Source organism: Bradyrhizobium septentrionale, assembly GCF_011516645.4.
GTDB lineage: Bacteria > Pseudomonadota > Alphaproteobacteria > Rhizobiales > Xanthobacteraceae > Bradyrhizobium > Bradyrhizobium septentrionale.
The window spans coordinates 5624191-5739533 of sequence record NZ_CP088285.1 but is presented as its reverse complement, the minus strand read 5'-3'; the positions used below and the strand labels follow the sequence as shown (position 1 = coordinate 5739533).

The following is a 115343-nucleotide window of genomic DNA, read 5'->3' as shown; positions in this document are numbered from 1 at the left end:
TCTATCAGCTCTGGCACCGCGGCTACGTCGCGGTGAAGGGCGGCGCGATGGATTGCCCCTACACTTTCATGCAGGACATGGTGTCCGGCCGTTTCCGCCTGCCCTGGGAAGATCAGGTCAAGATCACCGATGGCACGTCCTGCGGCTTTGCCGCGCCGACCCGGATGTTCGGCAAGACCGCGAAGGCTGCCGAGTAGCCGCGCAGTATCTATTTGATTTGAGCATGATCTCCGCGCAAACGCTCCGCGTTTGTCGCGACGGAAAACCGCTACACACTTTTCCGGATCATGCTCTACTTGAAGAAATGCACGAGGCCGATGCTGAGGCCCAGCAGTAGCAGCAGCGACAGCGTGACCGCTGCTGTTACCCGGCCGCCGACGGTCGAGAGCACGCGCACATCGACGCCGAGCCCGAGCGCCGCCATCGAGACGACGGTGAGGATCACCGCCGTCTTCGTCACCGGCGCGATCGCGATGTCGGGCACGAGCTGGAACGAGCGCAGCGCGGCCAGCACCAGGAAGCCGATGATGAACCAGGGCACCAGCTTGAACGGGCTGATCGGCGCCGTCTTTGTGTTGCCGGCCTTGGCGGTACCGGCCTTGCGCCGCCGCGCCACGAACAGCGAGAGACCGACCACGATCGGGCCCAGCATCAACACCCGCACCAGCTTCACCAGCGTGCCGATCTGGGTCGAGACGATGCCGGCCGGCACGGTCGCCGCCAGCACCTGCGGCACGGCATAGACCGTGAGCCCGGCGAGGATGCCGTATTGCGTCGCCGTCAGTTTCAACAGCGGGATCAGCAGCGGCAGGCCGAGCACCATCAGCACGCCGAGAATGGCGGTGAACGAGATCGACGAGGCGATGTCGTCGCCATCGGCTCCGATCACGGGCGCCACCGCAGCGATCGCGGAGTTGCCGCAGATCGAATTGCCGCAGGCGATCAGGATCGCAAGTTTGGTCTTGAGTCCGAGCAGGCGGCTCAGCCCATAGCTCACCGCAAGCATGATCACGACGGTGACAGCGATGGCGCCGATCAGGACATAACCCGAGGCCACGATCGCGGCGAAGCTGATCGACGCGCCGAGCAGCATCACCGCGACCTCGAGCAGCTGCTTGGCGCTGAAGGCAATGCCCGAGCGCCAGCGCTCCGAGGGCTGCCAGGCGGTGCGCACCGCCATGCCGAGCAGGATCGCGACCACCAGCGCCTCGATATAGGGATGGTCGAAAACGCGCTCCTCGACGGCCTGAACGCCGAGCGAGATGACCGTGACCACCCCGCAGAGCAGAATGCCCGGAACGAGCCGGAAAATGCGCTTCAGCGCCCCCTGCTTCTGCCCCTGGTCTCGTTCTTGTTCCGGCACGGAATCCTCTTTCGGAGAAGATTTTATGCGCCAGAGCACGCCACTTGGCTAATATATTTTCGGACTGCCCCGATAGAGAGAAGTTATGTCCCTCAACCTGCATCTGCTCCGCCTGTTCGCGGCCGTGGCGAAAACGGGGAGTTTCTCCCGCGCCGCCGAACTCCTGCACATCAGCCAGCCGGCGATCTCCAAGGGTGTGCGGGATTTCGAGCTGCAGGTCGGCTGCCGCCTGCTCGACCGCACGCCCAAGGGGGTCCGGCCGACCCGAGAGGGCGCGGCGCTGGCGCGGCATGCCGAAACGCTGTTCGCGGCCGAGCGCGCCGCCGAGGACGAGTTGCAGGCGCTGCGCAACCTCGACAGCGGCTCGCTGCGCATCGGCGCCAGCACGACGATCGCGACCTACATGATCCCGGAATATCTCGGCGTCTTCCACCGCGCCTTTCCTGGCATCGATCTGCATGTCGTGAGCGCCAACACCTCCGATATCGCCGCGCTGATGCTGGGGCATGAGATCGAGATCGCCCTGGTCGAGGGGCCGGTGGAGGACGAGAACCTGACCAGCGCAGCCTGGCGCACCGATGTGATGGCGCTGATCGCGGCTCCCGATCACCGCTTCGCAGCGGTTCAAGCGCCGATCGACATCCGCTCGCTGAACGACGAGATCCTGATCGTGCGCGAGCCGGGATCAGGCACCCGCGAGGTGGTCGCGCAGGCGCTCGCCGCCCACCGCGTCGAGCTGCAGCGCACGCTCGAGATCGGCAGCACCGAGGCGATCAAGCAGGCGGTGGCTGCGGGCGTCGGCGTCGCTATCGTGTCGGTCGCGACGATCGACGATCAGGTCAGGCTCGGGAAATTGCGGGTGATCCCGATCAAGGGCGTCCACATCGAGCGCACGCTCTGGCAATTGAAATCGCCCGGCCGGCTGGACGTGCCGGCGGCGGTCGCATTCGAGGGGATCATTCGGGAGACGAAGGGCACGAAGACGGCGCCGCGGATGCCGGCTGCTAGAGCGCGGCGAACAGACCCTGCGCCCAGGCAACGGCACGCTCGAAGCTGAACACGCCGGGCTCGAAATACACCGCGCGGGCAAGCACGATGCCGGCCACCAGCACCCAGAACACGCTGGTGCCCGCGGTCTTCAGCCATTTCGACACGCCCTCGCTCGCGATCGAAGGATCGACCGCGGGGACCGGCTCGCCGAAGGGATCGAATGCGGATTGGCTCATGTCGTGACCCATTGGAATATCAAGAGAATGTCGCGACGACGGGGCCGGAAGCAAGGGTCGTGGAATGCCTTTTGCGGCGGTTACTTGGAAGGACGTTTTCCGGTGCGGAGGCCGGGGAGCATTTCCTTCTCGACGCCCCCCTTTGGGCGTCAACTGTCGGTCCCGCGCTGCGGCGCCACGCGTGGCAGCGTGATCCGGACGCTCGTCCCCCTGCCCGGGGCACTGTCGAGATGGAGCTCTCCACCCAGCCGGTTGGTGACGATGTTGTGGACGATGTGGAGGCCGAGCCCGATACGGCCGATGTCGCGGCGCGTGGTGAAGAATGGATCGAAGGCCTGCCGCAGCACGTCGCAGTCCATCCCGCAGCCATCGTCGGCGAACAGGATTTCCACCTGGTCCGCGCCCGACGCACGTAGCCGGATCGCAATGGTGCCGCCTTTGCCATCCGGAAAAGCGTGCGCGACGGAATTGACGAACAGATTGGTCAGCACCTGGCCGTAAGGGCCGGGATAGCTGTTCATCGCAAGACCGGGCGGGCAATCGACCTCGAGCGCCAGATTGTTCTTCGGCAAGGCCGGCCGCAGGTTCGAAAGCACCTGCTCGGTCGCCTTGCCGAGATCGAACCGGCTGCGGTCGAAATAGCTTCGATCGACCGCCACCTGCTTGAATGATTGCACGAGATCCGCGGCGCGCTTGAGATTGCCGACCAGCAGCGACGACGCGCTTTCGACGACCTCGATGAAATCGCTCAGGCTGGAGCGCTTCAGCTTGCCGCGCGCAGCCTCGGCAGCGAAGTCGGCGCACTTCTGCTCGAGGACCGATGCGACGGTAAGGCTGGTGCCGACCGGGCTGTTGATCTCGTGCGCGACGCCAGCCACCAGCCGGCCCAGCGCCGCGAGCTTTTCCGCCTCGATCAGCGACGCCTGGGTCTCCTGCAGATGGTGCAATGCCTTCTCGGCCGCGTCACGGGCGGCACGGATCTCGCGCTCACTGCGCTTGCGATCGGTGATCTCCTCGGCCGCGACGTTGACGCCGACGATGCTGCCGTTCGGTTCGCGATGCGGGTGCCAATGCGTGATCCAGCATCGCTCGTCATTGTGGCCCGGACGCTGACCGTAAACCTCCACGCCGGTCACGGGCTCTCCGGTCTCCATGATCGATCGGACGATACCCTCGACCGCCGTGGCCAGCGCGGGCACGCAATCGTGCACCGTACGTCCGAGATGACCTTCGACCGAGATGCCGCAGATCTCGGTGAGCCGCTGGTTGATCTGAAGGTAACGGCAATCGGGAGAGAGGTAGGCAAGACCGATCGGCGCAGTGTCATAGATCAGCTGCAACGCCGGTTGTTTTGGGAACTGAATGTCCTGGACGACGGACGACCTCATGTCCTTTCCCCCGTTGACGCAAGTCTAGCGCTTCACGGGCGCTCCGCAAATAGGCTCAACCAGGCCGGGAGCGGCGGTCAGACCTGTCCAAATTCGGCACGGGCCGGACCATGGCGGAATCAAGGCGGATACCACGCATGCTGATGCGGCACTGATCGCCAAGCGCGGCAGCTTCAGCTGTTCGCCGCGTCGTGCGGCCGGAAATTCTCGATGAAGCGCAGCAGCACCCGCGCGCCGGTGTCGGCATCGGCGAGTTCGACATGTTCGGCTGGATTGTGGCTGATGCCACCGCGGCAGCGCACGAAGATCATGCCGATATCGGCGACATCGACCATCGCCATGCCGTCATGCCCTGCCCCGCTCGGCAGCTCGAACACGGCATGGCCCTCGGCCGCGACGGCCTCGGCGATCTGGGTTTTCAGCCACGGCGCGCAGGGCACGCTGCGGTTCTCATGGGTGACATCGATCTGCAATGCGAGCTCGCGGCGCTTTGCGATCGCCTCGATCTGCCGCACGATGTCGGCGACGGCGCGCTTGCGGTGCATGTCGCTCTGCGAGCGGATGTCCATCGTGAACGACACCTTGCCTGATATCACGTTGGTAGCGCCGGGCATCGCGTTGATATAGCCGACGGTGCCGACGAGGCCGGCTTCGTCGCTCCGGCAAAACGCCTCGATCGCGACGATGCATTCGGCGGCGCCCGTCAGCGCATCGCGCCGCAGCGGCATCGGCACGGTGCCGGCATGGCCGGCAACGCCGGTGAGATTGGCGGCGAGCCTCGTCGCGCCTGATATCGCGGTGACGACGCCGACCGGCAGCGCCTTCTCTTCCAGAACGGGGCCCTGTTCGATGTGCAGCTCGACATAGCCGAGCAGTTCGCGGCGGGCGCGCGCCGCCTTGCCGATATGATCGGGATCGAGCCCGAAGGCGATCAGCGCGTCGCGCATCGACATTCCGGCGCGATCGCGCGTGTTGAGCACGCTGTCGTCGAACGTGCCAGCGACCGCGCGGCTGCCGAGCAGGGTCGAGGCGAAGCGCACGCCCTCCTCGTCGGCAAAACCCACGATCTCGATCGCGAACGGCAGCCGCTTGCCGCGCCGGTTCAGATCGGTGACGCAGGCGATCGCGGTGATGACGCCGAGCGGGCCGTCCCATCTGCCGGCGTCGCGCACCGTGTCGTAGTGCGAGCCGAGCATCAGGGCCGGCAGGTGCGGCCGTTCGCCCTCGTAACGGCCGCAGACATTGCCGATGGCATCGAGATGCGCGCTCATGCCGGCCTCGCGCATCCAGGACAGGATGAGATCGGCCGCCTTGCGATGCTCGTCGGTGAGGAAGACGCGCGCCAGATGTTCCGGCGTCTCGGAGATCGCGGCGAGCCGGTCGATCCGCGCCACGATCTCGTCGCCAAGGAAGGACGGTTTCGAGGACGGATTCGAGGACGGTTTCTTCTCGCTCATACTGTTTCCCATCAGTCCAACCCGGCACCGCGGCCCGCTTCACTCGTAGCAGGCCCGGTCCGATTCACCAGCCGGCAAATCGGGCGCCACGAGCCGATCCCAACCGGGGGCGCAGGGGCCGCCCGGCGGTTAGCGACTGCTTAACGGCATTGCATACAACGGAGATCGATCGCTCATAAAATAGGCAAATCGACCCTGGTTGACGTCCAGCGTCTCTCACGCCGATCCCCATTTCCATTCATATTCAATCGCTTACCAAATCATGATCGCCAAACATGCCCTGGCACGAAGCTTGCGACACTTGATCTGAGCGCCGCCGTCATGGCGGCTGCGACAGGGACAGGCGGGCCATCCGCCGGAGGGAGCACGCGATGGATTTTGGCAGGATTTCAAGACGGCATTTGTTGCAGGGTAGCGCCGCGCTGGCGCTCGGCAGCACGCTCGGCATTCGCGGCGCGGCGGCAGCGGAGACCACGATCGGCTTCATCTATGTCGGGTCGCGCGACGACTACGGCTACAACCAGGCCCACGCCCAGGGCGCGGCGGCGGTGAAGAAGCTGCCCGGCATCAAGGTGGTCGAGGAAGAGAAGGTGCCGGAGACCGATGCGGTCGAGAAGACCATCGAATCCATGATCAACCTCGACGGCGCGACGCTGCTGTTTCCGACCTCGTTCGGCTACTACAACCCGCACGTTCTCAAGATGGCGGCCAAGTTTCCGAAGCTGCGTTTCGAGCATTGCGGCGGCTTGTGGTCCGACAAGGACCCGAAGAGCGCCGGCAGCTATTTCGGCTACATCGACGAAGCCCAATACATCTCCGGCATCGTCGCCGGCTACTCGACCAAGAGCGGCAAGCTCGGCTTCGTCGCGGCCAAGCCGATCCCGCAGGTGCTGCGCAACATCAACGCGTTCACGCTCGGCGCCCGGCTCGCCAATCCGAAGGCGACCACGCAGGTGATCTTCACCGGCGACTGGTCGATGCCGGTCAAGGAAGCCGAGGCGACCAACAGCCTGATCGACCAGGGCGTCGACGTGCTGACCTGCCATGTCGACGGACCGAAGACGATGGTCGAGAACGCCGCGCGCCGTGGCGCTTTTGTGTGCGGCTATCACGTCAACCAGTCGCCGCTGGCGCCGAAGGCTTACCTCACCGGCGCCGAATGGAATTGGGAGGCGCTGTATCCGAAATTCGTCAAGATGATCACGGCAGGCGAAGCGATCCCGAACTTCTATCGCGGCGGCCTCAAGGAAGAGATCGTCAAGGTCTCGCCCTATGGCGAGATGGTCTCGGCGGAAGCGCGCAAGCATGCCGACGACGTCAAGGCCAAGTTCATGGCCGGCGAGTACGCGATCTTCAAGGGCCCGATCGCCGACAACAAGGGCAAGACCGTAATCGCCGGTGGCACCGACCGCGGCCAGCAGGATCCGGAACTCGAGAAGATGGACTATCTGGTCGAGGGCGTGATCGGAGCCACCGCGTGACGACGGAGGCGGCGGAATCGGTGGAGGCGGCCGGCGTTGCTCCGGCCGCCGATCCCGGATTCCTCCAGCGCTACGGCGCGAGCATCGAATACATCCTGATCCCGGGCGCGGCGCTGATCGGCGCGCTCGCGGTGTTCGGCGGCTTTGTCGCGCTCTACGGCAAGAACCCGCTCGATCTATATTTCTACATGTATTACGGCGCGTTCGGCACCTGGTTCTCGTGGCAGAACACGCTGACCCGCGCCGCGCCCTTGATCCTGACCGCGCTGTGCACGGCGCTGCCGGCGCAGCTCGGCATGGTGATCATCGGCGGCGAAGGCGCGCTGTTGATCGGCGCGCTGTCGGCGACCGCAGCTGCCCTCGCTGTGCAAGGCGCGGCGCCGATCGTGGTGCAGATCGCGATGGTGATCGCGGGCATGATCGGCGGCGGTCTCTGGATCACGCTGTCAGGCGGCCTGCGGCAGTATCGCGGGGTCAACGAGACGATCTCGAGCCTGCTCCTGGTCTATATCGCGCTGGCGATCCTCAACCATCTGGTCGAGGGGCCGATGCGCGATCCGGCCAGCCTCAACAAGCCGTCGACGCGCGAGATCGGCGCCGCCAACATGATCGGCAGCATTCCCGGCACCGACGTGCATTGGGGCCTGGTGTTCGGGCTGGTCGCCGCCGTCGCCGCCTACATCCTGATCTATCACACCACCTTCGGCTTCGCCGCGCGCGTCGCCGGCGGCAACATCCGCGCCGCCAAGATCGTGGGGCTTTCCGTCGGCAAGCTGATCCTGACCGTCTGCTTCCTTGCCGGCAGCTGCGCCGGGCTTGCCGGCATGATCGAGGTCGCCGCCGTGCAGGGCCGCACCAATGCCAACCTCGCCGCGGGCTACGGCTTCACCGGCATCCTCGTCGCGTTCCTGGCGCGGCAGAATCCGCTTGCCGTCATTCCGGTGGCGATCCTGCTCGGCGGCATCTCTGCCTCCGGCGGCCTGTTGCAGCGGCGGCTCGGCCTGCCCGATGCGTCGGTGCTGGTGCTGCAGGGCATCATCTTCGTGTTCGTGCTGGCGAGCGACGCGCTCTACGGCCGCATCGGCTTCCTGAAGGGAAAATCCTGACATGGCGGATGCTTCGCTCGGGCTCTGGACCGTCCCGCTCGCCGTGTTCGGCGGCGCCATCCGTGTCTCGACGCCGTTCCTGTTCGTCAGCCTCGGCGAATGCATCACCGAGCGAAGCGGCCGCATCAATCTCGGCCTCGAGGGCACGCTGGTGATGGGCGCGATGAGTGCCTACGGCATCTCCTATCTCTCCGGCTCGCCATGGCTCGGCGTGCTCGCCGCCGGGATCACCGGCGCCCTGTTCGGCGCGCTGCATGCCGGCATCTGCTCGTTGCCGCGGGTCAACGACATCGCCGTCGGCATCGCGCTGATGCTGCTCGGCACCGGGCTTGCCTTCTTCCTCGGCAAGCCACTGATCGAGCCGACCGCCGCACGATTGCCGGCGATCGATTTCGGCTGGTGGAGCGACGTGCCGCAGGTCCGCGCGGCGCTGCGCATCAATGTGCTGTTCCTGATCGGCGTCGCGATCGCGCCGCTGCTCTATTGGGCCTTCAAGACCACGCGCTGGGGCCTGTTGATCCGCACCGCCGGCGAAAGCGCCGATGCGGCGCGCGCGATGGGCCATTCCGTGCTCTTGATCCGGCTGCGCGCCACCATGGTCGGCGGCTTCCTCGCCGGCATCGGCGGCTCGTTTCTGTCGCTGTTCTATCCCGGCAGCTGGAACGAAGGCCTCTCTTCGGGCCAGGGCATCACCGCGGTGGCGCTGGTGATCTTCGCACGCTGGGACCCGATGCTGTGCCTGTGGGCCTCGCTCGCCTTCGGTGGCGCCGCCGCGCTCGGCCCCGCGCTGCAATCGGTCGGCATCACCTCCGGCTATCATTTGTTCAACGCCGCGCCCTACATCCTGACCTTGGCGATCATGATCATCACCTGCTCGCCGAAGCGCACGCTGACCGGCGCGCCTGCCGAATTGTCCATCACCCGATAGCATCTCGCGAGATCATTCCATGCCCGAGCGCTTCATCAAGTCCGAGCCCTACGCCTGGCCCTACAATGGCGACCTGCGCCCGCAAAACACCGCGCTCATCATCATCGACATGCAGACCGATTTCTGCGGTGTCGGCGGTTACGTCGACAAGATGGGCTACGACCTTTCGCTGACCCGGGCGCCGATCGAGCCGATCAAGAAGCTGCTCGCGGTGATGCGCGCGCAGGGCTTTCACATCATCCACACCCGCGAGGGCCACCGGCCTGATCTGGCCGACCTGCCCGCCAACAAGCGCTGGCGCTCGCGCCAGATTGGCGCCGGGATCGGCGATCCCGGCCCCTGCGGCCGCATCCTGGTGCGCGGCGAGCCCGGCTGGGAGATCATTTCCGAACTCGCGCCGCTGCCCGGCGAACCGATCATCGACAAGCCCGGCAAGGGCTCGTTCTGTGCCACCGACCTCGAATTGATGCTGCGGCTGCGCGGCATCGAGAACATCGTGCTGACCGGCATCACGACAGACGTCTGCGTCCACACCACGATGCGCGAGGCCAATGACCGCGGCTTCGAATGCGTGCTGGTCGAGGATTGCTGCGGCGCGACCGACAAAGGCAATCACGATCATGCGCTGAAGATGATCAAGATGCAGGGCGGCGTGTTCGGCGCCGTCGCAAAATCCGCCGACCTGATCGGGGCGCTGTCGTGATCATCGGCGAACCGCCCGCACCATCAGGCGCATTCGGCGTCGACGCCATCGCCATGACCATGCGGTTCGGCGATTTCACAGCGCTCGACAATGTCGAGCTCAAGGTGCGTCCCGGCTCGTTCCATGCCTTGCTCGGCGAGAACGGCGCCGGGAAGAGCACGCTCGTGAAATGCATCATGGGCTATTACCACGCCACCGAAGGCGAGATCATCGTCGGTGACCGCCAACAGGCCATCGCCAATCCGAAGGATGCCCACGCACTCGGGCTCGGCATGGTCTACCAGCACTTTACGCTGGTGCCTGCAATGACAGTTGCGGAAAACCTGGTGCTGGCGCGCGATGACGTTCCGGCCGTCGTGGACTGGCGCAAGGAGAAGAAAGAGCTCGAGGCCTTCCTGGCGCGGATGCCGTTCAAGGTGCCGCTGGATGCAAAAGTCTCCGACATCTCCGCCGGCGAGCGGCAGAAATGCGAGATCCTCAAGCAGCTCTATCTGAAGCGCCGCTTCCTGATCCTGGACGAGCCGACCTCGGTGCTGACGCCGGGCGAGGCCGACGAGGTGCTCGGCATGCTGCGCGCAATGGTGGTCGCGGGCGAACTGACCATCCTGATGATCACGCACAAGTTCCGCGAGGTGATGGCGTTTGCCGACGACGTCACGATCCTGCGCCGCGGCAAGCTCGCCGGCACCGGGCGTGTCGCCGACCTCACCCCGGACGAGATGGCGCGCACCATGATCGGCGCCGAGCAGTTGACGGTGCAGCCGCCGCGCACCGGCGAGACCGGCGCGCCGCGGCTCGAGCTCGACAAGCTCACCGCGCGCGACGATGTCGGCGCGATCGCCGTGCACGGCGTGTCGCTGAGCGTGAAGAGCGGCGAGATCGTCGGCATCGCCGGCGTCTCCGGCAACGGCCAACGCCAGTTGGTCGAGGTGTTGGCCGGCCAGCGCGAGGCCGAGAGCGGCGTGATCCGCGTCCAGGGCGAGGCCTATGCGGCGAGCCGCGAGGAGATGCGGCGTCACAAGATGTCGCTGCTGCCGGAAGAGCCGCTGAAGAACGCCTGCGTTGGCGGCATGAGCGTCGCCGACAACATCGCGTTCCGTGAATTCGACCGCGCCCCGTTCGCGCGCGGCGGCTGGTGGCTGAACCGCGCAGCGTTCCGCAGCGACGCCGAGCGCAAGATCAACCGTTACAAGATCAAGACCCGCACGCCGGAGACGCCGATCGCGGCACTGTCGGGCGGCAATGTGCAGCGCGCGGTGCTGGCGCGCGAGCTCTCGGGCGACGTCGAGGTGCTGATCGCCGCCAATCCGTGCTTCGGGCTCGACTTCGCGGCGGTGGCGCAGATCCACGCCGAGATCATGGCCGCCCGCAACCGCGGCGCGGCGGTGCTTTTGGTCAGCGAAGATCTCGACGAACTGCTGGAATTATCGGACCGGCTGGTCGTGATGTTCCACGGCCAATTCGTCCACGAGGCCCGTGCCAGCGAGGCCGATCTGACCGAGATCGGCCGGCATATGGCCGGGCATTGACGCGCGCTAAAGCATGATGACGTCAAGTTGAGCTGCCGGCCACGATGACGGTGCGCTCCCTCTCCCGCTTGCGGGGGAGGGTTGGGGTGGGGGCTCTCTCCGCGAGTCACATTGTGGAGAGAGCCCCCACCCGGATTGCATCTCCGATGCAATCCGACCTCCCCCGCAAGCGGGAGAGGTGCAGCCAGTTTGCCGCAAGACCGATTCAACGTGCCTTCATTTTGCGCTAGCCGATCTCGAACGCGTCCGCGGCGAGATGCTTCAGATTGGCGTGCCAATGCTCGGCGATCGCAAGCCGGGTCGGCACCCAGACGCGTTCATGCTTCTGGATGTAATCGAGGAAGCGCATCAGCGCGGCAGCACGGCCGGGACGGCCGACCACCCGGCAATGCAGGCCGATCGACATCATCTTAGGTCGCGTCGCGCCCTCGGCATAGAGCACGTCAAAACTGTCCTTCAGATAGGTGTAGAATTCGTCGCCGCCGCCAAAACCCTGCGCGTTGATGAAGCGCATGTCGTTGGCGTCGAGCGTGTAGGGGATCACGAGATGCGGCTCGGTGCCGGCAGACTTGATCCAGTACGGCAAATCGTCGGCATAGGAATCGCAGAGATAGCGCAGGCCGCCTGCCTCCATCAAAAGCCGCAGGGTGTTGATCGAGGAGCGGCCGGTGTACCAGCCGAGCGGCCGCGCGCCGGTCGCCTCGGTGTGGACGGCGATGGCGCGCGCGATCTCTGCGCGCTCCTCATCCTCCGACATGTCCTTGTGCTCGACCCAGCGCAGGCTGTGGCTCGCGATGTCCCAGCCCGCCTCCTGCATCGCAGTAACCACATCCGGATTGCGCTTCAGCGCCATCGCGACGCCGAACACCGTGGCCGGCAGCTTGCGCTCGGTGAACATCCGCCACAGCCGCCAAAAGCCGGCGCGCGAGCCATATTCGAACATGGTCTCGATATTGGCGTGACGCCGGCCGACCCAGGGCTGCGCGCCCAAGACGTCGGACAGGAACGCTTCGGAGGCGCGATCCCCATGCAGGATGTTGTTCTCGCCGCCTTCCTCGAAATTGACCACGAACTGCACAGCGACGCGCGCAGCGTCGGGCCATTTCGGATCGGGCGGATTGCGGCCGTAGCCGCGGAGATCGCGCGGATAGCGGGCCTCGGTCACATCAGATTTCCTCGATGCGGATCTGCTGCGCGCCCTTCCACAGCACGGTCTTGCCGAAGGTGGTGAGGTTTTCCAGCCCCGAGGTCAGCGTGATGAAATGGTTTCCGGCAAGCTGGCCCATCTTGCTGGCGAAGTGCACGCCGCCATAGGCGAGCAGGATCTCGGTCTCGCTGATGCCGCCGGGATAGAGGATGATCTGGCCCGGCGCCGGATAGCTGGTGTGGTTCTCGTAGGAGACGCCGAAATCGAGATCGCCGAGCGGCATCCAGACGCCCTCGCCGCTCCAGCGCACATGGATCGCCTGGCTCTCGAACGGCATCGCCTTGCGGAAGGCGGCGACCGTCTTCGGCGCCAGCTGCTCCTCGAAACGGGCGTCAAAGGTGAACTCGCCGGCGCGGACAATCAATTTGCTCATCGATCTCTCGTGGGTGGGCTGGAAGGAGTGACGCCCCAACCATTGCCGCCGGCCCGCGGCGGACGCAAGGCCGATTCCGGCCGGGAACGCCGGTTTTTCGCCGCATGGCGCCCGCAACAACGCAGATTTGAGCAGGGTTGCGTTGCGCCCCGCCTCCCTGTTTGCGAACCTGCCGGGGCACGTCAAACAGGGTGAGGCGATGACAACAAACAGTCTGCACGGACATGTGGCGCTGGTGACCGGCGGCTCGCGCGGCATTGGCGCTGCGATCGTAAAGCAGCTGGCAGAGGCCGGCGCCGCCGTCGCGATCAATTATCGCGAACGGTCGGCCGAAGCGGAGACGCTGGCGAAGCGCATCATTGCCGCCGGCGGCCGGGCCGTCGCGATCGCCGCCGATGTCTCGGAAGCTGCTGCGGTCAGTGGGCTGGTCGAGCGCGCCAAATCCGAGCTCGGCCCGGTCGACGTCCTCGTCAACAATGCCGGGATCGCCATCGTGCGGGGCGTCGACGATCTCACGGAAGAGGATTTCGACCGCACCATCACGGTCAATCTCAAATCGGCGTTTCTCTGCACGCAGGCCGTGCTGCCGATGATGCGGACGCGACAATGGGGCCGCATCGTCAACATCTCCTCCGGTGCTGCGCGCGGCGCAGGCTCGATCGGACCGCATTACAACGCGTCAAAGGCGGCGATGGAGGGCCTGACCCGCGGCTATGCCGCGCGCCTCGTCAAGGAAGGCATCACCGTCAACGCCGTCGCACCCTCGCTGATCGAGACCGACATGATGAAGGGACAGAGCGGCCTCGTCAGCCGGATCCCGATCGGCCGCTTCGGCACCGCCGAGGAGGTCGCGCAGGCCGTGATGTTGCTGGTCAACAATCCCTACATGACCGGCCAGACCATCGCGATGAGCGGCGGCATGGCGTTCAACTAGGGCTGGCAATGTCTTGACGGCATCGCGGGTTTGCCCTACCGCTTGCGGCATGAACCGCTCGATCCTCATCAGCAATTTCTGGTGGCTCGCCGACTGACAGGCGGGCCGAAACGCGTTCATGCATTTTCGGGGCCGCCGCATAGGGCGGCCTTTTTTATGTCATCAGCCCGCATGCGGTGTCCCCATTCAACCGAATGGAGATACCATGACCAAACCGATCATCCTCACCGGCGACCGCACCACCGGGCCGCTGCATCTCGGCCATTACGCCGGCTCGCTGCGAAGCCGTCTTGAGTTTCAGGACAGCCATCAGCAGTTTCTGCTGCTCGCCGATATGCAGGCGCTGACCGACAATGCGCACGACATCGGCAAGGTCAGCCGCAACGTCATCGAGGTCGCGCTGGATTATCTTGCCGTCGGGATCGATCCCCTGCGCACCTCGATCTGCCTGCAATCGCAGCTTCCGGCGCTCGCGGAACTGTCGATGCTCTATCTCAACCTGGTCACCGTGGCGCGGCTGGAACGCAATCCCACCATCAAGGACGAGATCCGCGCCCGCGGCTTCGGACGCGATATCCCGGCCGGCTTCCTGTGCTATCCGGTGGCGCAGGCCGCCGATATCACGGCGTTCCGGGCCACGGTCGTGCCGGTCGGGGAGGACCAGGCGCCGCTGATCGAGCAGACCAACGAGATTATCAGGCGCGTCAACGCGCTCGCCGGCAGGCCATTGCTGCCCGAAGCCGAAGCCATCATCCCGCGCGCTGGACGGCTGCCCGGCGTCGACGGGCGCGCGAAGATGAGCAAATCCGCAGGCAATGCGATTCCGCTTTCAGCCTCGCCCGATGATATCTCGTCCGCGGTACGCGCGATGTTCACCGATCCGGACCACCTGCGTGTCGCCGACCCCGGCAAGGTCGAGGGCAACGTCGTCTTCACCTATCTCGACGCATTCGACGACGATCATCATGCCGTCGAGGAACTGAAGGCACACTATCGACGCGGCGGGCTCGGCGATGCAACCGTCAAGCGGCGGTTGGAGGACATTCTGCAAGCCCTGATCGCACCGATCCGAACCCGGCGTGCTGAGCTGGCGGCCGATCGCGACTACGTCGCCGACGTGATCAAGCGCGGAACCCTGAGGGCGCGCGAGATCACTGAGCGCACCAAGCGCGATGTCATGGAAGGGCTTGGTTTGGACGGATTGGGCTTGTTCCAGCTCTGAACGCGCTGTCATCAAACCATGGCAGGAACTGTGCTCGGCTGTAACAGTTGTCCGCTTGGCGAAACCGGATTTGGAGCATGTCGTGATCGATCCGAAAGCGCTTCTCGAACGCGCCGCGCAGCTGGCCGATCAGGCCAAGGGCGAGGAAGACACCGGCATCCGCGAGCGGCTGCTGCGCATGGCCGAGCATTACCGTGATCTCGCCGCGCATGAGGCCTGGGCGCACGAAAATCCGCCGTCGGTCGGCGCGCTCACGAGTGCGCTTGGCACCCGCGCGCATTGAGCTGATCGCAAGAGGAGGCCGTCAGCTGACGCGAATGCGATAGCTCAGCGACTGACGCGCGCCGGGCGCGATGTGCATCAGGCCCGGCTTGTCGGCGAACTCGCCGTCGAAATCCGCGGGGCTGGCAAAGCCGTGCCACGGCTCGATGCAGAGGAACGGCGCGCCGCCAGGCTTCGACCAGATGCCGAGTTCGCGAAAGCCACGCCAGGACACTTCGATCGCAGGGCCTTGCGTGGCTGCTGCCGGGCCTAGTGTCGCCGTGAAGAGGATCGATGTACTTGCGACCTGATCGAAGACCATCGCGTCGTCATCGAACAGCTCCTCCGACAGCGCAAGCGTTCTGCCCTTGACCGGATTGGGTTCAGGCTGCCGTCGCATCAATCCATCCTTCAACCGCCGGATTGGCGCGGGTTCAGTCTTGCCGAAGGTCAGCGTGTAAGCCTCCTTCGGTAGCCCCGGCACCAGCGGCCAGTTGAAAGCGGGATGACCGCCGAGCGAGGCGGGCAGCGTCTCGGCGCCGGTGTTGACGATGTCGAACGTGACGTCGAGATCGGCGCCATCAACGGTGTAAGTGACCTCGAGCCTGAAGGTGAAAGGATAGCGTGCCCGCGTTTCCGCATCGTCGGTCAGCGCCAGCTTGCAGGATCGCGGGCCCTGCTCCATCCAGGCAAAGCGGCGGTCCCGCGCAAAGCCGTGCTGCGTCATCGGATAGGTCTTGCCGTTGTGGCGCAGCGTGTCGTTCTTCAAGCGGCCGACGATCGGGAACAGCACCGGCGCGTGGCGCGGCCATTGCGGGCCGGCCTGCCACAGCAGTTCGGTCCCTTCGGCATTCCTGAGCGACGAGAGTTCGGCGCCCTGTGCCGAAATGGTGGTGGCGATCTTCTCGCCGCGCAACGTATGACTGTCGCTCATGCTCGCCTCGCCGGGTTGCGCTGTGCCGTGACACGAGATGTGCGATGACGGCGAAGCCGTCAACCCCGAAGCGATGGGGCCGTCCATGCGGGGCGGCCCCAAGCTCTGGGCTAGCCAGCGATCTTGGAGAAATCGGGCTGGCGGCGCTCGGCAAAGGCGGCAAACGCCTCGCGCGCTTCTGCGCTCATCAGCCGCTCCTGGAAGATCTCGCCCTCGCGCGCCATTTGCGCGCTGATCCTGGCGGGGTCGCGCATCAGCGCCTTGGTGTGCTGGAGCGAGCCGAACGGCCGCTTCGCCAGTGCGTCGGCCGCCGCGCGTGCCTTGGCGCGGAGATCTTCGAGCGGCACGACCGCATTGGCGAGGCCGATGGCAACAGCCGTCTCAGCCTCGAGCGGCTCGCCGAGCGCGAACATCGCATAGGCCCGTGCGTAGCCGATCCGCTGCGGCAGCAGATAGGTCGAAGCCGCCTCCGGCACCAGCGCGAGGTTGACGAACGGCGTGATCAGCCGCGCGGTCGGCGCGAGGTATACGAGGTCGCAATGCAGCAGCATGGTGGTGCCGATGCCGACCGCATTGCCCTGCACGGCGGCAACCAGCGGCCGCGTCGCCTTGGCGAGGCCGGCAAGGAAGCGCGTCACGTGACGCTCGCCCTGTACGCCGCGCGACACCGCGGCGAAATCGGCGAGATCGTTGCCCGCGGTAAAGCTGTCGCCGTCGCCCTGCAACAGCACGACGCGGATCGAGGAGTCGCCTTCCGCGCGCTCGAGCGCGTCGGCCATCGCGCCATACATCGCGTTGGTGATCGCGTTCTTCTTGTCCGGACGCGCCATCGTTACGGTGAGAACGCCACCGTCCAGCGCTACGACCACTTCACTCATGTCTTGCTCCTGTTGCTTGCTTTGTTCGACGCATTTTCTCCACGCGAACCGGCACCCACTTCGCTTGAAAACGCTCTAGCCGTCTTTGTCCTTCGGGAATTTCTCTTGCAGGCTGGTCAGCCAGCGCGACACCACGTCGATTTCCGCTTCCGAAAATCCGTCCATCAGGCGGTTGTTGATCACCCTGGTCCGCGTCGCGGCGCGCTTGCCGAGTTCCTGCCCCGCCACGGTCAGATGGAGCCGCTGGCTGCGCCCATCCTCGCCATCGCGCCGGCGCTTCACGAGGCCCGCACGTTCCATCCGGTCGGCGAGCCCGGTCATCGCCGACGGCACGATGTCGAGCGCCTGCGAGACGTCGCCGATCAGCGCGCCGTCATTGCGTCCGAGAAAGAACAGTACGCCGGCCTGGGCCGACGTCAGATCGTGCGCGGCCGTCTCCTGGTCGATGGCGCGCTGCAGCCGTCGATAGGCCACGGTCAGAAGAAAGATCAGCCGGTGTTCCGCTTTCATGCCGTCGTTATATATTTCGCATGCGAAATATCAAGATACTTCGTGCGCGAAATATCTGGCGAATTTTCGCGCCCCAGCACAGCGCGCGCAGCATAGCGGCCGGAACGGGCGCCCTCCACCGGGGGTATTGCGACATTTTGATCGCGGCGCCGGATCGTTGCGCTGCGGTTCAGCAGAAAACCCTTGATCGCGATCGATCAAACGGGAAATCTTTCCGTCCGGGAGCCGCCCGTTGCCTCGCGGTTCCGGCGGGGTCACGAGAGTGTCATGACGTTAGCGGCAAGTCCGGCCAGGGAGCGCGTTGTTCGCCCGAAGCGGCCGCGGCATCTCAGCGAGGCCATGCGTTGTGAGACCGCGTTTCGCCTGATCCTGTCCGAATGCCTCGAGGAAGTCGCGACCAACCACGAGGCCTTGAGCTCCGGCGATCCCACGGCCCTCCACCAGACCCGTATTGCGCTGACGCGGCTGAAGGCCGCGATCGCCTTCTACGGCCCGATGGTGGCGGACAGCGAATGGACGCGACTGAAATCCGAACTGAAATGGCTCAGCGCCTATCTCGGCGCGACGCGCGATCTCGACGTCGCGATCGAGAACAGCAAGGGATTGCCCGAAGAGCGCATGCTGATGACGGCACGAACCGATGCGTTCGAAGCGCTCAGGGAGGCGTTGCAAAGCGACCGGTACTGGCAATGGTTCGACGGCATGTGGGACTGGGTCGGCAGCGGCCCCTGGACCACGCGGCAGGATCCCCGCGCGGCGCAACGGCGCGCCGTGCCGGTCTCGGTCTTTCACGCCCGCCGGCTGGCGCGATGGCATGGCAAGCTGTGTCACAAGAGCCGCGGGCTGCAAGGCATGGGCAAGAACAAGCGCCACCGCGTCCGCCTCGCCAGCAAGCGGCTGCGTTACGCCATCGAGTTCTCGGAAGGCGGATTGCCTGCCGACGTCTATGCATCGTGGCGCGACGTGCTGAAACATCTGCGCAAGGGACAGCAGCTGCTCGGCGAACTGAACGATGACGAGGTCCGCCGCAAGCTGTTCGAAAGTGCCGATGCACTGGATCAGGGCGCCGACGAAGGCAAGGCCGGGCACCAGCGCGTGCACGAGCGCAAACGCAAGAGCCAGCTGCTGCGCCGCGCCGCGGCGATCTACCGGAAGATTGCCGAATGAACGCAACTGCCCGCTCCCGCTCTGCCAATTTCCTTCATCCCCTTCCCTGTGGTCATCCCCATGCCTGACGGCTCCTCCACGGCACATCTCTATCGTCCCAAGCTCGTCACCACGCTGACCGAAGGGTACGGCGTTGCCGCCTTCCGACATGATGTGATGGCAGGACTGACGGTGGCGGTGGTGGCATTGCCGCTGTCGATGGCGATCGCGGTGGCTTCGGGCGTGACGCCGGAGCGCGGGCTGTTCACGGCCATCGTCGGCGGCTTCCTGGTCTCTGCGCTCGGCGGCAGCCGCTTTCAGATCGGCGGGCCGGCCGGCGCCTTCATCGTCCTCGTCGCGGCAACGGCCGCGCAGTTCGGCGTCGATGGCCTCATGCTGACCGTGCTGGTGTCCGGCCTGATGTTGACGCTGATCGGCGCCTCGGGACTTGGATCGCTGATCCGCTACATCCCGCACCCCGTCACCGTCGGCTTCACCTGCGGAATCGCGGTCACCATTCTGGCGAGCCAGCTGCGCGATCTGGGCGGGCTGACGCTTGCCGGTGCCGAGCCCGGGCCGCTTCTGCCGAAGCTCGCAGCGCTCGGCCACGCGCTGCCGACCTTGAGCTGGTCCGCGCTTGGCATCGGCGCCGGCTCGGCGGCCGTGATCTTCGTGCTGCGCGCGGTGAAGCCAACATGGCCGGCGATGCTGATCGCGATCGTGCTCGCGTCGATTGCGGTCGTGCTGCTGCATCTGCCGGTCGAAACCATCGGCAGCCGGTTCGGTGAAATCCCGCGCGGCCTGCCGGTGCCGCATATGCCGGAGTTCTCGTGGGCGCTGCTGCTGCAAATCCTGCCGGCGTCGCTCTCCTTCACGCTGCTCGGCGGCGTCGAGAGCCTGCTGTCGGCGAAGGTCGCCGACAGCATGACCGGCCGCAAGCACCGCTCCAACATGGAGCTGGTGGCGCAGGGCATCGCCAACATCGCCTCCGCCCTGTTCGGCGGCATCAGCGTCACCGGTACGATCGCGCGCACCGCGACCAATATCCGCGCCGGAGCACGCAGCCCGCTGTCCGGCATGATGCACGCGGCCTTTCTGCTGTCGTTCATGATCCTTGCCGCGCCGCTTGCCAGCTACATTCCGCTCTCTGCGCTGGCCGCGGTCCTGGTCGTGGTGTGCTGGTACATGGCAGAGAAGGAGGAATTCCTGCGCTTGATCAGGGATCGGCGCAGCGCCGCGGTGCTGATCACGACCTTCGCGCTGACGGTGTTCAAGGATCTGACCTTCGGCATCATCGCCGGGTGCCTGGTCGCGGCAATGTTCGCCGGCATCGACCGCTGGACCGCAGACAAGAAGGGCTAAGCGGCTCCAGCATCGCTAGAGCTTCGGTTCTGATTGAATCAGAACCAAGGCCTAGATTCTTGTTTTGACGCGTTTTCTTTACGCGAACCGGTGTCCACTTCGCTCGAAAACGCCCTAGCCGCTATCACGCAGCACCAGCTCGAAGCCGAGATCGATGCGGCGCTCGCCGCCGCGCTCCAGCGTCAAGGTCGCCGCAGTGCGGCCGATCGCATCGCCATGCACGCTGATCGTGCTCAAGGTCGGCGAGATCAGCTGGCCCATTTCGAGATCGCCGAGCCCGATCACGGCGACCGGCTGCGCCGAGGCCGGCCCTTCGCGCAGCACGCCGGCCTTGCGCAGCCCCGACATGAAGCCGATCGCATGCGCATCGTTGGCGGCAAACACCGCATCGACGCCAGGCAGGCGGGCATGCGCCGCCACGCTTCCCGAATCCTTGCGGTCGAGGATCAGCCGGCGCGGCTCGGCGAGGCCGCTTGCTAGGGCCTCATCCCTGAAGCCGAGCCAGCGGCGGGTACCGCGCGGATCGTCGCCGCCGATGAAGGCCAGCTGCTTGCGTCCCTGCGCGACCAGATGCTTCGCGACGGCAACACCAGCCTTGTAATTGTCGAAGCCCGCGACCGCGTCGATCGGGTTTGCCGGCAGATCCCAGGTCTCGACGATCGGGATGCGCGCATTGCGCAGCAGACGGCTGCCCTCCTCCGTCGCGGGCGAGCCGACCATGATGATCGCCTCGGGCCGCCGCGACAGCAGCGCTGCCAGCATGCGGTCCTCGCGCACCGCGTCGTAGCGCGATTGCGCCAGGATCACCGAGAAGCCGAGCGGCTCGAGCTTGTCGGACAGGCCCTGCACCGTGTCGGCGAAGATCGAGTTGGCGATGGTCGGCACCAGCACGCCGACCGAATTGGTCCGCGCACTCGCCAGCGCGCCGGCCACCAGGTTCGGGACATAGCCGAGGTCGCGCATCGCACGCTCGACCCGCGCCCGGGTCTCCGGGGCAACCAGGTCGGGCATCCGCACCACCCGGCTCACCGTGATCGAGGAGACGCCGGCACGCTTGGCCACCTCCGAGAGGGTGGGTGCGGCATCCGCTGGGCCAGTCCGGGGGGCAGTCACATCGGAGCTCATGGACAGACCCTGCACGATTCCGGGTTGCCAAGCCATGATGTTAGCGCTAGCATCGCCTCATGTTAGCGCTAACATTGAACAAAATCGGAGAAACAGCATGATTTCGGACGAGCAGGCCCAAGCCTACAAGCGCGACGGGGTGATCGTGGTCCCCGAGGTGCTCAACCAGGAGACCCTCGCCAAGGTGCGCACGGTGCTCGCCGAACTGGTGGCCGGCGCCGCCAATGTCAGCGAGCATACCGACGTCTACGACCTCGAGCCGGGCCATACGCCGGAGACCCCGCGCGTCCGCCGCATCAAGGCGCCGCACAAGGTGCATCCGATCTTCGACGAGATCGTCCGCAGCCCCGCCGTGATCTCGATCCTGACCAGACTGATCGGCCCCGGACTTCGCCTGCACGGCTCCAAACTCAACATGAAGTCGGCGCAATACGGCTCGCCGGTGGAGTGGCATCAGGACTGGGCGTTCTATCCGCACACCAATGACGATATCCTCGCGATCGGCGTGCTGCTCGACGATTGCGATATCGAGAACGGCCCGATGCTGGTGACGCCGGGATCGCACACCGGCGGCACGATGTGGGATCACCACGGCGAGGACGGCCACTTCGCGGGCCTGATCGATCCGGACCAGATCGAGGGCGACATCAAGCGCGCGGTGCCCTGCATGGGCAAGGCCGGCAGCATGTCGTTCCATCATGTGCGCGCGCTGCACGGCTCGGCGACCAACACATCGGACCGGCCGCGCAACCTGCTGCTCTATGAAGTCGCCGCCAGCGACGCCTGGCCGCTGCTGGGCGTGAAGGATTTTGACGAGTTCAACAGCCGCCTGCTGGCAGGTCCGCCGGTGGTCGCACCGCGGCTCACCGACGTGCCGGTGCGGATGCCACTGCCGCCGGCGAAACGGCAGGGATCGATCTACGAGACCCAGTCGGCGGCGAAGAAATCCTACTTCACGCGCGCCGCCTGAGACCGACCACGATGCCCGCGGACCAAGCCGCGGGCATTGCTGCATTCAATACATAAAAAACCAAAACAACGGGGAAACGAATGACCGAGTTGGCAAGAGATGGCGCTCGCACATCGCGCCTGCGTGTGATCCTGGCCGCAAGCATCGGCTCCGCGCTCGAATGGTACGATTTCTTCCTCTACGGCACCGCGGCCGCGCTGGTGTTCGGCGAGCTGTTCTTTCCAAAGAGCGATCCGGTCGTCGGCACGCTGCTGTCGTTCCTGACCTTCGGCGTCGGCTTCGTGGTGCGGCCGATCGGCGGCCTGGTGTTCGGCATCCTCGGCGATCGCTATGGCCGCAAGCCGGTGTTGGTCGCCACGCTCCTGATGATCGGCATCGGCACCACCGCGATCGGCTTCCTGCCGACCTATGCTCAGATCGGCGTCTGGGCGCCGATCCTGCTGGTCGCGATGCGCGTCATCCAGGGTCTCGGCGCCGGCGCCGAATATGGCGGTGCGGTGATCTACCTGGTCGAGAACGCGCCGCCGAAGCATCGCGGCTTCTGGGGCGGCTTCGCGCCGCTCGGCGTCTCGGTCGGCAATCTGCTCGCCGCCGCCGCCTTCGCGCTGGTGACGATGCTGCCGCGCGAGGACCTGATGAACTGGGGCTGGCGCCTGCCCTTCCTGGCGAGCTTCCTCCTGATCGTCGTCGGCATCTTCGTCCGCATGCGGATCACCGAGACGCCGGTCTATACCGAGGCGGTGGTCGCGCGCGGCAAGGTCGAGAGCAATCCGGCGATGGAGGCGTTGCGCCGGCACCCGCGCAACTTCTTCGTCGTGCTCGGCGCACGAATGGCCGAGAACGGGCTTGGCTATTTCTTCCCGGTGTTCGGGCTGAGCTACGTGATCACCACGCTGGGCGTGCCGAAAGCCGATGCGCTCAGCGCGCTGATGCTGGCATTCACGATCGAGCTGTTTGCGATCCTCGGCTTTGCGGCCTTGTCGGACCGGATCGGACGGCGGCCGGTCTACATGTTCGGCGCGCTGGCCGGCGTCGCGCTCGCCTTCCCGTTCTTCTGGATGGTCGGCACCAAGCAGTGGATCATGATCGCGCTCGCCTTCATCCTGGCGCGCGCCGTGGTGACGGCGGCGATGTTCGGGCCGCAGGCGGCGTATTTCGCCGAACTGTTCCCGCCGCAACGCCGCTTCGCCGGCTTCGCCTTCGCGCGCGAGCTCGGCTCACTGCTGTCGGGCGGCCCGGCACCGTTCGTCGCCACGGCGCTGGTGGCCGCCTACGGCACCTGGTGGCCGGTTGCCTGCTACGCGATGTTCCTGTCGGCCTGCACCGTGGTTGCGATCTGGATCGGGCCCGAGACCTATCAGGAGAACATCGCCGCCGACACGAGCGAACAAGCCGAGCTGCCCGCGGCGATCCCGGCGCGAGCCTGATCGGTGGCGCAGCAACTGCGTGTCCTGCAGTCGGTCTGGGCGATGGAGCGGCGGCTGGCCGATGAACCCGAATGGCCCCTGCAAACCCAGCTCGCGATGATCCGCGATGCCGGGTTTGACGGCGCCGGCGTGCGCTTCATCGATCCCGCCTTCGCGCGCGAGGTGACGGGCTTCCTTCGCACACACGGCATGATCTGGCAGGCGCAATGCTATCCGAAGGGCGTCGACGACCTGAAACCGGTGCTCGAGCTCGTGGCGCAGCTCGGCGCCGATCACGTCAACCTGCAGCCGGACATTCGTCCGCGCCGGCTCGCCGATTGCATTCCCCTGCTCGATGGCTGGCGGCGGCTTGCCGCGGAAGCCGGCGTTGCCGTGCATGTCGAGACCCACCGCGACCGCATGACGACCGACCTGTTCTTTACGCTCGATTTGCTCGACTGCTTTCCCGATCTGCGGCTGACCGCCGATCTCTCGCACTATTTGGTCGGGCGTGAATTCGCCTGGCCGGTCGACGACGTCAACCACGCGATGATCCACCGCATCCTCGACAATGCCTGGGGCATCCACGGCCGCATCGCGAGCCGCGAGCAGGTGCAGATCTCGCTCGGCTTTCCGCAACACCAGGGCTGGGTGTCGCTGTTCATGGGCTGGTGGGGCTACGCCATCCGCTCCTGGCGCAAGCGCGCCGAGCCCGACGCGACCCTGACCTTCCTGTGCGAGCTCGGTCCCCCGCCCTACGCCATCACCGGGCCTGACGGCAGGGAATTGTCCGACCGCTGGCAGGACGCGCTGGTCATGAAGGACATGATCCGAGCGCTATGGGAGCGCATCGCCAACGAGCCGCAGGACCCGTTGCCGCGTTGATTCAAACAGGCCGCGGCGGCATTCTGAACCGACCGCAATTCGGAAACGCCGCGAGGACCCGTGCGCGACTACTCGGCCTACCCGCTTCGATGCCTCGCATCCGTCGCCGTCTCGGCCATGGCCGCCTTCGTCTGCACGACAGCGGTAGCGGCGGAGCTGAGGCTCGAGGTCGCGACCATGCCGCGCGTCGCGACGATCGACCCGCGCTTCCAGTCCTACAATATCGAAATGGCCGAGGTCACCGGCGGGCGATTCTGGAAGCCCTATGCAGCCGCCAGGACGCGTTCGCGTCCAGACGCGGAGCGGTTCGCGGCGCGCACGCCGATCGATCTGCACGACGACAGGCTACGCAAGCTCGCCGCGGCGCTCTCTCCTGCTTATCTCCGCATCAGCGGAACCTGGGCCAACAGTACGTTCGTTGCGGAATCCGAGACGCCGCCATCCGCGCCACCGGCCGGCTTCAACGGCGTGCTGACCCGGCAGCAATGGCGCGATGCGATCGATTTCTCGCACGCCGTCGACGCGCCGATCGTCACGTCCTTTGCGATCAGCGCCGGCACGCGTGACGCTGCGGGGCAATGGCTTCCCGAGCAGGCCCGCCGCTTTCTCGACGTCACACGATCGGCCGGCGGCCACATCGCCGCAGCCGAGTTCATGAACGAGCCCGATCTGCCGGCCATCGGCGGCGCCCCTGAGGGTTACGACGCCGAGGCCTACGGCCGGGATTTTGCCGCGTTCCGCGCATTCATGAAGGACACCGCGCCTGACGTGACGATCCTCGGCCCGGGCACGATCGGCACGGGTGCGGATGCCCAAGCACTGTTCGCGGCAACGGCTGTGGGCATCGACACGGTCTCCTATCATCACTATGGCGCGCTCTCGGCCCGATGCGCCGGCGATCGCACGCCGAAGCGAGCATTGTCGGACGAATGGCTGGCACGCTCCGGCAAGACATTCGTCTTCTACCAGGCGCTGCGCGACCAGCTTGCGGCGGGCAAGCCGATCTGGCTGACCGAGACCGCAGAGACCGCGTGCGGCGGCAACCGCTGGGCCGCGACGTTCATCGATACGTTCCGCTACCTCGATCAGCTCGGACGCCTCGCCAAGGCCGGCGTCCAGGTGGTGATGCACAACACGCTTGCCGCGAGCGACTATGGGCTGCTCGACGAGCGAACCCATCTGCCGCGGCCGAACTATTGGGCGGCGCTGCTATGGCGCCGATTGATGGGAACAACTGTGCTCGATGCCGGCATCCCTGAACAATCCGGCTTCCACGTCTACGCGCACTGCGCGCGCGACATGCCGGGCGGGATAACCTTGCTTGTCGTCAACAATGATCGGCGGATACGGCGCCGGCTGACATTGCCGGCCGCCTCGGAACGCTACACCTTGGCGAACGCCACGCCCGCAGACGGCAATGTCCAGCTCAACGGCGCGACGCTTTTGCTTGGGACCGCGGACCGGATTCCCGCGCTGCACGGCGACGCGACCGCTCCCGGGACAATGGTCTTCGCACCCAGAACGATCACGTTTCTGACCGTCGCCGATGCCGGCAACACCAATTGCCCGTAGCGCCCCGACGCCGTCTTAAAGCGCGATGAGGTCATCGCGCTTTGGTTCCTTGTTTGGGCATGATCTTTTCGGAAAACCGCTCCGCACTTTTCCGGATCATGCCTTACGCCGCGTCGCGGCCGGCGTCGGCGGATTCGAGTGGGCGTACCACAAGATGGCCGAGCATGATCGCGGTCATCAGCCGCTCCATCTCAAGCCATGCGGTGACATGCGACATGGTCGGCCGGCCACCACGCGCGAACTGATCGATGTCGTCGATCGCCGTCAGTCCGCGCGGATAGAATTCGCGGAAGATCACCCGCTCGGCCAGTCCATCGACCAGGCGGAAATTCAGCGTCTTCGACAGCTCGCTCAGGGCCTCGCCGACCAGGCGCTTGTTGCGCGAGCCGATCGTGGAGAGACGATTGCGTAGCACCACCCATTCGAATGCCGCCTGCTCATGCGTGCTGCGCTCGCGCCGCGCTTCCTCCACCATCTTCGAATAGTGGCTGATGCCGGTCACCTTGAAGTCGTTCGGATCGACGGTGCCGAGCACGTCGAAGTCGAGGAAGCTGTCGTTGAGCGGCGTGATCAACGTATTCGCCAGCGAATGCGTGAACGTCGTCAGATAAGTGTCATGGCCGGGGCAGTCGATGACGACGAAGTCATGCGACCGGCTGAGCCGCTCGACGATCTCGGCAAGCGCGCTGCGGCCGAGCGTCTCGACCTCGCTGCTCCTGCCGCCGACCGTCTCGAAGCACATATGCGTCGGGATGCCGAGATCGAGCGAGGACTCCCGCGCCCAGTCGCGCCGGTTCTCGACATAGTGCGTCAGCGACTTCTGCTTGTTGTCGAGATCGATGGTGGCGACACGCTGACCCGCCTTGATCAGCGCGATGGCGACGTGCATGGCAATTGTCGACTTGCCCGAGCCGCCCTTGTTGTTCCCGACGACGATGACGCGTGCGCTTGTCATGAGATTCCTCACCCGACGCTGGAGTCAAAGCAGGACGCAATTGAATTTAAGTATGGAATCGAATCTCACTGATTCGACGAATCTCGACAAGAGTCGTCGCACGATCGTCGTGATCGAAATTGATGCGGCTGCGACATCATTGTCACAACCACAACTCTCGAGCACGTATCGTGAACGCAACGAACGTCCCTGGTACTAGTTAGGACGCTGACTCATTAAGGCGCAGCCATAGCCTGATTGACGCGAGTTGAACGAAGGCAAGGTAGTTTTCGGCAAGCTTGTCGTAGCGCGTCGCCATCCGACGACATTGTTTGATCCTGTTGAAGAACGGCTCGACCCGGTTGCGAGCGCGGTAGAGATACGGCGATTGGCAGGACAAAAAATGATCGCGTCATTCGGGCTAACGGCCGCCAAGTCCAAAATCGCTGATGTGATCCGCCCCACCCACCTCCTTGATGAAGGCGAGCAGGAGCGTGCTGAGCCGAACCGGCTGCTCCTGTTGGATCCAGTGACCGGCGCCGTCGATCAGCTCGATGCCGCCCATCCTCGTCGCCGCCTTCGTCCTCATAAGATCGACCGCGCCCGGCGCCGAGTAGGTGCCCCAATCGCTCTTCCCGCCGATGAAGAGCGACGGGACATCGATCGTCTTGCCCGAAAACAGGCGCAACTCAGCGTTCAGGTCCGGATCGGAATAGACGCGATAAGCCTGCAGGGCGCCTTGAAACCCGGTGCGGCCATACTCCTCCGTGTACACTCCAAGTTCCGGCTCGGTGAGCCATTTGCAGGCCTGGACCTCGGCGACGGAAGGGTGGAATGGAGCGACGGTCTGGGGCATCGTCTTGCCAAGATCCATGACGTAATAGGTGGGCATTCGTGCAAGTTCGATGGCGGTTCGCGCCTTCAACGGATGCGGCTGATTTCCCGGCCAGTCAGCGCTCTTGACGTAGAAAAATGCACGAAGAAACGCATGTAAACCTTGAGGGGGGTGCCACATGTCATCGTTCGCCCCCCGTGTGCTCAAGTATTGTTGGTAATACTCTCTCGGCGGATCGAGCGCCGCCAGCGCGGCCGCTAACTTTTGATTTTCAGTGTTCGGTTGGACCGGCGATGCCTCGCTTTCCGCAGTGTTGAAAGGAAACGCCGGCGGACCGGGGAACGGTGCGCTCATCAGCACCACCGAGGGAAAGACGTCAGGTCGCGCCAGCGTACAATAGGCCGCCACGGGCGAGCCGAAGTCGTGCCCGACGAGCATTGCCGTGCGCCGATACCCCAACACCGAAACCAATCCGAGGGCGTCACGCGTCATGTTCAAGAGGCTAAACGGTTCTAGCGGGGCCTCATAGCTGTTCACCCAACCGGTGGTGCGGCCAAAGCCCCGCTGGTCGGGCGCCACGACATGGTACCCGGCGTCAGCAAGTAGCGGGAGCAGGTGTCGCCAGCCGTATGCCAAATCCGGAAAGCCGTGCAGAAGCAGCGCGAGCGGCCGGCCGGGGCTTTCGTAACCGGCCTCGAGAATATGGACATCGAGGCCGTTGACCCCGTGGATCATGCGCGAGCGAACCCCGGTGAGAAGCGTTCCCGCGCCGTATGTTGATGTGGTCAAATCAGCTTCTCCTATGGGATTTGCGCGGGCCGGTCGAAGTGAAGCCGCGACCAGGCTGGCCGCGCCCATCGCTAGGACGGCTCGTCGGGACGCCGATGACTTAAAACCAACAGGATGACTCATGACGGAACGCACCGTCCGCGTGCAGGCGCTTGGCCAAGGCTTTGGCAGAGGGGCATCACCGGATTTCCTACTATGGTGATCCACCATAGTATGTCGATCGCCATAGTAGCGTCAAGCGAAAGGTGTTACGTTCGCGGCATGCCACGTAAGACTGACGCTCGCGCTCGCGCGATTGCCACGGCCGAACGACTGTTTCGCATCCAAGGCTACACGGCGACTGGATTGACCCAGATCATTGAAGAAAGCGGTGCGCCCAAAGGATCGTTCTACTTTCACTTTCGACGCGGCAAGGCACAGCTCGCAGAGGAAGCAATCGATCATTACGTTGCGGGTAGAATTGCGGTATTGCGGAATATCTCGGCGAATACGACGGGCGATGCTCTGAATTTTGTTCATCAGATTTTCAGCACATTCGCGGCCGAAATGGTCGCCTCAGATTTCCAGTATGGATGTCTAATGCAAAATCTGGCGAATGAGCTGCCCGCGCTCGACACTGAGTTGACCAAACGGGTAGCGCGCGGATTTGTTGATTCAACCGAGATAGTCGCGGAGCATTTCAGGGGGTGCGGTTTCGCTCCCGCGCGCGCATCCTCTACCGCAGCCGCATTGGTAGCCGCCCTCGAAGGTGCGCGAACAATTGCCCGCTTGGAGCGCACGCCGGCTGTATTTGAGGCGCTGGCGGATGTTAGTTGCCAAAGGTGCCAACCACCAGAATGACTGGGAGGTTCGCCGTCGCGATAACATGACGCCGCCGGATTGATAGGTACGCGGCCTAGCGTCCCTGAAACACCGCGGCGCGCCGTTCGACAAACGACTTGATGCCTTCGGCCGCATCGGCGGTGTTGAGCACGCGTTCGCGGATCTGCGGGATGATTGCGATCGCGGCCTGCTCGCCGGCTTCGATGAACTTGCGGCCTGCCTCCTTCGTCACCTGGATTCCGAGCGGCGCGTTGCGCGCGACGATCGCTGCCAGTTCCATCGCACGTTCGATCTGCTGACCTGCGGGCACGACCTCCTGCACGAGGCCGATCCGATGGGCCTCGGCAGCGGAGAACTCGTCGCACAGCAGCAAATGATACATCGCATCGCCCCACCCGGCGCGGCTGATGTAGCGGAAATGCGCGCCCGCCAGCGGCGCGATGCCGCGCTTCGCCTCCATCTGGCAGAAACGGCTGTCGTCCGCGGCGACGACGATATCGCCGGCGAGCATCATCTCGATGCCGACGGTGAACACGATGCCCTGCACCGCCGTGACGATCGGCTTCCGGCACCGCTTCGACAAGCCGAACGGATCGACATTGCCCTCCGGCAACGGCTTGCGCGATGCGGTCGGACCAAAGAACTTCGGCATGTCGAGACCCGCGGTGAAACTGCCGCCGGCGGCGCAGAGCACGCCGACCCACAAGCCGTCGTCATTGTCGAGCAGCGTCAGCGCGTCGGACAGCTCAGTCATCATCTCCGGGCTGAAGGCGTTCTTCTTCGCGGGATTGTCGATGATGATCTTCAGGATGCGGTCATGCCGCTCGTGACGGACCCGCCCTTCGCTCGCGCTGCCGGACATCAGTTCCTCCCTGCTTTGTGACTGACAATTTTTCTGGATGATGGTTGTCATCCAGATGCATGATGGCCATAATCCAGAAAGAGAGTCAAACGGGGGCGATGCGAGATGGGCCATTCCCAGGCCGACAAGGCCAGGAGCCGCGAGCGCATTCTGAACGAGGCCGCGACGCAGATCCGCGACGCGGGGCTCGACGCGCTCAGCATCGGCAGCCTGATGCAGCAGGTGAAATTGACCCATGGTGGCTTCTACGGGCACTTCGCCTCGCGGTCGGAGCTGATCGCCGCGGCGCTGGAACAGGCGCTGAATGCAGGCGAAGCGACGGCGCGCGCATCGCGCGATCCCGACAAGCAGGTCGGCGTCAATTCACTGGTGCGAAGCTATCTCAGCCGCACCCATCGCGACTCCCGCAAGACAGGCTGCGCGATCGGCGCGTTGATCTCGGATGTCGGCCGCGCCGACGAGCAATGCCGCGCGGTGATGGAGCCGCACATCGAAGCCTTCATCGCCAAGGTGGCTGATGCGTTCGACGACGATGACGATGCCCGCGCAATCGTGGCGGTGAGCGCAATGGTCGGTGCGCTCGCGGTCTCGCGCGTCCTCACCGACCCGAAGCGGTCCGACGCCATCCTGCGCACGGTGCGCGACGGCATCGTCGCGATGGCGTCGGACGAATGATTTCGCCCGCGCTGCGGGCAGCATGATGGAGAGAGCCATGAACGAACGAACCGCGCTCGAGCCGACCGCCGTGCAGGGAAGCGTGCTGATTGCAGGCGTCGGCGCATCGCACGGCCTCGGCGCCGCGATCGCGCGACGCTTTGCCGCCGGCGGCTATCCCGTCGCGATCGCCGGCCGCAATGCCGAGAAGCTCGCCGTGACCGCCGCCGAACTCTCAGCAACCGGCGCCAGGGTCACCCATGTCGTGGGCGATGCCTCGATTGCCGCAGATGTGGCCCGCTTTGTCGAGGCTGCCGGGAAGCTCGCGCCGCTTGCGATGGCCGTGCACAATGCCGGCTCCAACCGGCCGGCACCGTTTCTCAAGGTCAGCGAACAGCGCTTCGAGGAGCACTGGCGCGAGCATGCGCTCGGCGGTTTCCAGCTGGCGCAGGCCGCGATCCCTGCTTTGCTTGCGCGTGGCGGCGGCACGCTGGTGTTCACCGGCGCCAGCGGCTCGCTGCGCGGCAAGGCCAATTACGCGCCGTTCGCTTCGGCGAAGGCCGCGCTGCGCGCGATGGCGCAGAGCGTGGCGCGCGAATTCGGGCCGCAGGGCATCCATGTCGGCCATGTCGTGGTCGACGGCGGCATCGAGGGCGATCGGCTGCTGAGCATGCGTCCGCAGTTGAAGGACGATCGCGGCCCGGATGGGCTGCTCAACATCGCGGCCATCGCGGAGGCCTATTGGGTGCTGCACCACCAGCATCGCAGCGCCTGGACGCTGGAGCTCGACCTGCGGCCGTGGGCGGAGTCGTTCTGACAGCACCGCCAGCCAGCCGGACGGAAACCCAGCGTTTCGCCACGTGGCCTTGTTCCACCGTGAACGGCCCCTAGCTTCCCGATATCTCCAACCGAAGGCTCCACAGCGCGGGTTTGCGGACACATCCGCAGCGTTCTCAACCTGCGTGCGATGGGTGGCCCGCGGCGGATGCTCCGCCGCGCCGACAACCGGACTGACTGATGACCACCTCCCTCGAATTCGGGCTCGATACATTCGGCGACGTCACCAAGGACGCCGCCGGGGCACCGCTGCCGCATGCCCAGGTGATCCGCAACGTCGTCGACGAGGCGGTGCTGGCCGATCAGCTCGGGATCGATTTCATCGGGCTCGGCGAGCACCACCGGGCCGACTTTGCGATCTCCACCCCCGAGACCGTGCTGGCGGCGATCGCCGCGCGCACCCAGAACATCCGCCTCGGCTCCGCGGTGACCGTGCTGAGCTCGGACGATCCGATCCGCGTCTTCCAGCGCTTCGCGACCGTCGACGCGCTCTCGAACGGCCGCGCCGAGGTGATCCTCGGCCGCGGCTCCTTCACCGAATCGTTCCCGCTGTTCGGCTTCGACCTCAAGCAATACAACGAGCTGTTCGAGGAGAAGCTCGACCTGTTCACCGAGCTCTTGAAGCAGCAGCCGGTGACCTGGCAGGGCAAGCTGCGGCCGCAGCTCAAGAGCCAGTCGGTCTATCCGCCGGTCGAGCACGGCCGGCTGAAGACCTGGATCGGCGTCGGCGGCAGTCCCGAATCGGTGGTGCGCGCCGCGCATTACGACCTGCCGCTGATGCTCGCCATCATCGGCGGCGATCCCAGGCGCTTTGCCCCCTATGTCGACCTGCATCAGCGCGCCTACCAGCAGTTCGGCCGCGCGCCGCAGCCGATCGGCGTCCATTCGCCGGGCTACGTCGCCGAGACGGACGCGCAGGCCAAGGAAGAGCTGTGGCCGGACTACAAGGTCATGCGCGACCGCATCGGCAAGGAGCGCGGCTGGGCGCCAATGGGCCGCGACGAGTTCGTGGCTGAGGCCGAGCACGGCTCGCTCTATGTCGGCGCCCCCGCAACCGTGGCCCGCAAGATCGCGGCGACCGTGAAGGCGCTCGGCGCTGCGCGCTTCCAGCTGAAATACTCGGCCGGCCCGCTGCCGCACGAGAAGCTGATGAAGAGCATCGAGCTCTACGGCAGCAAGGTGGTGCCGATGGTGCGCGACCTGCTTGCCGCGTGACGCACGATCGCTAGAGCATTTTCGGTTCTGATTGAATCAGAACCGAAGCCCTGGATTCTTGTTTTGACGCGTTTTCTTCACGCGAACCGGTGTCCACTTCGCTCGAAAACGCTCTAACCCGAAAAGCAAAACCCCCGGCGTTTTGGCGCCGGGGGCTCTGTTAGATCGCAGTCAGATCAACCGGTATTACCAGTTGCGCTGAGCGCGGAGCATCAGCTGATAGGTGTTCTGGTCCTTCAGCTCGTACGTGGCGGCCGGCTTGCCGATCGTGGCGCTGCCGGGGAAGTTGACCGTACCGGCGAAGCTCTGGTCCAGGCGGGTGTAGACGAAGTCCGCCGAGAAGGTCAGGTTCTTGACCGGGGTCCACTGGGTCTGCGTGCCGAGCTGCGCGATGCTGTAGTCGGGGTTGCAGGACGTCAGGGCCGAACCAGCACCAAAGAAGTTGCTGAGCGAACCACCCACGCCATTGCCAGCCGGGCCGCAGATGTAGCCCTTGGCAGTGCCGTTGTAGTTAACCTGGGCCCAGGCACCGTAGATGCTGGTGTTCCAGTTCGGGTTCCAGTTGTGCACATAGGCGCCGCGGAAGCCGTAGGTCGTGATCAGCTGCTGCGAGCCACCGGTGATGAACACACTGTCCGGCGCGATGCCGAAGCCGATGCTCTGATAGGCGCCCGGGACATTGGTGCCGCCGAAGATGGTGTTGCCACCAGCCGAACCGGCGAGGTCCTGGATGTTATAGCGGGTCGCACCGTTGGTGTAGACACCCTGCAAGTTGATGGTGTCGCCAGGTCCGGTCGGGATGTTCTTGATCGACAAGGCCAACTGACCCGCCCAGCCCCACTTGTCGTCCGGATGACCGGTCAACTCAGTGCCGCCGTAGTAGGCCACGTGGTTGTCATGCGCGGCGAACGACGCCTGGAACAGACCCCAAGCCTGGTCGACGCGCAGCATCGCGACGAAATCCGGAGCAATCGTGCCGGCGTAGTCGCTGGTGCCGAACACGTTGGTGTTGCCGGGCACGCCGAAGGTGACGGGAGCGCCGAGGTTGGAGACACCAGCCTGATAGTAAGCCGACTGATCCTGAGCCGACAGAGACAGCGACACGCCGTTGCCGAACTGCGCGGTGTAGGTGAACTGGTTCACACCAGTGATCGTACCGCCGCCGCCGACGAGACCGTCGTAGTTGTTGCCTGGATAGTTGGCCCACGGAGCCGAGAACTGCGAGACCGCCTTACCCATGGTGAAGCCGGCGAACTGGATGAAGGCGTAATACACGCCGACCGTACCAGCGGCAACCGCACCGGCGTTGGCGTTGTTCGGAGCCGAAACCGCGCCGATCGGCGAGTAAACGGTCGAGCCGTTGCCCTGCCCACCGTAGGTGTCCGAGGTCCACGAGAAGGTCGCATCGAAGAAGGTGCGGACCACGCCGTATTCGGTCGCGGTGCGCGTATCGATGTTCAGGTCTTCACGAGAGCGCCAGGTGTAGCCGTTGGTGAAGCGGTTATTCGCACCGCCGGCACCCGAGGTGTTGCCGGTGTAGTCCGAGTTCGAGTTGATGATGACGTCTGCGCGGAGATAGCCGCCCAGCTTGATGCAAGTGTCGGTGCCCGGGATGTAGTAGAAACCGGGACCATACAGGGAGCAAATCTTCACGTACTCGACCGCTTTGGCCTTGACGGGAAGATCGGCCGCCTGAGCTCCGCCGACCGCGACGAGAGCCGCCGCCGAGCCGAGGATAAGGCTCTTAACCATCTTCATGTTAAACCTCCAAGTTGCTCTATCTCAGGGAAGGTTCCGGATCCGCCGGGTAAGCACCCTAGGTTGGTTCCCTTTGTCCCTTAAAACTCCGCTTAGTCGCTTCGCGTCTTCGGACACACCCGCATGAACGCGAGGGACTTAAGCGAACCACCTAAAACGGGACGACCTTGGGATGCCCCCCTCCGTCGCAGTTCCATATGAGACAGAAGCCCCCGATCACGCAACAAAAGACCGCTCTGTTTGGGGCGAGTTGCGGCTATTTTCGGGCAAATGTTGCACAAATATCACGGGCATTTGAACTGCGATGCCCCTGCAAGTCACTGAAATATAATGAGAATATTTATAATACCGTTAGCTGCCGTAACTTTGGGCAACACGGGGCGGAACGGTGTGCAAAACGCGTAATCCTACTGAGATGGTGGAAATCGGAGCCCCGTTTCAGCGGAGCTGATTCCAGGCTCGCACCACCCCGTTGCGCCTAAAAACGGCGGTATCTGAACAACATAGCCGGGGTCTGGATACCGCCGATTCTCGCTCGGACAGGCGGTATCGGGGTCGGCGGGATAGGCCACAATAGCCGGCGGATCGCCACAAATGCGCACTAGCGGCTTTCCATGTCAGCGAGATGTCAGCACACGCGACCGATCGGTTTGTTCTCCGCAGCCGGCGCGCGGCGAAAAATCTCCACTGCGCGCGATGCACTGGCAAGACGCGCTGAAGCAACATCGTACTCACTCGTCCAGAATATCCAGCAGATGGTCGATCCGCTCGAAAGGCGGCTCGTTGGTCTCGTCCGAGTAGAATACGCGATCGCCGTCGCGCTGGAGCGATCGCGCTCTGGATTTCGGCAGCCTGCCGGGTAAGAACGTCGCAGCGACAGCCTCCGGCCCGACGTCGAGCCTCACGATACCTCGCCGCTTGCAATCGATCCTGAGGCGCGCCGCCGCGAAGAAATCCCGGCCGGCCGATGGCAGTCCGCCGAAGCGGCGCGAGGTCTCTTCCTCCAGATCTTCCAGATCGTCCTCGCTCCGGCACCTGGCGGCGCGGCCATAGATTTCGAGGCGCATCGTTTCCGATTGCACGTAGCTCCTGGGCAGCAGATCCGCGAGCGGAAGGTTGAGGTCGGGCACCCACAGATCGGCGGCGCGGTCGTTCGTCTTCTCCGAGGCCTGTTTCAGCAGGTGGCTGTAGAGCACGGGGCCGAAAACCTGCACGTGGCCGGATTGCCGCTCGGAGAGCAGATCTCCGGCACCTCTGAGGTCCAGATCGCGCTCGCTGATGGCGAAGCCGGCACCCGGTTTGCTGAACTCCTCGAGAACAGCCAAACGCTTGCCGGATTGTTCCGAGCTGGATTCAGTCAGCATGGAGGCGAAGGCGCGCGTCCCGCCACGCCCCACCCGTCCCCTGAGCTGATGGAGCTGTGCCAGACCGAACTTTTCCGGCCAGCAGACCACGATGGTATTCGCCCGCGGAATGTCGAGACCGCTTTCGACGATATTGGTCGCCAGGAGAACGTCCGCCTCGCCTTCGACGAAACTCATCATTCGGTCGTCAATCTCGTCGGCGGGCAGCTTGCCGTGCAGGCAAACGATGCGGAGCTCCGGTGCGACCGCCTGCACGCGCGCCAATAGCGGCTCCAGATCCTGGATGCGCGGGCAGATCAAAAAGCTTTGCCCGTGACGTCGCTGCTCGCGCAGCAATGCAGCGGCAATGGCAGCGTCCGAAAGTGGCGCGATCTTGGTCACGATCGGCAGCCGATGCACAGGCGGGGATGCGATCACGCTGAGATCCCTGAAGCCCGCGAGACCCGCCGCAAGCGTGCGCGGGATCGGCGTGGCACTCATCCAGAGCGTATGGACGCCCTTCGCCAGGCCCGAGAGCTTTACCTTCTCCGCCGCCCCGAAGTGCTGCTCTTCGTCGACAACGACCAGACTGAGCTTGGCGAATTTCACGTCCCTGGATGCGATCGCCTGTGTGCCGACCACAATTTTCATTTTACCGCTTCGCAGGCCCTCCTTGGTTTCCCTCGTTTCTTGAGCCGACGTCGCGCGCGACAAGCTTCCCACTTCGATGCCAAGCGGGGCGAACCGTTTGCGGAAGGTTGCGACGTGCTGCCTTGCCAGAACGGTCGTCGGCACAACGACAGCAACTTGCCTGCCCGACAGCGCAACGGCCGCCGCCGCGCGCAGCGCAACCTCCGTCTTTCCGAACCCGACGTCGCCGCAGACGACCCGATCCATAGGGTGACCGGATGCGAGATCATCCAGCACGTCGCGAATTGCCTTCGCCTGGTCGACCGTCGTGAAATATGGAAAGCGCGCGACGAACCGCTCGTATGCGGGACCGGGAGCGACCAGCCTGGGAGCACGCCGGCGACGCCGTTGGGCGATATGTTTGGCAAGCTCCCTGCCGGCAATCTGAATGTCTTTCTCCGCCTCGGTACGTCGCGCCCACCACGTACTTCCATCGGCCCGGTCCAATGCCAGCTTGCCGCGCTCCGCCGCATACGGCCAGATCAGGGCAAGATCGGCCGGCGGAACGAGGACGGCGTCATCTCCTGCAAATGCCAGCCTGATCATCTCGCGCGATGACCCCTTCCCCATGTCGAGGGTCTGCAAGCCATCGAGCATGGCGAGCCCCCGGTGCAGATGAACGACGACCGCGCCTCGCTCCGGCACATCAGGATGATCGAAAGCCGCACTCCAGGCCCTTGCCATGGGCTGCGGATGATGGGCCCTGCTGCCGAGCACGTCGGTCGCCGTCACGACGATGAGCGGCTTGCGGCCAGAGCCGATGAAGCCGGTGTCGAAGTCAGCCAGCAATGCGGCTTCGCCACCGCGTCCCTTCGCCGCTTCGTTCCAGTCGGCGAAGCGCTCCGTCTTGATCCCGCTCATTCGCTCCATCGCGCGCAAATCGTCCTCCACCGCCGCGACAAGAAGCAGCCGCGATCCAGCGCGCTGCGTGTCGGCGACGAATGCGCGGAGAGCCTTGCGCGACGACGCGACCTTGGAGAAATCAGGCGTGGGGATGAACGCCGTCTTTCGAGGCAGCGCACTCATGCGCTTGGTCAGCCCCTTCCAGTCACCGGGCCCAAAATACTCGCGCTCCGCCTCCCTGCGGCCGGCGGCCTCCTTGATCGTACTCAGCCAGCTGTCGGCGTGGCCCAAAACTCCTGCGTCCGCGATCCAGCGCGCGCGAGGGCAATAATCCGGCAGCGCCGCGCGCTGCGCCCGCTTGCCTCTCAACGCGATCCGTTCGGACATCGGATCGATGAGCAGTTCCTGCGTGTCGAAGACGACGTCGTGTTCGAACGGATCGACGCCTGCGATTCTGCGGATCACTCCACCGGAATGCTCAATTCTGAACGGCCCAAGGGCGCCGGCGGGAAACACTTCGAACGTCACTCCGTGGAACAGCACGCTTCCGGGATAATCCGCCTCTTCGTCGAGATCGTACCCCAGCGCTTCCAGACGATCCTTGAGATCCGGCTCGGAATAGCTCGCCCCGACCTTCAGGCTGATGCTGAGGCGGCCCCAGCTCGCGGGCAACGGCAGCCGTTCCATGATCGCCTCCGCCGTCGACACCAGGAAGACCGGCTTCCTGCTCCTGGCGAGACGCCTCAACACCGAACTCCGTCTGCCGGCGATCTCTGGAGACGGTTCCAGCCCATCAAATGGCAGGGTATTCAGCCGCGGGAATACGAGCACCTCGAGCGAAGGGTCGATCGAATGGAGCACGCTGCCCAACCGCTCGGCCCTGTTCTCGCTTTCCGAAAGGAAAACGATGCCGTCACGGCCGGACTTCTTCCATTGCTCGAGGAGATGCAGGGCCAACATGCCGAGAGGCGAGGAAGACGAGATCCCGGAACGCGCCAATCCCTTGCTTTTCTTCTTCGCGCCAGCAGCGGCACGGGCTTTCTTGAGTTTCGTCACGTCGGATCCATCGTTATTTCGTCAGTACGATCGCCCGTCGGGGGCGACTCGCCTACCGGCATCGAAATGAAACCGGCACAGATTTCCAGATAGCGGGGCAAATCGCTCGAAATGCCGGCAACGCCCCAGTCTGGAAGGAGCTCAATTTCTTTGTTTAATCAATGATTCGCTTGCTGGCTGGGGCGGGAGGGATCGAACCTCCGAATGGCGGAATCAAGATCAGCTTGATTATGCAACGAAATCAAGGCGCGTTTGGAAAAAAGCACCAAAATGCGCTCTAGTAACTTCAATAGCTTAGTTCTCGTTTCCAAATGACGAAACTACTTTCGTCGGGAGGCCCGGCGGCTCGGCTCGAAGAGCGATCATCGAGATTTCCCGCCGCACCGGCCTATGCGCGACGATCGCTGCTGCACTATGGAATAGCAGAGATAGCGTCGACGCGCGTCAGGCGATCACCTATCCAAGATACGAAGGTGCGTCAAAGGACGTCAGCTTTGCGCCATGAGATCCCGTGGGGCCGGTACCATCAGCCGCTCTTGCGCAGGAACACGTAGTCCGCGGAATAGGGCGCGCTGCGGTAGTCCCCGGCTCTCTCGCACGATCCCAGCGCGACCCCGCCCTCGGTGTTGATGCGCTGGACAACGGTCGCGGCCGACAGCACACCGTTGCCGCGCTGGTCGACCACTTCGAGCTCGAGCGACGGAATGTCGTTCGAGGTCGCGCCGGGCGCGCTGGCGACGACCTTGCCCTTCACGGCGCTACCGTCCGTGAGCTCCCAACTCGGTCCGCCGTAATGCCGTCCAATCGACTTTCCATCCAGCATGAGCGTCGCAATCGGCTCGCGCAATTGCCAAGTCAGCGCGCGAACTCTCGATTGGGACTTCCCGGCGTCCGGCTTGCATTCGTAGACCTGCGCGCCCTCGGCATGGAGGGTGGTGATGACGGTCCTGTCGCGCACCGCAATCGCCAACGGCTCTTGCGCGGCCGCCGTGCTTACGAGCCAGAGGGCGGCAAACGAAACGGCGCTGAGGAACGCTGTCGGAATCTTCATCGGTTTTTCTCGGTTTGGTTGCAGGTTAATCGTACGGGTCGGCTGGGGGCAGCGAAGCCCGATGCTCGCCGGCCTAGCGCTCGCGCAAGACTTCCTGGCGGTAGCGCAGCAGCGGTGAAAGCAGATAGCTCAGGACCGTCCGCGATCCCGTCTTGATCTCCACGGTCACCGCCATGCCAGGCGAAAGATTAACGATCCTGTCGTCGATCTGCATTTCGGTGCGATCGAGCGAAATGCGCGCGCTGTAGTTCAGTTCCTGTCCCTTCGGCTCGCTGGTTTCGCTCTGCGTCACCAGGGCGCGATCGTTGGCGCGATCGTGCTGGCGATCGCGGACGACAGCATCCTGCGAGACCGAAAGCACCTGACCATGCAGGAGCCCGTAGCGGGTAAAATTGAAGGTATCGATCTTGATCTCGGCTTGCTGCCCGGCATGGACAAAGCCGATGTCGTGATTCGACACCATGGCTTCGATTTCCAGCCGGCTGTCGCTCGGCACGACCACCAGCAGCGACTGCGCCGGCGTGACCACGCCGCCGACGGTATGGATCGCGAGCTGCTGCACCACGCCGTCGACGGGAGCCGTCAGCTGCTGAAGCCTGGTCCTCTGCTCGGCCTTGATCAGGTCCTGCGCGAGCCCGTTCGCCTTCTGCTCGGACTTGGCCAGTTCGTCGGAGAGCGTATGCCGATACTCCGCCGCCGCTTGCCCGCGGGTCTCGCGGATCGCTGCGATCGCCGCCTCGGTCTCATGCAGATGGCTGTTCTGCACGTTGAACTCTTCCTGTTGCTCGACCAGCAGCTGGAGCACCTCGAAATAGCCGAGCTTCGAACCCAGCTCCTTCTCGACCAGCGTCTTACGAATGTCGACGCGGGACTGGATCACCGGAATGATCGTCTCAAGCTTGTGGATTGTCGCCGATGCGGTGGCTTGCTCGGCCTCCTTCTGCGCCTGCTGGCGCAGGAGTGCCGCGATCTTGGCGCGATGCTCCGTCACCTGGTTCAGCAACAACTGACGCTGGATCGCAACCAGTTCCGGGTCGGCCCCGGTGGGCGGCGTGAAGTCGGCAGCGGGATCGTTGCTGTCGGCGAGCGCCGCGCGCACGCGCGCGATGTTGAGCCGCTCGGCCAGCAGATCATTGCGCAAATGATCGCGCTCCGCCGCGTTCACGGTCGGGTCGAGTTCGATCAGCACGTCGCCGGCCTTGACCGCCTGTCCGTCCTGTACCCTGATCGACCGCACGACGCCGGTCTCGAACGGCTGCACCACCTTGGTGCCGTCGCCCGGCAGGATTTTTCCGGTCGCCGAAGCCACGATGTCGATAGTGCCCCACCAGGCCCAGAGCAAGGCCGCGCAAAACATCAGGGCGATGCTGGCCGCGGTCGCGCGGCCCACCGGCGACGGTGGCGTCTCCACGATCTCGAGCGCCGCCGGCAGAAACGCCAGCTCGTCGCTGCTTTTGCGTTGCGCAGGGCGGAACGGGATCACGCGTGGCGCGGATCCGGCGGCAACAGCCGCTTCAGACGACTTCATGGAATCCTCCTTGCAACCGGTGCAGCGACGCGTAGCGGCCGCCGGTCTTGATCAGCGTGTCGTGGCTGCCGTCCTCGACCAGGCGACCGCGATCGAGCGTGACGATGCGGTCCGCCGCGCGGACGGTCGAGAGCCGGTGTGCGATCACCAGCACCGTCCGCCCCTTGGCGATGTCCTTCATGTTCTGCTGAACGATGCGCTCGCTCTCGTAGTCCAGCGCGCTGGTCGCCTCATCGAAGATCAGGATGCGCGGATCGCCTACCAGCGCCCGCGCGATGGCGATGCGCTGCCGCTGACCGCCCGAAAGCGTCGAGCCGCGTTCGCCGACCACGGTGTCGTAGCCCTCGGCCAGTTCGAGAATGAAGTCGTGCGCCCCGGCGAGCCGTGCCGCCGCAACGATGCGTTCCATCGGCATCGCCGGATCGGCAAGCGCGATATTGTCGCGCACCGAACGGTTGAACAGCACGTTCTCCTGCAGCACGATGCCGATCTGGCGGCGCAGCCACGCTGGATCGGCCATGGCAAGGTCCATGCCGTCCACCAGCACCCGCCCACGCTCCGGGACGTAGAGCCGCTGCACCAGCTTGGCGAACGTGCTCTTGCCCGAGCCCGAGGGTCCGACGATGCCGACGGTCTGGCCGGCCGGCACCTCGAACGAGACATCGTGCAGCACTTCCTGTCCGTCAACGCGGTAGCGAAACGAGACGTGGTCGAATTTGATGTCGCCGCGGATCGACGGCAGCCGCGCCCGCCCGGCCGAATAGGTCTGCTCGGCGGTGGTGTTGAGGATGTCGCCGAGCCGCGCGATCGACAACCGTGCCTGGTGGAAATCCTGCCAGATCTGCGCCAGGCGCAGCACCGGTGCACTCACCCTGCCGGCCAGGATGTTGAAGGCGACCAGTTCGCCGACCGAGAGATCGCCGCCGATGACGAGCTTGGCACCGCAATACAGGATGCTGGCCGTGACGATCTTGCTGACCAGCTGTACCGTCTGGCTCGCGCTGTTGCCGAGACTGAGGACCCGGAAGCTCGCCGCCACATAGCCGGCCAGTTGCTCTTCCCAGCGGCGCTGCATCTGCGGCTCGACCGCCATCGCCTTGAGCGTTTCGATGCCGCTGACGCTCTCGACCAGAAAAGCCTGGTTCTCGGCACCACGCCGGAATTTCTCGTCGAGCCGCCGCCGGAACAGCGGCGTCGCCCCGGCCGATATCGCGATATAGAAGGGGAACGAGCCGATCACGATCCACGTCAGCAGCGGCGAATAGAAGTACATCACGCCCAGGAAGACGAACGTGAAGAACAGGTCGATCAGCAGGGTCAGCGCCGAGCTGGTGAGAAAATTGCGGATGTTCTCCAGTTCGCGCACCCGTGCCACCGAATCCCCGACACGACGGGCCTGGAAATAGGCCATCGGCAAAGCCAGCAAATGGTGAAACAGGCGTGCGCCGAGTTCGACGTCGATCCGGTTGGTGGTGTGGGAAAACAGATAGGTGCGCAGGATCCCCAGCACAGTCTCGAACACCGAAATCGACACCAGTCCGAGAACGAGGACGTCGAGGGTGGCTAGCGACCGGTGCACCAGCACCTTGTCGATCACCACCTGGAAGAACAGCGGTGAAACCAGGCCGAACAGCTGCAGGAAAAACGATCCGACCAGCACCTCACCGAGCAGATGACGATATTTGTGAATCGCGCCCAGAAACCAGGCGATGCCGAAGCGGCGGGTGATATCCGACAGACCGGCGCGACGGGTCATCAGGATCAGCTGACCGTCCCAGACCGACAACAGTTCGTCCCGCGTCATCAGTGCGGGCCGGGACGCCGGCGCTTGCACCAGAACCTTGCCTTCGGCGGCCTTGGCGACCACCAGGAATCCGCCGTTGCGCAGGGCCGCGATGGCGGGCAAGGGCGTGCTGCCGAGCCGGGACCAGTCGGTCTGGCAGGCACGCGCCTTGAGCCCGAGGTCTTTGGCACACCGGAGCATCTCCGGTGTGCCGATCTTCTCCGTGCCCATCCGATGCGCGATCTGTCCGGCATCGGCCGCAACCCCCTGGAGATGCAGCAGCGTCACAAGGGCTTCGAGACCTTGATCGACCGGTCCCGTGCTGTTGGTTTCGTTGCTCATGGATGCTCTCCAGGGTGACGTTGCGTCAGGCCGCGTGCGGCTGCGTCAGCAGCGGCTGTTGGTCAGGCGCAGGATCGGTAAGCGGCATGCCGCCGAGTGCAGCCCCCGTCGAGACCAGGCTTGAGGCCATGAACTGGCCCAGCAGGGCAGCGCTCGCCACAGACGAAGCGTTGCTCACGGCACTGCCGGGATTCATCACCGCCTGGAACTGGAGGTTGTTGCCGGTGCCACCGTCGAGAACGTCGGTTCCGCCATTGCCAATCAGGGTGTCATCCCCTGCGCCGCCACTCAGAGTGTCGCTGCCGCGGCTGCCGATCAGGATGTCGTTGCCGTCGCCGCCATTGGCGATGAACTGCATCGCCCCACCGAGCCCGAAGGCGTTGATGACGTCATCGCCTCCGAGGCCGTTGATCACGATGCGATCGTTGGCCTCGAAGCCGGTGATCGTGACGTCGGTAGCCAGACCCGACACCGTGATCACGCCGTTGTTGTCGTTGATCGAGATCGCGTCGTCGCCATTGGTGGCGTTGATCACGACCGTGTCGACCTGACCGTCGCCCTGTCCGCTACCGACAGGCGCGGACAAGTCGATCGCAACGTGCTTCACGTCGGTCTTGGACAGGTCGCCCACCGTGATGGTGTCCGTACCACCCAGTGCGTTGACATCGATGGTCTCGATGTGATCGAGATCCATGGTGACGACGCCGACGTCGCGGCTGAAGATCGCATGGCTGCCACTGGCCGTGATATCCATGCTCTCGTCGACGTTGGCGCCGTTGAACACCAGCGTATCGGTGCCTGCCCCGCTATCGACCGTGTCGCTGCCGTCGCCCGGATTCCAGACGAAGGTGTCGTTGCCATCGCCAAGCGACGCGACGTCATTGCCGCGACCGCCGATCACGGTGTCGTTGCCGTCGCCGCCAATCAGCGTGTCGTTGCCCTGGCTTCCGGTGATGGTGTCGCTGCCGGCACCGCCATCGACGATGAGGCCGATGACACCGGCCGCAAGGCCAGCAGCGGTGATGACGTCGTTGCCGGCACCACCCTCGACGATGAGCTGGTCGTTGGCCCCCTCTGATCCGGCAAGGGTAACCGCTGCGGGCAGGCCGGCGACCGTGACCGAGCCTCCTGTTCCCGTCACCTCAATGGTGTCGCTGCCGTTGGTGCCGTTGACGGTCACGGTATCGGCCGCGCCGTCGCCGACGCCACTGCCAGGTGTGGACTCGAGATCGATCGCGACCTGGGTGACGCCGGTTCCGGTGAGGTCGCCGACATTGATGTTGTCGGCGCCGCCGAGCGCGTTGAAATCGATCTGCTCGATGCCGTTGAGATCCATCGTGATACCGGCGATGTCGCGGCTGAAGTTCACCCGGCCGTGGTTAGCGGTGATATCGATGTTCTCGTTGATGTTGGCGCCATTGAAGACCAGCGTATCGGTGCCGTCCTGGCCTTCGACGGTGTCGCTGCCGTCGCCCGGATTCCAGATGAAGGTGTCGTCGCCAGTGCCGCCGAGCAGGCTGTCGTTGCCGCGGCCGCCGATGATGACGTCGTTACCGGCTCCGCCGATCAGCGTGTCGCCGCCGTCACCGCCGGTCATGGTGTCGTTGCCGTCGCCGCCGTCGATGGTGAGATGGATCAGGTTGGCGAGGCCGTTTCCGGCGGTGAAAACGTCGTCACCGCCGTTCATGTTAAGCACGAGGTTCTCGGTGGTTCCGACATCAAGCGAGAACGGCGCCGGGTTAATCCGATCGAAACGCACGCGGGTGCCGTTGGCCGTGATCGAAAAGACTTCGGCGCCGTTGCCGCCATTGACCTCGGCGGTATCGATGCCGTCGCCGCCTTCCATCAGGTCGGTGCCCTCGCCCGGATTCCAGATCATACGGTCGTTACCGGCCCCGCCGAACATCTGGTCGCTTCCGGTGCCGCCGGTCAGGGTGTCGTTGCCGTCTCCGCCAAACAGGAGATCGTCCCCGCCCTTGCCTTGCAGGACATCGTTGCCCGCCCCGCCGAACAGCAGATCAGTGCCCGAGCCCCCGATCAGGATGTCGTTACCCGCGCCGCCAAATAGTTGCACCGCCGGCATCGCACCGTTGGCTTCGTCGACCGAGATCGTGTCGTTTCCGGCCTGACCGAACACCTGAATCGTCGCGGTGTTGGCAACCGTCGGTCGGCCGCCGAGGATGGTCACCGCGCCGCCGTTGATGAGAATGTTGCCGGCCGCATCGCGGCTGGCGACGATGGAGTTGTCGAGGGCGTCGTCGAACACCGTCAGCACGCCGGAGCCTGCCGAAAAACTGGCTGTGATTGCCATTGAAGCGGTCCTTTCGAGGATTGATGTATCAGCGCGAACGCTCATTCCTGGGGTGGTGGTTTCGTTGGTGCTAACGCTCGATCTGGTCGCCGTTGTCACCTCCGTCATCTTGACGCGCGCATGCACGGCTGCGGGCCACCAGAAATGGCGGCCCTGCGCTACGGAAGTATTTCAGGCAAGGGTAATCGTGTTACGGCTGTAACCTGGCCGGCGTTCGCAGGCAGCGGTCCAATGCCGCGGCAAGCTCGGCGTTATCCAGTGGCCAGTGCAGCACTTCGGAGATGCCGGCGTCCGTCATCAAATCGACGCTGACATCAGCGGCAGTCGCGACGGCAAGCAACACGGGCTGCAACGGCGATACCTCGTGCAGGGCTCGCGCCAATTCCACCCCACCCTGGGGCCGCGAGGCGTGGCCGACCAGGATGATATCGAATCGCGCAGAGTCGGAACGGCATGCAGCAAGGGCATCCGCCGCAACCTCAAACCCGACCGGCTCGTATCCCAGCGCCGCCAGCTTCTCTTCATCGCGCAGCAAGCGTTCCCGCTCGCTTTCGACAATCAGCACCGTCTCGCCGCGTCCAAGCGGAAGCGCCGACAATCCGTCAGCCGCGATGGAGTCCGCCGCCACAGCAGGCAGCCAGACTTCGAACCGGCTTCCACAGCCAGGTTCGCTCTGAACGTTGATGGCTCCATCATGATCGCGGACGATCTCGCGAACCGTTGCGAGACCGAGGCCGGTTCCTGCCACGCGCGTCGTGAAGAACGGCTCGAACATCCGCCGCGCCACGCGTTCATCGATTCCGCTCCCGTTGTCGCTGACAGAAAGGCATACGTAGCGACCCGGGGAGAGCCCGCCCTCGCTCATCTCCACGAAAGCGGCTATCTGTTCCTGTTTCACGGCCACGCGGACACAACCGCCATCGTTCGTCGCTTGCGCGGCGTTGGTGCAGAGATTGAGGATGACCTGCTGGAGCTGCGCCGGTTCGCCTGACACGGCGACGTCGGCCGGAACGTCTTCGAAGACAAGCTCTACATCCGACGGCAACGAGGCACGCAACAACGAGGCCGCCTCGTTGAGCAAAGTGCGCACCTGAACCGGACGCGCACGCCCGTCGGACCGCCGGCCAAAGGTGAGGATATTGTCGACGAGGTCGCGACCGCGCTCGGCGGCCCGGCGTATCTCGTCGATGTGCTGTGCCGGTTTGGAACCGCGAGTGATTTGCGGCTCCGCCATCTCCGAATAACCGAGGATGGCGCCGATGATATTGTTGAAGTTATGCGCGATCCCGCTGGCCAACGATCCTATCATCTGCATGCGACGTGCCCGCTCCAGCCGCATGGCAAGCTTGGTCCGTTCGCGCTCCAGAAATTCGCGCTCGAGCGCATTGGCCACGGCGTCACTGGCAAGCCGCGCGAGCGGGATAGGAGAGACACTGTTCCGTATCGGGCGGAAGCGGTCAAAACCCATGATGCCCTGGACCCGACCCGGCCGAACCAGCGGCAAACAGGCCCACGCGCGCACGCCGGTACCCGCCAGTGCATCCCTGATAGTGCCGGCCGGCAAGGCGCTCGCGTCGGCAATCGTGACGCCGTCCCCTGCGCCGAGCTGCTCGGCTACTGCCAACGCCCGTCGAGGCCAACCCGGCGGAAACGTCACTCCGTCCTTCGACCATGCGTGGACCCGGATCGGCCTCTCGTCCAACACCACATACGCGCGGTCCGCGTCGATGATCCGACTGAATTCACCCAGCACCTGCTTCAATCGCGTCCCGGTTTCGGCCGGCGAGCAGTTGATCAGACGCGTCGAATTCTCGGCAATGACGTGTTCGAATGCTGCCCGCCGACTCAACGCCACCGCCCGAGCTCGTAGCCGAAGGCCGAGAATGACGAGCATGACGAGCAACAACAGGGAAACAACGTAGAGCAGCAGCCGATAGCGCTGCTCCCCGGCTTCGACCACGGACCGATGGCGGGAAAACACTTCGCGGACCTCCTCCAGGGCATGCGTGCTGGCCGCGGCGATGAAGGCCTTCAGCGTTTCATCGACCGCCGGGAGCTGCTCATAGAGCAGCCGTGCATGCGCCAGCATCGCGCGCGCCGGTTCCACGTCCGGTCCCGTGGTGGGCGTTTGCTGCGCAAACTGGTCGACCTTTTCCTGGAGCGCTCGCATCGCGCCGGATGAGGTGTCTCGCGACAAATAGAGGATCGCAGCCGCCAATGCGCCCGTTGCCGGCGCGAGTTGCACGTCGTTGGCAAGGAACGCCGGGCTCGTGCTGAGCAGGCCTACATAGGAGAGCGAATTCTGCAGCAATGCGTTGCTGGTCTTGAAGCGCTCCAGCAGCTCTTGCTGCTCGACAACCGCCGCTGCCAGCTGGTCAACTCGCTTCGGATCGAGACCTTCGGCCCGTGCGTGAGATCGGAGCCGACTGACCGCATCGTCCATCGCTCGCGCATCGACAGCAAAGGCATCGTAGTCACGAAGCAGGCCAGCTCGCGCCTGAAGCACGTCGCGGTGAAGCGAGGCTTCCGCAAGCGCATATTCGTCGAGCGTCTGGAGCGTCACTGCATAGGCGGACGCGTTGGTATCTATGCCGCGCCACAACAGCCAGGTCAGCAGCGCGAGCAGAAATGAAACCCCGAGAATAAACGGCAGATTCCTCATGGCATCTGCGAGCCAGTGCGTGGTGTGGCGGTGGCCGGCCTTACGGCTTGACCTCGATATGTCCCGGTCAGCGTGTTGAGGAAGGCGACGATGGCGGCAGTTTGCTGATCGGTTAGAACGCGGTCGAGTTGGGCGACGCCCATCGCTTTGACGGCCTCCGGCAACGTGGCCGCGCTGCCATCATGGAAGTATGGCGCTGTCGTCGCCACATTTCGCAAGCTGGGCACGCGAACCAATGCCGGCTCCGGCGAGCCCAATGGATGGAAGATGCCGTGCCGTTGAAACAGATTGCCGCCCACATTGACACCCTGATGGCAGGCGATGCAGCCGAGCGATTTGAAGACCTGATAACCCGACAACTCGTCCGACGTCATGGCATTGGTTTCCCCGGCAAGCCATCGGTCGAAGCGGCTAGCTGGCGTGACCAATGTCCGCTCGTATGTCGCGATCGCATCCAGCAGGGCGGCGGCATCAGGCTCCCTTCCATAGGCATCACGAAACTGCCCCACGATTCCGGGGTCAGCACGCAGTTTGCCGAGGACTTCGTCAACGCTCGACGCCATAATCGCTGGATTGCGAAGACTGCCCTCGATTCCTTCTTCCAACGAGCGGAAATTGCCTTCCCAATTCAGGCGGAAGTTAAGGCTCGCATTGAAGACCGTCGGCGTATTGAGGGCGATCGGTTGACCTTCACGCGTATCGTGGATCCTGGCGCTGGCGCCATTGGTTGCTATATCGTGGCACGACGAACAACTGTGTGTATTATCGTGAGACAGACGCCGGTCGCCGAACAATCGTTCTCCGAGCAGGACACGCTGTGGGTCTTGGGCACGCGGCGCGGGAATTGGCGTGATAGGCTCGCGGTCGGCGCGCACCTCAGAGCCCGGCGATTGAGCGTCTGCCGGCGAGAACGCGCTGAGACAAACCAGCGCCAGCAGCAGACACGCGAAACCGCAGCCGTACGCGGCCGCCGTCGTCACCGGCGGCACCGTTGAAGGGACTGGACGCAATGAGCGGCTCATCACTGAATGACCCGGGTCCTCGCGGAAGCGTTGATCGCCAAGTGTGCGTCCTCGTCGTGGAAGATGATCCTGCCTTGCAGCGCATGATCCTAAACTATTTCGCTGAGAACAACATCCGGACCCTGGCAGCAAGTAATCGGCAGGAAATGGTCGGTCGGCTTGGCAGTGCCGATGTCAATCTGGTGATCCTTGATCTCCGGCTTGGACTAGAAGACGGACTGGATCTTCTTCGGGAGATCCGCTTGAACTCCGAAGTGCCCGTGATCATCATCACGGGTCACCGCCGCGACGACATCGATCGAGTGGTCGGTCTCGAGCTTGGCGCCGACGATTATCTGACGAAGCCATTCAACCTGCGCGAATTGCTCGCGCGTGTTCGCGCGATCTTGCGCCGGTTCGATGCCGGGAGGGCCGCGCCGGCGCGCGATCCAGAGCGTGGCCGATTTCGATTTTCCGGCTGGCAGCTCGACCGCAGGATCCGGCAGCTTACCGATCCGGCCGGTGCCGCGGTCGCATTGACAAAGGGCGAGTACGCGATGCTGCTGGCCTTTCTCGAAGCGCCACAACGTCCGCTTAGCCGCGAGCACCTATTGCAGGCGACCCGCGTCCACGAAGATGTCTTCGACCGCAGCATTGATGTGCAGATTCTCCGCCTGCGGCGCAAGCTTGAGCGCGATCCAAGCGCGCCACGCGTGATCCAGACCGAGCGCGGTGTCGGATATGTATTCGCCGTTCCGGTCGAGCGGGTTTGACGAGACAATTGGCGGCCACCGCGGGAGCTTCACGCGCGGAACGTCTCCACTTCCGCCGCAACCGGCGTTGCACTGCCACCGAACCCGTCCAAAGGCGGGTGGAAGCCCTGTCGACCTACCGCCAACAGGACAGCATTCGCCACGCACCGCCATCTCATCACCCTTGCGGCCGGCTCTGGTCGTACAGCACCCGCACGCGGATCGTGCCGTGAATAGCCTTCAGCTCGGCCAACAGCTCCTCGCCTTCGCCGCCGACAACGTCGGTTTCGAGCACGACGTAGCCGACTTCCGGGTCGGTTTGCAGGTATTGCGCCTGGATGTTGATCCCGTGCCGAGAGACTGCGTCATTGACCTGACGCATCACGCCGGGAACGTTGCGGTGGACATGGATGAAGCGTGTGCCGGTCGGCCGCGCCGGCAACTGCACCTGCGGAAAATTGACCGCGCCGAAGGTCGAGCCGACATCGGAATAATCAATCAGCTTGCGAGCAACCTCCCCGCCAATACGATCTTGCGCCTCCTCCGTCGAACCGCCGACATGCGGCGTGAGGATCACGTTGGACAAGCCTTGCAACGGCGAGACGAAGCGGTCGTTGTTCGACGCCGGTTCGACCGGAAACACGTCGACCGCAGCACCTGCCAGCCTGTCCTCACGCAGGGCGCTTGCCAGCGCATCGAGATCGACCACGGTGCCGCGCGAGTTATTGATCAGATAGGCCCCCGGCTTCATCAGCCCAAGCTGGGCCGCGCCAATCATGTTGGCGGTGGCCGGCGTCTCCGGCACATGCAGTGAAACGACGTCGCTGGCCGCGAGCAGATCGCCCAGTGTCTCAACCGGCTCGGTATTGCCGTGACGCAATCGGTCAGTGTGATCGAAATAGATGACGCGCATGCCCATGGCTTCCGCGAGATTCGATAACTGCGAACCGATGTTGCCATAGCCAACGATGCCCAGCGTCTTGCCGCGCACCTCGCGGCTCCCCTCGGCGGACTTGTCCCAGCCGCCACCATGAGCGGAGATCGACCGAGGAAATATCCGGCGCAACAGCATCACGATCTCAGCGATGGTCAGCTCAGCCACGCTGCGGGTGTTGGAGTATGGAGCGTTGAATACCGGAATCCCAAGGCGTCGCGCGGCATCAAGATCGACCTGGTTGGTGCCGACCGAAAAGCAGCCAACCACCATTAGCCGGTCGGCAGCCTCCAGGATCTCCGCGGTCAACTGTGTCCGCGAGCGGATCCCCAGCATATGGACGCCGGAAAGTGCCTGCTTGAGCTCGCCAGCACCCAACGCCTTCGGCAGACGTTGCAGCTCGGTATAGCCATTGCCTTCGAACATGCGTGCTGCCGAGTCGTTCACGCCCTCCAGCAGCAGGACGCGTATCTTGGTTTTAGGGAGAGACAACATCGTCGAGATTCGCCTTCGTTATTCCGGGCTCGCTCTGGAAGAGCTACCATGCACAACTTCGATCACTGCATCGCGGTGGCGGGGTGAATAGCACAACGTAATCGTCCGCATCAGAAGCGCAGGCGCCATCTGCGGGGCTCGAAATCAGCCGGTATTAAAATACCTAACAAATGACGGAGCCTGGAACAAGGCGGCCGAGTCTACTTCCAAGCGGACCGCCAGCCAAGCGGCCACGGAATTTTTAAATAATAAAATCAATGACTTGAATATGGCTGGGGCGGGAGGGATCGAACCTCCGAATGGCGGAATCAAAATCCGCTGCCTTACCGCTTGGCTACGCCCCAACGCGCCGATCGAAGGCCTCGCCGGTCTATAGAGTGAGGGCGCGCATTTCAACAGGGCGGCGATCGAAAAGGCACGAAAGCTGCTGGATGTCGGCAGCCTTATTATAGAGCGACGCCGCGGTGGCCGGAACGGACCGCACGATGTCCGCTCGGACAGTTGAGAGGCCGCGGGTTTCATGGGAAGACAATTTCCAAATGCCTCGTCGGGAGTAACGCCATGACCTACCGCGCACCGATCAACGATATCCTGCTGTCCCTCAATCATGGCGCGGGGCTCGCCGCCGCCGTGCAGGCCGGCCACTACGGCGATTTCGACGGCGATATTACCGCTGCGGTGCTGGAAGAAGCCGGCAAGTTCGCCTCCGATGTGCTGGCGCCGCTGAACAAGGTCGGCGACGAGCACGGCATCAAGCTCGACAACGGCAAGGTGACCACCGCGCCCGGCTGGCCCGACGCCTATCAGCGCTGGGCCGCCGCCGGCTGGAACGCGGTGTCGGGGCCGGAAGCGTTCGGCGGCCAGGGCCTGCCGCTCGCGGTCAACGCCGCCTGCACCGAGATCTGGAGCGCGTCGAACGTCGCCTTCGGCCTCTGCCCGCTGCTGACGCTGTCGGCGATCGAGGCGCTCGACGCCCATGGCAGCGAGGAACTGAAGACGATCTATCTGGAGAAGATGGTCACGGGCGAATGGACCGGCACGATGCAGCTCACCGAGCCGAATGCCGGCTCCGACGTCGGCGCGCTGCGCACCCGTGCCGAGCGCGCGGGCGACGGCACCTACCGCATCAAGGGCACCAAGATCTTCATCACCTATGGTGAGCACGACATGACCGACAACATCGTGCACTTCGTGCTCGCACGATTGCCCGATGCGCCCGGCGGTACCAAGGGAATCTCGCTGTTCCTGGTCCCGAAATTCCTGGTCAATGCCGACGGCTCGCTCGGCGCGCGCAACGACATCCATGCGAGCGGCGTCGAGCACAAGCTCGGCATGCACGCTTCGCCGACCTGCACTATGACGATGGGCGATCAAGGCGGCGCGATCGGCTACCTGATCGGCGAGGAAAACCAGGGCATGCGCTGCATGTTCACCATGATGAACCAGGCGCGCCTCGGTGTCGGCCTCGAAGGCGTCGGCATCGCCGACCGCGCCTATCAGCAGGCGCTGGCCTACGCGCAGGAGCGCCGCCAGGGCAAGGCGATCGGCCACAAGGGCGACGGGATGGATCCGATCATCGTGCATCCCGACGTCAAGCGCATGCTGATGCAGATGCGCAGCATGACGGCGGCGGCGCGCACGATCTGCTACGCCACCGCGGTCGCGCTCGACGTCGCGGCGCGCGCCAAGGACGCCAAGGTGCGCGCCGACGCCGCCGCGCGCGGCGCGCTGCTGACCCCGATCGCCAAGGCCTTCTCCACCGACGTCGGCAACGAGGTCGCCTATCTCGGCGTCCAGGTCCATGGCGGCATGGGCTTCATCGAGGAGACCGGCGCCGCGCAGCACTATCGCGACGCCCGCATCACCTCGATCTATGAAGGCACCAACGGCATCCAGTCGATCGACCTCGTCACCCGCAAGCTCGGCGCCAATGGCGGCGCCTCGGTGTGGGCGCTGCTCGACGAACTCGCGGCAACCATCAAGCAGGTCGAAACCTCCAACGACCCGGCGTTCGGCACCACCGGCGCCAAGCTGCGCGACGCGCACGCCGCGCTGGAGCGCACCAGCAAATGGTTGCTGGAGCGGCTCGCCTCCGCGCCGAACGATGCGCTGGCCGGCGCGACACCCTATCTGCGGCTGTTCGCCGCGACGCTCGGCGGCTGCATGCTCGCCGGCGAGGCGCTGGCCGCGAAGGCCAACGGCGAGGCCGAGCCGCAACGCTACGTCGCGCTGGCGCGCTTCTTCGCCGAGAACATCTCGGTGCAGGCGCCGTCGCTGGAGAAGACTGTGACCGAGAGCGCCGATGCAGTGACCGGCGCGGACGCGGTGTTGGCGGGGTAGCTCGCCCACTCTCTCTTCGTCGTCATTGCGAGGAGCCTCGCGACGAAGCAATCCATCGTTCCGCAAGCGCGGCATGATGGAGTGCTTCGCTTCGCTTCGCTCGCAATGACGTTTGAAGCTCCAGTTCGGCGGTCAAAACAGCCGGACGGGCCGTGTCATCACCCGCGAATGCGGGTGATCCAGTATTCCAGAGACGCCGGTGCTTGAACCGAGAAGCCGCGGCGTACTGGATCGCCCGGTCGAGCCGGGCGATGACAGTGTGAGTGGGGATACAGTCTCGCATTCTCGCGACAAGATTTGTCCGAGCTGTGCTCTTCGTTCCGCCCTCTCCTCAAACAGAGGGCGCAGGGAAGGCCGGGTGCCGATCGCACCCGCGTTCTTCGGATTGGATTCGATTCGGAAAAAAGGTCGACCACGCGTTTGCTTGGCATCGAGCCAAACACGCGCTGTAAGCTTCGTGTAAGCCAGCGCCGTAAGCTTCGTGTAAGTGGCTACGCGCCGCTCAGTAGAAACACGCAGCTCAGCGCAAAAAAGCAGCAGAACACGCGCGCCAAAATATAAAATTCATAGCCTGACGCTGCACTCGATCACATCGATGCAAAAATTTATGGACCTATAGAAACGCGCGTAAGCAAAGCTTAACGGCTTCATCTTCACAACTTCTCCCCTAAGCACCGGATACCTCCAACGGCACATAACGCGCTCGGGGACTCGCTGTGTTGAAACCAGCTGTGATGAAGATGAAGCTCACAACGCGCTCCTGCCTGAAGCGCTTCGTCACCGATCGCAGGGCCAACGTTGCCATCATGTTTGCGCTGGCGACGGTGCCGTTGATCTACCTGTTGGGCATGGCGATGGATTACACCCAGGCCCTGCGCAAGAAGAACCAGCTCGATGCCGCAGCCGACGCCGCTGCAATTGCCGCCGTCAGGCCCGCGATGCTGCTGCAAACCGACTCCGCGGCCCAGGCGGCGGCCGCCGCCGTCTTCGCATCCACCGCAAACAGCATGTCAGGCTTGACCCAGGTGCCGTCACCGACGATCACCATCACCGACTCCGGGCTCCAGCGCACCGTGACGGTTTCGTACAACACGCAATCGATCAACAATTTCCGCATGGTGCTCGGCAAAGCGGCTTGGCCAATCAATGGCTCATCGACCGCACGGGCGGCAAGCGCGCCCAATATGAACTTCTATCTGGTGCTCGACGACTCGCCGTCGATGGCGATCGGAGCGACCCAGGACGACATCAACCATCTGATATCCTACACGTCCAGTCAGCCATCAGCGTCAAAGAGCTGCGGCTTCGCCTGCCATGAAACGCATCCGAACCTCGACACCGGAGCCAACGCTTCGACCGTCGACAATCTGACCATTGCGCGCAACAAGGGCGTCACCTTGCGGATCGATCTCGTGGTGAATGCCGTCAATCAGCTGCTCGTTTCATGGTCGAACTGTCCGCAGTCAGGCGTTTCGGGTGGCGTCATGCAATGCATGTCGGCTCTGAACAACACCACCTATAAAGCGGGCCTCTACACCTTCGACTACAACTTCAATACGCTGCAGTCGCCGACCAGCCCATCTGTGGCGGGAGGCGCCATTTCAAAGATTCAGCTGATGACGGTCGACCACCAGAACTGCGTCATTTCGGGAAGCTGCACCACCGACTATGGCACGGACATCGAGAACGCGCTCACCAGCGTCAACGGCATCATGCCCAACCCCGGCCTTGGCAGCAATCAGTCGGGAGACACGCCGCAGGAAGTCGTGTTCCTCGTCACCGACGGCGTCGACGACAAGATCATCGCGCTCAGTTCGTCTTGCAACGTCAACGCGACACTGCAGGCGGTGGGCTCGAATTATCGATGCCAGCAGCCGCTCAACCCGGCGATATGCACGACAATCAAGAACCGGGGCATTCGAATCGCAATTCTCTACACGGAGTATCTGCAACTTCCGACCGACAGCTGGTACATGGGCCATATCGCCCAGTTCAACAGCCCATCGTCTTCAAGCGGCCAAATAGCCCAAAACTTGCAAGCCTGCGCTTCGCCCGGCCTTTTCTCCGACGTTCAAACCGGCGGCGACATCTCGGCGGCGCTGACGGATCTGTTCATCAAGGTCGCCTCAAGTACAGCCAGCCTCACGCAGTAAGAAAGCGCAGGGCCCCAAGTGAAAATCGCATCATTAAAACGAAATCGCTCTGCCGCCTTCGTGAAGGATTGCCGCGGCGCCACAGCGGTCGAGTTCGCACTTGTAGCGGCGCCTTTTATCGCCCTCCTTATCGCGATCCTGCAGACGTTTCTCGTCTTCTTTGCGCAAGAGCTGCTCGAAGCGGTGGTGCAGCAATCGAGTCGCCAAATCCTGACCGGGCAGACGCAATCACAACAGGCGACACAGGCCGCCTTTCGCCAGACCGTCTGCAATCAAGTCGTCGTCCTGTTCAGTTGCCCGAAAATAATGGTCGACGTGCGGGTCGCCACCAGTTGGTCGTCGGCCGATACGTCTGCTCCCGTCCTAACGTATGACGGCCAGGGCAACGCCTTGACCACCTGGCAGCAGTTCAATCCGGGAAACGCGGGAGATATCGTCGTGGTCCGGGTGATTTATCTGTGGCCGGTCTTCCTGGGACCTCTTGGATTCAATCTTTCAAATCAGCCCAACAATACGCGAATGATTCTGGCGACTGCCGCTTTCCAGAACGAGCCGTCCTCGTAGGAGGTGATCCCATGACCTGCCTGTCATTTCGACTGCGACAATTTCGGATCGATACCAACGCCGTGGCGGCTATCGAGTTTGCCATGATATTGCCGTTCATGCTGCTGCTCTATGTCGGCGGGATCGAGCTGGCCAACGGCATGGCGATCAACGTCAAAGTCACCGCAGCTGCACATTCTGTCGCCGACATGGTCTCGCAGAATACGCAAGTCAGCGCGACCCAGCTGCAGAACATCCTCGGCGCATCGACCGCGATCCTCGCGCCGTATCCGACGACCATCAACGGCAACTCGCTCGCCACGGTTACCGTTTCCGGCGTCTCTACCGACAGCAACGGCAATGCGACTGTGCAGTGGAGCGCGTCATACAATGGAACGAGCTACGGAACGGGGAGATCGATCGGTCAACGAATTACGTTGCCTTCCTCGCTCGCCGGGACACAGAATTACAATGTCTCTTTTGTTCTGGGCGAAGTGTCGTACGGCTATACACCCCACCTCGGTTTCACCATCAGTGGGACCTTGACGCTCGCAGACAGCTACTACCTGTTTCCGCGTTGTTCAACGAATAGCCCCGCCAATGCGAACTTCCCGTACTATGACGTCAAGCTGACATCCTCGACGACATGTACCTGCATCCAACACCTGCAGCAAAAGAGCTGTTAGCTCGCCCATCAGGGACAGGGCAGCCTCTGTGGGCGTTCACCGTCCTTCGGTAGCGACGAAACCGTCGAAATGCCAACCGATTGCTGTCACGGCAATCCCAAGGCGCTGCCCAGGCCGCCGCGCGACCGCTTGTCAGCGATCCCGGCGCAACGAACGAAACTCCCTGGGGCCGTCCAGCAGATCGTGCTTGCGGACAGACTGTTCGATCCGGCTGGCGGAATGATCTGCCATTGCGTTGATGGCCTTGCCGGCCAGGTTCTGCGCACGTTGCCGCCGCTTCTCGTCCCTCGATCGAACATCCCGATCTTGGTCTCGCCGACGACAGATTTCATCGGAGAGACGTTCCTGGAGGCATCCGCTGCCTCGATAGGGTCGCTGCTTCATCATGCACGCTCCCTCCAACAGGATTGCGTACGGACTAACGCTCCGGCGCGCCGTTTGTTCGCGCCGGCGATTGCCCTGGTGCCGGGAATTTTGGCGCCGACAATCTGGGCTTCTTCGGCGGAGCTGCAATCAATCCCTCGCGGATCGCCTGCTTGCGGGCAAGCTTGCGTGCGCGCCGCACGGCCTCGGCCTTCTCTCGAATCCTTTTTTCCGAAGGCTTTTCGAACGATCGGCGGCGCTTCATCTCTCTGAAGACGCCCTCGCGCTGCAACCTCTTCTTCAGAACGCGCAGCGCCTGGTCGATGTTGTTGTCCCTGACAAGAACCTGCAATGGATCACCTCTCGCGGCGCTAGAGCATTTTTGGTTCCGATTGAATCAGAACCGAAGCTCTAGCTTCCTGTTTTGAGCGTTTTCTTCGCGAACCGTATCCATCCCGCATCACGTGCGGGACAGGCTTCGCTCGAAAACGCTCTAGGTACGTTGAGCGCGCAAATACGAAAGCCCGCTCTATCGGTGACAGAGCGGGCCGCACTGCCATCCCAGTACATCCGTGAAACGGCAGCCGATCAACAGCATGACGAAAGCTTTAGCCGCAGTGCTGCAAGCACGCGTCCTCACCTTCATCCGACGATGTCTTTGGAAAAGGGTCCAGTGGGACCGATCTACAAGGCTCAAGGCCAGTCGATACACCACAAGTATACACTTATCCCAGCTATGCAAGGCGCAATTGCAAATCCCGGGAATTATCTCTGACGGATCAAGCGCGTTCGAGATCGTCGGCGAAGACGATAGCGCCTGGCCCGAGCGGTTCCCTGCATCAATGTCATTGTAGAGTGGCAAATTCGGGCCGTCTGACGCAGACTGCGGCGCTGCCGGGTGATTTGAGAGCGCCGGCACTGGAGAGCCTGGGCAGCTCCCGCCACAAAAGGGAGCCGCAAATGGCAACCCGCTATTATTTCGATATCCGCAACGGCGAGGAACTCTACGCCGACAGGCAGGGCATCGAGCTGCGCGACGAGGAAACTGCTGCGCACGAAGCGATGCAGTCATTGCTCGGCATGGCGAAACACAATCCGCTTCTGGACAAACAGAGGCTGCTGGCGTTTGAGGTCCGCACCGACCAAGGGCCATTGTTTGACGTCAGTCTCGATCTTGGCATCACGAGGCGCTAGGCGCGTCGGCGCGCTACCGAACTCAGGAATTCGACCGGCGAATGCGCCACGCGATGCCCACTTCAAGCACGGGCCCGTCGCTATCCCGGACTTCGATCGCAATCTGATCGAGACTGTGACCGCGGACGGAATCGCGCACCATGTCGGCCAAAGCGCGCGCGGCCTCTTCTTGAACGACCGCGAGGCCAGGCATCTCCAGGCCCTCTTCGTCGATCGCCAAGCCGTCGCCGTCACGAAGATCGAAATAGTAGCGTGTCATCACTGATAAGAGGCCGAACTGTCGATCGTTCCTGGCGAGGGCACAGAGCAGCAAACGGCCCCGATGATGCGAGATGTCCGCTCTGACAGACCACGGAACGCCACACTTGGCGGGTGAACGTTCCCGTGAGATCGGCGCCCCGTCATCTCGTGGCAGACGTGGTCCGCCGGATTATATCATCGGCGCCTGGAATTTCACGGCACCCTTCGGACCGTCGAAAGCACAACGCCGCCCAAGCGGAATATGGATCGCTTGGCGGCGTTGGTTCGGCACCGGGCCCCTGAAATCCCCCGGCAAACTCCAGATTGCCACGAAATATGCCTCAGCTTTGTGACACCAAGGACGGCACCCCGCGCCGGTCGATCACGCCTTGTGGTCGGACAGGCTGCCGACGATCGATGCCCGGCGGGACAGTTCGATCCAGTTGCCGTCCGGATCCAGGATCATGGAAATCCGCGCGACCTCGCCAAGCGTCACCGGCGCCAGGCCCTCGCGCACGCCTTTGGCGCGCAGCTCGTCATGCACGGCATCGATATCGGCGACCTGCAGCGTGATGTAGCGCCAGCCGCGCGCCTGCCTGATGGGATCGACGGTCGCGGCGCGATCTTCCGTGAGCAGGATCAGGCTGTCGCCGAGGCGAAAGGCCGGACCGCCCGACCAGGACTGCTCGGGGAAGCCGAGCATGTCGCCGTAGAACCTGCAATGCGCGGCGAGGTCGCGCACGGCCATCGCGACGGCGATCTGGGTGATGCCGTCATGTCCCGGCGCCACCAGGCAAACCCTGTTGCCGTCGGGATCGACCAGGCGCTGCGGCGTCTCGATGCCCTCGCGCGCGATGATCAGCTCGCGATAGCCGCTCGGCGCGGCGTCGCCCAGCGGCTCGAAATGATGGTTGAGCTTGATCACCGAACCAAGCGCGGCGTGCCGGTACTGCTTCTGCCCGCGGCGGATCGGCTGCACATGATCGAAGCGAAGCCCGGCATCCTGCTGCCAGAACCGCAGCATCGGCTCGAGATTGTTGGAGGAGAGGCCGACGTCGATCACGTTCTTTGCCAGTTGCATCTGCCGCCGCCGTTAGATCAGGTGCCCGCGATGGACTGGACTAGCTATGCGAGGATCACGTCATTGCGCAAGCACCACGATTACTTCCGCAGCAGCGGGATCTGCAGATTGGTCGGCCAGTTCTGCTCGGTGTCGAAGCCGCGGCCGTCGACATTGCGCGCGCCCCAGAACAACAGGTCACCCCTGAGATAGACCAGGTCGTACTCCATGAAATTGGTCCCTTCCTTGAGGCCGAAGGGGAGGAACGACTTGCCGAAGATGCTCTGCGGTGCATCGACCGCCCACGGCGCGTAGCCGGCAGAAGCGACCTTGTTGAGCACATCGGCGAAGCCCTGCGCCAGCGGCGTCACCTCATAGGCCTCGTCGGCGACGAAATCGACCTTCTGCGCGCCCGGCGCGATCGGATGCGCGCCCTGCCATTGCATGTGCCCGACGATCCTGATCCGCGCCAGCGGCACCTTGCCATACGGATCGGCCGAATTGACGACCACGAGCTCGAACCGGTCGGAGGACTGATAAATGAAGGCGCGCTTCAGATAGAACGGCTTGATCGAGCCGTCGGGATTCTTGCTCGGCCGGATCTCGGGCGCGATGCTCTCCCAGTTTCCGGCGAGGGCCTGCCTGATGGTCGCGACGTCCTGTTCCATGGCGCTTGCCTTCGGTTGATTGCCTGATGACTGGGCCGCGGCGCCGCCGCATCCCGTCAGCGCCGCCAGCAACAACAGCGACGCTCTGATGCTTCTCCACATGCGCAGGCTCCGGCGGGCGACGCGCAGGCCTTCGTGCTGGACAGAAGGAACATCCTCTGCCTGCCAGGCAGACCCCGCGTAGAATGCGTACTGCTATAGAGAGCGCTGGCCGCCGCGAAAAAGACTTTGTAGGCTGGCCCCATGCCTGCCGGATATGACAGGCCGTGATCGGGAGGCGGTGATGGAGCTCCGGCATCTGCGCTACTTCGTTGCCGTGGCCGATGCAGGCAGCCTGACGGTTGCCGCCGAGCAAAAACTCCACACCTCGCAACCTTCGCTGAGCCGGCAGATCCGCGATCTCGAACAGGAGGTCGGCGTGCAACTGCTGAACCGCGGCGTGCAGGGCATCGAGCTGACCGCCGCCGGCAAGGCCTTTCTGGATCACGCAAGAATGGCGCTGCTGCAGGCGGAGGCTGCCAAGCAGGCGGCGCTGCGCAGCCGCCGAAGCAGAGCTTCTCGCTCGGTTTCCTGTCGGGCGCCGAGATCGATCTGCTGCCCGAGGTGACCCGCGTGTTGCGCGACGAGTTTCCCGGCATCGACATCCGCCTGTCGAGCGACTACTCGCCGGTGCTCGCCAAGGCACTGATGCGGCGCAAGCTCGATGCGGCCTTCATGCGCGCCGACGACAACATGGAGGATCTCGCCTGCAAGCGCGTCCGCACCGACCCGCTGGTGTTCGTGTTTCCGAGCAACCATCGGCTGGCCGCGCAGGCCGCCGTCGCGCCCGAAGACATCGTCGACGAGACCTTCTATCTGCCGTCCAAATCGGCGCCGGCGGTGCGCCGTGTCGTGCTGGAGTATTTTCATCGCGCCGGCATCGATCTCAAGCCGGACCACGAGGTGCATAATGTCGTGCACGCGATATCGATGATCACCTCGACGCATGCAGTGATGCTGCTGCCGGCCTACACGGCGCGCTATCTGCCCGACACCATCACCACCCGCCCGGTGCAGGGAGAGGCGCCGACGCTGGACCTCGTAATCGCCTATCACAAAGCCAACAAATCCCCGATCCTGATGCTGCTGCTGTCGCGGGTCGGCCGGCTGGCCGCAGCACCCGCCTGATCCCTTCAATCCAGTGAGGACCGATATGCCGGCGAGCCTCGTTCAGACTCTTCGCGCTTTTGCCTACAACAACGCCTGGGCCAATCATCGCCTGCTCACGGCCTGCGCCGGTCTCAGCCAGGCGGAATTCGCCGCCGCGCGGACCGGGTTCTTTCCGAGCCTGCAGGCGACGCTGAACCACATCCATGTCATCGATCTCTTCTACATCGACGCGCTCGAAGGCGGCTGGCTCGGGCCGAACGCGTGGGCGAACGAGGTGCCCTACCCGGCGATCGCCGCGCTGAAAGCTGCGCAGCGCGCGATCGACCAGCGCCTGATCGTTCACTGCGACGCATTGACGCCTGAGCGGCTTGACGATGTGGTCAAGGTCAATCGCGACACCACCGTGCAGACCGAGCGGCGCGACCGATTGTTGATGCATCTGTTCCAGCACCAGATCCACCATCGCGGCCAGGCCCATGCGATGCTTTCCGAAACCACCGTCAAGCCGCCGCAGCTCGACGAATTCTTCGCCGCCGGCGAAGCCCCGCTCCGGGAAGCCGAGTTCAAGGAGCTCGGCTGGAGCGAAGCCACCGTGTGGGGCGGCTGAGGCAAGGTTCCGCCCGCCGTCAGATCGTGCGAACCGGTTCCGATCTGGAACGAGGGTCTTGAATACCGGCATCTCCGCGCTCACCTGTCGGTGAAACGTGGGGAAGTCTATCAATGCCATTCGCCAATCACCGGGGCCAGCGCATCCATTACACTGTCGAAGGAACGGGGCCGCTGATCGTGCTGCAGCACGGCCTGCTGCTCGACGCTGCGAGCTGGAAGCAATGCGGCGTGGTCGACGCGCTCGCCGATCGCTTTCGCGTGGTCTGCGTCGACTCGCTCGGGCATGGCTTGAGCGACAAGCCGGCCGATCCGGCGCTCTATAATCAGGCGCAGCGCGCCGGCGACATCGTTGCCGTGATCGACGACTCGGCGGCGAGCGCGCCCATGTGGTGGGACATTCGATGGGCGGCTGGGTCGCGGTCGGCGTCGCCAGATTCTTCCCGACGCGGCTGGCGTCGCTTTCGATCGGCGGCTGGGATTTTCTCACCGGATTGCCGCGCGGCAATGCCGGCCCGCTGACCTATGGCGCCTTCATCACCTTTGCCCGCCGCACCGCGCCGCAGCTTGCCGAATGGGTGACGCCCGATCTCGAAGGCGGCGTGCGCGCCTGCTTCGACGCGCTAGGCCAGGTCGACGGCGCAAAGGACGCGGTGCTGTCCTCGCGCGTGCCGGTGCTGCTGTGGAACGGGCAGGACGACGGCCCGCATGCGCCGATGCAGCGCTTCGCCGCGGAGAACGGCCTGTATGCGATGTCGGTCCCCGGCGATCATCTCGGCGCGCTGCTGCAGCATGGCGCCGCGATCGGCCGCGGCACCCGCTCGTTCGTCGGCCGCGGCTAGAGCGATCTCGAGCGCGCGTATCTCCATCGCATCGAGCGCCGAACGAAAGCGCAATGCGCCGTGACGATCGACCGCATCCCCGAACCGGTCGCGATCACTGCGTGTCATCATCGCGCGGCCCTTGCCTACGACCAAGGTCCCCTGCTCAGGAAAGGTGAATTCCGGTTAACTGCGTTGCGCCGTCCTCATGCTCGCAGAAGAGGAAAAGCCTCCGCGAACACTTGGGGCTTGCACGGGATCATGTAGGATAGCGGCACGACCTCGCCGGCGACGATGCCGGCCGACCCTGGGACCGCTTGATGACCGCGCATGTCATAGTGACCGACGAAGCCGCCACACGCGTGATCCGGCTGCGCAGGCCCGAGAAGAAAAACGCGATCACCCAGGAGATGTTTCGCGCGATCAGCGATGCGATCGACAAGGCGCAGAACAATCCGAAGATCCGCTGCCTGATCATCACCGGCGGCTCCGGCGTGTTCACCGCGGGCAACGACATCGAGGACCTGCTCGCGCAGGGCACCTCGACGGGCGAGACGCCGCCCGCCTCCGACCTGGTCAAGTTCCTGTATTCGCTGGCCCACAATGTGAAGCCGATCATCGCCGCGGTCGACGGCGTCGCGATGGGCATCGGCACCACCATGCTGTTCCACTGCGACTATGTGCTGGCCAGCAAGGCCGCGTCGTTCTCGACGCCGTTCTCCAATTTCGGCCTGGTGCCGGAAGGCGCCTCCAGCCTGCTGATGCCGCGCACGATGGGCCACCAGCGCGCCTTCGCGATGCTGGTGATGGGCCGCACCATGTCGGCCGACGACGCCCGCGTCGCCGGCTTCGTCAACACCGTGGTGGCGCCGGGCCATGCCGAGGTCGAGGCGCACAAGGTGGCGCGCGAGATCTGCGCGCTGCCGGCCGAGGCGGTGGCGATCTCGCGGCGTCTGATCCGGCTGCCGCCGGAGGACGTCACCCGCCGCATCGAGCAGGAGAACCATCTGTTCAGCGAACGGATGCGCTCCAGCGAAGCGGTCAACGCCTTCAGGGCCTTCATGGCGCGCACGAAGGATTGAAACGAAGCGTCGCAAAATTGTAGTGGCGCCGGGCCATGATCGTGTGTTCCATGATCGTGCACGCCATGATTATGCGCTCCGTGGACAGGTCATGAGACAACCCCGCCCCCGCCTTAAGCCTCTTGCGCCTCTCGCCGCGCTCTGCGCACTCGGACTGGTCGCGGCAAGCCCCACTCGGGCACAGACCGCGGCGCCGGTGAGCTTGCGCATCCTCGCGATCAACGACTTCCACGGCTATCTGCGGCCGCCGCCGGGCGGCATCCGCATCACCGATCCCGCCGATGCCAGCAAGAAGATCATGGTGCCCGCCGGCGGTGCCGAGCGGATGGCGACCGTCGTCAAGCAGCTGCGCGAAGGACACAAGAACAACATCTTCGTTGCGGCCGGCGACCTGATCGGCGCGAGCCCGTTCCTGTCGGCGATGTTTCATGACGAGCCGACCATCGAGTCGCTGTCGATGATGGGGCTTGCGATCTCCTCGGTCGGCAATCACGAATTCGACGAAGGCAAGGACGAACTGCTGCGGATGCAGAATGGCGGTTGCCACCCGGTCGACAAGTGCCAGGGGCCGCACCCGTTCCTGGGGGCCAAATTCCGCTATCTCGCCGCCTCCACGATCGACAAGGCCACCGGCAAGCCGGTGTTTCCGCCCTACGAGATCAAGGAATTCGACGGAATCCCAGTGGCCTTCGTCGGGCTGACGCTGAAGAACACTCCGAATCTGGTGTCACCGGCTGGCGTCGCGAGCCTCGATTTCCGCGACGAGGCCGAGACCGTCAATGCGCTGATCCCCGAGCTGAAGGCGAAGGGCGTCGAGGCGATCGTGGTCTTGATCCATGAAGGCGGCTTTCCGACCGGCGACTATAATGAATGCCCCGGCATCTCCGGGCCGATCGTCGACATTGTGAAGAAGTTCGACAAGGCGGTCGACGTCGTGATCTCCGGCCACACCCACCAGGCCTATGTCTGCGAGATCGACGGACGTCTCGTCACCTCCGGCGACAAATACGGCACGCTGGTCACCGCGATCGATCTGCAGCTCGATCCGAAGAGCCATGACGTGATCAGCGCCAGGGCCGACAACACCATCGTGAAGATCGCCGGCACGGCCAAGGATCCCGAGCAGAGCGCGCTGCTCGAATCCTACGACCGGCTGGCCGCGCCGATCGCCAACCGCCCGGCCGGCTCGGTCACCGAAACGCTGTCGCGCGTGCCCAATGATTCCGGCGAGAGTCCGCTCGGCGATATCGTCGCCGACGCGCAGCTGCGCGCGACCAGCTCGGAGCCGAATGGCGGCGCGGTGATCGCCTTCACCAATCCCGGTGGCGTCCGCACCGATATCACCAGGCGCGAGGACGGCGCGGTCACCTATGCCGACGTCTTCGCCAGCCAACCGTTCCGCAACCAGCTCGTGACGATGACGCTGACCGGCGAGCAGCTCAAGGACGTGCTGGAGCAGCAATGGGCCGACCCGAAACGGCCGCGCGCCCTGCAGGTCTCGAAGGGCTTTGCCTATGCATGGGATGCGAGCAAGCCCGACGGCGCGCGCATCGTAGCCTCACGGATGTCGCTCGACGGCAGGCCGATCGACCCCGCCGCGAGCTATCGCGTCACCGTGAACAATTATCTCGCCGAAGGCGGCGACGGCTTCACGGTGTTCAAGGAGGGAACGGCGCAGCAGTTCGGCATCTACGACGTCGATGCGCTCTATGCCTATTTCAAGGCCAACAGCCCGGTCGGCCCGACCGCCGGAAAGCGGATCGAGCGGATCAATTGAGCCCGTAAACTCACCTTCGTCATGGCCGGGCATAGCCGTCCGAAGGACGGCGTCGCTTTCGCTCGCCTATGTCCCGGCCATCCACGTCTTACTTGCGGAGTAGCAAAGACGTGGATGCCCGGCACAAGGCCGGGCATGACGAGCTCGGAAATTGGCCTAGAGGACCGAGAAGCCTTGGCATGGACGAGCGTCGGAACCGCAAGATCAAACGCGGCCCTTTCCGGCGAGCCGGTAACCGCCTAAATTAGGGATCGTTCGCGCATGATCTTGTCCGGAAAACCGCTGCACGCTTTTCCGGATCATGCGTCCTCGCACGCGCCTCCATTGCGCCGGGAATTTGCATGACACTGCTTCTGACGCACACCGCCTGCCTCAACCATTTGACCCCTCCAGGACATCCCGAACGCCCTGACCGGCTGCGCGCGGTGGCCGAGGTGCTCGGCGAGGATCGGTTCAAGGCGCTGGTGCGCGATCTGGCGCCCGAAGGCGACCTCGACACCGTGCTGCTCTGTCATGGCGAGCATTATGTCGGCGAACTGCGCCACATCGCGCCGACCTCGGGCATGATTTATATTGACGGCGACACCTCGATGTCGCCGGGCACCTGGGAAGCCGTGATGCGCGGTGTCGGCGGCGCGGTGGCCGCCACCGATGCGGTGATGACCGGCGCCCACCAGAACGCCTTCGTCGCGGTGCGGCCGCCAGGCCATCACGCCGAGAAATCGACGCCGATGGGCTTCTGCTTCTTCGACAATGTCGCGATCGCCGCGCGCCACGCGCAGCGCAAATACGGCATCAAGCGCGCCGCGATCATCGATTTCGACGTCCATCACGGCAACGGCACCCAGGACATCTTCTGGGCCGATCCGACCGTGATGTATTGCTCGACGCACCAGATGCCGCTGTTCCCCGGCACCGGTGCCGCCGGCGAGCGCGGCGAGCATGACACCGTCGTCAACGCGCCGCTGGCGCCCGGCGACGGCGGCGCCAGGTTCCGCGCAGCTTTCGAGAACCTGATCCTGCCGCAGCTCGAGAAGTTTTCCCCCGAGCTCGTCGTCATCTCGGCGGGCTTCGACGCACATCACCGCGATCCCCTGGCCTCGATCAACCTGACCGGCGAGGATTTCGGCTGGGTCACGCGCAAGCTGATGGATGTGGCCGACAAGAGCGCCGGCGGCCGCGTGGTCTCCGTGCTGGAGGGCGGCTACGACCTGCAGGGCCTGAAAGAGTCGGTGGCATCTCACGTCACCGCATTGATGGGCGCCTAAATACCCGCCACAATACGCCCGCAAAAATTCGTTTGATTCTGCGCCGGGGCGAGCATGGCCTGCGACAGGTCATGCCCGGACGAACAAGATCAGGTTGCGATCTGATCGGCGCAATCAGGAACGCAAAGAATGGCCGAAAACACCCAGGCGGACGTCAAGAAACTCTCCTTTGAGCGCGCGATCGAGGAACTCGAATCGATCGTCAAGCGGCTCGAGGACGGCAAGGTCCCGCTGGAGGAATCGGTCGCGATCTATGAGCGCGGCGAACAGCTGAAGCGGCGCTGCGAGGAGTTGCTGCGCCAGGCCGAAGCCCGCGTCGACAAGATCACCACCGACGCCTCGGGCCAACCGACCGGCACCGAGCCGCTCGACGTGCAGTAGCGCCGCAAGGCAGCCAGCATCGCGATCCTGCGACAGGATGTCCGCGACAGCGGACAATTGTTGCTGCGTATTTCCGGCAACTGACCCCGCCGCGGGACGACCGCGGCGGTCCGGCGCTGTCACGAATCTGTCCGATCCTCGCCGGCTGGCTGCCGCAAAAATGGGCGGATTGGAACCCGCCCGCGGCTTCAGGCATTGAAAAGTCTGGCTTTTTCGGTAGAAGGCATAGGAACCCAGCGACCCTAGCGGGTTGGCTTTGGCGGCGGCTTTGGTGTAATGCTTCCAGTTCTATGGGCATTTGAGGGTGACGGGCGGCCCGAATTATTCGGGCGGCATGCATCTCAAATGGTTCGACAAAACTGAACCGGGACGGGTGAACGGCGACCAAGGTGATGCATATCACGTGGTCCAATCCGGAGTGAATCTAGGCTGACAACCAGGCACGGCCTGCCGGGGCGGCACCCAGTGTCTGGCATTCGCTGCGCGGTGAGCGCGCCAACCCATCTCGCGTCGGGCCGTTCGTTCCGACAGGCAAAAAATTGGAAATTCGCTGTGACCACATTTAGTAAAACGCCGCTTCTTGACACGATTCACACGCCCGATGACCTGCGCAAGCTGAAGGTCGAGCAGGTGCGGCAAGTCGCCGACGAGCTCCGCCAGGAAACCATCGACGCGGTGTCGGTGACCGGCGGCCATTTCGGCGCCGGCCTCGGCGTGGTCGAACTGACCACCGCCATCCACTACACCTTCGACACCCCGCGCGACCGCCTGATCTGGGACGTCGGGCACCAGGCCTACCCGCACAAGATCCTGACCGGACGCCGCGACCGCATCCGCACGCTGCGCACCGGCGGCGGCCTCTCCGGCTTCACCAAGCGCACCGAGAGCGACTACGATCCGTTCGGCGCCGCACACTCCTCGACCTCGATTTCGGCCGGCCTCGGCATGGCCGTGGCGCGCGATCTCTCCGGCGGCAAGAACAACGTCATCGCCGTGATCGGCGACGGCGCGATGTCGGCCGGCATGGCCTATGAAGCCATGAACAACGCCGGTGCGATGAATTCGCGCCTGATCGTGATCCTCAACGACAACGACATGTCGATCGCCCCGCCGGTCGGCGCGATGAGCGCCTATCTGTCGCGGCTCTATTCCGGCAAGACCTACCGCTCGCTGCGCGAGGCGGCCAAGCAGATCAACAAGCGCCTGCCGAAGATCCTCGCCAACCGCGCCAACCGCGTCGAGGAATATTCCCGCGGCTTCATGATGGACGGCGGCACGCTGTTCGAGGAGCTCGGCTTCTACTATGTCGGCCCGATCGACGGCCACAATCTCGACCATCTGCTGCCGGTGCTGAAGAACGTCCGCGACATGGAGACCGGACCGATCCTGGTCCACGTCGTGACCCAGAAGGGCAAGGGCTACGGCCCGGCCGAGGCCTCCGCCGACAAGTACCACGCCGTCGTCAAGTTCGACGTCGCCACCGGCACCCAGGCCAAGGCCAAGCCGAATGCGCCGGCCTATCAGAACGTGTTCGGCCAGAGCCTCGTCAAGGAAGCCGAGAAGGACGACAAGATCGTCGCCATCACCGCGGCGATGCCGTCGGGCACCGGCGTCGATATCTTCAACAAGGCGTTCCCGGACCGCACCTTCGACGTCGGCATCGCCGAGCAGCACGCGGTGACCTTCGCCGCCGGCCTCGCCACCGAAGGCTACAAGCCGTTCTGCGCGATCTATTCGACCTTCCTGCAGCGCGGCTATGACCAGGTGGTCCACGACGTCGCGATCCAGAGCCTTCCGGTGCGCTTCGCGATCGACCGCGCCGGCCTGGTCGGCGCCGACGGCGCGACCCATGCGGGTTCGTTCGACAGCGCCTATCTCGGGTGCCTGCCCAACATGGTGATCATGGCTGCCGCCGACGAGGCGGAAATGGTCCACATGGTGGCGACGCAGGTTGCGATCAACGATCGTCCGAGCGCGCTGCGCTATCCGCGCGGCGAAGGCCGCGGCGTCGAGATGCCGGAAGTCGGCGTTCCCCTGCCGGTCGGCAAGGGCCGCATCGTCCGCGAAGGCAAGAAGGTCGCGCTGCTGTCGTTCGGCACCCGCCTCGCCGAGTGCGAGAAGGCCGCCGACGAGCTCGCCGCCCACGGCCTCTCCGCCACGATCGCGGACGCGCGCTTCATGAAGCCGCTCGACGAAGAGATGATCATGAAGCTCGCCCGCGAGCATGATATCCTGATCACCATCGAGGAAGGCTCGATCGGCGGCTTCGGCTCGCATGTCATGCAGTTCCTGTCTGACAACGCCATGCTCGACAGCGGCATGCTCAAGTTCCGCTCGATGATCTTGCCCGACGTGTTCCTCGACCACGACTCGCCGGCGGCGATGTATGCCCGCGCAGGTCTCGACGCCAAGAGCATCGTTGCCAAGGTGTTCGAAACCCTCGGCAAGGACTACAAGACCGAGACCGTCAAGCTCGCGTAATCGCTTCGGGCGGCGTCTTGGAGCGGCGTCTTGGGGCGCCGGCAAAGTCCATGAAAATCTATCTGGCAGGTCCTGACGTGTTCCTGCCGGATGCCGTGGAGATCGGCCGCCGCAAGGCGGAGGTTTGCTCCTATCACGGGCTGACCGGGCTGTATCCGCTCGACAACAGCATCGATCCCTCTGCCGCCGGCGCCTCTCTCGCCATCTTCAAGAGCAACGAGGCGATGATGGAGTCTGCCGACGCTATCATCGCCAATTTGACGCCGTTTCGCGGCCCCAGTGCCGACGCAGGCACCGTCTACGAACTCGGCTATATGGCGGGACGCGGCAAACTGTGCCTCGCCTATTCGAACGATCCCACGTCCTACGCCAATCGCGTGGCGCGGCTGAGCCAAGTCGTGCCGGCATCCGACGGACGCCTGATCGACGCGGAGGGGCTGACGGTGGAAGAGTTTGGATTGCCGGACAATCTGATGATGATGCATGCGCTCGATCTGCACGGCAGTCCGCTGGTGACCCCGCGCGAGCTGGCGGCCGATCTCTGGCACGACCTCACCTCCTTCGAGGCCTGCGTGCGGCTCGCCGCCACGCAGCGCCGGCAGAGCGCCAAGTGACCAAACAAGTGACCAGGCCGGGCGACAACGACAACGACGGATCCGCCGGCAAGCGCATCGACGTGCTGTTGGTCGAACGCGGCCTGTTCGAAAGCCGGGCGCGGGCGCGTGCCGCGATCGACGCCGGTCTCGTCACCGCCGACGGCAAGCCGATTGCAAAAGCGTCCGAGATCGTCGCGCCCGGTGCCACACTCACCGCCGAGCCGGCGCATCCCTATGTCTCGCGCGGCGGCGTCAAGCTCGCCGGCGCGCTCGAGCATTATCCGATCGATATCGAGGGTCATGTCTGCCTCGATGTCGGCGCCTCGACCGGCGGCTTCACCGAGGTGCTGCTCGCCAATGGCGCGAGCCTGGTGTTCGCCATCGACGTCGGCCGCGGCCAGCTGCATCCCTCGCTGCAGGGCCATTCGAAGATCGTCTCCATGGAGGCGACCGACATCCGGAATTTCGAGGGCAAGCGCCTGCCGGCGCGGCCCGACATCGTCGTGATCGATGTCAGCTTCATCTCGCTGAAGCTGGTGCTGCCGGTGGCGCTGTCGCTGGCGGCAGCCCCAATGCATCTGTTGGCGCTGATCAAGCCGCAATTTGAGGCGGCGCGCAAACACGCCAAGCGCGGCGTCATCCGCAACGCGATGGTGCACCAGGAGATCTGCGACGATATCGCAGCCTTTGCCGGCTCGCTCGGCTGCACCGACATCCAGGTGTTCCCGTCATCCATCACCGGCGGCGACGGCAATATCGAATTCTTCCTCGGCGCGCGCCGTGGCTGAGCTCCTCACCATCGACCATGTCGGCCACCGCGGCGACGGCGTCGCGATCGACGGGGCGCAGTCGATCTTCGTGCCCTACACGCTCGGCGGCGAAACGGTCGAGGTCGAAGACGTCGCCGGTCAGCATCCCGACCGGCGTCGGCTGCTGCGGGTGGCGCAGGCAAGCCCGGAGCGCATCGCGCCGTTCTGTCCGCATTTCGGCGTCTGTGGCGGCTGCGCGATCCAGCACTGGAACGACGCGCCCTACCAGGCCTGGAAGCGCAACATCGTGGCCGAGACCCTTGCGCACGCGAAGATTGCGGCCGAGGTTGCCCCGCTGCTCGATGCCCATGGCGCGGGCCGCCGCCGCATCACGCTGCACGGGCGCATGGGCACCCATAAGGTGCTGAAGGTCGGCTTCGCCGCTGCGGGGTCGCATGACATCATCCCGGTCGACCGCTGTCCGATCCTCGATCCCGCGCTCGACGGCGCGCTCGAGGCGGCTTGGGCGGTCGCCGAGCCGCTGATCTCGATCGGCAAGCCGCTCGACGTCCAGGTCACCGCGACGCTGAACGGCCTCGACATCGACGTGCGCGGTTCCGGCGCGTTGCCGACCAGCCTGATCACCACGCTGTCGCGCGTCGCGGAGAAGCATCGGCTGGCGCGGCTGACGCGACACGGCGAGCTGGTGCTGCAGCGCGGCTCGCCAGAGGTTGCGATCGGCAAGGTGAAGGTGGTGCTGCCGCCGGGCTCGTTCCTGCAGGCGACCGTCAAGGGCGAGGAGACGCTTGCGGCGCTGGTGCGCGAGCATTGCGGACGCGCCAAGCACATCGCCGACCTGTTCTGCGGCGTCGGGCCGTTCGCGCTTCGCCTCGCAGAGAAGGCGCGGGTCACAGCCTTCGACAGCGATGCCGGCGCGATCGCCGCGCTGCAGAAGGCCGCGCAATCGACGCCGGGGCTGAAGCCGCTCAAGGCCGAGGCACGCGACCTGTTCCGCCGCCCCTTGATGCCGCAGGAATTGCGCGACTATGACGCCGTCGTGTTCGATCCGCCGCGGCAGGGCGCGCAGGCGCAGGTCACCCAGCTGGCAGCGAGCAAGGTGCCGGTGATCGTCGCGGTGTCCTGCAATGCAGCGACGTTTGCGCGCGACGCCAAAATCCTGATCGATGGCGGCTACAAGATGACGGCCGTCACCCCGGTCGATCAGTTCCGCCACACCCCGCATGTCGAGCTGGTGGCGCGGTTTGCGCGCTGATCGGGATAGAGCGCAGCGAAACCCGTCGCAGCGGAACGGGAATGGTGGGTTTCGCTTCCGCCTTCGCTCTTCGAGCTTCGGCGGACAGGTCGCTACCCATCTCACGAGATCACAAAACGAGCCCTCACCGCCCCCAGCGGTCCTGCCAGATCTTCTCGCCGATCGTGCAACTGACCCGCGGCTCCTTCTCGGCGGTCCGTACGATCGGGCGCTCGGGGGTGCGGCCGGCGACTTCGAGCAGCAGCTTGGTGCGGATCGCCTCCTTGAACCTGTCGCGGTCCTTGATCGTCACCACGAAAGAGCCCGGTCCGCCGATCACGCAATCCTCGTAGTACAGGTCGAGATTCTCGATATCCATCGTCGAGTAGGACGGCTCCTTCACCATGATCGGCAACCCGTTGATGACGATGCCCTTGTCGAGCGCCGCATCGCGCGCAGGCGTGATCGGCGAGCCGTTGTTGTTGGGCCCGTCACCGGAAATATCGATCACGCGGCGCAGGCCGCGATGCGGATTCTCGTCGAACATCGGGATTGCGAAATAGATCGCGCCCGAGATCGAGGTGCGCGAGGCGCGGCGCACCGGCGTCTTCATGATCTCGGCGGCGACCGCATCGGCGGATTCCGGGCCGTCGATCACCCGCCAGGGAATGATGACCTTCTGATCATTGGAAGCGGCCCATTCGAAATAGGTGATCGAGATCTTGCCGTTCGGCCCGGCCTTCAGCGCCTGCAGGAAATCCTTGGAGACGATCGCCTGCGCATAGCCCTCGCGCTGGATCGCGAGTTCGTCCATGTCCATCGAATAGGAAACGTCGACCGCGATGATCAGCTCGATGTCGACGCTCGGTGTGGATTCCTTTTCGGCCAGCCGGCCGGTCTGTGGTCCCGGGCCGGGCGCGGCAACACCGGCCACATCGCCGCTGGCCAGCATGCCCGCGACAAGCACCGCTCCGATCGAGACATACCAGCGCATTGCGGCCCTCCCGTCGTATGAGCGTCATGGTGACACGCAAATAAGGCGGCGAAAAGCGCTGATATCATTTGTCCTTCACATTCAGGTTAGTCGCTCGCAGGTTAGGCACTTGCAGGTTGGACGCGCTTGCAGGTTAGACATCACCTGTCTCGAATGAGACAACTCGCGCCGTGCCGTTGCCGCAATGACGCCGTGCAATTCGACCGGTTCCAAGGCGCGCCGGAAGACGGTATTCTTACGGGGCAATCGCGAGGGAGTGCCGGGCGATGCCCGATAGCGTCGTCAAACCGAAAACCAGGACAAAGACCAAGGTCGAGCGGCCGCGCCTGCACAAGGTGATCCTGGTCAACGACGACTACACGCCGCGCGAATTCGTCGTCACCATCCTGAAGGGCGAATTCCGCATGACCGACGACCAGGCCTACAAGGTGATGCTGACCGCGCATCAGCGCGGCGTCTGCGTGGTCGCTGTGTTCACCAGGGACGTCGCCGAGACCAAGGCGACGCGCGCCACCGACGCCGGCCGCGCCAAGGGCTATCCACTGCTGTTCACCACCGAGCCGGAAGAGTAGCTGTAATCACCGTTCCGCCGGCCGCGCGAGCTGCGTCCGCTGGCTGGCTACAATATCGGCGACGACGGCTCCCATCACCAGCGTGCCTCCCAGCAACGCGCGGAGCGACGGCACCTCGGCAAACGCCAGCCACACCCAGAACGGCATCAGCGGGGTTTCGAGGGTGGCGATCAGCGAGGCCTGCCCGGACGGCAGGAATCTGGAGCCGATCGTAAACAGAGTGAGACCGAGACCGACCTGGCATGCCCCGAACATCGCAAGCACGCCGAGATCTGCGCCGGTGACCGCGCCGATGCCCTGCGCGAGCGGGACGCTGACGACGCTGCCGAGAACATTCGAGAGCGCCGCGGCGGCAGTCATCGGCGTGCCCTTGTGCCGGCGGATCATCACCGTCATCAGCGCGATCGCCAGCGCCATGATGCCGCAAGGCCGATGCCCCTGTAGTCCGTGATGCCTTCAGCGCCGCTGACGGTGATGGCCACGCCCGCGAGCGCGACGAGGCTTGCCAACAATGTGCCGGGGCGCGCCCGCTCGCCGAGCCAGAGCCAGGCAATCGCGGCCGCCGCAAACGGCTGCATCGCGACAATGATCGCAACATTGGCGACGCTGGTCAGTTGCAGCGCCGGAATGAACGTCACCATGCCCAGGGTCGAGAGGCCCGCCACCAGCCATCCGCTCATAGGCATCACGACGAGATCGCGCGCGCCGCGCCGGCCTTGCGTTGCGAGCAGGAACAGCGCGATCGCGCCGCCGCCGAACAGCCCGCGCCAGAACAGGATGGTCCAGGAATCGAAGTGCAGCAGCCGGGTGAAGAACGGCGCGGTGCTCCAGGCCGCCGCGGCCGCAACGACCAACGCAATCCCGGTGCGATGCTGCGCGTCCGTGTCAGTCACGTCGCGTAGCCGCTAGCTTGCAGCCGCGCGCGGCGCCTCGTCGAACAGACCGTAGACCCGCTCGGCCTTGGAAAATCCGGCGATCGGAAACTCGCCGAGATCGCTCCAACCGCCGTCGCAGATGCCGGCGAAGCGCTCGGAGGCCACGACGGTGCGGCCGAGGCGGCCGGCGATCTTCTCCAGCCGCGCGGCGAGATTGACCGCCGGACCGATGCAGGTGAAGTCGAGCCGGTTGCCGCCGCCGATATTGCCGTAGAGCACGCGCCCGAGATGCAGCGCGACGCCGAAGCGGAAGCGCTCGACCGCATCGCCGTTGGCGAATTGCAGCGCCTCGACGCCGGCGCGGGATGCGCGCGCGGCCTCCAGCACGCGCGAGCAGACCTGCACCTCGTCGCCGAGATATTCGTCGACCGGGAACACCGCGAGCAGGCCGTCGCCCATGAATTTGAGCACTTCGCCGCCATGGTCGCGGATCGCGGTGACCTGGCAATCGAAGTAGAGGTTGAGGATCTCCACCACCGTCTCGGCCGGCAAGCGGTCCGACAGCGCGGTGAAGCCGCGCAGGTCGGACAGCCAGATCGCGGCGTCCATCGTATCGGCGTGGCCGCGCCGGATCTGGCCGCCCATGATGCGCTCGCCGGCCCGGTTGCCGACATAGGTGTCGAGCAGCAGCGTGGCGGTGCGGCGCAGGGTCACGATCTCGATGTAGCGCGCCAGCGGCACGGCGATCGAGCGGATCGCATCGAGCTGCTCGTCGGTGAAGCCGCCCGGCTGCTTGGTGGTCCAGCTCGACGCATTGACGAAACCGTCGGTATAGACCAGCGGCATCGCGACGTAGTCGGTGACGCCCTCCGCCTGCAGGTCCACGACGATCGGGAAGCGTGCGCTGGCGGGGTCGTCGAGCCGCGCGCGCACTTCTACGCCCTGCCTGAACACGATCGACAGCGGGCTGACGGCAAATTCCGGGGAGTCCAGAATGTTGTGATCGACGGTGCCGGTTTCGACCTCCGCGCCAGGCGTCCAGAAGAAATGGCGGCCGTAGATCTCGGGATGCAGCGTGCGCACGAAGACGCCGACCCGCCACAGCGGCAAACCGGCCCGCACCAGGCGTTCGCAGCATTCCGCCATCATCTGCGGCGGGGTCGGCGCCGACCGCGCGCCACCGACCATCCATTCGATGATATCCCGCAGCTCCGACGCATTCATTGGCAGTTCCCCGGGCGATCTGGCGACCGCCACTATATAGGGGATCAGCGCCCGGTCTGCCCGCGGTCGCGCAGAAAATGATCGGCCAGCACGCAGGCCATCATGGCCTCGCCCACCGGCACCGCGCGGATGCCGACGCAGGGGTCGTGGCGGCCCTTGGTCAGGATGTCGGTATCGGCGCCCTTGCGGTCCACGGTGCGGCGCGTGGTCAGGATCGAGGAGGTCGGCTTGACCGCAAAGCGCACCACCACCGGCTGGCCGGTCGAGATGCCGCCGAGCACGCCGCCGGCATGGTTGGACAGGAAACGCGTGCCGTTGTTGCCGGTCCGCATCTCGTCGGCGTTCTCTTCGCCGGTAAGCTCGGCGGCGCCGAAGCCGGCACCGATCTCGACGCCCTTGACTGCGTTGATGCTCATCATCGCGGATGCCAGGTCGCTGTCGAGCTTGGCATAGATCGGCGCGCCGAGACCGGCCGGCACGCCCTCGGCGACGACCTCGATGACGGCGCCGATCGAGGAGCCGCTTTTCCTGATGCCGTCGAGATAGCTTTCGAAGAACGCCGCCTTGTCCTTGTCGGGACAGAAGAACGGGTTGTTGGCGATCTCGTCCCAGTCCCACTTCTCGCGGTCGATCTTGTGCGGACCCATCTGCACCAGCGCGCCGCGCACCTTGACCCCGGGCAGGACCTTTCGCGCGATCGCGCCGGCGGCGACGCGGGTCGCGGTCTCGCGCGCGGAGGAGCGGCCGCCGCCGCGATAGTCGCGCAGGCCGTATTTCGCTTCATAGGTGAAGTCGGCGTGCCCGGGGCGAAACTTGTCCTTGATCTCGGAATAGTCCTTGGAGCGCTGGTCGGTGTTCTCGATCAACAGCGCGATCGGCGTGCCGGTCGTGACCTGCACCCCGCTCTCCGGATGCGCCATCACGCCGGACAGGATCTTCACCGCATCCGGCTCCTGGCGCTGGGTGGTGAAGCGCGACTGGCCGGGCCGGCGGCGGTCGAGGTCGTGCTGGATCTCCTCCACGGTCAGGGGGATCAACGGCGGGCAGCCATCCACCACGCAGCCGATCGCGACCCCATGGCTCTCGCCGAAGGTCGTGACGCGGAACATATGGCCGAAAGTATTGAAGGACATGGCGTGTCGTAACGCGCGCAGGCAGCGGGGTCAAACCTCGCGTGACCGCCGAGGTCAACTATACTTCTGCAGGCCCGCAGCGCCGAACACGTAGACCGCGCCCTGCTCGATGTAGAGGTCCGCGGCCGAAGCCGGGGTCTCGAAGCCGAGCGCCACCATCAGCGCCCGCGCGGTGCCGCCATGGGCGACGGCGACGGTGTCTGAGGTTACCGAGCGGTACCACTGGGTCATACGTACCTGCACGTCGACATAGCTCTCGCCGCCGGATGGCGACACCGTCCACTTCTCGGCCAGGCGGCGGGCATACACGGCGGGATCTGCGGCCTGCGCCTGCGCCAGCGTCGAGCCCTCCCATGTCCCGTAGCCGATCTCGCGCAGCCGCGCGTCGAGGGCGTAGTCGCCGGGCGGCAGGCCAAGCTCGGTGCGCACCAGCTCCATGGTCGCGCGCGCCCGGATCAGCGGGCTTGCGACGAACGGCAGCGTCGTCTTGTCACGGCCGTCGCCCGCCAGCAGATCGGCAAGGATGCGCCCGGCATGCGCCGCCTGGGCACGGCCGCGCTCGTTGAGGCCGATGTCCTGCACGCCCTGAAGCCGGCCTTCGGCATTCCATGCGGTCTCGCCGTGGCGGATGTAGTAGATCGTTGGCACCGGCATTCGCTTCGAATATTTCCGGCCCGGAGGTACACCAGTGCTTCGGCTGCCGACAAGCCCAAATCGGCCGCAGCTGAGGCGCTATGCATGCAGATCGGCGCAACCGGAATAGCCGCGACGTTAGGGTGTTATGTTTGATGAGGCGGCTAGCGCCGCGACCATCGAAGACTGGGTTGCATGACCGCGTTTCGTCAAAGTGTCGAAGCCATGATTCCGGCGCTCCGCCGCTATGCGCGCGCGCTGGTGCGTGACTCGGATATCGCCGACGATCTGGTGCAGGACACGCTGGTGCGGGCGCTGCGCTCGAAGCGGCTGTTTCTCGGCGGCGACGTCAGGAGCTGGCTCTACACGATCCTGACCAATTTGAACAAGAACCGCCGGCGCTCGCTGGCGCGGCGGCCGGCCTTCCTGCCGCTGCTCGACAACAATGCCGACGCCAGCGGCACCGAGGCCGAGGGACGCGACATCGAGCGCGCGCTGTCGACGCTGGTCGAGGAGCAGCGCTCGGTGCTGCTGCTCGTGATGCTGGAGGGCATGAGCTACCGGGAGGTCGCCGACATCCAGGGCGTGCCGATCGGCACGGTGATGTCCCGGCTCGCCCGCGCCCGCGCCCATGTCCGGGCATCGATCGAGGGCCAGCGTCCGACGCTCAGGCGGGTGAAATGATAGGCTGCGCAACAGCAGGCGTTACGACGAACGGTTTTCGAACAGGATTTGGCAGAGACGAATGATATGACCGACCCGAACATCCCCGTCACCGAAGACGAGCTGCACGCTTACGTCGACAATGAGCTGCCGGCCGAACGCCGCGGCGATGTCGAGGCGTGGCTCGCCACGCATCCTGACGACGCGGCGCGGGTGCAGTCATGGCGCGCAATGGCCGAGAGGCTGCATGCGCGCTACGACACCGTGCTGGACGAGGCGGTGCCGAAGCGGCTCGAGCTCGAGCGGCTGGTGCGCCAGCCGCGCCGCTGGGTCTATGGCGCGGTGGCGGCAACGCTGGCCGCCTTCATCGCCGGCGGCGGCGTCGGCTGGATCGCGCACGGCGCGGCGGCGACGCCGTCGGCCTTCCAGAGCTTCACGGTCGATGCGCTCGATGCGCACCGGCTCTACGTGGTCGAGGTCCGTCACCCGGTCGAGGTGCCCGGCAGCGAACGCGACCACCTGCAGCAATGGCTGACCAAGCGCTGCGGCTGGGACGTCCGCGCGCCGGAGCTCACCGGGCTGAAGCTGGTCGGCGGCCGCCTGCTGCCGGGGCCGAGCGGGCCGGCGTCGTTCCTGATGTATGAGAGCACGTCCGGCGAGCGCTTCACGGTCTACACCGCCAAGGCGAAGACCGATGCGACCCAGATGCGCTATGCCGTCCAGGGCAGCGACGGCGCGCTGTTCTGGGCTGATCGCGGCGTCGCCTATGTCGTCAGCGGCGGCACCGACCGCAGCCGCCTGACCCAGGTCGCGCAGGCCATCTACGATCAGATGGAGAAGAACGGCGGCTGATCTTCCGTAATTCTACGGAAGAAATTTCCGCGCAAACTGCGTCATGGCGGGAAAGTGAATCCGGCCTCACCCGGCGTCCCAATTCCGACATTGAAAATTTCGATTCGCGTCATTGCGGCGTCTCATTATCGCACCGGATATTCACGCGAAGATGATCCGCGCCCGATCCGCCGATCGGCGCACGCGGCCTCGATTGGGGTTTGGTACCGCGCTGGTCCCCCTCTCGAGGCCGCACTCCTTTTCCGCCATCCGGTCTGCGCGCCGCAAAACCCGGATCTCCGGCGGCCGGTCATTGTTTGACCCGCTCGCAACGCCCGCGTCTACCCCGATAGAGTCCGGGGTAGGTGCAGTTTCGCGTCTTCGTCGCGTCGTTGGGGCGCGTTATCGGCGGTCAGCCGAGATCGCTGCGCGGATTATAGGGGTTTCGATCCCGCCACGTCTGCATCAATGCCTCAAGCTCGGCATCGTTCCCGTCGGGAAGGATGATCCGGGTCGTGACATAGAGATCGCCTGATACACCCGCCTTCGACAGCCCCTTGCCCTTGAGGCGGAAAGTGCGGCCGCTGGAGGTGTTTTTCGGGATCGACAGTTCGACCGCGCTGCCGAGGGTCGGCACCCGGACCTTGCCACCCAGCACCGCCTCGTAGAGCGTCACCGGCAGATCGATCCTGAGATCGTTGCCGTCGATCTTGAAGAACGGATGTGGCGCGATCGAGATCGTGATCAGCAGATCGCCGGGCGGGTGGCCCTGAGCGGTCTCGCCCTGCCCCTTCAGCCGGATCTGCTGCCCGGCGGTCACGCCGGCGGGAATCTTGACGTTGAGCTCGCGGCCGGTCGGCAGGCGGACGCGCTTGTCGCCGCCCCTGACCGACTCCTCCAGCGACACCGTCATGGCGACCGAAAGATCGAGGTCGACCCCGACCCCGCCGCCGTCGAACTCAAACGGACTGGACCGCCCGGCACGGCCACCACCACCGCCGCCGCGCGCGGCGTTGCCGAACATGCTGTTGAGGATGTCCTCGAAGCTGCCGCCGCCCACACCGCCGCCGGGTCCGCCGCGGAAGCTGTATTCGAAGCCGCCCGGACCGGTACGGCCGCCGGCGCCGCCGCCTGGGAAACCCTGGAAGCGCGGCTTGCCTTCGGCATCGATCTCGCCGCGGTCGAACTGCTTGCGCTTGTCCTCGTCGCCGACGATCTCGTTGGCCGTGTTGATCTCCGCAAAGCGGGCGGCCGCCTTCGGGTCGTTCTTGTTATTGTCAGGGTGATGCTTCTTGGCGAGCTTGCGATAGGCGCTCTTGATCGTCGCAGCGCTGGCGCTCCGCTGCACCCCCAAGACCTCATAGGGGTCGCGCATCCGTCACGTCTCCTTCACGGGAAAAATCAGTCCTGGATGGAACCCATCGGGGCCCACTTTACCTTCATGTGGGGGCTCAGTGGCATTTTTGCAACTAGCGCCCATCCATTATCGGCCGGCTTCTGCCGGAACTCTCAGGACTTTCTCCACGGCTTCAGGTTATGGATTTCCCACCGTCCTTGTCCACCCTTACAGGCGGCGCCCTGTAGCCAGCTCTCGGTGACTCCATTGACATAGCTCGCGAGGAAGTCCCGGCACGTCTTGCCGTCCTCGCCCGAATAGGCCTGGGCCAGCGGCGTCACCGAGCCGCGCGCACCCGTCTCGGGGTTTTCCCAGGACTGGCTGGAATCCTTGTCGCCCTTGGTCAGCACGTCGGAAGCCGCATTGCGGGCGAAGGCGAGATCGCTCTCGGTCGGCATCGCCGCGCTGACCTGGGTCGGGCTGATCGCACCAGTCACATCCTTGTCGTCCATCTTGGCGAAAGCATCGCTGCGCGACAGGCTGCAGCCGCTGGCGCCAACGCCGATCAGAATCAATGTCACCACCGCGCCCGCGGGATGGATCGCCGATAGGCCAACGCGCCCCCATGCCCTATATAGGGCCAGTAGCGCGCTCTCGGACACGGGCGGATGCAAATCGGGACTCCTGACATGACCGACACGACCTCCATCAAACACCCGGCACCGTTAACATCGGGTGATTTCACCGCGGCGGAGGAGCCGTTTGCCCTGTTCGGCGAATGGTTTGCGGAAGCGGTCAAGTCCGAGCCGAACGATCCGAACGCGATGGCGCTCGCGACCGTCGACGCCGACGGACTGCCGGACGTGCGGATGGTGCTGATGAAGGGCTTCGACGCCGACGGTTTCGTGTTCTACAGCCACATTGCGAGCGCCAAGGGCCGCGAATTGGCCGCAAATCCTAAGGCCGCTTTACTATTCCACTGGAAATCTCTGCGCCGTCAGGTGCGCATCCGGGGGCCGGTCACGCCGGTGACCGATGCCGAGGCCGACGCCTATTTCGCCACAAGGCCGAAACAGGCGCAGATCGGCGCCTGGGCCAGCAAGCAGTCGCAGCCCCTGGAGAGCCGCTTCGCCTTCGAGCAGGCGATCGCCAAGGCCGGCGCGAAATACATGATCGGCGAGGTGCCGCGTCCGCCGGGCTGGAGCGGCTGGCGGATCACGCCGCAGCGCTTCGAGTTCTGGCACGACCGCCCGTTCCGCCTGCACGACCGCATCGAATTCCGCCGCGACGGCGCCGGCCGCGCTTGGTCGAAGGTGCGGCTCTATCCTTGATACGACAGCCTGAAAGACACCATGTCCCCTCCTTCCAACGCGCCGCGCCGTACCCTGCTCCTTACCGGTGCCAGCCGCGGCATCGGCCACGCCACCGCGATCCGGTTTGCTTCCGCCGGCTGGCGCGTCATCACCTGCTCACGGCATGCATTTCCGGAAGTCTGCCCCTGGGGCGCGGGACCGGAAGATCACATCGAGGTCGATTTCGGCGATCATGACGACACGGTTCGCGCCATCTCCGAGATCCGCAAACGGCTGGTGAACGACGAGTTGCACGCGCTGGTCAACAATGCCGCGATCTCGCCGAAGGGGCCGGGCGGCGCGCGGCTCGGGACCATGGACACCGATATCGAGACATGGCTGCACGTGTTTCGCGTCAACTTCTTCGCGCCGATCATGCTGGCCCGCGGACTGATCGACGAGCTCAAGCACGCCAGGGGCGCAGTGGTGAACGTCACCTCGATCGCAGGCTCCCGCGTGCATCCGTTCGCCGGCGTTGCCTATGCGACCTCGAAAGCCGCGCTGGCATCATTGACGCGGGAAATGGCATCCGACTTCGGCCGCGTCGGCGTCCGCGTCAATTCGATCGCACCGGGCGAGATCGACACCTCGATCCTGTCGCCGGGCACCGAGAAGATCGTCGATCAGCAAATCCCGATGCATCGCCTCGGCACGCCGGACGAGGTCGCCAAGATCATTTACGTTCTCTGTACGGAGACCAGCTCTTACGTGAACGGTGCGGAAATCCACATTAACGGTGGTCAGCACGTCTGAGCCTGGGATGAGCCGTTATTTCGGCGAAGGAAGTTTCGAGGCGATCCCGGCCGCCGCCGCGGCCGTCACTTTGGGATTGCTTCACTTGCAGGCGTAACAAGGCAAACGAGGCTTCTGCCTCCGAGGCTTCGGCCTCTAGTCGGCGTAAAACCGACGCGACTTCTTCTCAGGCTGCAGCGCGATGTCGTTCAACGCGCTGGAGCAATCGTCTTCGTCCTCGCCATCCAGCAACGCAGCGCCACAGTAACGGCAAAGTGCCGGCGAGATCGCCTGCACCTTGCCTGCTGCGCGGTCCTGTTGATAGCGCGCAAAGTCGATGACGTTACGCCGTGGCGTTATGATCTTCTCAACCATTGCTCTCCTCCGGCTTCGAGGTGGGCGTTATCGCAGACAAGTTTGGCCCAAACGTTCAGCGCAACACTCAAATTTTAGCAGAGGAAATAAGGCAGTTGCCCGAATCCCAAAATGCGACGCGTGCTCTTGAAAAACAGGCCTACAGCCACTTCTTCCACCTGAAAATCCAGTACGGCACGATCGCCGCGAACAGCATCAGCACCAGCGCGAACGGATAGCCGTGCGTCCACTCGAGTTCCGGCATGATCTTGAAATTCATGCCGTAGATCGAGGCAATCAGCGTTGGCGGCATCAGGACAACAGCCATCACCGAGAACAGCTTGATGATGTTGTTCTGTTCCAGATTGACCACGCCGAGCATGGCGTCGAGCACGAAGGTGATCTTGTTGGAAAGATAGGACGCGTGGTCGGTCAGTGAGGCGACGTCACGCTGCATGGTCTTGAGCTGCTCGCGCATGTCCTTGGACCATTTCACCCCTTCCACGATTGCGGAGAGGAAGGTGACGAGGCGGCCGATCGAGACCAGGCTTTCGCGGACCTTCGAGGTCAGGTCGCCCTTGCGGCCGATCGTGATCAGAATCTGCGAATATTGCTTGGCGTGGCCGTGGCGCTCGCTCTCCGGCTCGAAGATGTCATGGGAGACCTGGTCGATGTCGGCCCCGCAGCGCTCCAGAATGTCGGCGCAACGGTCGATCACCGCGTCCAAGAGTTCCATCAGCACCTGCTCGCCGGTGATGCTGGGGGCGCAAGCGCGCGCCAGCTTGTTCTCGACCAACGCGAACGGCTTCGGCAGGTCGTAGCGCACGGTGACCAGGCGATGGCCGGTCAGGATGAAGGTGACCGCCGTGGTGCGCGGCATGTCGGTGTCGGATTGGCACATCAGCGTCGCGGTCATGTAGCGCGCGCTGTTCTCGATATAGAGACGGCTGGAGATCTCGATCTCCTGCATGTCTTCCCGGGTCGGAACCGCGATCCCCGCCAGCTTCTCGACGGCCCGGTCCTCCTCAACGGTCGGATTCACCAGATCGACCCAGACCGCGCCCTCGGGCAACGACGCCAGGTCGGTGATGGCGGCCTTCTTGAGGGAGAAATCGGAAGGAACGAACGCCGACAGCATCAGGAACTCCAAGAAACAGGGCTGGCAAACAGGGCTGGCAGGACCCGCCGACTTAGCGCGATTCTGGCTGGCGCTTCATGACCGGGGCATTAACCGGGCGTCCATCTTTGTGGCGGCCAAGTGGCGGTGAATGTGACGCGACGCGGCTTCGACTCGGTGACCGTTGCCTGTTTGCACAAAAACCAGTCCCGCGCCAGAACACTTGCGGCAAAAAAGCCACAGACGACGTCCCGCGATGCGGGAAAGGCATCTAAAGTCTGGGAATAATGGCAGGTTTCGGCAATAATGCCCTTCATGGAATCGTGGCGTTTTGGGCGCATTTTTGACGCTTTGAGACGCGGATTTTCGATTGGAATGTAATCATGTCGTTCAAAGTTACCTTTGGAATCCTGGCCGCAGGTCTGATGTTGTCGGGTTGCATGCAGGCCACGACCTTTGAGGCAACCAATACCGCGAACTTCAAGCCGCGTGACAAGGAACTCCTGGCCAAGACCACCTACGTCAAGACCCCGGTGGCCGAGCCGTTCCGCCGCGCGATCGTCGAGTATCACCGCAAGGAAGCCCCCGGCTCGATCGTGGTCGATTCCGACAACCATTACCTCTACTACGTAATGAACGACGGCAAGGCGATCCGCTACGGCATCACCGTCGGCGAAGAGGCCATGGCCTGGTCCGGCATTGCCAAGGTCGGCAGCATGACCGAATGGCCGGCCTGGCACCCGACCCCCGGCGAAATCTCGCGGCTCGGCGTGCCGACCTTCGTGGCACCGGGCCCGGACAATCCGATGGGCTCGCGCGCGATGTATCTCTATTCGGGCGGCAAGGACACGCTGTTCCGCATCCACGGCACCAACCAGCCGGAATACATCGGCTCGTCGATCTCCTCGGGCTGCATCCGCATGACCAATGAGGACGTCATCGACCTCTACGGCCGCGTCAAGCTCGGCACCATCGTCGTGGTGCTGGAGCCGAAGCACGGCGACTCGCCCTACAAGCCGCAGATGGCGCTGCAGGGTGCCGGCGGCACGACCTACTGATCCCAATCACGTCGCAATCGCGATCAAAGGCGCCGGCTTTGCCGGCGCTTTTTTGTTGGCTGCGGCTTGGTCTCCGCGGCGCTATCGGGAGCAGCGGCATCATTTGGTTTCGCGGCACCCGGCTCATCAGCCTTGCCACGGTCGGGTTTGGCTCCGTCCGCCTTTGACGCATCGGTTTTGGACGCGACCGCGCGCGGCGGCGCCTCTTCGGGGCGCTCGGCCGGCAACAGCGGCGCGGTCTGCGGTAGCGGGTCGTACACGTTCCACTGGCAGATCCGGTAATTGTTGCGACGCTCAATCAGGTCGAGATGGACATGGTCCTCGTGGTACCAGTCCGAGCCCGGGCCGAGCACGGTGGAGAAGCGGGCGCAGACCGAATGCAGCACGGTCTCGCGCAGGTCGCGCGCAACGCTGCGGTCGGTCAGCGAGATCGACTTGCCGTTGGCGAGACCGAACGCGCGCACATCGAGCGCATTGGCGCGGCCGTGCTCGGAGAGCTGGGCACCGGCGATGCGATTGCGGCCGCGGCACTCGAACGAGTCGAAATTGTCGAGATTGCTGATCCCGCCGCCAAGGCTCTGCGCCAGCGGCGCGATATCGGTGCGGACCCAGTCGACGACCGCTGCGGCCATCTTGCAGCGAAGGATCGCCGCGGGCTGGACCGCGACCTTGCGCCTGTCGGGCAGCACGATCGCCTCCAGCCGCACCAGATCCTCGCCGCCGCAGCCCCCGGCGCCATGGATGTCGGGAATGCTCGGCGCGATCGCGATCTCCTCGGTGAGGGCCTGCCGGCAGGCCGACAGCTGCGGCGCGGCGGGCTCGGCCGGTTTGGCGACTTCGGCCGGCTTCGCCGTCTCGCTGGGCCGGTCGGCCTCGGCAGGTGCCGCCGGAGGCTGCGTCACAGCTGCGGGCGGCTTGGCGGCCGCTGGCGCCTCGGCCGGGCGCGGCTTCGGCAGCGGCACTGCTGCGCGGCGGACCGTCTTGTGTGGCCGCTGCGGCCTGGTGCCGAACAGATCGTCCCACGGAAAGCCTGGCGCGCGGCGGGCAGCTTCGACGGATCCTGCTTGCATGCCAAGGCAAAGCAGCGCGGCGGCAGCGGTAACCATTGCCGCGCGGCCGCGACGAAACGCACCATCAGGCCATTTTCGGCTTGCTTTCTCCGCGCTACAGTTCATGTCAATTCCATGATTTTACTGCCGGCCGCCCAAGATGCCGACAGATCATGCGTGAGGATCGAGGAGGGATTTGCGTATGCTTGGTTTGATGCAAGATTGGCCCTTGCTGTGCCACAAGATTATTGAGCACGCCGCCAAATATCACGGCACGCAGGAAGTCGTGACGCGGTCGGTGGAAGGCCCGATTCATCGCACCACCTACGCCGAAATCCATGCCCGCGCGCTGAAAGTTTCGCAGAGCCTGGAGCGCGACGGCATCAAGCTCGGCGACCGCGTCGCCACTATCGCCTGGAACACCTGGCGCCACCTCGAGGTCTGGTACGGCGTCATGGGGATCGGCGCGATCTGCCATACGGTCAATCCGCGGCTGTTTCCGGAACAGATCGCCTGGATCGTCAACCACGCCCAGGACCGCATCGTCATCACCGACCTCACCTTCGTTCCGGTGCTGGAGAAGATCGCCGGCCAGCTGCCGAGCGTCGAGCGCTACGTGGTGCTGACCGACAAGGCGCACATGCCGCAGACCACGCTGAAGAACGCGGTCGCCTATGAGGACTGGATCGCGGCGTCCGACGGCAAGTTCGAATGGAAGACCTTCGATGAGAACACCGCCGCGGCGATGTGCTACACCTCCGGCACGACGGGGGATCCCAAGGGTGTGCTTTATTCGCACCGGTCCAACGTGTTGCACGCGCTGATGGCCAACTCGAAGGACGCGCTCGGCACCTCCGCCTCGGACACAATGCTTCCGGTGGTCCCCTTGTTCCATGCCAACAGCTGGGGCATCGCCTTCTCCGCACCCTCGATGGGCACCAAGCTCGTGATGCCCGGCCCGAAGCTCGACGGCGCCTCGGTCTACGAGCTGCTGTCGACCGAGAAGGTCACCCACACCGCGGGTGTGCCGACGGTGTGGCTGATGCTGCTGCAATACATGGCGGCCAACAACGTCAAGCTGCCGGACCTGCAGATGGTGATCTGCGGCGGCTCGGCGATGCCGCGCTCGATGATCAAGGCCTTCCTCGACATGGGCAGCCAGGTGCGCCACGCCTGGGGCATGACCGAGATGAGCCCGCTCGGCACGCTGGCCACGCTGAAGCCGCCCTTCACCGATCGCAGCGGCGAGGAGCGGCTCGACATCCTGCAGACCCAGGGCTACCCGCCGTTCGGCGTCGAGATGAAGATCACCGACGATGCCGGCAAGGAGCTGCCGTGGGACGGCAAGACCTTCGGCCGCCTCAAGGTCTCCGGCCCCGCGATCGCCAAGGCCTATTTCCGGGTCGACAGCAACATCCTCGACGATGCGGGCTTTTTCGACACCGGCGACGTCTCGACGATGGACGAGCACGGCTACATGCGGATCACCGACCGCTCCAAGGACGTGATCAAGTCCGGCGGCGAATGGATCTCCTCGATTGATCTGGAAAACCTCGCGGTCGGCCATCCGGCGGTCGCGGAAGCCGCCGTGATCGGCGTCCATCACCCCAAATGGGATGAGCGGCCGCTGTTGATCGTGCAGCTCAAGCAGGGCGAGAGCGCCACGCGCGAGGACATCCTGAAGTTCATGGACGGCAAGATCGCCAAATGGTGGATGCCCGACGACGTCGCCTTCGTCGACGGCATCCCCCACACCGCGACCGGCAAGATCCTGAAGACGGCGCTGCGCGACCAGTTCAAGGACTACACCTTCCCGACCGCGGCGGCGTGAAAGCTAACGCTCGTCATGCCCGGGCTTGACCCGGGCATCCACGCCTTCGTGTGCCGCAAGACATGGATGGCCGGGTCATAGGCGAGCGGAAGCGACGCCGTCCTTCGGGCGGCTATGCCCGGCCATGACGATTCGGGAGTAGTGCCCAAATCCCTTGAATTCGCCGCAGGTCCGTGGTCTCACACGATCATTGGCGGCGGCTGAGGTCGCCCAAGGACATCTCAACCGGCAGATTTTTCGACGATGGCGCGCAGGTTTTCCGCTCCCTACCAGCAGGAGCCCGTGTCCGGTCTCGCCACCTGGTCGCGCAACCTCGCCATCTTTGCCGTCGTCGCGGTGGTGGTCTCGATCCTCATCGTCCGCTTCGGGTTCCTGGAGGTCAAGCCGGCGCTAATGACCTTCTTCGGCGCGCTGGGCCTGGCCGGCCTGTCGATCCTGCTCGGGCTCGCCGCCTTCGCCGCGATCTGGCAGAACGGCACCCGCGGCATGGGCCGGATCCTGCTCGCGCTCGTGATCAACGCCGCGATCCTCGCCTACCCGGCCTACCTCGCCTATCAGTACCGCAAGCTGCCGCGGATCTACGACATCACCACCGACGCGATCGACCCGCCGAAATTCGAGGCGCTGGCGCGGCTGCGCACCGGAGAAGGCACCAATCCGGCCGCCTATGCCGGTCTTTATTCGGCCGAGCAGCAGCGCGCGGCCTGGCCCGATATCGAAACCGTCGAGCTCGAGGCCCCGGTGGACCGCGCCTATGAGATGACCTTGCGGCTGGTGAACCGCCGCAAATGGCTCGTCATCGACGCGCGCGCGCCGCAGCCGCCGCGCCGCATCGGCCGGATCGAGGCGGTGGCGCGCACCCCGATCATGGGTTTCCGCGAGGACGTCTCGATCCGGGTCACGCCCGACGACGAGGACTCGCGCGTCGACATCCGCTCGGCGTCGCGCTACTTCGACGCCGATCTCGGCAGCAACGCTGCGCGGGTCAAGAGGCTGATCGAGGACCTCAACACCGCCGCCGACAACGACAACGCCAAACCGGCCAAGAAGGCGGCCCCCGTCGCGCCGCCGAAGACGCCGCCGGCGAAGACGGTGAAGAAATAATCGCGCGCCGCGCCACCAATGACTCCCTCGCCCCGCTCTCTTGTCCGCCGAAGCCCGCCTTCGGGCGAAGGCGGATGCGGGGTCGAGACGAGCGAAGCTCGCTCTTAGAGGGTTGGGGTGAGGGGCTTCTATCCGCGAGTGCCTTGGTGAGACTGAGCTTGTGGCATGCCGCCCCTCACCCGAAATTCGAGCTGCGCTCGAATTTCGACCTCTCCCCGTGAAGAACGGGGCGAGGTTAAGAAGCCATCCTGTACGTGCCGCCGATCACCGGATTGCCATCGGTCGCCACGATGCCGCGCGCGACCAGATCCTCCAGATGTGCCAGCACCGAATAGCCGGCGGCGTTGGCGAGGCGCGGATCGAGCCCGATATAGATCGCCCGCACCATGGTCGGGATGTCGGCCTCGCCCTTGCCGAGGCGATGCAGGATCGACGCCTCGCGGGCCCGGCGGTGCCGAGCCAGGAAGCGGACGTAGCGCGGGCCCTCCGGAATCTCCGGGCCGTGGCCGGAGAAATAGAGCTGCTCGGGCCGCTGCTCGAGCCGCTCCAGCGAGGCCATGTAGTCGATCATCGACCCGTCCGGCGGCGCCACGATCGAGGTCGACCAGCCCATCACATGGTCGCCGACGAAATTGATGCTGCGCTCGGCCCAGGCGAACGCCAGATGATTGGCGGTGTGGCCTGGGGTGGCGACCGCCTCCAGCGCAAAGCCTGTGCCCTCGATGACGTCGCCGTGCTTGACCTGCACGTCAGGCCGGAAATCGCGGTCGGCACCGGACTCCGGATTGTGCTTCTCACTCTCGAAGCGCGGGCGCGAGGCGCGGTGCGGCCCCTCGGCGTAAACGGGTGCGCCGGTCGCAGCCTTGATCCGCGGCGTGTTCGGCGAATGGTCGCGATGGGTGTGGGTGACCAGGATGTGGGTCACGGTCTCGCCTTTGACCGCATCGAGCAGCGCCTTCGCATGCGCCTCGTCATCGGGACCGGGATCGATGATCGCGACCTTGCCCTGGCCTATGATGTAGCTGACCGTGCCGGTGAAGGTGAACGGGCTCGGATTGTTGCAGAGGACGCGGCGCACGCCGGGGCGGACCTGTTCGACCACGCCGGGCTGCAGCGGAAAATCGCGGTTGAACGGGATGTCGTCGTTGTCGGCCATGGGAACACCTACACTCGCTGTCATCCCCCGCGAAAGCGGGGGATCCAGTAAACACCGGCAGTCGAGATTGAACGAGAGGCCTCTGGAATACTGGATCGTCCGCTTTCGCGGACGATGACAGTCGTGTTTGACGGCACGCCAGTGCCCTTACGAGAACGCCTGGATGCCGGTGATCGCGCGGCCGAGGATCAGGGCGTGGACGTCGTGCGTGCCCTCATAGGTGTTCACGGTCTCGAGGTTCGCGGCGTGGCGCATCACGTGATACTCGATCTGAATGCCGTTGCCGCCGTGCATGTCGCGCGCCATGCGGGCGATGTCGAGCGCCTTGCCGCAATTGTTGCGCTTGACGATCGAGATCATCTCAGGGGCCATCTTGCCCTCGTCCATCAGGCGGCCGACGCGCAGGGAGGCCTGCAGGCCGAGCGCGATCTCGGTCTCCATGTCGGCGAGCTTCTTCTGCACCAGCTGCGTGGCGGCGAGCGGCCGGTTGAACTGCTTGCGGTCGAGCGTGTACTGCCGCGCGCGGTGCATGCAGTCCTCGGCGGCGCCCAGCGCGCCCCAGGAGATGCCGTAGCGGGCGCGGTTGAGACAGCCGAACGGACCCTTGAGGCCGGAGACGTTGGGCAGCAGCGCGCTTTCCGGCACCACAACATTGTCGAGCACGATCTCGCCGGTGATCGAGGCGCGCAAGCTGAGCTTGCCGCCGATCTTCGGCGCCGACAGGCCCTTCATGCCCTTCTCGAGGATGAAGCCGCGGATCTGGTTGTCATGCGCTGCCGACTTGGCCCACACCACGAAGACGTCGGCGATCGGCGCGTTCGAAATCCACATCTTGGCGCCGTTGAGCTTGTAGCCGTCGGCCACCTTCTCGGCGCGGGTCTTCATGCCGCCGGGATCGGAACCGGCGTCCGGCTCGGTCAGGCCGAAGCAGCCGACCCATTCTCCGGTCGCGAGCTTGGGCAGATACTTCTTGCGCTGGTTCTCGTCGCCATAGGCGTAGATCGGATACATCACCAACGACGTCTGCACCGAGTTCATCGAGCGATAGCCAGAATCGACGCGCTCGATCTCGCGCGCGACGAGGCCATAGGCCACGTAGCTCGCATTGGCGCAGCCATATTCCTCGGGCAGCGTGACGCCGATCAGGCCAAGCTCGCCCATCTCGTTGAAGATCTCGCGATCGGTCTTCTCTTCCAGATAGGCCTTGGTGACCCGTGGAGCCAGCTTGTCCTGCGCATAGGCCCGCGCGGTGTCGCGGATCAGGCGCTCGTCTTCGGTGAGCTGCTCGTCGAGCAGGAACGGATCATCCCACTGGAAGCTGGCGGCAGCCGGCTTGTCCTTGGCCTGGGGGCGCACGCTCATGAAACATCCTTTCGTATCGTCACTCGGAAATTGGCGGATAAATTAAAGCGCTATGCTGCGAAGCGCAATTGAATTGGGATCATTGTCATTCCGGGGCGATGCGTGAGCATCGAACCCGGAATCTCGAGATTCTCGGTGCGCAACCGCGCACCTGAGGGTTCGATGCTGACGCATCGCCCCGGAATGACTGACGTCAGGTCTCCAGCTTCTCGTTCGACACGATCTCGATGCCGAAACCGGACAGCCCCTTGTAGTCGTGCACCGACGAGGTCAGGTGCCGGATCGAGGTGACGCCGAGATCGCGCAGGATCTGCGCGCCGACGCCGACCTCGCGCCACTGCTTGTGGCGATCGGCCTCCGCGGTCTTCGACTCCTCGACCGGCTGCACCGGAACTCCGGCGGCACCGTCGCGCAGATAGACCAGCACGCCGCGGCCGGCAGCCTTGAAGTGCCGCAGCACGGCTTCCATGCGCGCCGGCCCGGTGAAGAGGTCCTTGACGATGTTGGGCTTGTGCAGCCGCGTCAGCACGTCCCGGCCGTCGCCGATGCCGTTATAGACGAACGCGGCGTGCATGATCTCGTCGAACGGCGAGCGATAGGCATAGCCCTGCAGCGGCCCGATCGGGCTTTCGGTGGTGAAGGTCGCGACCCGCTCGATCAGCTTCTCGCGCGCCTGGCGATAGGCGATCATGTCCGCGATCGTGACATGCTTGAGCTTGTGGGCGGCGGCGAACTTCGCGACCTGCTCGCCTTTCATCACGGTTCCATCGTCGTTCATCAACTCGCTGATGACGCCGACCGGCGGCAGGCCCGAGAGCCGGCACAGATCGACAGCGGCCTCGGTATGGCCGGAACGCAGCAGCACGCCGCCGTCGCGCGCGATCAGCGGGAAGATGTGGCCCGGCCGCGCAAAATCATTGGCGCCGGCATTGGGATTGGCGAGCGCGCGGCAGCAGGAGGCGCGTTCCTCGGCCGAGATGCCGGTGCCGCCGTCGGGCTTGTAGTCGATCGACACGGTGAAGGCGGTGGTGTGGTTGGACTCGTTGTGCGCCACCATCGGGTCGAGCCGCAGCCGGCGGGCGTCTTCGGTGGTGATCGGCGCGCAGACGATGCCGGAGGTGTGGCGGATGATGAAGGCCATCTTCTCCGCCGTGCAGAACGACGCCGCGACGATCAGATCGCCCTCGCCTTCCCGATCGTCATCGTCGGTGACGACGACGAGTTCACCCTTCGCAAAGGCTTGCAGCACTTCCTGGATCGTATCGGCCATTGTCCTGACATCTCGTTATATGCAGGCAGTGGATTAGCCGGGTTCCGATGTCAGCGCCAGTATCATTATGCAACCCGCCATGCGTCCGGCAGGCATACCAGGACGGTGACGGCCAGCGACACGCGAGGGTCACCTCTCCCCTTGTGGGAGAGGTCGGATTGCACGCCAGATGCGATCCGGGTGAGGGGTTGCACTCTCTCGCGGGACCTGAACCCCTCACCCGATTTGCTGCGCAAATCGACCTCTCCCCGTCGGGGAGAGGTGAAACACCGGCGTTTACGGCAACACCTCGCGCCGGTCGCTCAACTGGGCGTCGAGTTCGGCGCGCTTGTCGTCGAGCAGGCCGGCATCGGTGGCCTCGATCACCGCATAGAGCTCGCCGGCGTCGCTGAGGCGGGTCACCGTCACGTAATCGGCGCCGGCAGCGTAGAGGTCGTCGACGCCGGTCAAGAGGTCCGCGGTGGCGACAACCTTCGCGGTCGGGTTCAGGGCGCGGACGTGACGCACCAGCTTCTCGTTGTCGGCGCCGACCAGCAGGAAATCCGGCACGCTCAGGATGATGATCTCGGCCTTGCCGATGCCGGCATGGACCAGGGTATCGACATTGCTGATATCGCCATAGATCACGTGCATGCCGCGATCGGTCAGCGTGCGGAACACCAGCGGATTGAAGTCGACGACGCTGATCTGCTCGAGCAGCGACTGGTTCTGCCGCTCGATCTGGCTGATCAGCGCGCTCGCCGCGCGGAAAAAGCCGAGGATGACGATGCGCCGGATCTCGCCATGTTCGCCCTCTTGGCCGGCCTCGCCGCGGCCCTCGCCCTCCTGGTCGAGGTCGCGCACTCCGATCCGCTTCAAGGGACCGATCAGGCCGCGCACGATCTGGTCGCTGCGGCCCATCGCGAAGGTCGAGAGCACCGCCAACACCACGAACGCGAACGAGACTGCATTCGCGGTTTCGGTCCCGATATGGTTGGCGGCGACACCGGTCTGGATCACCACCAGCGAGAACTCGGAGATCTGCGCCAAATTGATCGCCGGCAGCAGGCTGGCGCGCAGGCCCTGCTTCATCAGATAGAGCGGCGTGAACGTCGTGACCAGGCGGCTTGCCACCGTGAAGGCCGCGATCACCAGCGCCAGCCCGATCACCTGTAACCCCGGAACAGGGATCGTCATGCCGAGCGCGACAAAGAACAGCGTGATGAAGAAATCCCTGAGCGTCGTGACCTTGGCGGTGACGTCGAGTGCATAGGGAAAGGTCGAGATCGAGACCCCGGCGACCAGCGAGCCCATCTCGCGCGACAGATGCAGCCGCTCGGCGATCTCGCCGATCAGGAAGCACCAGGCGAGCGCGCCGAGCAGCACCAGCTCGGGCCGGCGCGCGATCTGGTGGAACAGCCGCGGCAACACGTAACGGCTCAGCACCAGCGCGGTCACCACCAGCGCGGCAACGCGGGCGATCGACAGCAGCACGACGCTGATCTGCAGATCGGCGAGACTCGGCTGCACCGCCAGGAACAGGATCGCGAAGATGTCCTGCAACACCAGCACGCCGAGCGTGATCCGGCCCGGCAGCGTATCCAGCTCGCGCTTCTCGTAGAGCACCTTGACGATGATCACGGTCGAGGACAGCGCGCAGGCGACGCAGAGATAGACCGCGTCGAACTTGCCGCCGCCGATCGCAAGCCCGATTGCAGCAAAGAACGCGACGCCGATCAGGCAGCCGCCCAGCAGCTCGCCGGCGCCGGCGAACAGGATCACCTTGCCGGCGCGGATGATCTTCTTGAGGTCGATTTCCAGCCCGATCATGAACAGCATGAAGATCAGGCCGAGCTCGGAGATGATGCTGATCGACTCCTGGGACTTGACCCAGCCCATGCCGAATGGACCAATGAAAAAGCCGGCGATAAGGTACGCCAGTATCAGCGGTTGCCGGGAGAAATGGGCGAGCAGCCCGAGCCCCCAGGCAAACAGGATACAGAGCGTGATGTCGGGGATCAGTTCATGCATGCGTCAAAGACTTCCTGTTGCCGCAACCTAGAGGGCCGGGCGTGAGGATCAACCGAGCAATGTGTCACATCCGCGCAGGCGCCATTTTTCTGGCAGTTTTGGTCTGCCTCACCGTGCGCATGCCTGACGCGCTAGCACAATCCCCCGGAAGTATTGAACAAAATTTTGCAAATTCGCTGACCGCGGTCCCGACGGAAGGGCTCACGGCCTCCGGTGCGTTCTACGTGCCGGTCTATTCCAGCGTGTCGATGAGCCAGGGCAAGCTCAGGGCCGATTTCTCGGTGACGCTCAGCGTGCACAACGCCTCCGAGACGAGGCCGCTGGTGCTGAAGCGGATCGCCTATTTCGACACAGCAGGCAAGATGGTGGAGAGCTACCTCAAATCGCCGATCGCGTTAAAACCGTTTGCGACCGTCGAGGTCGCTATCGCCACGACCGATACGCGCGGCGGCACCGGCGCGAACTTCGTGGTCGATTGGGCGGCCGCGGGCGAGATCGCGGAACCGGCGGTCGAGGCCCTGATGGTCGGCAGCGTCGGCCCCGGGCACTACGCCTTCATCAGCCAGGGCCGGCCGATCAGGCCGCTCGGCAACAACTGACTGCATAGAAGGCCGCTTACGCGCGGCCTTCTCAACGACAACAACACGGAGCGAAACGTCCATGTCCATCTCAGCCCAGTTCGACTTTGCACCGCTGCTCCCGGCCGGCCTGCCTGCGCCGGCGGCGCGATGGACCGGACTCGCCAAATACAGCTTCGTCGGCGGCAACAATGATCCCGACCAGGTCCCGGTCGACGGACTGCTCGAGGCGGTCAACGCCGTGCTGAAGCGCGAAGGCAGGAATCTCGCGACCTACAACCTCGCGCACGGGCCACAGGGCTACCTGCCGCTGCGCCAATTCCTGACCGAGAAGCTGAAGCGCGATGCGGGGATTGCCTGCACGCCGCACGAGATCATGATCGTCTCCGGCTCGCTGCAGGCGCTCGATCTGGTCAACCAGACCCTGCTCGCCAAGGGCGACACCGTGCTGATCGAGCAGGAAACCTATCAGGGCTCGCTGAACCGGCTGACGCGGCTCGGCGTCAACGCGGTCGGCATTCCCCTCGATGGCGAGGGCATCAGGATCGATGCGCTGGCCGCAGCGCTCGCCGATCACAAGCGGCGCGGCATCACGCCGAAATACATCTACACCATCCCGACCGTGCAGAACCCGACCGGCTCGATCCTGCCCGAGAGCCGCCGCGCCGAGATGCTGAAGCTGTCAAAAGAATACGGCGTGCCGATCTTCGAGGACGATTGCTATGCCGATCTGATCTGGAGCGGCGAACGGCCGCCCGCGATCTATGCCATGAGCAAGCATGGCGGCGTGATCCATATCGGCTCGTTCTCGAAGTCGATTGCGCCGGCGCTGCGGGTTGGTTTCATCGTCGCGCCCTGGGAGATCATGTCGCGGATGCTGCCGCTGAAGACCGACGCCGGCTCCGGCGCGCTGGAGCAGATGGTGCTATCAGAATATTGCGCGCCGCATTTCTCGACCCACGTGCCCAAGCTGACGCGAGGACTGCGCGCAAAACTCGACACGCTGATGGAGGCGCTGAACGAGCAGTTCGGCACCGCGGCCGAATTCGAGGCCCCCAAGGGCGGCATCTTCCTCTGGGTCAAGCTACCCGACAATGTCGACACGTTGAAGCTCTATCAGGCGGCGCTTGCCGCCGGCGTCTCGATCAATCCGGGACCGGAATGGTCGACCAGCAAGGCGCATTCCGGCAGCCGGCTCCGCCTCTGCTTCGCCAGCCCCTCGCACGAGCAGATCCGCGAGGGCGTCGCGGTGCTGGCCGAGGTGTGCCGCAAGGAGTTCGGCGTGCCGGCACGGAGCAGCAATGTGGAGAAGCGCGACTAGCTGTTTCGCTCGCCGAAAGATGGATTGCTTCGCTTCGCTCGCAATGACGGTGTGATCTCTCTCCTCGTCATTGCGAGGAGCGGAGCGACGAAGCAATCCATGGCTCCGCGTGCTAAATCTCACCGCACCGAAAACGGCGCCTGATAGGGCCGGCCGAACGGCACGCCGTTGACCACGGTCTGCACCGGCTTCAGCTGCAGATTGCCGTCGCGCTTGTTGTTGCGGGTGTCGACGAAGGTGACCGGGCCTTCGACGAGGTCCATGATCGCGACGTCGCCGGGCGCGCCGCGCTGCAGCGTGCCGATCTTGGGGGCGCGGTTGATGATCCGCGCCGGCACCGAGGTTGCCATCGCCACCACCTGATCCAGCGATGAGCCCATCGCCAGGAACTTGCTCATCACGTTCGGCAGGAACGGGATGCCGGGCGAGTTGCCCGAAAAGACATGGATGTCGGATGAGATCGTGTCGGGCGTGCAGCCCGCCGGAATGGCGATCTCCGCCACCGTGAAATCGAAGCTGCCGCCGCCATGGCCGACATCGAACAGCACGCCGCGCTGCTTGGCTTCGAGCGCTGCCGGCAGCAGCTTGCCGTCCTGCACGATGTTGGTGAAGGCGCCGGACATGTTCGGCGCGCCGGAATAGGCGTGGGTGAGGATATCGCCCGGCCGCAGCAGATCGAGGATGTCGGACATTAGCTCCCTGGTCTCGACGCCGCCGATATGCACCATCATCCGCGCCGGCCAGCCGCACATCTCGCAGGCCTGGATGGCGCGCTTCAGCGGTTCGATGCCGTGCTTGAAGATGACGTTCTCCGACATCCGCACCTTGACCCCGATCAGGAAGTCCGGGTTCTCGGCGAGCGCCATCGCGCAGGCTTCGACCTGGGCATTGTCGATGTTGTAGAGCTCGGCCACCGGGAAAGCCGACAGGCCGTTGTTCGCAATATGGAGGAAGGCGTAGATCCGCGCCCGCGACTGCGCCACGATGAAGCGCCGCAGCGCCGCGAGATTGTTGACGCCGGCATCGCCCGCCGAGACCACCGTCGTGGTGCCCTGGAATTGCACCAGCTCGTCGGCGGGAATGCCGATCGCCGATCCGTACGGATAAACGTGACAGTGCAGGTCGACGAGGCCCGGCATCACGAGCTTGCCCGATGCGTCGATGGTCCTGGCGGCACGAGCGGCCGGGATCTCGTCCTCAACAGCCTCGATGATGCCCCAGCGGATGCCGATGTCGTGCTTGCCGCGCAGCGACTGGCTGGGATCGATCACGTCACCGCTCTTGATCACGAGGTCGAACTTGTCGTCCGGCCCCATCGCCGCAGCGGCCGGCCCCGCGATGGCGGCGGCAGCGGCCGATCCTGTGCTCTTCAAAAAATCCCGGCGCGAAAATCCGCTCACGGCGACGCCCCCCAATATGATTTTTATGACGCGATGATGCGTCGGACGCAGCCCTTAGGCAAGGCCATCGAAGCGACCTGCAGCGCTCATCCATCGATTGTGCGCGACAACACGCGACACACAGCAGCGGCCGCAATTGCCTGAACAACCGTTCAGAAAACTCCTCCGTTTCCTCAGGAACGTTTCGATGCCTGTACGGTTTCCTCCACGCATCATTGAGGAGGATGAGATGAAAAAATTTGGCTTTGTTCTTGCGGCTGTCGGTGCGCTTGCAGTGGCCGTTCCGTCGATCGCGAGCGCCGAGACCGTCGTGATCAAGCGCGGCGGCCATCATCACTGGGATCGTGGCTGGGGCGCGCGCGCCGAGATGCGCCATGACCGTGGAATGCGCCACGACCGTGGCTGGCATCGCGGCTGGCACCACGACCATGACCGCACGGTGGTCATCAGGCGGGATCGCTACTAAATCGACAGACGGAAAATGGCTCCTCGCGGAGCCATTTTCTTTTTCTACGTTCTCATCAAATGCCCGCCGGGCTCAATCCCACGCCGGCGCAAATCCCGGATTGACGCAGCGCATGTCCTTGCGCAACGCAGCGATCGCCTTGCGGTCGTCGTCGTCGAGCCTGACCTTCAGCGCGTCGAGATTGGCCTTTTGGCTTTCGGCGCGCGAGGCTTTCGGGATAGCCGCAACGCCATTCTGATCGAGCAGCCATTTCAGCGCCACCTGCGCTGCCGTCGCATCATGCTTGCGGCCGATTTTCGCCAGCGTCTCGTCGGTGGCGAAACGGCCCTGGGCCAGCGGACAATAGGCCACCAGCGGGATCGATTTCGCCGCGAGATAGTTGCGCACCGGCGTCTGATCCAGCATCGCATGGTATTCGATCTGGTTGCAGGCGATCGGCGCCTTGATGTCCTCGATCACGGTCTTGAGCAGCGCGGTGTTGAAATTGGCAACGCCGATCGCCCGGGTGCGGCCCTCCTGCTTCAGCTTCATCAGCGTTTCGAACACTGCCGGCAGCTTCATGCTCTTCGACGGCCAATGCACGAGATAGAGATCGACATGATCGAGCCGCAGCTTGTTCAGGCTGGCATCGAACGCTTTCCGGATCGCGTCCGGCGCCAGGTTCTCGTGCCAGACCTTGGTGGTGACGTGCAGGTCCTTGCGCGCGACATTCGCGGTCGCGATCGCCGCGCCAATCGCCTCTTCATTGGCGTACATTTCGGCGGTGTCGATATGCCGGTACCCGAGCCCGAGCGCGCTCTCGACCGCCGCGCGGCAGGCGTCGCCCTGCATGCGGAAGGTGCCGAGCCCGAGCTGCGGCAGGCTGATGCCCTGTATCTGCAGATTTTCCATGGATAGCTCCTGACGCGTGGGGCGCCGATGCCATCGACGACGTCACGCCAGCAAATTGTCTGGAAGGAATGAAATTGGCAGGACTGCCAAGTCGCAGTCTGCCCGCAAATCGGGCCCTCGGGCAAGGCGGCCATCATCAAGATGTCGCGATGGGGTTAGATATGTTCCGCCATGATCTGGCCGGGCCGCGCATCCGGCCGCGGTTCGATGTCGACCGACCAGAGGTCGTGGTCGTCGACGTCCTTCAGCGTCACCGTCATCACAGAGGTCGTGCCGTCGATGTCGACGCGGCCGAAGAATTGCAGGCCGAAGCAGGGGGCGAGATTGTCGCCCTGCTCGGCCGAGCAGCCCTTCTGGTACATCGCCTTGGGGCCGAAGGTGTTGTCGAGTTCGCCCGGCGACCAGGTGCCGGCATGCAGCGGACCCGAGACGAACTCCCAGAACGGTTCGAACTCCTGAAACACCGCGCGGTTCGGATCATAATGATGCGCGGCGGTGTAGTGCATGTCGGCGGTGAGCCACACGGTGTTGCGGACACCGGCGCGCTTCATGAAAGACAGCAGATCGGCGATCTCGTGCTCGCGCCGCGCCGGCGGGCCGTCGCCGAGCGCGACCGCATCCAGGCTGACGAGGCCGATCGGCAGGTCGGCTGCGATCACCTTCCAGACAGCCTCCGACGCCACCAGTTCGCGCTTCAGCCAGGCGAGCTGGCTCTCGCCGAGGATGAACGCCTGGTCGGGATCGCCCTGCTTGTTCCAGTTGGAATCGCGGTAGGAGCGCATGTCGATGATGAAGACGTCGAGCAGCGGCCCATAGGCGATCTTGCGATAGACGCGGCCGTCGCGCTCCGGCATCAGCCGCATCGGCATGAATTCATGGAAAGCGCGGCGCGCCCGCGCCACCAGGCGCGAGCTGCCGTCCGCGTCGTAGCCGGTAGCGTCGGCGGTGCCGACCGGCGACCAGTCGTCGGCGACCTCATGGTCGTCCCACTGCGCGAACATCGGCACTTCGGCGTGGAAGGCGCGAAAATTCTCGTCGAGCCAGTTGTATTTGTAGTTGCCGCGAAACTGCTCGAGGCTGTGCGCGACGACGGATTTCTCCTCGGTGACGATGTTGCGCCAGATCTCGCCGTTCGGCAGCGTCTGCTCCGCCGGCACCGTGCAATCCGCATAGATGTGGTCGCCGGAATGGATGAAGAAGTCCGGGCGCTCGTTCAGCATGGTGCGGTAGCTGCGCAAGCCGCCGCGCGCGGGGTCGATGCCCCAGCCCTGCCCGACAACGTCGCCGGACCACACGAACGAGATCGAGCGCCGGTCGACCGGCGCGGTGCGGAAATGGCCGATGCGGCTTTGGCCGGCGGTGCCGTCGCGATCCGCGAAGCTGATGCGATAGAACAGGTCCTGGCCCGGCGGCAGGCCGTCGAGCAGCAGTTTTGCGGTGAAGTCGCGCTCGGGCAGCGCATCGGCGGACGCGGTGCGCAGGATGGTGGCGAAGCTCTCGACCGTGGCGCATTCGATCTGCATCCGCGCGGCGCGATCGGAGCGGGCCCAGATCACAGCTGAATCGCTCGCGACGTCGCCGGACTGGATGCCTTCGATCGCAGGACGGCCCGCCGCGCGGCTCAGATAGGGTTTTGCGAGCGAACCCAATCCGGCCAGCGCAGCCGTCGACGCCGAGCGCACAAGAAGCTGCCGCCTTGTGAGGCCTCGCCCCCGCGCGGAGATCGCTGTCGGCATCGAATAACCTTCGTCGAATCGCAACGAAGGTTTTGCCCGCGCCGTTTGACTCCACCCTTACGGTTTCTTGACTCTCCGCCGACGGTTTTGCGACGGCGGGATGACTCGAGGGGAGATGGCGGATCGGAACGGTGCGAACGCCCAGCACTCAAAGCCAACCCGTCATCCTGAGGTGCGAGCCTTGCGGCGCAATTGCGCCGCTTGGCGAGCCTCGAAGGATCGACGGCCCGACTATTTCAGCTCCAGAGGTGTCGTGGCCGCAACGAGGCCGATTCATCCTTCGAGGCTCGCTCCGGTCGCACCTCAGGATGACGGGTTTGCTGGCGTTGACGTGCTGATCAGAGCAAACGGTGCGCCCCTCACCGCTGCCAGTTGCAGATGCCACCAGTGCGGCACGGCCAGGTCTGGATCCTGGTGTCGCGGGCTTCCGCATCGAGCGGGTTCGCGTGCCGCCTTGCGAGCTTGGCGCGGGCTGGAAGGCTCGCGGCCGCGCGCTTCTTCTCGGGCTGCGCCGTCACCTTGGCCGTCCGCACGGACTTCTGCGGCGCGACCTTCGGCTGCTCGGCCGTCGGCTCCACATTGGCACGCTGATCCGGACCGAGGTCGGTCTTCGCCTCGACCGGAACCGGCTCGAACTGCGCCGGCGGCCCGAGTCGCTTCGGCGACAGCACGGCCTGGGAAAGGTCGAGGCTGAAGAACTCGCTCGGCCGGTAGTCGTCAGCCAACGCCACGCCGCCCAAAGCCAGGCACGCGGTACAAACGATTGCAACCAAAGCGTTTTTCAGGACCATCAAAGGGCCTCCTGAAATCACTCGAACAGAACAGCCATCATGTAGGGGCCCGGCCGCGCGAATCCACCCCGCGGCTGTGGGCAGGGTTACCGGTCAACCAGGGCGGCCGTGGAAAGTTCCCGCTGCCCCCGCCTAGAGCCCCGTTCCGATGGTATCGGAACGGGGCTCTAGGTTTTTGTTTTGACGCGTTTTCTTCACGCGAACCGGCAGCCACTTCGCTCGAAAACGCTCCAGCCTATTCGGCCGCCTGCGCCAAGGGCCGGCCGATCGCGCGCTCCAGCCGCGCGCATTCGGTGCGGTAGCGGGCGACGTTGCCTTCCTTGATGTGGCCATAGCCGCGCACGAGGTCCGCCGCCTTCGCCAGCGCCACCAGGCGCGGCAGGTCGAGCGGCTTCTTGCCGTCGAGGTGACGCAGGATCATCGTTGAATACTCGACCGGCAAGGCGCGCTCCATCTTGCGCTCTGAGGTGTAGCCGAAGATGTCGAACGCGGTGCCGCGCAGGCCCTTCAGCCCCGCCAGCAAGCCGAACGCCTTGAAGATCCACGGGCCGAATTCGCGCTTCTGCAAACGCCCGGTGACGGGATCGCGCTGCGCCAGCAGCGGCGGCGCCAGCAGGACCTTCAAACCGGAATTGCCCTCGAACTGCTCCCTCAAGGCCTTGCTGAACTCGCCGTCGGAATAAAGCCGCGCGACCTCATATTCGTCCTTGTAGGCCATCAGCTTGAACAGCCCTTTTGCAAAGGCCTCGGTCAGGTCCTGCGAGCCCGGCGCGGCCGCGGCCTCGGCGGTGCGCACGCGCGCGACATCGTCGAGATAGCGCTTGGCGTAGGCCTCATCCTGATAGTCGGTGAGGAATTTGGCGCGGAACGCGATCGCCTCGTCGAGTGTCTTCTTTGCGGGCGCTGCACCGGCGTTCTTGAAGCGCGCGGCGCTGACCACGCGTTGCAGATCGTGCGCGGCAAGCCGGCCCCAGGAGAACGCGGTCTTGTTCATCTCGATCGCGGCGCCGTTGAGCTCGATCGCCTTCAGGATCGCATCGAGCGACAGCGGGATCGCGCCGCGCTGGAACGCGAAGCCGAGCATGAAGGCGTTGGTGGCGATGCTGTCGCCCATCAGCGCGGTCGCAAGCCCGGTGGCATCGAGAATGTCGAGATCATCAGGCCGCACCGCGCCGTTCAGCGCGTCGCGCATCGCACCAGCCTCGAAATCGATATCGGGATCGATCACGAAGCTCGCGGTCGGCAACAGATCAGCGTTGACGACGGCGCGGGTGACGCCGCGCTCGGCGCGGCTCAACGCCGGCACGCTGGTGGCCACGACGAGGTCGCAGCCGAGGATCAGATTGGCGTTGCCGGGCGCGATGCGGACCGTGGTCAGCATGCCGGACACCGGCGCCAGCCGGACATGGCTCATGACCGCGCCGTTCTTCTGCGACAGGCCGGTGAAGTCGAGCGTCGAGCACGCCAGACCCTCGACATGCGCGGCCATGCCGAGCAGTGCGCCGATGGTAATGACGCCGGTGCCGCCGATGCCGGTGATCAGGATGTTGTAGGGGGCGGCAAGCGCGGCCGCAGGCGGCGTCGGCAGGTCGGCGAACAGCGCCTTCGGATCGGCGGCAGCGCGGTCGGCCTTGCGCAGCTTGGGATCCTGCACCATCACGAAGCTCGGGCAAAAACCCTCGATGCAGGAGAAATCCTTGTTGCAGTTCGACTGGTCGATGCGGCGCTTGCGGCCGAACTCGGTCTCCAGCGGCTGCACCGAGACGCAGTTCGACGCCACGGAGCAGTCGCCGCAGCCTTCGCAGACGCGCTCATTGATGAAGACGCGCTTGGCCGGATCGGGGAACAGCCCGCGCTTGCGGCGGCGGCGCTTCTCGGCGGCGCAGGTCTGGTCGTAGATCAGGACGGTCAGGCCCTCGATCTCGCGCAAGGTGCGCTGCACGGCATCGAGCTCGCGGCGATGGTGGATGGTGGCGCCCGACGGGAAATAATTGGCGGGATATTTGTCCGGATCGTCGGAGACGATCGCAAGCCGCTTGGTGCCCTCGGCCGCGACCTGGTGCGCGATCTGCGACACCGTAAAACCGCCCTCGGCCGGCTGGCCGCCGGTCATCGCGACCGCGTCGTTATAGAGAATCTTGTAGGTGATGTTGACGCCGGCCGCAGCCGCGGCCCGTAGAGCTAAAAGCCCGGAATGGGTGTAGGTGCCGTCGCCGAGATTCTGGAACACGTGCTGTTCGCTGGTGAACGGCGCCTGCCCGATCCAGCTCACGCCCTCCGCGCCCATATGCGAGATGGTCTGGGTGTTGCGGTTCGGCACCGACAGCGCCATGCCGTGACAACCGATGCCGGCCATGGCGCGGCTGCCCTCGGGGATCTTGGTCGACGAGTTGTGCGGACAGCCCGAGCAGAAATACGGCGTGCGCTGCAGCTTCGCGGTGCCCGTGCCCTCGGCCGGACGATCGAACGCCTCGAGCTTTGCCAGCCGCTGCTCCAGTAACGGACTACGGTGGCCGAGCTTGCGCAGCCGCGCGACGACGGCGGCCGCCACCATGGTCGGCGTCAGCTCGCCTTCGCTCGGCAGCAACGGCGCGCCGCTCTCGTCGCGCTTGCCGACCACCGAGGGACGCCTCGCAGCGTCCATGTTGTAGAGGATGCGAACCAGCTGGTCCTCGATGAAGCCGCGCTTCTCCTCGACCACGAGCACGTCCTGCAGGCCTTCGGCGAAGGCGCGCGCGCCGCGTGCTTCGAGCGGCCAGGTCAGCGCCACCTTGTAGATGCGCAGTCCCAGTGCCTGCGCGTCGGCATCGGTGAGGCCGAGATCGGCGAGCGCCTGGCGCAGATCGAGATAGGCCTTGCCGGTCGCCATGATGCCGAGCCGCGCCGGCTTCGAATCCAGCACGATGCGGTCGAACCGGTTGACGCGGGCGAAGGCCGCGACCGCTTCCATCTTGGGCCCGTGCAGCCTGCGCTCGGCTTCCAGCGGCGGATCCGGCCAGCGGATCGAGAGTCCGTCCGGCGGCATCTCGAAATCATCAGGTGTGATGATCCTGATGCGATCGGGATCGCTGACGATCGAGGCCGAGCTTTCCACGGTCTCGGAGATCGCCTTGAATCCGACCCAGCAGCCGGAATACCGCGACAGCGCAAAGCCGAGGATGCCGAGGTCGAGATAGCCTGCAGCGTCGCAGGATTGACCACCGGCATCAGCGCCGAGGCGAACACCTGCTCGCTCTGATGCGCCAGAGTCGATGATTGGCAACCATGGTCGTCGCCGGCCAGCGCAATCACGCCGCCATTCGGCGCGGTGCCGGCCGAATTGGCGTGCTTGAGCGCATCGAGCGAGCGGTCGACACCGGGGCCCTTGCCGTACCAGATGCCGAACACGCCATCGACCTTGGCGCCGGGGAACATGCCGACCTGCTGGCTGCCCCACACCGCGGTCGCCGCCAGATCCTCGTTGAGGCCGGGAACGAAGGCGATGTCGTGCTCTCTGAGGAACGATTTCGCCCGCCACAGCGCGTGGTCGTACATGCCGAGCGGCGAGCCGCGATATCCGGAAATGAAACCTGCGGTGTTCAGCCCGTGCGCGCGGTCGCGTTGGCGCTGCAACATGGGCAATCGGACCAGAGCCTGGGTACCGGAGAGGAAGATTCGTTTCGTGTCCAACCGGTACTTGTCGTCCAGTCCAACGTCCATCAACGCCATCAGTCTCAGGCTCCCCGCCGGTTAGTCGCGCCGGTCCGAACCGGTCTCATTATCTTCCGAATGATCATGCATCAGCATGCACCGGTTTTGTTATGCATGAACAGCCCCGTTCCATGGCCGCAGCACATAACTCGATGTTGCACATGCGAGGCCTTGCCGAACCCGGGCTTCTTTGAAACGGTGCGCGCAAAGGGAGACCGAGGATGATTACAGTCGAATCCGCGTTCACGACGGAAATCGTGGAGAACGGCAATCTGCTGGTGGGTCCGTGGCGCAGCCCGAAGCAGATGCTGCAGGCCCAGACCTACGACTCGCACGCCTCGATCCACGACGATGCAACCGCGCAGAAGCTCGGCTTCCGCGGCGGCACGATCGAGGGACCGACCCATTTCAGCCAGTTCGCGCCGCTGTGCGAGCGTATCTGGGGCCGGGCCTGGTTCATGACCGGATGCCTGTCGGCGCATTACCGCAATCCGGTGTTCGAAGGCGAAGAGGTGCAGGCCCAGATCGAGAAGCCGAAGCCGGGCCAGACTGTTTGCGCGATCGGGATGATCAAGCGCGACGGCACCGAGATCCTGCGCGGCACGGCCTCGATCGATGGCGACGGCACCGAGACGGCGCTGAGCCATCGGCTCGGCGAATTGAAGCCGCTGGCCGATCCCGTCATCCTCGCCGACATCAAGGTCGGCATGAAGACGCCGCGGCAGGCGATCAAGATGGATTTCGACCAGAACATGGGCGACCTCTATCCGTTTTCGCTGGCCGACAAGCTCAAGGTGATCACCGAACCATCAGACTATTATTCGCTGGAGCATAATCCCTGGGGCCGCGCCATCATCCCGATGGAGATGCTGAGCGTGCTGTTCCAGTACCGCGCGCGCGAAGACCGCCTGCCGGTCCGCGGCCCGGCGGTCGGGCTGTTCGCCGACCAGGAGATCCGGCTGGTGCGCGGGCCGCTGTTCCCGGGCGAGACCTATTGGGTCGAGCGCGAGGTCGTCGCGCTCTCGGGCAGCAAGCGCACCGAGAGCATGTGGGTGCGCTCGACCGTGTTCGATGCCGACAATACTGTGGTCGCGACCATGCTGCTCAACGGCGCCAGCATGAAGGACTCCTACGCCAACTACGAAAGCGAGCACAAAGCCCTCTACGGCTGAAGCGACAGCCGCCTCTCCCGCAAGCCGCCGAACCAAGGACAACAACAATGGCCCGCCTGCCCTATCTCGAAGCCGATCAGGTCGCACCCGAATATCGCGACATGCTCAAGCGCAATACCAATCTGCACAAGCTGCTGGTCAATTCGCCGGATATGGCGCGCGCCTTCAACGGCATCGGCGGCTATATCCGCTTCAACAGCAAGCTCGATCCGCGGCTGCGCGAGCTCGCGATCCTGCAGGTCGGCTGGCTCGAGAAGTCGGAATACGAGTTCACCCACCATGTGAAGATCGGCAAGGAGTTCGGCGTCACCGACGAGGATATAAAGGGCCTGATCGCGGAAACCGACGGCAGGCCGTCGCAGCTCGAGCCGCTGGCGAGAGCGATCCTGAGGGGCGCCCGCGAGATGGTGCGCGACCTCGCGATGTCGGATGCGACCTTCGCCGAGATCAAGCGAGAGCTGTCCGACGAGCATATGACCGACCTGGTGCTGACGATTGCGTTCTACTGCGCCGTGGTGCGCGTGCTCGCCACCATGCAGATCGATAACGAACCCACCTACAAAGAGGTACTGCAGCAGTACCCAATCCCGGGAGTGAAGTGAGATGCGCCTGCAAGATCGCGTCGCCATCGTCGTCGGTGCCGGCCAGAGCCCCGGTGAGGGTATTGGCAACGGCCGCGCCACCGCGCTGACCTTCGCGCGCGAGGGCGCCAAGGTGCTGTGCGTCGATCACAATCTGGCGTCGGCGCAGGAAACCGTCGAGATGATCACGGCCAAGGGCGGCACCGCTGTAGCCTTCAAGGCCGACGTCACCAAGAATGCCGACATCAGGGCGATGGTGGCGGATGCGCATGTCCGCTGGGGCAGCGTCGATATCCTGCACAACAATGTCGGCGTCAGCCTCTCCGGCGGCGATGCCGAACTGCTCGACATCACCGAGGAGGCATTCGACCGCTGCGTGGCGATCAACCTGAAGAGCTGCATCCTCGCCGCCAAGCACGTGATCCCGATCATGCGCAAGCAGCAGCGCGGCTCGATCATCAACATCTCGTCGATGGCCGCAATCACGACCTATCCCTACGTTGCCTACAAGGCGACGAAATCGGCGATGATCGCCTTCACCGAGCAGCTCGCCTACCAGAATGCGCAATATGGCATTCGCGCCAACGTGATCCTGCCCGGACTGATGAACACACCAATGGCGGTGGACACGCGCGCACGCGAATTCAAGAAGAGCCGCGCCGAGGTCGAGGCGGAACGCGACAGCAAGGTGCCGCTGCGTCACAAGATGGGCACCGGCTGGGATGTCGCCAATGCCGCGCTGTTTCTCGCATCCGATGAAGCTGATTTCGTGACTGGCGTCACGTTGCCGGTCGATGGCGGCGCAAGCGTGCGGCGCGGCTAATCCAGAACGTGGACTCCGCTTTGCTATTGATAGATCGCATCGCGCGCGCCGATCTGGAGGTGTGAGCAGTCGCGCAGAGCTATCGCTTCGGTCCTGGAAAATATGATACCGCTACGGAATAGTAGTGGTAGGAGAGTTTCCTTGAAGCTGAACGAGATTCGCACGTTTGTGACGGTCGCGCAGACCGGATCGGTGCAGGCGGCTGCCCGGCAGCTCCACATGACACAGTCCGCAGTGTCGAGGCTGGTTCAACGACTGGAACTGGATCTCGGCGCCACGTTGTTCGATCGGCAAACCAAGCCGTTGGCCCTTACCCACGACGGTCAAGCGGCGCTCGATCACGGGCGGCGGGTTCTCGATGCGGCTGAGGCATTTTCGGATGCTCTCGCGCCAACGGCCCCGCCGATGGGCGTCTTGCGTATTGGCACCGCCCACGCGCTGGCCGAGGTGGTGGCAGAACGGCCGCTCGATCAGCTGCGGTCCGGTTTCCCGGACCTTACCCTCCAGATCTCCGTTGACTGGACCGCGCCACTGCTGAAACGGCTTGATGACGGCAGCCTCGATGCTGCCGTCATAACGCTGCTCACGGATGGCCCGCCGAAGACCGAACTGCCGGCGCGTTGCCTCGGTCGCGAGGATGTGCGGATCATCGGCGCCGCCAGTCATGCGTCGACCCGCTGGCGCTCGCTGCGGGCGATGAACGAAGTGGGCTGGGTGATCCAGCCCGAGAGCTGTGGTTACCGCGTTGCCCTGACGCAGGCGCTCGAACGTGTCGGCGCGGGGCCACCCCGGGTGATCGTCGAGGCGTACGGCAAGAACCTGCAGCTTTCAGTGGTTGCGCGCGGCGCGGGCTTTGGGCTGTTGCCGGCAAGCCAGATGAAGAAGATTCCGGTCAAGCAGAAGATCAAGGCATTCAACGTGCCTGATTTCCGGCTCACGGTCTCGACCTGGTTTGTTCGCAGGCGTCAGCCCGGGCGATTGTCTCGGCCGCTGGACGCGATGGAGCGGACGCTTTCTGGCGCGCTCTACGAGTGACCGATTCGGAATGTTCGTATTTCATATTATGAATTTGTAACGGCATGGCCAGCGGCGTAATGGGAGGCAGCCGAAGCGCCGCTGACTCAACCGCACGGTGTGGCGCAGGAACCGACGCTTGAAACCGACGCTTGGCTCGCTGGATCGAGCAAGGAGTTTCGATGATCGCTGCCTCTCGAGAACCAACCCAATTGCTCCAGCAAGGCAGGGATTCCGCAGCCCAAACGATCGGGCGTTCATGCTTCACGGAGCTGACCCAGGCGCTGCAAAGGTACTTCGATCTGATGTACGACTGCGACACGTCGCGCTTTGATCAGGTGTTTCGGTCGACGGTCCAACTGCACGGATTTCGCGACGGCCAGATGGTGACGTGGTCCGCCTCGACCTACATGGATATTCTTGACAAGCGCCAATCCCCAAAGTCGCTGAACGCGCTTCGCGCAGACGAAATCCTGCTGATCGATTTTGCTTCTGCCACCCAGGCCTTCGTCAAGGTCCGGCTCAAGATCAGCGCGATGGTGTTCGTAGATTACCTGACCTGGCACTGCATCAATGGTCAATGGCTGATCACGTCGAAGGGATTCCATCTCGAATCCGATCCCGCACTCGCATAAGGCGCGGGTTACGAGCCGGGCAAGCATTTGGTAGCTGGCGCGGCCGTCACCTCCGGACGTTCTGCAAACATAGTGAGGAATGATGCCCCTGAAACGCCATGATATCGGAATCGCGCGGCAGATCGGCCGCTATAGTGACGCCACCGAGGTAAGCGGAAATGCCCGCTGGCTGCTCACGTCGGGGACACCTGGGCTTGCGATTGACGGCACGCTGCCGTCCGACATCGCGGGGCAGGCTGAACTGGCGTGGCAGCACATTGTCGACATGCTGGCGTTCGCCGGGATGACGGTGCACGACCTCGTAAAGGTGACGCACTATCTGCTGCGCGCCGAGGATATTCCTGCCTATGTCGAGGTTCGGTCAAGATTCCTTGGAGACGCGCGGCCAGCCTCTATGCTGTTGGTGATCCCTCAGCTCGTGAAACCTGAATATTTGCTCGAAGTTGAAGCCTGCGCCGCCAAGGTCTAGCGCATCGACCAGCACGTCTCATGAGGACTTGAAGATGAAGCGACTGCCAGTTCGGGTCGAACCAATCTCCACTTATCTGGAGCGCCGGCGGAAAGGTCCGATCTATCCTGTGATCGTCGCCGGCGAGACCGTCTATGTGTCGGGCCTGCCGCCGTTCGACCCGGAAACCGGCGAGGTCAAGCGACTGCCCTTTGTGCGTCAGGCTGAGATCGTACTCGACCAGATGAAGCATTGCCTGGAAGCTGCCGGCTCGTCGCTTGAGCGCGTGGTCAAATGCAACGTTTATTGCACGCCCGACGAGGCCCACTTCGACCAGTTCAACGAGGTCTACTCGCGTTACTTCCCGATGGACGCGCCGGCACGCATCTTTCTGAACGTTCCGTCTTGGCCAGGAGGTTTCGATATCGAGGTTGATTGCATCGCGGTGCTTTGAGCGCGAGGCGCGGCGAGCGCTTCGACAAGAGATGATTATCCGGAGCATCTGATCGCTATTCGAGATGGGATGGCGGCGCATGGGTTTCCTGCTGGCCCATCGCCTCATTTCGCTGCGATGCAGAATTGATCGCTACCGGAGCGTAGCGGACTCTCGCGAGCCGTCAGCTCGGCCGATTTATGGGTTCACGGCCCACTTGATTAACTTCTGTGACGACGTGCGGTTAATCACTGTGACGACATCACGCGTCAATGCGCCGCAATGATTCGAAAAACTGAAGTATTCCAATGACACGGCGATGTGACGGCGCGTCCACATAAATCGAAATCCTGACTCGTTGTGGTCGCACGAAATTCATCAGCACTCTGTATCTCGCACCCCAAGATTTCTGGAGTGCCTGAACCATGAGCGAAGAATTCGAACTCAGACCCGATCAGTGGGATGCGTTGAAAGCGCTGCGGGCGCCCGCAGCAAACCCGTCAAGGCTGAACCGGTTTGCCGTCGAAAGCCTGATCACGCTCGGCTATGTTGCGGTGCGGGGAGACGCGTTTGCGTTGACACCCGCGGGCCGCAAGGTGCTGGTCCGCGGTTCGTCGCAGTTGCTGCTCGATATCGCAGCCTGATCCCCTTCGAAACTGACAAGAAGCTTACACACGCGACATCATGCCGCGTGTGCTTTTCCGGGAATGGTCGCCTCGCCGTGCTGCGTCAGCGGCTTCATGCCGGTGAGGCTCCGTAGCAGCACATAGAACACCGGCGTCAGGAACAGGCCGAAGATCGTGACGCCGATCATGCCGGAGAACACCGCGACGCCCATCGCGCGTCGCATCTCCGAGCCCGCTCCGGTCGACAGCACCAGCGGCAGCACGCCCATGATGAACGCCATCGACGTCATCAGGATCGGCCGCAGCCGCAACCGGCTCGCCTCGATCGCGGCACGGATCGGCGAACGCCCGGCGAATTCGAGCTCGCGCGCGAATTCGACGATCAGGATAGCGTTCTTGGCCGACAATCCGACCAGCACGATCAGACCGATCTGGGTGAAGACGTTATTGTCGCCCTTCGACAGCCAGACGCCGAACATCGCGGCCAACAGGCCCATCGGCACGATCATGATGATCGAGAGCGGCAGCGCCAGGCTCTCATAGAGCGCGGCGAGCACCAGGAACACCAGCAGGATCGCGAGCGGAAACACCCAGAGCCCGGAATTGCCGGCGATGAACTCCTGATAGGTCAGGTCGGTCCATTCGAAGGCAAAGCCCGGCGGCAGCGTTTCGGCGGCAATCCGCGTTGCCGCCTCCTGCGCCTGGCCCGACGAAAAGCCGGGCGCAGCGGCGGCGTTGATGTCGGATGACAGGAAGCCGTTGTAGCGGATCGCACGCTCCGGCCCTGCGCTCTGACGGACCTTCAGCAGCGCCGAGAGCGGCACCATGTCGCCGGACGACGAGCGCACCTTCAGCTGCCTGATGTCGTCGGCGCGCGCGCGGAACGGCGCGTCCGCCTGCACATAGACCGAATAGGTGCGGCCGAATTTGTTGAAGTCGTTGACGTAGTAGGAGCCGAGATAGATCTGCAGCGTGTTGAAGACTTCCGTCACCGGTACGCCGAGCTGCAACGCCTTGGTACGGTCGATGTCGGCGAACAGCTGCGGCACGTTGACCTGGAAGCTCGAGAACACGCCGGCGATCTCCGGCGCCTTCTGCATCGCGGCCATGAACGCCTTGGTCGCGTCGTTCAGCGCCTCATAGCCGAGGCCCGCGCGGTCCTCGATCTGCAGCTTGAAGCCGCCGATGGTGCCGAGGCCGTTGACCGGCGGCGGCGGGAACATCGCGATGAAGGCATCCTGGATGCCGGCATATTTCTTGTTGAGCGCCGCCGCGATCGCCGGACCGCTGAGCGACGGATCCTTGCGCTCGTCGAACGGTTTCAAGGTCGAGAACACGATGCCGGCGTTGGAGGAGTTGGTGAAGCCAGAGATCGACAGGCCAGGAAACGCCACCGAGCTTTCGACCCCGGGCTGGGTCAGCGCGATGTCGCTCATCTTGCGGATCACCTCCTCGGTGCGGTCGAGCGTGGCGCCATCGGGCAGCCGGGCAAAGCCGACCAGGTATTGCTTGTCCTGGCCCGGCACGAAACCGCTCGGCACCTGCTTGAACAGCACGCCGGTGAGGCCGATCAGCAGCACATAGAGGCCGATCACCACGGCCTTGCCGTAGATCACCTTGGTGACGGTACGGCCGTAATTCTCGGACGACTTGGTGAAGACCTTGTTGAAGCCGCGGAAGAACCAGCCCAGCGACTTTTCCATGATCCGGGTCAGCCAGTCCTTCGGCTCGTGATGCCCCTTCAAGAGCAGCGCCGACAACGCCGGCGACAGCGTCAGCGAGTTGACGGCGGAGATCACGGTCGAGATCGCGATGGTCAGCGCGAACTGCTTGTAGAACTGTCCGGTCAGGCCGGAGATGAAGGCGAGCGGCACGAACACCGCGATCAGCACCAGCGCGATCGCGATGATCGGGCCCGACACTTCGCGCATCGCCTGGTTGGTGGCGTCGCGCGGCGACAGGCCGGATCCGATGTTGCGCTCGACATTCTCGACCACGACGATGGCGTCGTCGACCACGATGCCGATCGCGAGCACCAGGCCGAACAGGCTGAGCGCGTTGATCGAGAAGCCGAACACATGCATCACCGCGAAGGTGCCGACGATCGATACCGGAACCGCGATCAATGGAATGATGGAGGCGCGCCAGGTCTGCAGGAACAGGATCACGACCAGCACGACGAGCGCGATCGCCTCGAGCAGGGTGTGGATGACGGCCCCGATCGAGGAACGCACGAACTGGGTGGGATCGTAGACGATCTGGTACGACACGCCTTCCGGCATGTTCTTCTTGATCTCGGCCATGGTGGCGCGGACATGGTCGGAGATCTCCAGCGCGTTCGAACCCGGCGCCTGGAAGATCGGGATCGCGACCGCCTGCTTGTTATCGAGCAGCGAGCGCAGGCCGTATTCGGAAGCGCCAAGCTCGATCCGCGCGACGTCGCGCAGCCGCACCACCTCGCCGTTCGCGCCGGTCTTGACCACGATGTCGCCGAACTGCTCCTCGGTCGACAGCCGTCCCTCGGCGTTGACGGAGAGCTGGAGATCGAGGCCCTTGACGCTCGGCGAGGAGCCGACCACGCCGGCGGCGGCCTCGACATTCTGCGCTTGGATCGCGCGCACCACGTCGCTTGCGGTCAGGGCGTGCTCGGCGGCCTTCTGCGGATCGACCCAGACCCGCATCGAATAGTCGCCGGCGCCATAGAGCTGGACGTCGCCGACGCCGTCGATCCGCGCCAGCCGGTCCTTGACGTTGAGCACCGCGTAGTTGCGCAGATACGTCATGTCGTAGCGGTTGTTCGGCGACAGCAAATGCACGACCATGGTGAGGTCGGGCGAGCTCTTCTTGGTGATGATGCCGAGCTGGCGCACCACGGCCGGCAGGCGCGGTTCGGCCTGCTGCACGCGATTCTGCACCAGCTGCGTTGCCTTGTCGGGGTCGGTGCCGAGCCGGAACGTCACCGTCAGCGTCATCGCGCCGTCGGTGGTCGCCTGGCTCGACATATAGAGCATGCCCTCGACGCCGTTGATCTGTTCCTCGATCGGCGTTGCCACCGTCTCGGCGATCACCTTCGGATTGGCGCCCGGATAGGTCGCGCGCACGACGACCGACGGCGGCACCACGTCGGGATATTCCGAGATCGGCATCGCCAGCAGCGAGATCAGGCCGGCCAGGAAGATCAGGATCGATAGCACGCCGGCGAAGATCGGC

General features: G+C 64.4%; 105 protein-coding genes, 1 tRNA gene and 3 pseudogenes (2 of these 109 only partly in view). 58 read left to right on the top strand and 51 right to left on the bottom strand.

Features of this window, described 5'->3' with window-relative positions:
* On the top strand, nt 1-197 hold the end of the coding sequence (locus HAP48_RS29295) for a formamidase (RefSeq protein WP_166203194.1). It extends 817 nt beyond the left edge of the window; only the last 197 of its 1014 coding nucleotides appear in the window; its start codon lies beyond the left edge, outside the window; its stop codon occupies nt 195-197.
* Nucleotides 198-292: 95 nt separating this feature from the next.
* Here HAP48_RS29295 and HAP48_RS29290 read toward each other — a convergent pair whose 3' ends face one another.
* Entirely contained in the window at nt 293-1363 is a 1071-nt protein-coding gene (locus tag HAP48_RS29290; RefSeq protein ID WP_166203192.1) for a YeiH family protein, read from the bottom strand.
* A gap of 85 nt (nt 1364-1448) precedes the next feature.
* Between HAP48_RS29290 and HAP48_RS29285 the strand changes: the two genes are divergently transcribed.
* Nucleotides 1449-2420 (top strand): LysR family transcriptional regulator, encoded by a 972-nt coding sequence (locus HAP48_RS29285; protein ID WP_166203190.1) that lies wholly within the window; start codon nt 1449-1451, stop codon nt 2418-2420.
* Here the strand turns inward: HAP48_RS29285 and HAP48_RS29280 are convergent.
* The 3 genes from HAP48_RS29280 to HAP48_RS29270 all read right to left on the bottom strand — a co-directional run bounded on the left by HAP48_RS29280 (nt 2368) and on the right by HAP48_RS29270 (nt 5434).
* Nucleotides 2368-2589: a hypothetical protein gene (locus HAP48_RS29280; RefSeq protein WP_029078260.1), complete on the bottom strand. Its 222-nt coding sequence runs from the start codon at nt 2587-2589 to the stop codon at nt 2368-2370. The two genes, HAP48_RS29285 and HAP48_RS29280, sit on opposite strands and share 53 nt — an antisense overlap.
* Before the next feature lie 149 nt (nt 2590-2738).
* Nucleotides 2739-3977, bottom strand: a complete 1239-nt coding sequence (locus tag HAP48_RS29275) for an ATP-binding protein (protein WP_166203188.1) — start codon at nt 3975-3977, stop codon at nt 2739-2741.
* Between the two features lie 173 nt (nt 3978-4150).
* Nucleotides 4151-5434: an allantoate amidohydrolase gene (locus HAP48_RS29270; RefSeq protein WP_166203186.1), complete on the bottom strand. Its 1284-nt coding sequence runs from the start codon at nt 5432-5434 to the stop codon at nt 4151-4153.
* Nucleotides 5435-5805: 371 nt separating this feature from the next.
* Between HAP48_RS29270 and HAP48_RS29265 the strand changes: the two genes are divergently transcribed.
* Genes HAP48_RS29265 through HAP48_RS29245 form a run of 5 tightly spaced genes read left to right on the top strand, consistent with a single transcriptional unit; the run spans nt 5806 to nt 11181 of the window.
* Nucleotides 5806-6915, top strand: a complete 1110-nt coding sequence (locus HAP48_RS29265) for a BMP family ABC transporter substrate-binding protein (RefSeq protein ID WP_166203184.1) — start codon at nt 5806-5808, stop codon at nt 6913-6915.
* Complete coding sequence (locus tag HAP48_RS29260; RefSeq protein ID WP_166203182.1) at nt 6912-8021, top strand: ABC transporter permease; 1110 nt, start codon at nt 6912-6914, stop codon at nt 8019-8021. Before HAP48_RS29265 ends, HAP48_RS29260 begins: the two co-directional genes overlap by 4 nt.
* A gap of 1 nt (nt 8022) precedes the next feature.
* The gene (locus HAP48_RS29255; RefSeq protein ID WP_063695580.1) at nt 8023-8949 is read left to right on the top strand and encodes an ABC transporter permease; all 927 of its coding nucleotides are present in this window, start codon (nt 8023-8025) and stop codon (nt 8947-8949) included.
* Between the two features lie 19 nt (nt 8950-8968).
* Entirely contained in the window at nt 8969-9652 is a 684-nt protein-coding gene (biuH, locus tag HAP48_RS29250; protein ID WP_166203180.1) for a biuret amidohydrolase, read from the top strand.
* Nucleotides 9649-11181 carry an ABC transporter ATP-binding protein gene (locus HAP48_RS29245; RefSeq protein ID WP_166203178.1) on the top strand — a complete coding sequence of 511 codons (1533 nt, stop codon included), beginning with the start codon at nt 9649-9651 and terminating at the stop codon, nt 11179-11181. Before biuH ends, HAP48_RS29245 begins: the two co-directional genes overlap by 4 nt.
* Before the next feature lie 226 nt (nt 11182-11407).
* Here HAP48_RS29245 and puuE read toward each other — a convergent pair whose 3' ends face one another.
* Nucleotides 11408-12346 (bottom strand): allantoinase PuuE, encoded by a 939-nt coding sequence (puuE, locus tag HAP48_RS29240; RefSeq protein ID WP_166203176.1) that lies wholly within the window; start codon nt 12344-12346, stop codon nt 11408-11410.
* 1 nt (nt 12347) lies between these two features.
* Entirely contained in the window at nt 12348-12761 is a 414-nt protein-coding gene (locus HAP48_RS29235; protein ID WP_029078269.1) for a DUF3830 family protein, read from the bottom strand.
* A gap of 199 nt (nt 12762-12960) precedes the next feature.
* Between HAP48_RS29235 and HAP48_RS29230 the strand changes: the two genes are divergently transcribed.
* From HAP48_RS29230 to HAP48_RS29220, 3 genes are all read left to right on the top strand, one after another.
* Complete coding sequence (locus HAP48_RS29230) at nt 12961-13695, top strand: SDR family NAD(P)-dependent oxidoreductase (protein WP_166203174.1); 735 nt, start codon at nt 12961-12963, stop codon at nt 13693-13695.
* A gap of 205 nt (nt 13696-13900) precedes the next feature.
* Nucleotides 13901-14917 (top strand): tryptophan--tRNA ligase, encoded by a 1017-nt coding sequence (gene trpS / locus HAP48_RS29225; protein ID WP_166203172.1) that lies wholly within the window; start codon nt 13901-13903, stop codon nt 14915-14917.
* An 82-nt stretch (nt 14918-14999) separates the two neighbouring features.
* A complete protein-coding gene (locus HAP48_RS29220; RefSeq protein WP_166203170.1) occupies nt 15000-15200 on the top strand; it encodes a hypothetical protein in 201 nt (66 codons plus the stop codon).
* Nucleotides 15201-15221: 21 nt separating this feature from the next.
* Here HAP48_RS29220 and HAP48_RS29215 read toward each other — a convergent pair whose 3' ends face one another.
* The 3 genes from HAP48_RS29215 to HAP48_RS29205 form a co-directional block, all read right to left on the bottom strand.
* Nucleotides 15222-16112 carry an aldose 1-epimerase family protein gene (locus HAP48_RS29215; protein WP_166203168.1) on the bottom strand — a complete coding sequence of 297 codons (891 nt, stop codon included), beginning with the start codon at nt 16110-16112 and terminating at the stop codon, nt 15222-15224.
* Nucleotides 16113-16222: 110 nt separating this feature from the next.
* The gene (locus HAP48_RS29210) at nt 16223-16990 is read right to left on the bottom strand and encodes an enoyl-CoA hydratase-related protein (RefSeq protein WP_166203166.1); all 768 of its coding nucleotides are present in this window, start codon (nt 16988-16990) and stop codon (nt 16223-16225) included.
* Between the two features lie 75 nt (nt 16991-17065).
* Nucleotides 17066-17500, bottom strand: a complete 435-nt coding sequence (locus tag HAP48_RS29205) for a MarR family winged helix-turn-helix transcriptional regulator (RefSeq protein ID WP_166203164.1) — start codon at nt 17498-17500, stop codon at nt 17066-17068.
* A gap of 267 nt (nt 17501-17767) precedes the next feature.
* On the opposite strand from HAP48_RS29205, the gene HAP48_RS29200 reads away from it, so the two are divergent.
* Together HAP48_RS29200 and HAP48_RS29195 are read left to right on the top strand one after the other, a co-directional pair.
* Nucleotides 17768-18667, top strand: coding sequence for a CHAD domain-containing protein (locus tag HAP48_RS29200; RefSeq protein ID WP_224496663.1), 900 nt, complete (start codon nt 17768-17770; stop codon nt 18665-18667).
* 60 nt (nt 18668-18727) lie between these two features.
* Nucleotides 18728-19966: pseudogene (locus HAP48_RS29195) on the top strand (SulP family inorganic anion transporter); the annotation flags it as partial.
* Nucleotides 19967-20122: 156 nt separating this feature from the next.
* On the opposite strand, the gene HAP48_RS29190 reads toward HAP48_RS29195, so the two are convergent.
* Nucleotides 20123-21121: a LacI family DNA-binding transcriptional regulator gene (locus HAP48_RS29190; protein WP_166203159.1), complete on the bottom strand. Its 999-nt coding sequence runs from the start codon at nt 21119-21121 to the stop codon at nt 20123-20125.
* Between the two features lie 109 nt (nt 21122-21230).
* Here HAP48_RS29190 and HAP48_RS29185 point away from each other — a divergent pair, with 109 nt between their 5' ends.
* The 4 genes from HAP48_RS29185 (at nt 21231) to HAP48_RS29170 (ending at nt 25966) form a co-directional block, all read left to right on the top strand.
* On the top strand, nt 21231-22103 hold the full coding sequence (locus HAP48_RS29185) for a phytanoyl-CoA dioxygenase family protein (protein WP_166203157.1): 873 nt from the start codon (nt 21231-21233) through the stop codon (nt 22101-22103).
* 80 nt (nt 22104-22183) lie between these two features.
* A complete protein-coding gene (locus HAP48_RS29180; RefSeq protein ID WP_166203152.1) occupies nt 22184-23530 on the top strand; it encodes an MFS transporter in 1347 nt (448 codons plus the stop codon).
* A 3-nt stretch (nt 23531-23533) separates the two neighbouring features.
* Nucleotides 23534-24394: a sugar phosphate isomerase/epimerase family protein gene (locus HAP48_RS29175; RefSeq protein WP_166203150.1), complete on the top strand. Its 861-nt coding sequence runs from the start codon at nt 23534-23536 to the stop codon at nt 24392-24394.
* Between the two features lie 60 nt (nt 24395-24454).
* Complete coding sequence (locus HAP48_RS29170; RefSeq protein WP_224496662.1) at nt 24455-25966, top strand: hypothetical protein; 1512 nt, start codon at nt 24455-24457, stop codon at nt 25964-25966.
* Nucleotides 25967-26069: 103 nt separating this feature from the next.
* On the opposite strand, the gene HAP48_RS29165 is transcribed toward HAP48_RS29170, so the two are convergent.
* The 3 genes and pseudogenes from HAP48_RS29165 to HAP48_RS29155 all read right to left on the bottom strand — a co-directional run bounded on the left by HAP48_RS29165 (nt 26070) and on the right by HAP48_RS29155 (nt 28524).
* Nucleotides 26070-26921: a division plane positioning ATPase MipZ gene (locus HAP48_RS29165; RefSeq protein ID WP_166203148.1), complete on the bottom strand. Its 852-nt coding sequence runs from the start codon at nt 26919-26921 to the stop codon at nt 26070-26072.
* Nucleotides 26922-27120: 199 nt separating this feature from the next.
* Nucleotides 27121-27288 (bottom strand): annotated as a pseudogene (locus HAP48_RS29160) (transposase); the annotation flags it as partial.
* Nucleotides 27289-27321: 33 nt separating this feature from the next.
* Nucleotides 27322-28524, bottom strand: coding sequence for an alpha/beta fold hydrolase (locus tag HAP48_RS29155; RefSeq protein WP_224496661.1), 1203 nt, complete (start codon nt 28522-28524; stop codon nt 27322-27324).
* A gap of 261 nt (nt 28525-28785) precedes the next feature.
* Here HAP48_RS29155 and HAP48_RS29150 point away from each other — a divergent pair, with 261 nt between their 5' ends.
* Nucleotides 28786-29364, top strand: coding sequence for a TetR/AcrR family transcriptional regulator (locus HAP48_RS29150; RefSeq protein WP_210292692.1), 579 nt, complete (start codon nt 28786-28788; stop codon nt 29362-29364).
* Nucleotides 29365-29419: 55 nt separating this feature from the next.
* On the opposite strand, the gene HAP48_RS29145 is transcribed toward HAP48_RS29150, so the two are convergent.
* Complete coding sequence (locus HAP48_RS29145) at nt 29420-30208, bottom strand: crotonase/enoyl-CoA hydratase family protein (RefSeq protein WP_166203144.1); 789 nt, start codon at nt 30206-30208, stop codon at nt 29420-29422.
* A gap of 105 nt (nt 30209-30313) precedes the next feature.
* Between HAP48_RS29145 and HAP48_RS29140 the strand changes: the two genes are divergently transcribed.
* From HAP48_RS29140 to HAP48_RS29130, 3 genes are all read left to right on the top strand, one after another.
* Entirely contained in the window at nt 30314-30883 is a 570-nt protein-coding gene (locus HAP48_RS29140) for a TetR/AcrR family transcriptional regulator (RefSeq protein WP_166203142.1), read from the top strand.
* 37 nt (nt 30884-30920) lie between these two features.
* Nucleotides 30921-31679, top strand: coding sequence for an SDR family NAD(P)-dependent oxidoreductase (locus HAP48_RS29135; protein WP_166203140.1), 759 nt, complete (start codon nt 30921-30923; stop codon nt 31677-31679).
* Nucleotides 31680-31879: 200 nt separating this feature from the next.
* Nucleotides 31880-32914: an LLM class flavin-dependent oxidoreductase gene (locus HAP48_RS29130; protein WP_166203138.1), complete on the top strand. Its 1035-nt coding sequence runs from the start codon at nt 31880-31882 to the stop codon at nt 32912-32914.
* Nucleotides 32915-33100: 186 nt separating this feature from the next.
* Here HAP48_RS29130 and HAP48_RS29125 read toward each other — a convergent pair whose 3' ends face one another.
* The 8 genes from HAP48_RS29125 to HAP48_RS29085 form a co-directional block, all read right to left on the bottom strand.
* A complete protein-coding gene (locus HAP48_RS29125; RefSeq protein WP_166203136.1) occupies nt 33101-34672 on the bottom strand; it encodes a porin in 1572 nt (523 codons plus the stop codon).
* Nucleotides 34673-35403: 731 nt separating this feature from the next.
* Nucleotides 35404-38508, bottom strand: coding sequence for a helicase-related protein (locus HAP48_RS29120; protein WP_166215237.1), 3105 nt, complete (start codon nt 38506-38508; stop codon nt 35404-35406).
* Between the two features lie 622 nt (nt 38509-39130).
* Complete coding sequence (locus HAP48_RS29115) at nt 39131-39655, bottom strand: DUF3455 domain-containing protein (protein WP_166203134.1); 525 nt, start codon at nt 39653-39655, stop codon at nt 39131-39133.
* Nucleotides 39656-39728: 73 nt separating this feature from the next.
* Complete coding sequence (locus HAP48_RS29110; protein WP_166203132.1) at nt 39729-41183, bottom strand: HlyD family type I secretion periplasmic adaptor subunit; 1455 nt, start codon at nt 41181-41183, stop codon at nt 39729-39731.
* Entirely contained in the window at nt 41170-43308 is a 2139-nt protein-coding gene (locus HAP48_RS29105; protein WP_166203130.1) for a type I secretion system permease/ATPase, read from the bottom strand. The genes HAP48_RS29110 and HAP48_RS29105 overlap by 14 nt, the downstream gene beginning before the upstream one ends.
* 25 nt (nt 43309-43333) lie before the next feature.
* Entirely contained in the window at nt 43334-45619 is a 2286-nt protein-coding gene (locus HAP48_RS50210; RefSeq protein WP_166203128.1) for a beta strand repeat-containing protein, read from the bottom strand.
* A gap of 190 nt (nt 45620-45809) precedes the next feature.
* Complete coding sequence (locus tag HAP48_RS29090) at nt 45810-48281, bottom strand: two-component system VirA-like sensor kinase (protein WP_166203126.1); 2472 nt, start codon at nt 48279-48281, stop codon at nt 45810-45812.
* Nucleotides 48278-49261 (bottom strand): cytochrome-c peroxidase, encoded by a 984-nt coding sequence (locus HAP48_RS29085; RefSeq protein WP_224496660.1) that lies wholly within the window; start codon nt 49259-49261, stop codon nt 48278-48280. The genes HAP48_RS29090 and HAP48_RS29085 overlap by 4 nt, the downstream gene beginning before the upstream one ends.
* A gap of 29 nt (nt 49262-49290) precedes the next feature.
* Between HAP48_RS29085 and HAP48_RS29080 the strand changes: the two genes are divergently transcribed.
* Nucleotides 49291-50055 carry a response regulator gene (locus HAP48_RS29080; RefSeq protein WP_166203122.1) on the top strand — a complete coding sequence of 255 codons (765 nt, stop codon included), beginning with the start codon at nt 49291-49293 and terminating at the stop codon, nt 50053-50055.
* Between the two features lie 157 nt (nt 50056-50212).
* Here the strand turns inward: HAP48_RS29080 and serA are convergent, their stop codons facing one another.
* Entirely contained in the window at nt 50213-51463 is a 1251-nt protein-coding gene (gene serA / locus HAP48_RS29075; protein WP_166203119.1) for a phosphoglycerate dehydrogenase, read from the bottom strand.
* A 269-nt stretch (nt 51464-51732) separates the two neighbouring features.
* A tRNA-Gln gene (locus HAP48_RS29070) sits at nt 51733-51807 on the bottom strand.
* Between the two features lie 217 nt (nt 51808-52024).
* Between HAP48_RS29070 and HAP48_RS29065 the strand changes: the two genes are divergently transcribed.
* The 4 genes from HAP48_RS29065 to HAP48_RS29050 all read left to right on the top strand — a co-directional run bounded on the left by HAP48_RS29065 (nt 52025) and on the right by HAP48_RS29050 (nt 57185).
* Nucleotides 52025-53803 carry an acyl-CoA dehydrogenase family protein gene (locus HAP48_RS29065; protein ID WP_166203117.1) on the top strand — a complete coding sequence of 593 codons (1779 nt, stop codon included), beginning with the start codon at nt 52025-52027 and terminating at the stop codon, nt 53801-53803.
* A 740-nt stretch (nt 53804-54543) separates the two neighbouring features.
* Complete coding sequence (locus tag HAP48_RS29060; protein ID WP_166203115.1) at nt 54544-55956, top strand: TadE/TadG family type IV pilus assembly protein; 1413 nt, start codon at nt 54544-54546, stop codon at nt 55954-55956.
* Between the two features lie 18 nt (nt 55957-55974).
* A complete protein-coding gene (locus HAP48_RS29055; protein ID WP_166203113.1) occupies nt 55975-56520 on the top strand; it encodes a TadE/TadG family type IV pilus assembly protein in 546 nt (181 codons plus the stop codon).
* 11 nt (nt 56521-56531) lie between these two features.
* Nucleotides 56532-57185, top strand: coding sequence for a TadE/TadG family type IV pilus assembly protein (locus tag HAP48_RS29050; RefSeq protein WP_166203111.1), 654 nt, complete (start codon nt 56532-56534; stop codon nt 57183-57185).
* Nucleotides 57186-57317: 132 nt separating this feature from the next.
* Here the strand turns inward: HAP48_RS29050 and HAP48_RS29045 are convergent, their stop codons facing one another.
* The gene (locus HAP48_RS29045; RefSeq protein WP_166203109.1) at nt 57318-57572 is read right to left on the bottom strand and encodes a hypothetical protein; all 255 of its coding nucleotides are present in this window, start codon (nt 57570-57572) and stop codon (nt 57318-57320) included.
* A gap of 31 nt (nt 57573-57603) precedes the next feature.
* The gene (rpsU, locus tag HAP48_RS29040; RefSeq protein WP_166203107.1) at nt 57604-57900 is read right to left on the bottom strand and encodes a 30S ribosomal protein S21; all 297 of its coding nucleotides are present in this window, start codon (nt 57898-57900) and stop codon (nt 57604-57606) included.
* Between the two features lie 608 nt (nt 57901-58508).
* Here rpsU and HAP48_RS29035 point away from each other — a divergent pair.
* Nucleotides 58509-58742 carry a DUF6894 family protein gene (locus tag HAP48_RS29035; protein ID WP_166203105.1) on the top strand — a complete coding sequence of 78 codons (234 nt, stop codon included), beginning with the start codon at nt 58509-58511 and terminating at the stop codon, nt 58740-58742.
* A 22-nt stretch (nt 58743-58764) separates the two neighbouring features.
* Here HAP48_RS29035 and HAP48_RS29030 read toward each other — a convergent pair whose 3' ends face one another.
* The 3 genes from HAP48_RS29030 to HAP48_RS29020 form a co-directional block, all read right to left on the bottom strand.
* On the bottom strand, nt 58765-59001 hold the full coding sequence (locus HAP48_RS29030) for a DUF6894 family protein (RefSeq protein ID WP_166203103.1): 237 nt from the start codon (nt 58999-59001) through the stop codon (nt 58765-58767).
* A gap of 363 nt (nt 59002-59364) precedes the next feature.
* Nucleotides 59365-60063 (bottom strand): VOC family protein, encoded by a 699-nt coding sequence (locus HAP48_RS29025; RefSeq protein ID WP_166203101.1) that lies wholly within the window; start codon nt 60061-60063, stop codon nt 59365-59367.
* Nucleotides 60064-60143: 80 nt separating this feature from the next.
* Nucleotides 60144-60812, bottom strand: coding sequence for a hypothetical protein (locus HAP48_RS29020; RefSeq protein ID WP_210292691.1), 669 nt, complete (start codon nt 60810-60812; stop codon nt 60144-60146).
* 181 nt (nt 60813-60993) lie between these two features.
* Between HAP48_RS29020 and HAP48_RS29015 the strand changes: the two genes are divergently transcribed.
* The 3 genes from HAP48_RS29015 to HAP48_RS29005 are packed head-to-tail and all read left to right on the top strand — an operon-like array spanning nt 60994 to nt 62466.
* Complete coding sequence (locus HAP48_RS29015) at nt 60994-61317, top strand: LysR family transcriptional regulator (protein ID WP_210292690.1); 324 nt, start codon at nt 60994-60996, stop codon at nt 61315-61317.
* Complete coding sequence (locus HAP48_RS29010) at nt 61281-61877, top strand: LysR substrate-binding domain-containing protein (RefSeq protein WP_210292944.1); 597 nt, start codon at nt 61281-61283, stop codon at nt 61875-61877. The genes HAP48_RS29015 and HAP48_RS29010 overlap by 37 nt, the downstream gene beginning before the upstream one ends.
* 25 nt (nt 61878-61902) lie before the next feature.
* Entirely contained in the window at nt 61903-62466 is a 564-nt protein-coding gene (locus tag HAP48_RS29005; protein ID WP_166203099.1) for a DinB family protein, read from the top strand.
* Nucleotides 62467-62576: 110 nt separating this feature from the next.
* On the opposite strand, the gene HAP48_RS29000 is transcribed toward HAP48_RS29005, so the two are convergent.
* Nucleotides 62577-62753 (bottom strand): hypothetical protein, encoded by a 177-nt coding sequence (locus HAP48_RS29000; RefSeq protein WP_234622384.1) that lies wholly within the window; start codon nt 62751-62753, stop codon nt 62577-62579.
* On the opposite strand from HAP48_RS29000, the gene HAP48_RS28995 reads away from it, so the two are divergent.
* From HAP48_RS28995 to HAP48_RS28950, 10 genes are all read left to right on the top strand, one after another.
* Entirely contained in the window at nt 62697-62987 is a 291-nt protein-coding gene (locus HAP48_RS28995) for an alpha/beta fold hydrolase (RefSeq protein ID WP_234622380.1), read from the top strand. The two genes, HAP48_RS29000 and HAP48_RS28995, sit on opposite strands and share 57 nt — an antisense overlap.
* Nucleotides 62870-63307, top strand: a complete 438-nt coding sequence (locus HAP48_RS28990; protein ID WP_224496658.1) for a hypothetical protein — start codon at nt 62870-62872, stop codon at nt 63305-63307. Before HAP48_RS28995 ends, HAP48_RS28990 begins: the two co-directional genes overlap by 118 nt.
* A 299-nt stretch (nt 63308-63606) precedes the next feature.
* Nucleotides 63607-64368, top strand: a complete 762-nt coding sequence (locus HAP48_RS28985; protein ID WP_166203097.1) for a crotonase/enoyl-CoA hydratase family protein — start codon at nt 63607-63609, stop codon at nt 64366-64368.
* Nucleotides 64369-64459: 91 nt separating this feature from the next.
* Nucleotides 64460-66145 carry a bifunctional metallophosphatase/5'-nucleotidase gene (locus HAP48_RS28980; RefSeq protein WP_224496657.1) on the top strand — a complete coding sequence of 562 codons (1686 nt, stop codon included), beginning with the start codon at nt 64460-64462 and terminating at the stop codon, nt 66143-66145.
* Between the two features lie 341 nt (nt 66146-66486).
* Complete coding sequence (locus tag HAP48_RS28975; protein WP_166203095.1) at nt 66487-67413, top strand: histone deacetylase family protein; 927 nt, start codon at nt 66487-66489, stop codon at nt 67411-67413.
* Nucleotides 67414-67542: 129 nt separating this feature from the next.
* On the top strand, nt 67543-67794 hold the full coding sequence (locus HAP48_RS28970; RefSeq protein ID WP_166203093.1) for an exodeoxyribonuclease VII small subunit: 252 nt from the start codon (nt 67543-67545) through the stop codon (nt 67792-67794).
* A 552-nt stretch (nt 67795-68346) separates the two neighbouring features.
* A complete protein-coding gene (dxs, locus tag HAP48_RS28965; protein ID WP_166203091.1) occupies nt 68347-70275 on the top strand; it encodes a 1-deoxy-D-xylulose-5-phosphate synthase in 1929 nt (642 codons plus the stop codon).
* Nucleotides 70276-70325: 50 nt separating this feature from the next.
* Nucleotides 70326-70889, top strand: coding sequence for a nucleoside 2-deoxyribosyltransferase (locus tag HAP48_RS28960; RefSeq protein ID WP_166203089.1), 564 nt, complete (start codon nt 70326-70328; stop codon nt 70887-70889).
* Complete coding sequence (locus HAP48_RS28955) at nt 70886-71659, top strand: TlyA family RNA methyltransferase (RefSeq protein WP_224496656.1); 774 nt, start codon at nt 70886-70888, stop codon at nt 71657-71659. The genes HAP48_RS28960 and HAP48_RS28955 overlap by 4 nt, the downstream gene beginning before the upstream one ends.
* Complete coding sequence (locus tag HAP48_RS28950; RefSeq protein ID WP_166203087.1) at nt 71652-72893, top strand: class I SAM-dependent RNA methyltransferase; 1242 nt, start codon at nt 71652-71654, stop codon at nt 72891-72893. Before HAP48_RS28955 ends, HAP48_RS28950 begins: the two co-directional genes overlap by 8 nt.
* A 124-nt stretch (nt 72894-73017) precedes the next feature.
* Here HAP48_RS28950 and HAP48_RS28945 read toward each other — a convergent pair whose 3' ends face one another.
* Complete coding sequence (locus HAP48_RS28945) at nt 73018-73866, bottom strand: DUF1194 domain-containing protein (protein WP_166203085.1); 849 nt, start codon at nt 73864-73866, stop codon at nt 73018-73020.
* Between the two features lie 266 nt (nt 73867-74132).
* Between HAP48_RS28945 and clpS the strand changes: the two genes are divergently transcribed.
* Nucleotides 74133-74438, top strand: coding sequence for an ATP-dependent Clp protease adapter ClpS (gene clpS, locus HAP48_RS28940; RefSeq protein WP_166203083.1), 306 nt, complete (start codon nt 74133-74135; stop codon nt 74436-74438).
* A gap of 6 nt (nt 74439-74444) precedes the next feature.
* On the opposite strand, the gene HAP48_RS28935 is transcribed toward clpS, so the two are convergent.
* The 5 genes from HAP48_RS28935 to HAP48_RS28915 are packed head-to-tail and all read right to left on the bottom strand — an operon-like array spanning nt 74445 to nt 78324.
* On the bottom strand, nt 74445-74855 hold the full coding sequence (locus HAP48_RS28935) for an EamA family transporter (protein ID WP_224496655.1): 411 nt from the start codon (nt 74853-74855) through the stop codon (nt 74445-74447).
* Nucleotides 74834-75331, bottom strand: a complete 498-nt coding sequence (locus HAP48_RS28930) for a DMT family transporter (RefSeq protein ID WP_224496654.1) — start codon at nt 75329-75331, stop codon at nt 74834-74836. The genes HAP48_RS28935 and HAP48_RS28930 overlap by 22 nt, the downstream gene beginning before the upstream one ends.
* Before the next feature lie 12 nt (nt 75332-75343).
* Entirely contained in the window at nt 75344-76537 is a 1194-nt protein-coding gene (locus HAP48_RS28925) for an adenylate/guanylate cyclase domain-containing protein (RefSeq protein WP_166203081.1), read from the bottom strand.
* 44 nt (nt 76538-76581) lie between these two features.
* Nucleotides 76582-77670: a chorismate synthase gene (aroC, locus tag HAP48_RS28920; RefSeq protein ID WP_166203079.1), complete on the bottom strand. Its 1089-nt coding sequence runs from the start codon at nt 77668-77670 to the stop codon at nt 76582-76584.
* Between the two features lie 54 nt (nt 77671-77724).
* A complete protein-coding gene (locus HAP48_RS28915) occupies nt 77725-78324 on the bottom strand; it encodes a histidine phosphatase family protein (protein ID WP_166203076.1) in 600 nt (199 codons plus the stop codon).
* Nucleotides 78325-78498: 174 nt separating this feature from the next.
* Between HAP48_RS28915 and HAP48_RS28910 the strand changes: the two genes are divergently transcribed.
* Together HAP48_RS28910 and HAP48_RS28905 are read left to right on the top strand one after the other, a co-directional pair.
* Nucleotides 78499-78987 (top strand): sigma-70 family RNA polymerase sigma factor, encoded by a 489-nt coding sequence (locus HAP48_RS28910; protein WP_166203074.1) that lies wholly within the window; start codon nt 78499-78501, stop codon nt 78985-78987.
* A 66-nt stretch (nt 78988-79053) separates the two neighbouring features.
* The gene (locus tag HAP48_RS28905) at nt 79054-79818 is read left to right on the top strand and encodes an anti-sigma factor family protein (RefSeq protein WP_166203072.1); all 765 of its coding nucleotides are present in this window, start codon (nt 79054-79056) and stop codon (nt 79816-79818) included.
* 391 nt (nt 79819-80209) lie between these two features.
* Here HAP48_RS28905 and HAP48_RS28900 read toward each other — a convergent pair whose 3' ends face one another.
* Nucleotides 80210-81172 (bottom strand): DnaJ C-terminal domain-containing protein, encoded by a 963-nt coding sequence (locus HAP48_RS28900; RefSeq protein ID WP_166203070.1) that lies wholly within the window; start codon nt 81170-81172, stop codon nt 80210-80212.
* Between the two features lie 134 nt (nt 81173-81306).
* Nucleotides 81307-81714: an RT0821/Lpp0805 family surface protein gene (locus HAP48_RS28895; RefSeq protein WP_166203068.1), complete on the bottom strand. Its 408-nt coding sequence runs from the start codon at nt 81712-81714 to the stop codon at nt 81307-81309.
* A 108-nt stretch (nt 81715-81822) separates the two neighbouring features.
* Between HAP48_RS28895 and pdxH the strand changes: the two genes are divergently transcribed.
* Entirely contained in the window at nt 81823-82464 is a 642-nt protein-coding gene (gene pdxH, locus HAP48_RS28890) for a pyridoxamine 5'-phosphate oxidase (protein WP_166203066.1), read from the top strand.
* 21 nt (nt 82465-82485) lie between these two features.
* Nucleotides 82486-83238, top strand: a complete 753-nt coding sequence (locus tag HAP48_RS28885) for an SDR family NAD(P)-dependent oxidoreductase (RefSeq protein ID WP_166203064.1) — start codon at nt 82486-82488, stop codon at nt 83236-83238.
* Between the two features lie 135 nt (nt 83239-83373).
* Here HAP48_RS28885 and HAP48_RS28880 read toward each other — a convergent pair whose 3' ends face one another.
* Nucleotides 83374-83592, bottom strand: coding sequence for a hypothetical protein (locus tag HAP48_RS28880; protein ID WP_166203062.1), 219 nt, complete (start codon nt 83590-83592; stop codon nt 83374-83376).
* A gap of 139 nt (nt 83593-83731) precedes the next feature.
* Nucleotides 83732-84709, bottom strand: a complete 978-nt coding sequence (locus tag HAP48_RS28875; protein ID WP_166203060.1) for a magnesium transporter CorA family protein — start codon at nt 84707-84709, stop codon at nt 83732-83734.
* A 362-nt stretch (nt 84710-85071) separates the two neighbouring features.
* Between HAP48_RS28875 and HAP48_RS28870 the strand changes: the two genes are divergently transcribed.
* Nucleotides 85072-85746, top strand: a complete 675-nt coding sequence (locus HAP48_RS28870; RefSeq protein WP_166203058.1) for a L,D-transpeptidase — start codon at nt 85072-85074, stop codon at nt 85744-85746.
* Between the two features lie 23 nt (nt 85747-85769).
* Here HAP48_RS28870 and HAP48_RS28865 read toward each other — a convergent pair whose 3' ends face one another.
* Nucleotides 85770-86921: an extensin family protein gene (locus HAP48_RS28865; protein WP_420869822.1), complete on the bottom strand. Its 1152-nt coding sequence runs from the start codon at nt 86919-86921 to the stop codon at nt 85770-85772.
* A 76-nt stretch (nt 86922-86997) separates the two neighbouring features.
* Here HAP48_RS28865 and HAP48_RS28860 point away from each other — a divergent pair, with 76 nt between their 5' ends.
* Nucleotides 86998-88626, top strand: coding sequence for a fatty-acid--CoA ligase (locus tag HAP48_RS28860; RefSeq protein ID WP_166203053.1), 1629 nt, complete (start codon nt 86998-87000; stop codon nt 88624-88626).
* Between the two features lie 243 nt (nt 88627-88869).
* Nucleotides 88870-89730 carry a DUF1499 domain-containing protein gene (locus HAP48_RS28855; RefSeq protein WP_166203051.1) on the top strand — a complete coding sequence of 287 codons (861 nt, stop codon included), beginning with the start codon at nt 88870-88872 and terminating at the stop codon, nt 89728-89730.
* 235 nt (nt 89731-89965) lie between these two features.
* Here HAP48_RS28855 and HAP48_RS28850 read toward each other — a convergent pair whose 3' ends face one another.
* From HAP48_RS28850 to HAP48_RS28835, 4 genes are all read right to left on the bottom strand, one after another.
* Nucleotides 89966-90886 carry an MBL fold metallo-hydrolase gene (locus tag HAP48_RS28850; protein WP_166203049.1) on the bottom strand — a complete coding sequence of 307 codons (921 nt, stop codon included), beginning with the start codon at nt 90884-90886 and terminating at the stop codon, nt 89966-89968.
* Between the two features lie 147 nt (nt 90887-91033).
* Complete coding sequence (locus tag HAP48_RS28845) at nt 91034-92248, bottom strand: acyl-CoA dehydrogenase (RefSeq protein WP_029081406.1); 1215 nt, start codon at nt 92246-92248, stop codon at nt 91034-91036.
* A gap of 193 nt (nt 92249-92441) precedes the next feature.
* Nucleotides 92442-93518, bottom strand: coding sequence for a 3,4-dihydroxy-2-butanone-4-phosphate synthase (gene ribB, locus HAP48_RS28840; RefSeq protein ID WP_029081407.1), 1077 nt, complete (start codon nt 93516-93518; stop codon nt 92442-92444).
* A 276-nt stretch (nt 93519-93794) separates the two neighbouring features.
* Complete coding sequence (locus tag HAP48_RS28835) at nt 93795-95528, bottom strand: cation:proton antiporter (RefSeq protein ID WP_166203046.1); 1734 nt, start codon at nt 95526-95528, stop codon at nt 93795-93797.
* 59 nt (nt 95529-95587) lie between these two features.
* On the opposite strand from HAP48_RS28835, the gene HAP48_RS28830 reads away from it, so the two are divergent.
* Nucleotides 95588-96127: a DUF3124 domain-containing protein gene (locus HAP48_RS28830; protein WP_420869821.1), complete on the top strand. Its 540-nt coding sequence runs from the start codon at nt 95588-95590 to the stop codon at nt 96125-96127.
* Between the two features lie 67 nt (nt 96128-96194).
* Nucleotides 96195-97427, top strand: a complete 1233-nt coding sequence (locus tag HAP48_RS28825) for an aminotransferase-like domain-containing protein (RefSeq protein WP_166215227.1) — start codon at nt 96195-96197, stop codon at nt 97425-97427.
* A gap of 119 nt (nt 97428-97546) precedes the next feature.
* On the opposite strand, the gene HAP48_RS28820 is transcribed toward HAP48_RS28825, so the two are convergent.
* Nucleotides 97547-98827, bottom strand: coding sequence for an amidohydrolase family protein (locus HAP48_RS28820; RefSeq protein WP_166203044.1), 1281 nt, complete (start codon nt 98825-98827; stop codon nt 97547-97549).
* A gap of 229 nt (nt 98828-99056) precedes the next feature.
* Here HAP48_RS28820 and HAP48_RS28815 point away from each other — a divergent pair, with 229 nt between their 5' ends.
* Nucleotides 99057-99293, top strand: coding sequence for a hypothetical protein (locus HAP48_RS28815; RefSeq protein WP_029081412.1), 237 nt, complete (start codon nt 99057-99059; stop codon nt 99291-99293).
* Between the two features lie 72 nt (nt 99294-99365).
* Here the strand turns inward: HAP48_RS28815 and HAP48_RS28810 are convergent, their stop codons facing one another.
* The 4 genes and pseudogenes from HAP48_RS28810 to HAP48_RS28795 form a co-directional block, all read right to left on the bottom strand.
* Entirely contained in the window at nt 99366-100184 is an 819-nt protein-coding gene (locus HAP48_RS28810) for an aldo/keto reductase (RefSeq protein ID WP_166203042.1), read from the bottom strand.
* Nucleotides 100185-100339: 155 nt separating this feature from the next.
* On the bottom strand, nt 100340-101920 hold the full coding sequence (locus HAP48_RS28805; protein WP_166203040.1) for an alkaline phosphatase D family protein: 1581 nt from the start codon (nt 101918-101920) through the stop codon (nt 100340-100342).
* A 359-nt stretch (nt 101921-102279) separates the two neighbouring features.
* Complete coding sequence (locus tag HAP48_RS28800; protein WP_175612233.1) at nt 102280-102711, bottom strand: hypothetical protein; 432 nt, start codon at nt 102709-102711, stop codon at nt 102280-102282.
* A 235-nt stretch (nt 102712-102946) separates the two neighbouring features.
* Nucleotides 102947-106419: pseudogene (locus HAP48_RS28795) on the bottom strand (indolepyruvate ferredoxin oxidoreductase family protein).
* 203 nt (nt 106420-106622) lie between these two features.
* Here HAP48_RS28795 and HAP48_RS28785 point away from each other — a divergent pair.
* From HAP48_RS28785 to HAP48_RS28750, 8 genes are all read left to right on the top strand, one after another.
* Nucleotides 106623-107573: a hotdog family protein gene (locus HAP48_RS28785; protein ID WP_166203038.1), complete on the top strand. Its 951-nt coding sequence runs from the start codon at nt 106623-106625 to the stop codon at nt 107571-107573.
* Nucleotides 107574-107620: 47 nt separating this feature from the next.
* On the top strand, nt 107621-108175 hold the full coding sequence (locus tag HAP48_RS28780) for a carboxymuconolactone decarboxylase family protein (protein WP_166203036.1): 555 nt from the start codon (nt 107621-107623) through the stop codon (nt 108173-108175).
* A gap of 1 nt (nt 108176) precedes the next feature.
* Complete coding sequence (locus HAP48_RS28775; protein ID WP_166203034.1) at nt 108177-108977, top strand: SDR family NAD(P)-dependent oxidoreductase; 801 nt, start codon at nt 108177-108179, stop codon at nt 108975-108977.
* A gap of 141 nt (nt 108978-109118) precedes the next feature.
* On the top strand, nt 109119-110012 hold the full coding sequence (locus tag HAP48_RS28770) for a LysR family transcriptional regulator (RefSeq protein WP_166203032.1): 894 nt from the start codon (nt 109119-109121) through the stop codon (nt 110010-110012).
* Nucleotides 110013-110173: 161 nt separating this feature from the next.
* The gene (locus tag HAP48_RS28765) at nt 110174-110626 is read left to right on the top strand and encodes a nuclear transport factor 2 family protein (protein ID WP_166203030.1); all 453 of its coding nucleotides are present in this window, start codon (nt 110174-110176) and stop codon (nt 110624-110626) included.
* Between the two features lie 82 nt (nt 110627-110708).
* On the top strand, nt 110709-111095 hold the full coding sequence (locus tag HAP48_RS28760) for a RidA family protein (RefSeq protein ID WP_210292687.1): 387 nt from the start codon (nt 110709-110711) through the stop codon (nt 111093-111095).
* 34 nt (nt 111096-111129) lie between these two features.
* Entirely contained in the window at nt 111130-111528 is a 399-nt protein-coding gene (locus tag HAP48_RS28755; RefSeq protein ID WP_166203028.1) for a RidA family protein, read from the top strand.
* A gap of 404 nt (nt 111529-111932) precedes the next feature.
* A complete protein-coding gene (locus HAP48_RS28750) occupies nt 111933-112151 on the top strand; it encodes a hypothetical protein (RefSeq protein ID WP_166203026.1) in 219 nt (72 codons plus the stop codon).
* Between the two features lie 38 nt (nt 112152-112189).
* Here the strand turns inward: HAP48_RS28750 and HAP48_RS28745 are convergent, their stop codons facing one another.
* On the bottom strand, nt 112190-115343 hold the 3' portion of the coding sequence (locus HAP48_RS28745; protein ID WP_166203024.1) for an efflux RND transporter permease subunit. 29 nt of this gene lie beyond the right edge of the window; only the last 3154 of its 3183 coding nucleotides appear in the window; its start codon lies beyond the right edge, outside the window; its stop codon occupies nt 112190-112192.

What these genes read in the sequence shown, in the direction of transcription:
- HAP48_RS29285 (WP_166203190.1), top strand. Translation starts at nt 1,449, where the DNA reads ATGTCCCTCAACCTGCATCTGCTCCGCCTGTTCGCGGCCGTGGCGAAA.
- HAP48_RS29280 (WP_029078260.1), bottom strand. Translation starts at nt 2,589, where the DNA reads ATGAGCCAATCCGCATTCGATCCCTTCGGCGAGCCGGTCCCCGCGGTC.
- HAP48_RS29275 (WP_166203188.1), bottom strand. Translation starts at nt 3,977, where the DNA reads ATGAGGTCGTCCGTCGTCCAGGACATTCAGTTCCCAAAACAACCGGCG.
- HAP48_RS29270 (WP_166203186.1), bottom strand. Translation starts at nt 5,434, where the DNA reads ATGAGCGAGAAGAAACCGTCCTCGAATCCGTCCTCGAAACCGTCCTTC.
- HAP48_RS29265 (WP_166203184.1), top strand. Translation starts at nt 5,806, where the DNA reads ATGGATTTTGGCAGGATTTCAAGACGGCATTTGTTGCAGGGTAGCGCC.
- HAP48_RS29255 (WP_063695580.1), top strand. Translation starts at nt 8,023, where the DNA reads ATGGCGGATGCTTCGCTCGGGCTCTGGACCGTCCCGCTCGCCGTGTTC.
- biuH (WP_166203180.1), top strand. Translation starts at nt 8,969, where the DNA reads ATGCCCGAGCGCTTCATCAAGTCCGAGCCCTACGCCTGGCCCTACAAT.
- HAP48_RS29235 (WP_029078269.1), bottom strand. Translation starts at nt 12,761, where the DNA reads ATGAGCAAATTGATTGTCCGCGCCGGCGAGTTCACCTTTGACGCCCGT.
- HAP48_RS29230 (WP_166203174.1), top strand. Translation starts at nt 12,961, where the DNA reads ATGACAACAAACAGTCTGCACGGACATGTGGCGCTGGTGACCGGCGGC.
- trpS (WP_166203172.1), top strand. Translation starts at nt 13,901, where the DNA reads ATGACCAAACCGATCATCCTCACCGGCGACCGCACCACCGGGCCGCTG.
- HAP48_RS29215 (WP_166203168.1), bottom strand. Translation starts at nt 16,112, where the DNA reads ATGAGCGACAGTCATACGTTGCGCGGCGAGAAGATCGCCACCACCATT.
- HAP48_RS29210 (WP_166203166.1), bottom strand. Translation starts at nt 16,990, where the DNA reads ATGAGTGAAGTGGTCGTAGCGCTGGACGGTGGCGTTCTCACCGTAACG.
- HAP48_RS29205 (WP_166203164.1), bottom strand. Translation starts at nt 17,500, where the DNA reads ATGAAAGCGGAACACCGGCTGATCTTTCTTCTGACCGTGGCCTATCGA.
- HAP48_RS29200 (WP_224496663.1), top strand. Translation starts at nt 17,768, where the DNA reads ATGACGTTAGCGGCAAGTCCGGCCAGGGAGCGCGTTGTTCGCCCGAAG.
- HAP48_RS29185 (WP_166203157.1), top strand. Translation starts at nt 21,231, where the DNA reads ATGATTTCGGACGAGCAGGCCCAAGCCTACAAGCGCGACGGGGTGATC.
- HAP48_RS29180 (WP_166203152.1), top strand. Translation starts at nt 22,184, where the DNA reads ATGACCGAGTTGGCAAGAGATGGCGCTCGCACATCGCGCCTGCGTGTG.
- HAP48_RS29165 (WP_166203148.1), bottom strand. Translation starts at nt 26,921, where the DNA reads ATGACAAGCGCACGCGTCATCGTCGTCGGGAACAACAAGGGCGGCTCG.
- HAP48_RS29150 (WP_210292692.1), top strand. Translation starts at nt 28,786, where the DNA reads ATGCCACGTAAGACTGACGCTCGCGCTCGCGCGATTGCCACGGCCGAA.
- HAP48_RS29145 (WP_166203144.1), bottom strand. Translation starts at nt 30,208, where the DNA reads ATGTCCGGCAGCGCGAGCGAAGGGCGGGTCCGTCACGAGCGGCATGAC.
- HAP48_RS29140 (WP_166203142.1), top strand. Translation starts at nt 30,314, where the DNA reads ATGGGCCATTCCCAGGCCGACAAGGCCAGGAGCCGCGAGCGCATTCTG.
- HAP48_RS29135 (WP_166203140.1), top strand. Translation starts at nt 30,921, where the DNA reads ATGAACGAACGAACCGCGCTCGAGCCGACCGCCGTGCAGGGAAGCGTG.
- HAP48_RS29130 (WP_166203138.1), top strand. Translation starts at nt 31,880, where the DNA reads ATGACCACCTCCCTCGAATTCGGGCTCGATACATTCGGCGACGTCACC.
- HAP48_RS29125 (WP_166203136.1), bottom strand. Translation starts at nt 34,672, where the DNA reads ATGAAGATGGTTAAGAGCCTTATCCTCGGCTCGGCGGCGGCTCTCGTC.
- HAP48_RS29120 (WP_166215237.1), bottom strand. Translation starts at nt 38,508, where the DNA reads ATGTTGGCCCTGCATCTCCTCGAGCAATGGAAGAAGTCCGGCCGTGAC.
- HAP48_RS29115 (WP_166203134.1), bottom strand. Translation starts at nt 39,655, where the DNA reads ATGAAGATTCCGACAGCGTTCCTCAGCGCCGTTTCGTTTGCCGCCCTC.
- HAP48_RS29110 (WP_166203132.1), bottom strand. Translation starts at nt 41,183, where the DNA reads ATGAAGTCGTCTGAAGCGGCTGTTGCCGCCGGATCCGCGCCACGCGTG.
- HAP48_RS29105 (WP_166203130.1), bottom strand. Translation starts at nt 43,308, where the DNA reads ATGAGCAACGAAACCAACAGCACGGGACCGGTCGATCAAGGTCTCGAA.
- HAP48_RS50210 (WP_166203128.1), bottom strand. Translation starts at nt 45,619, where the DNA reads ATGGCAATCACAGCCAGTTTTTCGGCAGGCTCCGGCGTGCTGACGGTG.
- HAP48_RS29090 (WP_166203126.1), bottom strand. Translation starts at nt 48,281, where the DNA reads ATGAGGAATCTGCCGTTTATTCTCGGGGTTTCATTTCTGCTCGCGCTG.
- HAP48_RS29080 (WP_166203122.1), top strand. Translation starts at nt 49,291, where the DNA reads ATGAGCGGCTCATCACTGAATGACCCGGGTCCTCGCGGAAGCGTTGAT.
- serA (WP_166203119.1), bottom strand. Translation starts at nt 51,463, where the DNA reads ATGTTGTCTCTCCCTAAAACCAAGATACGCGTCCTGCTGCTGGAGGGC.
- HAP48_RS29065 (WP_166203117.1), top strand. Translation starts at nt 52,025, where the DNA reads ATGACCTACCGCGCACCGATCAACGATATCCTGCTGTCCCTCAATCAT.
- HAP48_RS29060 (WP_166203115.1), top strand. Translation starts at nt 54,544, where the DNA reads ATGAAGCTCACAACGCGCTCCTGCCTGAAGCGCTTCGTCACCGATCGC.
- HAP48_RS29050 (WP_166203111.1), top strand. Translation starts at nt 56,532, where the DNA reads ATGACCTGCCTGTCATTTCGACTGCGACAATTTCGGATCGATACCAAC.
- HAP48_RS29045 (WP_166203109.1), bottom strand. Translation starts at nt 57,572, where the DNA reads ATGATGAAGCAGCGACCCTATCGAGGCAGCGGATGCCTCCAGGAACGT.
- HAP48_RS29035 (WP_166203105.1), top strand. Translation starts at nt 58,509, where the DNA reads ATGGCAACCCGCTATTATTTCGATATCCGCAACGGCGAGGAACTCTAC.
- HAP48_RS29030 (WP_166203103.1), bottom strand. Translation starts at nt 59,001, where the DNA reads ATGACACGCTACTATTTCGATCTTCGTGACGGCGACGGCTTGGCGATC.
- HAP48_RS29025 (WP_166203101.1), bottom strand. Translation starts at nt 60,063, where the DNA reads ATGCAACTGGCAAAGAACGTGATCGACGTCGGCCTCTCCTCCAACAAT.
- HAP48_RS29020 (WP_210292691.1), bottom strand. Translation starts at nt 60,812, where the DNA reads ATGTGGAGAAGCATCAGAGCGTCGCTGTTGTTGCTGGCGGCGCTGACG.
- HAP48_RS29015 (WP_210292690.1), top strand. Translation starts at nt 60,994, where the DNA reads ATGGAGCTCCGGCATCTGCGCTACTTCGTTGCCGTGGCCGATGCAGGC.
- HAP48_RS29005 (WP_166203099.1), top strand. Translation starts at nt 61,903, where the DNA reads ATGCCGGCGAGCCTCGTTCAGACTCTTCGCGCTTTTGCCTACAACAAC.
- HAP48_RS29000 (WP_234622384.1), bottom strand. Translation starts at nt 62,753, where the DNA reads ATGCCCGAGCGAGTCGACGCAGACCACGCGAAAGCGATCGGCGAGCGC.
- HAP48_RS28990 (WP_224496658.1), top strand. Translation starts at nt 62,870, where the DNA reads ATGGGCGGCTGGGTCGCGGTCGGCGTCGCCAGATTCTTCCCGACGCGG.
- HAP48_RS28985 (WP_166203097.1), top strand. Translation starts at nt 63,607, where the DNA reads ATGACCGCGCATGTCATAGTGACCGACGAAGCCGCCACACGCGTGATC.
- HAP48_RS28980 (WP_224496657.1), top strand. Translation starts at nt 64,460, where the DNA reads ATGAGACAACCCCGCCCCCGCCTTAAGCCTCTTGCGCCTCTCGCCGCG.
- HAP48_RS28975 (WP_166203095.1), top strand. Translation starts at nt 66,487, where the DNA reads ATGACACTGCTTCTGACGCACACCGCCTGCCTCAACCATTTGACCCCT.
- HAP48_RS28970 (WP_166203093.1), top strand. Translation starts at nt 67,543, where the DNA reads ATGGCCGAAAACACCCAGGCGGACGTCAAGAAACTCTCCTTTGAGCGC.
- HAP48_RS28960 (WP_166203089.1), top strand. Translation starts at nt 70,326, where the DNA reads ATGAAAATCTATCTGGCAGGTCCTGACGTGTTCCTGCCGGATGCCGTG.
- HAP48_RS28945 (WP_166203085.1), bottom strand. Translation starts at nt 73,866, where the DNA reads ATGCGCTGGTATGTCTCGATCGGAGCGGTGCTTGTCGCGGGCATGCTG.
- clpS (WP_166203083.1), top strand. Translation starts at nt 74,133, where the DNA reads ATGCCCGATAGCGTCGTCAAACCGAAAACCAGGACAAAGACCAAGGTC.
- HAP48_RS28935 (WP_224496655.1), bottom strand. Translation starts at nt 74,855, where the DNA reads ATGGCGCTGGCGATCGCGCTGATGACGGTGATGATCCGCCGGCACAAG.
- HAP48_RS28925 (WP_166203081.1), bottom strand. Translation starts at nt 76,537, where the DNA reads ATGAATGCGTCGGAGCTGCGGGATATCATCGAATGGATGGTCGGTGGC.
- aroC (WP_166203079.1), bottom strand. Translation starts at nt 77,670, where the DNA reads ATGTCCTTCAATACTTTCGGCCATATGTTCCGCGTCACGACCTTCGGC.
- HAP48_RS28915 (WP_166203076.1), bottom strand. Translation starts at nt 78,324, where the DNA reads ATGCCGGTGCCAACGATCTACTACATCCGCCACGGCGAGACCGCATGG.
- HAP48_RS28910 (WP_166203074.1), top strand. Translation starts at nt 78,499, where the DNA reads ATGACCGCGTTTCGTCAAAGTGTCGAAGCCATGATTCCGGCGCTCCGC.
- HAP48_RS28905 (WP_166203072.1), top strand. Translation starts at nt 79,054, where the DNA reads ATGACCGACCCGAACATCCCCGTCACCGAAGACGAGCTGCACGCTTAC.
- HAP48_RS28900 (WP_166203070.1), bottom strand. Translation starts at nt 81,172, where the DNA reads ATGCGCGACCCCTATGAGGTCTTGGGGGTGCAGCGGAGCGCCAGCGCT.
- pdxH (WP_166203066.1), top strand. Translation starts at nt 81,823, where the DNA reads ATGACCGACACGACCTCCATCAAACACCCGGCACCGTTAACATCGGGT.
- HAP48_RS28885 (WP_166203064.1), top strand. Translation starts at nt 82,486, where the DNA reads ATGTCCCCTCCTTCCAACGCGCCGCGCCGTACCCTGCTCCTTACCGGT.
- HAP48_RS28880 (WP_166203062.1), bottom strand. Translation starts at nt 83,592, where the DNA reads ATGGTTGAGAAGATCATAACGCCACGGCGTAACGTCATCGACTTTGCG.
- HAP48_RS28875 (WP_166203060.1), bottom strand. Translation starts at nt 84,709, where the DNA reads ATGCTGTCGGCGTTCGTTCCTTCCGATTTCTCCCTCAAGAAGGCCGCC.
- HAP48_RS28870 (WP_166203058.1), top strand. Translation starts at nt 85,072, where the DNA reads ATGTCGTTCAAAGTTACCTTTGGAATCCTGGCCGCAGGTCTGATGTTG.
- HAP48_RS28865 (WP_420869822.1), bottom strand. Translation starts at nt 86,921, where the DNA reads ATGAACTGTAGCGCGGAGAAAGCAAGCCGAAAATGGCCTGATGGTGCG.
- HAP48_RS28860 (WP_166203053.1), top strand. Translation starts at nt 86,998, where the DNA reads ATGCTTGGTTTGATGCAAGATTGGCCCTTGCTGTGCCACAAGATTATT.
- HAP48_RS28855 (WP_166203051.1), top strand. Translation starts at nt 88,870, where the DNA reads ATGGCGCGCAGGTTTTCCGCTCCCTACCAGCAGGAGCCCGTGTCCGGT.
- HAP48_RS28850 (WP_166203049.1), bottom strand. Translation starts at nt 90,886, where the DNA reads ATGGCCGACAACGACGACATCCCGTTCAACCGCGATTTTCCGCTGCAG.
- HAP48_RS28845 (WP_029081406.1), bottom strand. Translation starts at nt 92,248, where the DNA reads ATGAGCGTGCGCCCCCAGGCCAAGGACAAGCCGGCTGCCGCCAGCTTC.
- ribB (WP_029081407.1), bottom strand. Translation starts at nt 93,518, where the DNA reads ATGGCCGATACGATCCAGGAAGTGCTGCAAGCCTTTGCGAAGGGTGAA.
- HAP48_RS28835 (WP_166203046.1), bottom strand. Translation starts at nt 95,528, where the DNA reads ATGCATGAACTGATCCCCGACATCACGCTCTGTATCCTGTTTGCCTGG.
- HAP48_RS28830 (WP_420869821.1), top strand. Translation starts at nt 95,588, where the DNA reads ATGTGTCACATCCGCGCAGGCGCCATTTTTCTGGCAGTTTTGGTCTGC.
- HAP48_RS28815 (WP_029081412.1), top strand. Translation starts at nt 99,057, where the DNA reads ATGAAAAAATTTGGCTTTGTTCTTGCGGCTGTCGGTGCGCTTGCAGTG.
- HAP48_RS28810 (WP_166203042.1), bottom strand. Translation starts at nt 100,184, where the DNA reads ATGGAAAATCTGCAGATACAGGGCATCAGCCTGCCGCAGCTCGGGCTC.
- HAP48_RS28805 (WP_166203040.1), bottom strand. Translation starts at nt 101,920, where the DNA reads ATGCCGACAGCGATCTCCGCGCGGGGGCGAGGCCTCACAAGGCGGCAG.
- HAP48_RS28800 (WP_175612233.1), bottom strand. Translation starts at nt 102,711, where the DNA reads ATGGTCCTGAAAAACGCTTTGGTTGCAATCGTTTGTACCGCGTGCCTG.
- HAP48_RS28785 (WP_166203038.1), top strand. Translation starts at nt 106,623, where the DNA reads ATGATTACAGTCGAATCCGCGTTCACGACGGAAATCGTGGAGAACGGC.
- HAP48_RS28780 (WP_166203036.1), top strand. Translation starts at nt 107,621, where the DNA reads ATGGCCCGCCTGCCCTATCTCGAAGCCGATCAGGTCGCACCCGAATAT.
- HAP48_RS28775 (WP_166203034.1), top strand. Translation starts at nt 108,177, where the DNA reads ATGCGCCTGCAAGATCGCGTCGCCATCGTCGTCGGTGCCGGCCAGAGC.
- HAP48_RS28765 (WP_166203030.1), top strand. Translation starts at nt 110,174, where the DNA reads ATGATCGCTGCCTCTCGAGAACCAACCCAATTGCTCCAGCAAGGCAGG.
- HAP48_RS28760 (WP_210292687.1), top strand. Translation starts at nt 110,709, where the DNA reads ATGCCCCTGAAACGCCATGATATCGGAATCGCGCGGCAGATCGGCCGC.
- HAP48_RS28755 (WP_166203028.1), top strand. Translation starts at nt 111,130, where the DNA reads ATGAAGCGACTGCCAGTTCGGGTCGAACCAATCTCCACTTATCTGGAG.
- HAP48_RS28750 (WP_166203026.1), top strand. Translation starts at nt 111,933, where the DNA reads ATGAGCGAAGAATTCGAACTCAGACCCGATCAGTGGGATGCGTTGAAA.